Below are 115343 nucleotides of genomic sequence, written 5' to 3' on the forward strand. Positions count from 1 at the left end.
TGATGAAGCTGGGAGAGGCCGAACCTGTCAGCATCATAAATAACCATTAAGGTAGCATTAGGAACATTAACGCCTACTTCTACGACTGTGGTCGAAACTAGCACCTGGCTGTTATTCTCAGCAAAGGCGAGCATAACCTGTTCTTTTTCATCGTGGGGAAGCCGGCCATGCATCAGTCCGACAGATACCCCGGGCAAGGCCTGGGCCAGCTGAAAATGGACGTCAATAGCATTCTGCACATCCAACTGCTCAGACTCTTCAATTAAGGGACAAATGACATATACTTGATGGCCTTTTTGAATTTCCTTTTTCATAAAATCAATCACACGCGGCAATTTATCGTGCTTAGCCCAATGGGTTTTAATAGGCTTACGCCCTGCAGGCATCTCATCGATTGTCGATACATCCATGTCCCCAAAAGCTGAAATAGCCAAAGTACGGGGGATTGGAGTAGCTGTCATAAATAAGACGTCAGGCTGGATTCCTTTTTCTCTTAACACCCTCCGCTGCTGAACACCAAAGCGGTGCTGCTCGTCTGTTATTACAAGCCCAAGATTGCTGAATTCCACCCCTTCCTGAATAAGAGCGTGGGTTCCTATTATAATATCCACCTCTCCTTTCTCAAGGGACTCAAGCGTCTCCCGTTTTTCTTTCGCACGCGAAGAACCTGATATATGGGCAATCTTAAGGCCGGTGTGCTCAAACAATTTTTTTAGAGACTCGGTATGCTGTTCAGCCAGAATCTCAGTAGGGACCATCAACGCTCCTTGATACCCTGCCAGCACATTAGCATACAGAGCAATAGCAGCCACCACCGTTTTTCCCGATCCCACATCTCCCTGTAATAAACGGTTCATACGATAAGGGGACTGTAAATCCTGAAACACTTCTTTTAACACTTTATCCTGGGCTGCTGTAAGAGGAAAAGGAAGCCTTTGGATAAAATCGTTCACCACGCTTTGATTAAAGGATTTCCCGTTTCCTTTGTCTCCTTCTCTCTGCTCTTTTCTGAAAAGCTGCATTTTCAGCTGGAACAAAAGAAGTTCTTCGTATATCATCCGCCGTTTGGCCTGTCTGAACGAGTTTAAATCAGTCGGGAAGTGTAAATGGTATAATGCTTGTTTCCTGCCTGCCAACTTATAAGTGTCCAGCAGCTGGGCCGGCAGTATTTCTTCAATTGAACTGCCGAATGATGTGAAAGCCTGGTCAATAAGCTTTCGCAATAAGCGGACTTTCATATCGCCTTTTACGGAATAAACCGGCTCAAGCCTGTCGCTGTTGGGAGACTGGGGTTTAACTGTGCCGCCTGTCATCATCATTCGGTTCCGATCAAGTTTTCCAGAGAAAACGAGATGGTCTCCAAGCTGAATTTGCTTTTTTAAATAGGGCTGGTTGAAAAACACGGCCTGCACTAAGAGACCGTCCACGAAAACGCGCACGGTCAGCCGGGACTTTTTTTTGCCAAAAAACCGAAGTTCAGGTTCGCTGTATACTTTTCCTTGAACAGTTACCCTCTCGTCATGCTGGACTTCATTCAGAGGGCGGATCGCGTGATCTTCATACCGGAAAGGAAAATGTTCTATTAAATCCTCCACAGTGTCTATGCCCATTTGCTGAAGCTGTTCAACTGCTCGCGGGCCGGCACCATGAAGGCCGGAAACTGATTGCTTCATTGTTCTCTCTCTCCTTATTTGGAGCCGCTGCCGAATATTTGCTCCTTGTATCTGACTCCTGTCGGTGTAGCTGCTAATCCTCCTTCACCCGTTTCCCTAAGGGTACTCGGCATCGTTTCCCCTATACGATACATAGCGTCTATTACTTCATCACAAGGAATTCTGCTTTCTATTCCTGCCAGTGCCAAATCGGCCGCTACAAGAGCATTAGAAGCGCCAAATGCATTACGTTTAACACAAGGGACCTCAACTAAACCGGCAACCGGATCACAGACTAATCCAAGCATATTTTTTAAAGCCATGGCCATAGCTTGAGCCGATTGTCTTGGTGTACCTCCGGCCATTTCCACTATCGCAGCCGCTGCCATACCCGTCGCAGAGCCAACTTCAGCCTGGCATCCTCCCGCCGCCCCGGAAATAGAAGCATTGTTTGCTACTACAAATCCGAATGCACCACTGACGAATAGATAGCGGACCATTTGCTCTCTTGAAGGATTCAGTTTCTCTTTAACAGCAAATAAAGTACCGGGTACAACTCCGGCAGCTCCCGCTGTAGGCGTGGCACAAATGGTACCCATCGCAGCATTCACTTCATTGGTAGCCATAGCCTTACTCACTGCATCAAGGATAAGGTTACCGGACAGTGTCTCATTTAATTGCATATATTCATTGAGCTTTTTCCCGTCTCCGCCTGTTAAGCCAGATACGGATTTAACTTGCTCTGTTATTCCTCTGTTCACAGCTCTTTCCATCACATCTAAATTGCGTTCCATCTGTGAAAAAATTTCCTCGTAAGAGCGTTCGTGCACTTCCATTTCCTGTCTGATCATAATTTCCGAGACAGGCAGGTTCTTAGTCTCACAAAGCTCTACAAGTTCCTCTACGTTGCGAAACATGCTGTTTCCTCCTTTGTCTGTAAAACAGAGTTCTTTCATTAATCGTGAATTTTAGTAACTTTCTTTACATGTTCGAGTTTCGTCAACTCGCCCATCGTTTTTTCATCAATGTTCTGGTCTACTTCAATTACCATCAATGCTTCTTTCCCCTGTTCTTTTCGGGAAACTTCCATATGCCCGATGTTGATCTCATACTCGGCAAGCTTTGTTGATACTGAGGCAATCGTTCCATAACGGTCATCATGGACTACGAGAATAGCAGGATGGTTCCCGCTCAGTCTCAGTTCAAATCCGTTAAGCTCTTTTATTTCTACTTTTCCTCCGCCAATCGAGATACCTACGAGCTCCATTTCTTCTTTCCCTGCACCGAGGCGGATCTTAACGGTGTTCGGGTGGTCGAGGTTAGCCTCCTCTTCATAAAAAGAATAGGAAACCCCTTTGTCTTCTGCATATTTAAATGACTCAGTCATCCGGGTGTCAAATGTGTCAAAACCTAATATTCCTCCTACGAGCGCCACGTCCGTTCCATGTCCCTGATACGTTTTAGCAAAAGAACCGTATAAGTGGAATGCCGCCCATTCAGGTTCCTTTTGGAACAGCTGCCTCGCCACCAGCCCGATCCGTGCAGCACCTGCCGTGTGAGAGCTGGAAGGGCCAACCATCACTGGACCAATAATATCAAAAACGCTTCTGTACTTCATACAGATGTCCTCCTTCGTCTATACCGAGCCAACACTATATAAGAAAATCAACCAGTCGTTTTATTATAAAAAAAGCAGTAAATAGTAAATCACCTGTCTGACATGTTTATCTTAACAAATTGGTAAAAAAAGAGCTATTATATTTACAAAAACAGTGAGAACGCCTAAGGGATTAAGCGCAGTCTGAAGATCCAATTCAACGCAGCTCCAGGCTGAGTTGAATTTAGCTGAAGACAAGCCCCCTGGGCAAGCGCCCGCCTGGCGGACTGAAATCACGGCTTTTCTAAAAAGAACAGCCGAACAAAATTCTAAAATTTTGTTCGGCTTTCTTAACGATTACTATTCTTTTATCCCAGCGGGTTTAGTAATTATGAGTTTTTCAGGCGTGTCACAGATACTGATACCGTGCCGGGGCCGACATGTGTACCAATCACAGGGCCAATACTGGTTATAGTCTCTTTTTTAATTGAAAAATGTTCATGCATCTGCTTCATAAGAGCCTCAGCCTCAGATTCCGACTGGGCATGGGAAATTCCAACATGAATGTCGTCGCGGCCATAACGGTCCTGAAACTCCTGAATAATTCTGTTAACAGCTTTCTTTTGCCCGCGAACTTTTTCAAATGGATAAACTTCGCCTTCCTTAGTTAAAGACAATATCGGTTTAATTTTCAACAGTGATCCAAGAACCGCCGAAGCTTTTCCTATCCGCCCATTTTTCTCAAGGTATTCTAAAGTATCGACCATAAAAAACACCGAAGTATCTTCCAAAAGCTCGTTTACTCTTTCAAGGCATTCCTCTTTAGATGCCCCTTCTTTAGCAAGAGCAGCCACTTCGACTACGATAATACCGATCGCATAGGACGCGCGCTTTGAGTCCACGACAGTTACAGGGACCTCATCCCCCAAGGTCTGAGAGGCTATATATGCAGACTGGAATGTGCCGCTCAGTTTGGAAGAAAGATGTATTGAAATAATATCCGGCTTGTCCACCTTTTCAAACAGTTGCCGGTACTCTGTTTCAAACTGATGGGGGGTAGGCTGGGAAGTCGTAGGTATTGACTCAGCCTCAGCTAATTTTGTATAAAACTGGTCTGCAGTCAGATTAACCCCGTCTTCATAAGTTTCTTCGGCGAAATGAACTTTGAGCGGGACAACTGTTATATCGAGCTCTTTTTGAAGCTCTGCAGGAATGTCTGCAGTGGAATCTGTAACAATTTTAACTTTACCCATCAAAAACAACCCCTTGCTTAATTAGTAGCAGTTAACCCTTCCTTTATTCTACAGATAAAATGTAAGAGTAAAGAGGCTGATTTCCTGCATGCACTTCAACTTCTATTTCTGTGTGCTGTTCTTCGATGTAACGGACTAATTCATCCGCTTCTTTCCCGCTGCGGTCTTCTCCGTGTATTATTGTCACAATTTCGGCGTCTTCTTCTACCATCTTATCAAGGAGTTCTTTTGCTACTTCCTGGACAGATGGGCCGGTTGAAACGATTGTTTTTTCATGGATCCCCATAAAGTCGCCTTTTTTAATGTCCACGCCGTTAAGACTTGTGTCTCTTACAGCATAAGTAACTTCTCCTGTTTTAACTTCCTGCATAGCTTCTTTCATTTCCTCAGTGTTTTCCTCAAGAGACTGGGCTGTATTGTAAGAAAGCATAGCTGCAAGACCTTGAGGTACGGACTTGGAAGGCACCACTGCCACTTCAAGGTCAGAAACTTCAGCCGCCTGTTCGGCAGCCATTACGATGTTACTGTTATTAGGCAGAAGAATTATTTTTTCAGCGTGGCATTCGTCGATCGCCTTAATAAAATCTTCAGTAGAAGGGTTCATTGTCTGGCCGCCTTCAATCACCTTCTTTACACCTAACCCTTTAAATAACTCGGCAATTCCGGCTCCCATTCCTACAGTAATGACAGCAAACTCAGTTTTTTCCTGCTTGTTTTCCGGTGCAGGAGCTACAGGCTGGGTGCCTTCCTCGTTTAAAATGGTAGTATGCTGTTCACGCATATTTTCTATTTTAACGTTAACTAAAGAACCGAATTTTTGCGCTTCGGATATAACCTTACCAGGGAATTCAGCATGAATATGGATTTTCAGCAGGTCTTCATCTGAAACAACCAGCAGGGAATCTCCATGCTTGTCCAGCACCTCTCTGAATTCATCTTCGTTAAAAGAATTTTCTTCAACTTTATCATCTTCAAATTTAACCATTACTTCTGTGCAGTAACCAAACTCGATATCTTCCGTGGCCATGTGGCTTTGGGCAGATTGATGGTGCTCCAGCTTAACGAGCTCATCCATACTGGGTGCATCCTGCTCAACTGTACTGGTTATTTTTTCACCTTTCAGTACAGCCAGAAACCCTTCATAGATCGTCACAAGCCCCTGGCCGCCTGAGTCCACCACACCTACCTCTTTTAAAACAGGAAGGAGGTCAGGAGTTCTTTCCAGAGACGCTTTGGCCTCTTCAAGAACGCCTTCCATTAAACCATTAATGTCCTGGCTGTTTTTAACGATTTGGCCGCCTTTATTTGCTGAGTCTTTGGCTACAGTAAGAATTGTTCCCTCTACAGGTTTCATTACTGCTTTATAAGCCATGTCTACTCCATAGTTAAATGCTTTACTCAAGTCTTCCGCTGTAATGGTTTCTTTGTTTTCCACCGACTTTGAAAAACCCCGGAATAACTGGGATAGAATGACACCGGAGTTTCCTCTGGCGCCCATAAGCAGTCCTTTTGCAAAACTGGATGCAATTTTCCCTACATGGTTTTCAGACTGGGCTTTTACTTCTTTTACGCCAGAAGTAATTGTTAAATTCATATTTGTTCCTGTATCTCCATCCGGAACAGGAAAGACATTTAAAGCATCAATTTTTTTGGAATTATTGGAAAGGTTGTTTGCTCCTTCAACAAGCATTTGCGCAAACTTCTTACCTTCAATATTTGTGACTGTCACGAATGTTCCTCCTAACTATAACTTCTACGGGTTGGTAACACGGACACCTTGAACAAAAATATTCACAGAGTCCACTTTTAATCCGAGCATTTGCTCCAGCTGGTATTTAACTTTAGATTGTACATTATGGGCCACTTCGGAAATTTTCGTACCGTAACTTACAATAATGTACATATCAATGTGAATTTCTTCATTTTCTTTTTCGCGAATGACCACACCGCGACCGAGGTTTTCTTTCCCCAACAGGTCTGTGATACCGTCTTTTAATTGTTTTTGTGAGGCCATGCCTACTATTCCGTAGCAGTCCACAGCAGCCCCTCCTGCAATTACCGCCACTACTTCTTTGGAAACATCAATATTGCCAAACTTTGTTTTCATCTCTATGGTCATCTGAAACTGCCTCCCTTTAAGGTCTTTACCTTTATGGCTATCGTCATTTTACTATAAAACATACGAATTTAAAAGAAGATCCGGCGGCTGCAAAAGCACTATTACTTTATTGTTTTTTTGCGCCCCTGTCAAGTACATTTGCTTGATAAAAAAACAAATATGACTTGAATTCTTTGACTTGCTATGCTAATATAACCAAGTGTTTCATTTTGATACTTGAACCGATTATAAACGATTAGACTTATCGTATAGTTGAAGGAGGGAATATCATGGCAAGAAAATGTGTTGTCACAGGCAGAGGCCCTAAATCCGGAAATAAACGTTCTCACGCATTAAATGCTACTAAGCGCCGTTGGGGTGCAAACGTACAAAAAGTCCGTATTTTAGTTGACGGAAAGCCGAAGCGTGTTTACGTTTCTGCTAAAGCACTGAAATCAGGCAAAGTAGAAAGAGTTTAATCACTCCACTGTTAAAAAACGGCGCAAATCTGCGCCGTTTTTTCATGCATTTATGACTGGCTTTTTACCCTTTTCGGAAGGATCCCATCACCGCACGTACAAAGCCTCCAATAAATTTTGGTAATTTAATCGTATAAAATTTCATGCTTTCCCCTCCTCGAAAGAACAACCCCTCATAGAGTTCTGATGATTGAGAAATCATAAATCGGTGCCTCGTTATTACACATTATATTCATGAAGAAAAAAATAGTACCTTTTTTTCAAAAATGATAATTATCAAGCTTTATCCATTGACTGAAATAAGTAAAGTCTTCCCTTTTTAAAAGATACTTTTCCGGTTTCAGCTGTTAATTCATTACTGATACATAAGCTGGATCCCTGCTCAATGTCTTTATTCTCAAGAGGGTAACGGAAGCCTTGCATGGTGAGCCCTTTCACCTCTTCTGTAAAAGGGAGCATAGAATAGTACTTAAAATTTTCTTTATTAAAAGTGTAAATGCCAGGGTCTAATATTGTTATTTTATTCCACCGATCCTCGAGATATACAGGAACATTTACTTTTAAGCCTTTAAGAATAAGATGGGCGTTCATAAACAAGTGGTCAAGTCTGCCGCCGGTAGCCCCAAGCAGAATAATTTGAGAAGGGTTTTGACGGAGGCACCAGTTAATTGCAATCTCCATATCTGTTTCATCTTTCTCTTTTGGGTAAATCTCTATATTTTTGAGCTTTGACTGTACCCACTGTCTTTCTTCCCCGGTAATTGAATCAAAATCACCGAAAGCCATAAGCGGCATTATTCCGAAGGTTAAAAGATTATAAACTCCCCGGTCCACCCCTATCCAGGCTGCTGCAGGATATTTCTCCTGCATTTTATCCAGTTCAGGGACCGATGTTTCCGGCCCGCTCCCGAGAAGTATAAAAGTCAAAGTTATCTCTCCTTTAAGTGAAGCAGCCCTTCCGGCCGTGTCACGGTTATGCTGGCTGAAGGATTCTTCTGCTTCCTGTATTTAATAAAATCAGAACGATTAAACAGACAATCATTGAAGGCAGAAGATATGAAATATTATACGTAAAAGCATAAACAGCTACAGGAGTACCTTCCGGAGCAAATTCTCCGAACCAGACCACACCTGCAGTAAAATGAGCAAGAAATCTCATTGCAACCCCTGCTGTGACACCTAGAATTAATGAGATAACAACTTGAGGCCCGCTTGCTTTCCCTTTAATTGTAAACAAGCCGGCCAACCCGATCACCGCAAAAGCTACCGGATAATCCAGCAAAGCTTGCAGCCAGTGAACAATAAAGGGGTTATAGATCATATTAATGATTCCAAAGATTAATCCTGTGGCCACCCCCGGCCGAACACCTCTCCGGAATGCCATAACCAGAATAGGGAGCATCGCTAAGGAAACTGAACCTCCCTGAGGCCAAAAGCGCAAAAATGTCAGCAAATCAAGTATGACTGCCAAAGCTGCCATCATTGCTACTTCCGCCATGATCAGTGTCGATCTTGAATTATTCAAAGTAACCCTCTCCTTTATTTAGTAAAATACGAACCGCAAAGGAAGGGGCTGAACTGAAAAATAAAAAACAGCTATTGCCTCAAATGCAACAGCCGTTTATACCGGCTCCACATCCCTACGCAAGTATCAACTCACAGGTTCTCAGGGTCGAAGCGGCAGCTTCCTCTCAGTCCTTCTAAGGACTCCCCTTGTGGTTCTTGTATTTTATTTATAGTTTAATCTTACCTTGATGACCGGATACTTTCAATGGCTTTTTGCCTGTCTGTTTTTCCGTACACAGCAGACCCTGCCACTAAAACATCCGCTCCTGCTTCAATACACAACTCAGCAGTTTCAGCATTCACGCCTCCATCTACCTCAATTTCTATATCTTTGTCCAGTTTGGCAACCATCTCTTTAACTTCCCTTATTTTCGGAAGCACCTCATGAATGAATGTCTGGCCTCCGAACCCTGGATTTACTGTCATTAGAAGAACGAGGTCTACGTCCTGAATGATATGCCTGACAGATTCTACTGGAGTAGCGGGATTTAAAACTACTCCGGCTTTGACGCCGGCCTCTTTAATCATATGTACAGTACGGTGCAAATGCGGGCAAGTTTCAACATGGACACTGATAATATCAGCTCCTGCTTCTGCAAACAAAGGAATATACTGATCAGGGTTCTCAATCATTAAATGAACATCCAAAGGAAGGTCAGTGACAGGACGTACAGCATTTACGATTAGCGGCCCTATAGTAATATTAGGGACAAAATGTCCATCCATTACATCTACGTGGATGTAATCGGCACCTCCCGCTTCCACATCTTTTATTTCGTCGCCTAATTTAGCGAAATCTGCTGATAAAATTGAAGGGGCTACTTTAACCATCTTTTAATACCTCCGTTTTTGGTTTTTAATCTCATCTAAAAACTGGGCATAATGCTCATAACGGTGCGAAGCAATAAGCCCGTCTTTATAGGCTTGTTTAACCGCACAGGACGGCTCGTTAATGTGGGTACAGGCTCGGAATTTACAATCGTTTATCCGTTCAAGCATTTCAGGAAAGAACTGTGAAAGTTCTTCCGTTTCGATATTTTGAAAATCCAAAGAACTAAAGCCGGGAGTATCTGCTACATACCCGCCCTCTTCCAGCGGAATAAGCTCCACATGCCGGGTCGTATGCTTTCCTCTGCCAAGACTTTTAGATATTTCATTGGTTTCTATATTTAATTCAGGTTTCAACGCATTAAGCAAGGAGGACTTTCCGACACCTGACTGTCCGGCAAAGACAGATACTTTTCCAGATAAATATGGTTTTAACTGGTTCAGCGTTTCCTCGATATAGATCGATGTCTTCAACACTTCGTAACCAAGCTTTTTATAATCTTCTTCATATTTTTCAATAAGTGAAGAATCTTCTCCGGAAAGCAGGTCGATTTTAGAAAGACAAATTACCGGTGATATATTGTTAGCTTCTATGTGCACGAGAAAACGGTCTAAAAGAACAGGGTTAAATGAAGGCGATTCTACTGAAAACACGAGAATTGCCTGTTCTACATTTGCAATGGGAGGCCTCACAAGCTCATTCAGCCGGTCTTCCATTTCCAGAACGTATCCGTCAGTCTTATTAGCCGCCTCAAATTCTACCCAGTCTCCCACTAATGGCGTAAGTTTCCTCTTCCGGAAATTTCCCCGTCCCCGGCATTGAAAGATTCCGTCTTCATTTTCCACATAATAAAACCCGCTCAATGCTTTTATAATACGTCCTCTTGGCATGCCATCCTCCTGATTTTAAATTTCGCAGACAAGTTTCCGGAAGACTCGTCCGCCTCCCAGGAAACCCCGTCTGGATTTATTGATATTCTTTCAATTCATCATACGTATATTCATAAGGAGAGTCTTCAAATTCTTCATCCCCGACAAAGAGAATGATAAAACCGGAATCTTCAGGCGCTACTGTCATAGGCACATCAAATGTTGTGTCTTCAGTAATTTCTTCATCGACAATCTGGAGTGGCGTCCGGTTATCCATATCTGTTACAGACAGCCTGATCCTGTATGATGGTCTCTCTTCATCGTCGCCTGCGTCTTCATTATTGATGTTGCTCTCATCATTATTATTTCCTTCTTCATTACTATCATTGTTTTCCCCATTGTTCTCTCCGGCATTTTCAACCGTATCTTCATCGGCGTTATCATCATCGGGCACTTCTACTTTAAAAGGCACCGTCGCGGAGACAGGCTCTTCTTCGGGCTCCTCTATAGGTTCCTGACCTTTTGAAAAAACTGCATTCACTGTTGTGTGTTCCCTGATTTCCGTTCCTCTTGGAGGATACTGAGTGATCACCCTTCCTTCTTCCACTGTAGAATGATACTCTTCCTCAATTTTCAGATCTATCAGGTCGTTTCCTTCAAATGTGGCCAGAACTTCTTCCCTTGTCATATCATACAGGTTGCTCATAATATACGTCGGCCTTTCGCTCACAGTCAGGCGTACGACGGTCTCCTGAGGAACAACCATTGACCCGGGTTCAGGACTTTGATCAATCACTGTGTCGTCGTCATATTCGGATGTTTCTTCAAATTGAATGCTGAAGTCATCAAAATCCTGCAGCAGGTCTTCAGCTCTTTCTCTCGACTGTCCGATTAAGTCTTCCATTTCCACTGGTTCTGACCCTTCACTGACTACTAACGTGACGATCGTCCCTTCTTTTACAGACTGGCCTGCTCCTGGTCTGTGAGTAATAACATGCCCCTCCTCCATCTCGTCATCATGGCGGAGTTCCTGTTCAACTTCAAGGTTGAGTTCCATTAATGTTTCAAATGCTTCGTTATATTCCATCCCGTGCAAGCCATCGGGAATTTCAACTTCATTCACATGGAGCCAGGTTGGTATTAAATAAAAAATAAGGAAAATCAGCCCGATGAAAAACACCAATGCAAGTAATGAAGCTTTCACCCAGAACTTGGCACCTTTTTCTTTTTTCTTAATATCCGGCTGTTCGGCTGCCGGCTTAGAGTTATGGAAGACATTTGTTCCTCCAGCTGTTTTGGAAGGTACAATTGTCTCTTCCTGGTCTGTCTGTCCTTGAATGCCTGCAGCAGGTATTGCTTTTGTCACTTCTTCATCAGGATCTGAAATCTGATAAGGGGCTTCATCACGGCGACCTTCGTCGAGAATAGTGGATAAATCAAGCAGCATATCTTCAGCCGAATTGAACCTTTTAAAAGGATCTTTTGCTGTGGCTTTGATTACAAAGTTTTCAATACTCTGTGGAATGGCTGAATCTTTTTCTCTAAGAAGAGGCAAAGGCTCCTGTAAATGTTTAATAGCGACTGAAACTGCCGTGTCCCCTGAAAAAGGAACTTCTCCCGAAAGCATTTCATAAGTGACTACTCCAAGAGAATATAAGTCCGATTTGTAAGTGACTTGTCCTCCCCTGGCCTGTTCAGGTGATAAGTAATGAACGGATCCGAGAACTGAGTTGGTGTGGGTAATCGTCGCTTCACTGATCGCTCTCGCTATTCCGAAATCTGTTACTTTTGCCTCCCCATCTTTACTCATCAGAATATTATGAGGCTTAATATCGCGGTGGACGATATGATTATCATGGGCGTGGCTTACAGCCGCTACAATTTGTTCAAGAATCCTCACAGTTTCAGATACTGAGAGTCTGCCTTTCTCGTTAATATAATCCTTCAGCGTCTGGCCTTCCACATACTCCATGACAATATAATATAAATCTTCTTCTTCCCCCACATCGTAAATATTGACAACGTTCGGGTGGGATAAACTTGTTGCCGACTGGGCCTCCCGCCTGAAACGGCGGATAAACTCCTCATCTTTAGAAAACTGCTCCTTGAGCATTTTGACAGCAACCGTACGGTCTAATATTAAATCTTTGGCCAAATAGACATCAGCCATCCCTCCGCCGCCTACCGGACGAATGATCTCATAACGGCCACTGACCCTTTTGTGATTCATGTGTGACTCACACCTTCCGTCTCATGACGAACCAGTGTAAGTGAAATGTTATCTTCCCCGCCGGCTTTATTAGCATGATCCACAAGCTGTGCGGCAATTTCATCTAAGTTTTCAGAGCTTGAAAGGTATGAAGAAATTTCCTCATCAGAAACCATATTTGTCAGCCCGTCCGAACAGAGTAAAAGCATATCTCCTTCACGCCAGCTGATTGTTCTGACATCTACTTCAATACTTTTTTCAGTCCCTAACGCTCTTAACAAAACATTTTTTCGGGGATGATGTTCAGCTTCTTCCTCAGATATCTGGCCGGAGCGGACGAGTTCTCCTACTAAAGAATGGTCTTCTGTCATTTGCTTTAATTGCCTGTCTTCAAACAAGTAAACGCGTGAATCACCTACATTGGAAAAGGAAACATATTCATCGGTACACACAGCTGCAACAAGAGTGGTACCCATTCCTTCACATTGGGCATTTTGGCGGGATTGAAGAAAAATCTCTTTATTTAATTTTTGTACGGTATCATTCAGCCATTCTTCAGCTTCTTTCGGAGAGAGCTGTTTGTCAATTTCTTTCCAGTAATTCAACAGCCCATCCCGTGCCATTTTACTTGCTACATCCCCTGCCTGGTGGCCGCCCATCCCATCTGCCACAAGAGCGAGCATGTGCCCTGTCTGATTTTCTTTTACGGCCCCGTCATCTTCGTTATGAGGACGTACTTTTCCTGTATGGGTACGAAAAATCCCTTTCATCTGCCTATCTCCTCATTTCCACTGTCATCTTTTAATTAGTCACCTTTCATTATTGAAGAAATAAAAAAGCCGTCTGTACCAAAATCCCCGGGAAATAACTGCACTTTTCCCGACAGGTTCCCGTGTATTTCTGAAATTACTGCCGGAAGCCTGTCTTTCAGCTGTGAATCAAAAACAGCATCTTCGTGCGTGTCCACAAACCGGGAAATTAAACGTTCATTTTCTTCCACGTCAATAGTGCATGTACTGTACACCAGACGGCCGCCTTTTTTCAGAAGAGGCCAGACAGACTGGACAATCGCTTCTTGAATGGAAGATAAACGCAGTATATCATCTTCCTGCTTAGACCACTTTAAATCGGGTTTTCTTTGTATAACGCCCAAGCCGGAACAGGGAGCATCAACTAGTATTTTATCAAAAGTTTCGGGTGCAAATGTTTCATGAAGTTTCCGGGCATCTGCCGTTTCTCCTTTTATGACTGACAAGTTAAGTCTCTTTTGCTGTTCCTTTACGAGTTTCACTTTATGGGCGTGGATATCAATACTGACGATTTCTCCTTCATTATTCATACGTTCAGCCATATGAGCAGACTTCCCGCCGGGAGCTGCGCATGCGTCCAGTATCTTTTCCCCCGGTTGAGGGTCAACTGCGTGAGAAACGAGCATCGATCCTTCGTCTTGAACAGATACGTAACCTTGTTTAAAAGCTTCAGTATTAATAACAGAACCTTTCTTTAGACGGAGGCTCTCCTGCAAGAGAGGGCTTTCTTCTACTTCCAGCCCTTCAGCTGTTAAAGACTCTTTAACTTCCTTAACTGTGGAGCGTGCCGTATTAACCCTCAATGAATGAACAGGTGCGGAAAGGTTTGCCCTAGCCGTTTTTTCTGCCCTTTCAAATCCGTACTGGTTTATCCACCGTTTAAGAAGCCATTCAGGGTGGCTCGTTTCTACCGACAGCCGCTTGACATTATCATTTATATTATCTAAAGAAGGAAGTTCCCCGCGAAGCAATCCTCTCAGCATACCGTTTACAAAACCGGCTGTCCCTTTATGCCCTCTTTTTTTAGCAATTTCCACGGCTTCGTTAATTGCAGCATGATCCGGGATCCGGTCTAAAAACACGAGCTGGTAAACAGTCATTCTTAAAAGAATGTGAACCCATTTATCCAATTTTTTTAATGGCTTTTTCGTAAATGAAGATAAGTAATAATCCAGCCTCATCTGATTCTGGATGGTCCCGTAAACTAACTCGGTGAGAAGCGGGACATCCACTTGAGGGACTTTCATTTTTTTAATTGTATCGTTAATAAGGAGGTTGCTGTATGCCTGATTCTTTTCTATTTTCAACAGAATTTCCAACGCGGCATCCCGTACGTTGGCTGTCTTTAAATCTTTCTTCATTTAATTACTCTCCTAACTTCATTCCGGGCTCCCAATTACTCCCCGCTCCCCTTAGAAAGGTAGCAACATCCATCGGTTTTTTTCCTGCAGGCTGGACTTTTGTTAATGCCAGTGTCTTTCCATCCCCGCATGCCACCTTTATATCGTTTTCTTCAATTGCCACGACCGTGCCTGGCGACTCGTCAGTATGGTCTTGCCTGGTTTCCGCTTCCCATATTTTAAACCTTTTCCCTTCAGCTTCCGTATGGGCAACAGGCCAAGGGTTTAATCCGCGAACCTGGTTGAAAAGCTGATCTGCTGTTTTAGCCCAGTCGATTCGCTCTTGCTCTTTTTTTATATTAGGAGCATAAGTCACATACTTTTCATCCTGTTTAACAGGATGAATTTCTCCTTTCTCAATAAGAGGAAGAGTCCTGGTTAATAACTCTGCACCTAAAAGACTTAATTTATCATGCATGGTGCCTGTAGTATCCTCAGGAAGAATGGGCAGTGCTTCCTGGGCAATCATATCCCCAGCATCTAATTTAGCAACCATGTACATAATAGTTATCCCTGTCTTTTCTTCTCCATCAATTACCGCCTGATGAATCGGTGCCCCTCCCCGATATTTTGGAAGCAGTGAGGCATGCACATTAATACAGCCTTTTGGAGGTACATCAAGCAGCTCCTGGGGGAGAATTTGTCCAAAAGCCGCTGTAATAATTAAGTCAGGGTTGATTTTTTCCACTTGTTTCCATTCGTTTTCATTTTTTATTTTTTCTGGCTGAAAAACTGGCAGTCCCATTTTTTCTGCGGCCACCTTGACAGGAGGCGGTGTTAATGTCTGTTTTCTTCCTTTAGGTCTGTCAGGCTGGGTAACTACCAAAGAAACGTCATAGCCGTTATTAACCACTGATTCCAATACAGGAACAGCAAAATCCGGCGTACCCATAAAAACTATTTTCATATATTATTCTCTCCTTAGAAAGTTTATAACATTGTGTATGGATTTGTATCGATCGTAATGGATAACCCGGTTCGGGCCATCTCTCCCTGATATGTTTTAATTATTTCCTGTAATGCTTCAGTTAACTTTGGCTCAACTTTATATTTTACCATGCATTGGTATCGATATCTATCTTTGATCCGTGGTATGGCCGACGCTACAGGACCGTAAACCATCGTCCCGTCTGAAAGCGACCTGTTTAGAAATGAAGCTATTTTTTCACTTACAGAGATAACCTGATCAAGCCTTTCATCACTTATGTGAATGAGCGCCAGGAAATAATAGGGAGGATACCCCCCCTGCCTTCGGACACTCATTTCCTTTTCAAAAAAAGACAAATAATCATGAGCCTTTACATCTATAATACTGTAATGGTCAGGCGTATAGGTCTGCACCATCACTTCACCTTTTTTTGTATGACGGCCTGCTCTTCCGCTTACTTGAGTAAGCAGTTGAAATGTTCTTTCGGCAGACCTGAAATCAGGAAGGTGGAGCATGGAGTCGGCAGCCAGTACGCCTACGAGCGTAATATCAGGAAAGTCAAGACCTTTGGCAATCATCTGAGTGCCTAAAAGAACATCAGCTTTGCCTTCACCAAACTGTTTTAAAAGCCGTTCATGCGCCCCTTTTTTCCGGGTAGTATCAACATCCATACGAATGACATTGAGATCGGGAAAAAGTTTCAAAAGCTCTTCCTCTACTTTTTGGGTGCCTGTTCCGAAAAAACGGATAGAGTCACTTTGACACTCCGGGCAGATACTTGGGATCGTCTCGGAATGACCGCAATAGTGACACTGCAAAGACTGGTTGTACCGGTGATAGGTCAATGAAATATCACAATGAGGGCATTGCGCGACATACCCGCAGTCCCGGCACATAATAAAAGTTGAGTAGCCCCGGCGGTTCAAAAACAGGACTGTTTGTTCCTTTTTCTCCAACCGGGCTTCTATGCCTTCTAAAAGTTCCCGGGAAAACATGGATCTGTTCCCTTCCCTTAATTCTTCTCTCATATCGACAAGGGTCACTTCAGGCATTTGCACATGGTTAACCCTGTTTTCCATAGTCAGTAAATGATAGACTCCTTTTTTTGCGCGGGCGTAACTTTCCAGGGAAGGAGTCGCACTTCCTAAGATGACAGGACAATTATAGATCTCTCCCCGTTTAATAGCCACCTGCCTGGCATGGTACCTTGGCGTTTCTTCCTGTTTATAGCTTGTTTCATGTTCTTCATCAATAATGACGATGCCTAGGTTTTCGAATGGGGCAAATATAGCTGAACGTGCTCCTACAGCGACGTCTACTTTGCCTTCACGGATTTTCAGCCATTCATCGTACTTTTCTCCTTTAGATAAAGCACTATGTAAAACGGCCACTCTGGACCCGAATCTCTCCTTGAACCGGGTTACCATTTGAGGAGTCAATGAGATTTCAGGCACCAGCACGATCGCTTCTTTTCCTTTACGGATTACCTGGTCAATAGCCTGCATATAAACTTCCGTTTTTCCGCTCCCGGTGACTCCCCGCAGCAGAAAGGTCGTATGTCTTTCTTCAACAATAGAATCTATCACAGGCGCAAGGGCTTCTTCCTGTTCATCCATTAACGGCAGAGGGGAAGAGGGCGCAAATGTTCGCCCTTCAAAAGGATCACGGCTCACAACCTGTTCTTCTTTTATAAGATATTCTTTATTAACTAACTCCTGAACAGTCTGCCGGGAAACACCTGCCTGCTCCATCAGCTCTGAAATAACCAGTCGAACGTCTTCCTGCACATTCTCATAAAAATAACTGAGCAAAGCTTTTTGTTTCGCTGCCTTTGAAGAAAAATCATCAAGCACAGCTTTAAGCTCTTCTTTTGATAAGGCGGATTTGACAACGAGCTGTTTCTTTTTTGTTTCATTTGTCTTCACTAATGGCGTCACTTCCAGTAATTCCTGCCGGACTGCTTTCATCATATCTTTCTTTTCGTCTTCCGCTGCCTTCTTTCTCCATTCTTCCCAGCTGTCGAGAGTTTTACCATCTTCAAAGAAAGGTTTAATTGTTTCAGGCAATTTTGAGAGCATCTCTTCTGAAACTAGTGTCAGTTTTTTATCATATTTTGCTCTCATAGCCGCCGGAAGCATTGATTTCAATACTGATATATGGAAAGACAGCGTATCATTCTTAATCCATTCTGCAAGAAAAAGCAGTTCTTTTGTTAAAGGCGGCTTTAGATCGATAAGGTTTTCAAGCTCTTTAAGCTTTTTTGAACTATAATTGCTCTGTTCATCCAGCCCGGTGACAAATCCCTGTACTTTTCTTGGTCCGAAAGATACAGTAACACGTGCGCCCGGAGCAATTGTTTCCCTGAATTCATCCGGAACAATATAATCAAACACCCGGTCTGTCTGATTCGCCGCCACATCCACTATAACTTTCGCTATCATTTAATGCCCCTCCGAAAACAATGGCTCAATGGCCTCAAGAAGATGCCCGGCTGCTTCATGTTTGGTAGTCAATGGAACCGGAATCTTTCTCCCGTCCGCGTAATAGAGCATTAATTCGTTCGTATCCCCCTGAAAACCGGATCCTTCTTTAACAATGGAATTGGCTGCGATTAAATCCAGTCGTTTTGATTCGATTTTCTTCCTTGCATTTTCTTCTATATTCTCCGATTCTGCTGCAAAACCGACAAGAATCTGCTTAGTCTTTTTCCTGCCTAAAGACTTAAGGATATCTGTTGTTCTTTCCATTTCAATCTGTATGTCTCCGGGCGTTTTTTTCATTTTTTGGTTATACGTATCTTTAGGCCTGTAATCTGCCACAGCGGCAGCTTTAATCACGATATCTGCGCTTCCAAAATGGGCGTCGGCGGCATGATACATTTCCTCTGCCGAAGTAACCGGAAGAAGACGTACTCCGTGAGGCGGGTCAAGTGATACAGGACCGCTGATTAAAGTGACATCCGCTCCCCTGGCAGCTGCAGCTTCTGCAATGGCGTACCCCATTTTTCCGGATGAGCGGTTAGAAAAAAACCTCACCGGGTCAATCACTTCCTGGGTCGGTCCTGCCGTAACCAAAACCCGCTTACCATGCCAATTCGGATGAGACTGACGTATAAAATGATGATTCACAACAGCGAGAAGATCTTCAGGTTCAGCCATTCTCCCTTTACCTTCATATCCGCATGCCAAATAGCCTTCGTCAGGTTCCACAAAGTCGTACCCAAAACCTTTAAGCGTTTCCATATTCTTTTTAACAGCAGGGTGGTCATACATATGAACATTCATTGCAGGGGCAATCATTACCGGCGCAGTGCTAGCCAGCAGTGTGGTCGTAACCATATCATCAGCTATACCGTGAGCCAGCTTTCCGATGATGTTAGCTGTAGCCGGTGCAATGAGAACCAAATCAGCCCAATCAGCAATATCTATATGGGCAATTTTTGCGGGATCCGGTTCAGTAAAGGTATCTACGTAAACATGATCTCTTGATAACGCCTGAAATGTCAGCGGAGTGACAAATTCTCTTGCCGATGAACTCATGACCACTTTTACATTATAATTCTCCTGGATAAGCTTACTTGTTAAAGCTGCTGCTTTGAATACAGCAATGCCTCCAGTGACACACAATAATATATTTTTTTTAGCCATTTTCTTCCCCCCGTATATCTTGTCCATTTAGTTTTCCATCTGTTTTATTATACTTTAAAATCCTGGCTCACTGGGCGCAGCCCCGTCAATTATTCTTTGATTTTTTTACCGCGGTTTACCGGATAACAAAGACGCTGACCGCAAAGTTCCGTCCAAAGAATGAGCAAACTTTTTTTGATAGTATGTATGAATTTTCAAGTTATAAAAGAAAGAAACAACCTATTATATTCAGGTTGTTTCTTTCTTGTCACGAATTTCGTAAGTTAGTTTTTCAGACTCAATTTCTTCCAGAGCCATCCCTACATAATTGACTGATTTAGAATCATCTGCTTTTTGAAATAGTTCAGGTTTTTCCCGAAGCTGTCTCGCTCTGTGCGCGGAAACAGTCACAAGCGTATACTTCGAATTAATTTTAGTCATTAATGAATCAATAGATGGTTGTAGCAATACAATCACTCCTCAACAAGTTCTTTATAAAGATGGATCAAACGTTCTTTCTTACAATTCTCGGCAGTTACGATGGATTTTATTCTTTCCACCGCCGCTTCCACTTCATCGTTTTCAACAACATAGTCGTATTTGTCCATCAGATCGATTTCATCTCTTGCCACTGTCATACGGTTATCTATTAGATCTTTCGTCTCCGTGCCTCGCCCTTCTATCCGGCTGCGCAATTCTTTAAGGCTTGGAGGCATCAGAAATATAAACACTCCTTCAGGGAATGTTTCCTTGACCTGCAGGGCTCCTTGAACTTCAATTTCCAGGATGACATCTCTTCCGCTGGCAATCATCTCTTCGACATAGTTCCGGGGAGTACCGTAGAAGTTGTCCACGTACTGGGCATATTCCAGCAGTTCGTTCTCCCTGATCATACGTTGGAACTCCTCGTGGGATTTAAAGAAATAATTGACTCCTTCCACTTCTCCTTCTCTGGGCTTTCTGGTAGTAGCAGAAACGGAATATTTAATATGCGTATCATGTTTTCTTAATGCCCCGCAAACCGTACCTTTTCCCACTCCTGAAGGACCGGAAAGGACGATGAGGAGACCTTTTTCTCGTTTCATATAAACCTCCAACTATTAGTTATAAAGTCTATTCTAGCATGTTTTTAATTGCTGCGGTAGGCAGTCTTATTATAACAAAGGGAATGCCATCGGCAAACCGATGGCAGACATACGTTAAGATTATAGTAGAAACAGGCTGAAAATGTTATTCTTCTGAATCATCATCTTTACTGGAAATGACTCTTTGTGCCACTGTTTCCGGCTGGACAGCAGAAAGGATGACGTGGTCGCTGTCTGCGATGATGACGGCGCGGGTGCGGCGCCCGTATGTAGCATCCACCAGCATATTTCTTTCACGCGCGTCAGAGATAATCCTTTTAATGGGCGCAGACTCAGGACTTACAATTGAAATAATGCGGTTAGCAGATACAATATTTCCAAAACCAATATTAATAAGTTTAATATCCAAGTGTCATTCTCCTATCTTTATTAAAAAGTTTATTTATTATCATAATTATTCTACATTTTGCACTTGTTCCCTGATCTTTTCCAAATCAGCTTTTAAATTCACAACAATTTGGCTGACATCAAGGTGGTTAGCTTTTGAACCGATCGTATTTATTTCTCTGTTCAATTCCTGAACGAGAAAGTCGAGTTTCCTTCCAACTACTTCCCCGTCATTTAAAATCGACGAAAATTGCTTAAGATGACTGTCAATTCTTGTTAATTCTTCCTCAACATCTGATTTATCAGCATAAACAGAAACCTCTGTTAGAATACGTGATTCATCAATTTCGGTATTTCCTTCCATGAAACTTTCAACTTTTTTCAGGAGTCTTTCTCTATAGAGTTCCTGAACCTGCGGGGCAAAAGTCCGCAGCTGCTCCAGATAGTCAGACAGCTTCTGTAAACGGCGTGCCAAATCCTCAAGCAGTTCCCGGCCCTCACTTTGCCTCATTTTAACAAGCTGGGAGACGGCTTCATCTACAGATATTTTAACCATTTCTTCAAGCTCTTTTGATACCTCATCTGACTCTTCGACTGATACGACTTCTTCATGTAAAAGGAGGCGATCAATTGGAAAGGCTTCAGAAGCTACGGTGTTTTCAACCATTTGTTCATAAAGATGGTGGTACTGGTGAAATAAATCCCAGTCAATTGATAAGGATCTTTTAACAATACTTTCTCCCTGAAGGTTTAAAAAAACATCTACTTTGCCGCGTTTTACATAGCGGGAAATTGCTTTTTTAAGTCGGTCTTCCAGGAACAGCAACTGCCTTGGCATACGTATATTTATTTCGCAAAAACGGTGATTTACAGCCTTCATCTCGGCTGTTACTTTAAAATTCCCGTTTTCCTTAGCAGACCGCCCGTATCCTGTCATACTCTTAATCATTTATATCACATCCACACTTATATTCTAAACAATTTTCAAACTGACAACAAGGGCCGTATAAGAATCTTACCATTTTAAAGGGAAAATGGACATTATTTATCTCCTGAATACTATTGCCTTGTTCCACAGATGATTTTTGCTATAATAGGAAAAGCTCATACACAGCCTGAGGTATTCCTGCCTGCAATCGTTTATTAAAAACAGGCTGCAAATGACAGCTTATATAAAGGAGGTTTCCGAATGTCTTTTGACGGCATTGTAACACGGGCGGTAACTGATGATCTGAAAGATAAAATAGCCAGTGGAAGAATCGTTAAAATACACCAGCCCTATCCTACTGACTTAATGGTTACTGTCAGGGCAGGCGGAACAAACCATTCCCTGTTCTTATCTGTTAATCCATCTTTTGCAAGATTTCACCTGACTAATATTAAATTTGATAATCCCCAAGAGCCTCCTATGTTCTGTATGGTTTTGCGCAAGCATCTTGAAGGGAGCATTCTGGAAAGCATTGAACAGAATGGGCTTGAGCGAATTGTCACCTTTTCTTTTAAGGGCAGAAATGAACTGGGAGATGTATCATACAAAAAACTGATTCTGGAACTAATGGGGCGGCACAGTAATATTATTTTCATCGATAAAGAGAATGATATTATTCTGGACAGCATGAAACATATTCCACCGTCACTTTCCCAGTACCGGACGGTGCTTCCTGGCCAGCCTTATAAAGAACCTCCCCACCAGGATAAACTGAACCCCCTGGAAATAGATGAAGCCGGTTTGTTAAGAAAACTGAACTTTAACCAGGGGAAAATGGACCAGCAAATCCGTGATATATTCAGCGGTTTGTCCCCCCAGGTAATTAAAGAAATAATGCACAGAGCCGGTCTCATAAACAGAGAAACATTGCCTGCAGCATTTACTGACGTATTAAAACCTGTAAAAGAAAAAAATTATAAACCATTTATGATTACAGGAGGGGCTAAAGAAGCTTATTCAATTATCCCTATGGATCATTTGGAAGGTGAACGCCTCTACTTTAATACTATTCATGACATGCTGGACCGGTTTTATGTTGATAAAGCAGAAAGAGACCGGGTTAAACAGCGTGCTTACGATCTTGAACGGTTTCTGCGGAATGAATATCAAAAAAATAAAAAGAAAATATCTAAACTTCAAAAAACGTTAAAGGATGCTGACAAAGCGAAAAAGCACCAGAAATTTGGCGAATTGTTAACTGCCCATATGCATCTAGCAGCTCCCGGGCAAAAAGAATTAACAGTAATAGATTATTATGACCCGGATCAAAAAGAAATAACTATTCCTTTAGATCACCAAAAAACTGCCTCTGAAAACGCGCAGACTTTTTTTAAGAAATATCATAAACTGAAAAATTCAGTAGCTTATGTCATTGAGCAAATTGAGCAGGCTGAAACAGAGATGGATTACCTCGATTCGCTAATTCAGCAAATCGAATTTGCTTCAACGAAAGACCTGGAAGATATTCGTGAAGAACTTGAAAACGAGGGTTATTTGAAGAAAAGGGTGCAGAAGAAAAAGAAAAAGAAACCTGCAAAACCTTCAGTAGAAAGGTATGTCTCTTCAGAAGGGGCAGATTTATATGTAGGAAAAAACAACAAGCAGAACGAGTATTTGACTAACAGGCTTGCACGGCAAGACGATACATGGCTGCATACAAAAGACATTCCGGGGTCCCATGTGATTATCCGCAGTCAGGAATTCGGGGATGCCACGCTCAAAGAAGCGGCTAATTTAGCTGCCTATTTCAGTAAAGGAAGAATGTCGGGACAGGTGCCTGTTGATTATACGTTAATCCGTCATGTGAAAAAACCAAGCGGTGCCAAGCCCGGTTACGTGACTTACGATAATCAGACAACGTTGTTTGTTACGCCTGATGACAATCTGGTCCGCGAACTTAAAGAGAGAGCTGAGAAATCAAATTAATTAAACGTGCCCTGATGAGCAGCTGCTCATCAGGGCACCGTTTAATTTTATGTTCTCATTGTGGCGCGCAGTACACTTTATAATTTAAACGGCATTCAGCACTTTAAACTGCGATTTAACGAGGCTGTAATATTCACCTTTCTGATCCATCAGCTCGTCGTGGTTACCCTGCTCCAAAATTTTCCCTTGTTCCAGTACAATAATATTATCTGCTTCACGGATAGTTGACAGCCGGTGAGCAATCATAATCGCTGTTCTGCCTTTAAGCAGTGTTTTAAGAGCCTTTTGAATAAGCTGTTCAGTCTCCGTATCTATTGAAGCCGTTGCCTCATCCAATATAAGAATCTGAGGATCAGCCAGTAAAGCACGGGCAAAAGAAATAAGCTGGCGTTCCCCGACTGAGAGCACATTACCGCGTTCCTCAACTTCCGTTTCATACCCTTTATTAAGCTGTGCGATAAATTTATCAGCCCCCACAGTCCTGGCTGCCTCCATCACTTCCTCATCGGTTGCGTCCGGTCTTCCGAAACGGATATTTTCCATAATCGTTCCTGAAAAAATGAACGTGTCCTGAAGCACAATACTGACTTTCTCCCTCAGGCTGTCGAGGCTCACATCTCTCAAATCGTGTCCGTCAAGGAGCACCTTGCCTGCAGTAGGGTCATAGAACCTGCTGATTAAGTTGACAATTGTGGTTTTCCCGCTCCCGGTGTGCCCCACCAGAGCGACAGTCTGTCCCTGCTTCATTTCAAGGTTAATATTTTGCAAGGCTTTACGGTTCTTGTCATAAGCAAATTCAACATGATCGAACTTGATATGGCCTTTAACATCTTTAAGCTTTTTTGCATCTTGTTTTTCAGGTACAGACGGCTGTTCATCAAGAAACTCAAAAATCCGTTCAGACGAAGCCATTCCTACGAGAAGCTGGTTGTAAACTTGGCCAAGCCGTGAGATGGGTTCCCAGAACATTCCTATATAAAGTGAAAAAGCGAAAAATTCACCCACACTTAATGCCTGGCCCTGGATTAAGAAAACGCCATACCATAACAGCACAGCCGTACCGATTGCACTGCTCATTTCAACGAACGGCCGAAACATCGCACTTTTCTGTGTTGCATTTCGCCATGCTTCAAAGTTCTGCTCATTCATTTGATTAAAAAAGCCGATATTTTCTTTCTCCTGGGTATATGATTGTGTAATTCTGATACCCTGAATACTCTCATTCAAGTGGGAGTTAATCATTGACTGTTTAATTCTAACATCCTGCCAGGACCGCCTGATGTTTCTCCTGAGTCTGGTAGAAATAAAAAACATTAGAGGGAGTACAATCATAATGGCCAGAGTGAGCTCAGGGCTAATAATAAACAGCATGACAATAATCCCTATCAGCATAATCAGATCCATTAACAAATTAATAACACCATTAGTAAACAAGTCCTGCAGGCTGTTCACATCATTTGTAATTCTCACTAGAATTGAGCCTGCTGACCGCTGGTCGAAGAAACGGTGAGACAAACGCTGGATATGGTTAAATAACGCCTTTCTCAAATCAAAAATAACTAACTGCCCTAATTTATTCATAAACCGTATCCGCAGTGTATTTCCGATCCAGGAGATCACATAAAGCCCTGCAATGACAAGCACCATCATCGTTAAAAAAGACACATCTCCTGTTTCAATAATATGATCAAGAGCATAGCTTCCTATTAATACAGGAGCCAGTAGCCTGACTGCTGTAGACATGAGCATTCCAAGGATGGCTACCGGCAGGATATTTGCTGAGTACGGTTTCATGTATCCCAGTAAACGGGTCATCTGCTTCCAGTTGAACGGCTTTTCGATAGCCTGGTCCTGCGAATAATGAAATCTCTTTAATGTTCTTTCTTCACGCGTTTTATAATTTTGAGTGTCCCGATTGTCTTCACTCACGTTCGTCACCTCCTCATGTCGCTTCTTCCAGAAATTGTTTACGGTCCTGGAACTGTATCTCATATATACGCTTGTAATGCCCGTCTTCTATAGCAAGGAGTTCGTCATGCGTGCCTCTTTCCACAATCTCCCCTTCATCCAGTACGATAATCTCATCTGCATGCATAAGTGAGGAAATACGGTGCGCAATAATAAAGGTTGTGCGCCCTTTCATAACTTCCTGAAAGGCAGCTTGTATTTTTGCTTCAGTTTCCATGTCCACTGCACTCGTAGCGTCATCAAGAATAAGAATACTTGGGTCAATACAGATCGCTCTTGCAATAGCTATTCTCTGTTTTTGCCCGCCGGATAATCCTCCGCCCCGCTCTCCTAAAATAGTGTCGTAGCCTTCCGGTAAATCCTTAATAAAGTCATGGGCATCTGCACGAATAGCCGCATCTATAATACGCTCCATCGATGCTTCCGGGGCCCCGTAAGATATATTATCCTTAACTGAAGACGAAAAAAGGAACGATTCCTGCAGCACAACACCTGTATTCTTCCGGATCGTTTTCAGAGTGTAATCAGTAATCTGCCTGCCGTCTATCCAAATACTCCCCCGGTCAGGCTCATAAAATCGTGAAATCAGCTGGGTAATAGATGTTTTGCCTGACCCTGTGGCCCCAATGAGGCCAATCGTTTTTCCAGGTGGTGCTTTAAACGAAATATTTTTTAATGCCAAATCTTCTTCTTCATCATAGCTGTGGCTTACATTTTCAAATACGACGTGGCCATCCAGGCGGTCTTTTTCTATTGCTCCCGGCTCATCAAAAATATCTTCTCTTTCATCGAGAACTTGTAAGATCCGTTCCCCTGAAGCTTTCGATTGGGAAAAAGTATTCACGATAAAACCCAGGTTCATCAGCGGGTTAATAATAAACCAGATTAAACTGAAAAATGCGACGAGCACCCCCGGCTGTATTTCACCATTAATAACAAGCCAGCCGCCGTATCCAAGCAGGACGACCACACAGATCTGGCCGATCAGTTCCATAAAAGGAAAGTATTTTGACCATATATTTGCCGTATAAATAAACTTATCTTTATAGTCCGTGTTTTTTGAGTCAAACCGGCCCATCTCATAGGTTTCTTTAGAGAGAGACTTAACTGTAGTCATACCGCTGATATTTTCCTGTACTTTAGTCGTCATTCCTGCAAATGATTTTCTAATATTTGTGAAGGCAGGATGGACTTTTTTATCGAACCGGTAGACGGTCAGGACGAGGAAAGGCATAGCAGCGAGTGTAACTACAGCCAGTGAAGGACTGTAATAAAACATAATTCCCATACTCAAGCCGACAAGCATAGTTAAATTAATGAGCTGGGCAAACCCAAATGATAGAAAGAAACGGAACCCTTCCACATCTGCGGTTAACCGTGACATCAAATCACCTGTTCGTGCATTATCATAGTAACGGAAAGGCAAAAACTGAAGTTTCTTATACAGTGCGTTTCGCAGTTCATAAACTGACTGAATGCCAAACAAGTCACCTAAATACTGGTGAAAGTATACAGCTGCTGCTTTAAGCAATGTGATAAAAAAGAACCCGGCCGCCACATAAGGGACAAGATGAAAATTCCCCTCCAATACCACATGGTCAATTGTAAATTGGAGAATAACCGGATATACCACCGTAAATGCTGTAACAGCCAACAAAAAAAGAATGGACAAAAAGAAATAGCGTTTATAAGGCCAGTAAAACTGTTTTAAACGTTTAAATGTGTCCATCAGGGCACCTCCTTCACATATAAAATAATTTGAAAAAATTTAATTACTCCTAACAATTTTAAACAGTAGATCTAATATATCGGTTTCCGAAATATATTTCTATTTGTTTTAATTATCAAATTAGTTCAAATTCGCTGAAAATTGGAGGATAGCTCAATAATATCTGCTTATCCTTTACAATTTCTTCTATTTACGCCGCACATTAAAAAAGCTGAGTGACAGTCACTCAGCATAAGCTATAGTAATTAATCCGATATTTTGTTTAACTTTGGAAGAGAAAACGTCACGAAAGCCGTGTTTTTCCAACAACGCTTTTATTTCATAAGCACCGAATCTGTGTCTTTTTTCAGCTATTCTTCCCCATTGAATTAATGCTTCTCTTTCTGTCCTGTCAAGCTGCCACTCTTCCGAAAGAACGAGGGATATATCAAGGGTTAATTCATCACTGGGATTTAAAAGAGCCACTCGCCCGCTGGTGGTCAGCACTCTCTTCATCTCCCTGACGACTTTTTCCGGTGCGGGCATTAAAAATAATAAGCAGGAGCAGAGAACAAGATCGTATGAGTTATCACTAAAAGGAAGCGATTCTGCATCCGCCACGTAATAAGTTACATCCGTATCCGGAATAACTTCTTTGGCAAGTGCCCGGGCGCGTTTAATCGTTAAGGGCGACAAATCTATACCCGTTAACCTGGATTTCTCTGAAGCGCCTCTGTGAAGGAGCCTGCCTGTTCCGCAGCCAATATCAAGCACCCGTAAATGATCCCAAGAACCAAGTGTACTAAGCATCTGTTTCTGAATTTCAACGATCCATGACGAACAGGCCATTTTGTCAAAAAAATCGACCCGTTCATCGAATTCTTCCCGTGTCAGCTTTCTCATAACCATTCTGCCCCTTTATTATCGGCACTGCTTTACTTAAATGGTAATTATTTTGTTTTGTTAACAACAGAGCCTTAAAATAGTCAGACAGACATCCAGCCTTCAGGATCCTCTCGCCACTGCTGCAAAAGTTTCAGTTGATCATCAGTAATCTGTTTATTTTCGAGGGCTGTTTTAAGGAGGAACGAGTAGGTAGTCAATGAATGCAGAGGGTACCCTGATTCTTTTTCAGCCTTCTCAGCTAAGGGAAGCTCATAAGTGAAAATAGAACAAATTCCAAGTACCTTTCCTCCAGCATCTTCCACTGATTTAGCCGCTTCGATAGAAGAGCCGCCTGTCGATATAAGGTCTTCTATAACCAGTACTTTTTTTCCTTTATTTAATTTCCCTTCAATTCGGTTTTGTTTACCGTGCCCTTTTGAAGAAGATCTCACGTAAACCATCGGAAGATCCAGACGGTCTGCAATCCATGCGGCATGCGGGATACCTGCAGTTGCAGTACCTGCGAGCACTTCCACCGCAGGGAAATGATCCTTTATGTAGGAAACAAATAAATCAATAAACTTCTGCCTTTCAGCCGGATAAGACATAATTAACCTGTTATCGCAATAAATCGGTGATTTGATTCCTGAACTCCATGTAAAAGGGTCCTCCGGCTGGAGCGTCACAGCATTAATTGAAAGCAATAAGTCTGCCGTTTGTTTTTCTCTCATATCAAGCCCTCCAATCCTCTTTATAATTTGTGTAAGCTGCCATAGGATCAGCCGCCCTTGTGATTCCTCTCCCGACTACGATGGCAGTGCTCCCAAGCTGGCGTGCCTTTTCAGGTGTGACGACGCGTACCTGGTCATCCACCGCATCTGATTCTCTCCTGATCCCTGGAGTAACAGTCAGAAAGTTCGGGAAGCGGCTCATGATGGATGGAACATCCAAGGCAGAACATACGACGCCATCCAGCCCTGACTCATCCGTTTGCCTGCATAAATGCTGCACATGCTCGGCAATTGACGAAGGTATACCCAATTCGTTTACAAGCATATCATCACTCGTACTCGTTAACTGGGTTACTGCTATACAGAAAGGCGGAGTGCGTCCTGCAGCTGTTCCGCTTTCCAGCCCTTCTTTAGCTGCTGCCATCATTTGTTTTCCTCCAAGAGAATGGACATTGACTAAGTCCACCTCCAGGCCTGCCAGTTGTTTCATAGCCCGTTTTACAGTGGTAGGAATGTCATGCAGTTTCAAATCCAGGAAAAGCCGGTGCCCCTGCTCTTTCAGCATATTTACAAGAGACGGGCCTTCCTTGTAATACAGCTCCATTCCAACTTTAAGGAACAGCTTTTCTTGCTGAAAACGGGATAGAAACGCGTTAACTTCTTTCTTGGAAGAAAAATCTAACGCGATGATAAGCTCACGCTGCTGCATGTCTTCCAGCTCCTTCCGACGATACTTTCCACATCATCAATGCCGAGTTCAGCCATTCTTGTTTCAAGACTGCTGATTAACTCCGGGCAGGCAAAAGGGTTGACAAAATTGGCTGTGCCAATAGCAACTGCACTTGCCCCTGCCATTAGAAATTCTAAAATATCATCTGCCGTGTGGATTCCTCCCATTCCGATAATCGGAATGTCTACTGCCTGACTAACCTGATAAATCATTCTCACGGCAACAGGCTTTATTGCCGGTCCGGAAAGACCGCCAGTCCGGTTGGCTATAACCGGTTTCCCGGTATTAATATCTATTTTCATACCGAGCAGTGTATTTATCATACTTAAGCCGTCTGCCCCTGCTTCTTCAACAGCTTTGGCCATTTCAACTATATCCGTTACATTTGGGGACAATTTCACGTAAACAGGGACTTGCGACACGGCTTTTACTTTTTTAGTCAGTTCAGCAGCTATAGCAGGATCACTTCCAAACTGGATACCTCCAACTTTCACATTTGGGCAGGAGATGTTTAATTCAAGAGCCGATACATTTTTCACCCTTGAAACCGTCTCCGACACGTAAATATAGTCTTCCATTGTATTTCCTGCTACGTTTACTATGACTGGAATATCATATTGCTCGAGCCAAGGTAGTTCATGTTGGAGAACATGTTCCAGCCCCGGATTTTGCAGGCCTATAGCATTTAACATGCCGCTTTCTGTTTCAGCTACCCTCGGAACAGGGTTGCCCGCCCGCTCTTCTGCCGTTACTGCTTTAACAGTAATAGCTCCCAGTTTATTTAAATCGTAAAACCTGGCATATTCCTGCCCGAAACCAAAACACCCTGACGCAGGCATTACCGGGTTTTTCATAGATAATCCCGGAAGCTCTCTGTTCATGTTAATCATATAACTACCTCCCCTGCCCGGAATACAGGTCCGTCACTGCATATTTTCCGGTATTTTTTACCCTCTTGGGAACTGGCATCTGACGCTTCGCACACACATGCAAGGCAAGCCCCGACGCCGCATCCCATTCTCTCCTCAAGCGAAATAAAACCATCTGAAGCTGCTGCTGCTTTAACTGCTCGAAGCATCGGTACAGGCCCGCATGTGAAGAATGAATCATAGGATTTGTCAGCCTGATTCATGGCATCAGTGACGAATCCGTGCACCCCTTTAGAGCCGTCTTCTGTCGTGACTACAATGTCACCAAGCTCTCTGAATTCTTTTTCAAGAAAGATATCTTCAGACTGGCGGAATCCGAGGATGGTTCGGACATTGACGCCTCTTTTTACAAGTTTTTTGGCAAGGTAATAGAGAGGAGGGATGCCAACTCCTCCGCCCACCAAAAGAGCCGTGCTGCCTTTTTGCAAGCTGTCCAAAGGAAACCCTTGTCCTAAAGGGCCTAAGACGTCTAATGTGTCATCTGTCTTTTTTGCCGCTAAAAGACGGGTTCCTCTTCCTTCTGCACGGTAAATGATGGTTAACTCTTGTTTATCCTGGCTGACATCACAGATGCTGATCGGCCTTCTGAGCAGAGGATCAATCCCGTCACTAACTTTCACGTGTACAAACTGACCGGGTTCTGTCATTGTCTGAACTGAATCACCCTTCAACGTCATTCGGTATATACGTGGGGCAATTTCCTCCTGTCCTGTTATACGGAGCTGTTCGACTATCATACAAGCACTTCCTTCACTCGTTTTCCCGACTGTCCCATAGCTTCAGCTGAAAAGGTGAATAATTCCAGTACTTTTACAAGTGCTTCAGCAGTGTCCATCGATGTGAGACAAACGGTTCCGTGCTCGACTGCTTCCCGGCGTATACGGAAACCGTCCCGTGCAGGCTGTTTCCCTTTTGTAAGAGTATTGACTATAAATTGGGCTTTGCCCTGTTTAATAACATCCAGCATATCCGGGGAGTCTCCTCCTATTTTGGAAATGACGGTCACCGGAATGTTCTCTTCACGAATTCTTGCTGCCGTGCCTTCAGTAGCGAGAAGATGAAAACCGATACGGTGGAAACGGCGGGCTAACTCCATTGCTTCTTCTTTATCTTTATCTGCCAAAGTAAACAATACTGACCCATGAGATGGAATTTTCATTCCTGAAGCAACTAAACCTTTATAAAGGGCTTTTTCCAAGGTGATATCTCTTCCCATCACTTCACCTGTTGACTTCATTTCAGGTCCTAAAGTTATATCCACGCTCCGCAGCTTTGCAAACGAGAAGACTGGAACTTTAACAGAAACCAGTTCTGGTTCAGGAAGACATCCTGTTGTAAACCCTTGTTCTTTAAGAGACTTCCCAATGATTGCTTTAGTAGCCAGATTTGCCATATTGACTTCGGTAATTTTACTTAAGAATGGAACCGTTCTGCTTGAACGCGGATTAACTTCAAGGACATATACTTCACTATTATGAATAACAAACTGGATATTCATTAATCCTTTAATGTTAAATCCTTTAGCAAGCCTGATTGTGTAATCAATGATCCGTTCTTTTAAGCCAGCTTCTACATTTTGTGTTGGATAGACGGCAATAGAGTCACCTGAATGGACCCCGGCCCGTTCAATGTGTTCCATAATTCCCGGAATGACGACGGTTTCGCCATCGGATATAGCATCTACTTCAATTTCTTTTCCCGTTAAATATCTGTCGATTAAAACAGGGTGCTTTTCATTTACTTTTACCGCCCGGGCCATATAACGAAGAAGATCGCTCTCGTTATAAACAATTTCCATTGCCCGTCCGCCAAGAACATAAGAAGGACGTACAAGTACCGGGAAACCTATTTTTAAAGCAATGTTTACTGCTTCATCTACAGAGGTCGCTGTTTTACCGAGCGGCTGAGGAATATCAAGCTCCATCAGCTTCTGCTCAAATTTATCCCGGTCTTCTGCAGCATCCATATTTTCCAGACTCGTCCCCAGCAAATTCACTCCACGTTCCGCGAGATCTTCTGCAAGGTTTAAAGCCGTCTGCCCACCAAATTGAACAATAACCCCTATCGGTTGCTCATGTTCAATGACATTCATAACATCTTCGATTGTTAAAGGCTCAAAGTAAAGTTTATCGGATATTTCAAAATCCGTGGAAACTGTCTCCGGATTATTGTTTATAATGATCGCTTCATAGCCGGCTTCCTGTATTGCTTTTACCGTGTGTACTGTTGCATAATCAAATTCAATTCCCTGCCCGATCCTGATCGGCCCTGAACCCAAAACAAGAATCGAAGGCTTGGAAGTAATAAGTGATTCCTGTTCCTGTTCAAAAGTGCCATAATAATACGGTGTTTCTGAAGCAAATTCGGCAGCGCAAGTATCAACCATTTTATAAACCGGTTTTATCCCGTAGGTATGAAGCCTTTCTTCTGTTTCCTTGAGGCTGAGAGATGAAAGCCCCGCTAAGGTCTCGTTTGAAAAACCTGATCGCTTTGCTTTATAGGCAAGTTCTTCTGTTAAGCCTGACTGGCTAATTTCTTTCTCAAAATGAATAATTCTTTCTATGTGATAAAGGAAATAGCGGTCAATTTGAGTTAACTGATGAATCTCTTCCAACGTAAACCCATCTCTGAATGCTTCAGATACATAGAGGATTCTCTCATCATCAGCTTTTTGGAGGCGTACTTCCAGCTCTTCTTTCGGAAATCCGCTTCCTTTCGGATGCTGTAAATGGGTTAAATCTGTCTCGGTAGATCTGACTGCTTTTAGCAGGGACTCAGGGAACGTCCGGCCAACTGCCATAACCTCACCTGTCGCTTTCATTTGTGTCCCTAATGTTCTGTTCGCTGAATCAAATTTATCAAACGGCCAACGGGGTATTTTAGTAACAATATAGTCGAGCGCTGGTTCAAAACTTGCATAAGTAGTTTTAGTAATAGGATTTATACACTCATCCAAATGATAGCCAGCCGCGATTTTAGCTGATAGCTTGGCAATAGGATAACCGGTAGCTTTGGAAGCTAAAGCAGACGACCGGCTCACCCTCGGGTTCACTTCAATAATATAATAGTCTTCACTGTATGGATCAAGAGCGCACTGGACGTTACAGCCCCCTTCAATTCCCAAAGCGCGGATAATCTTTAAAGAAGAGTTTCTTAAAAGCTGATATTCACGGTCAGAAAGAGTCTGGCTTGGTGCTACGACTATCGAGTCCCCTGTATGAATTCCCACTGGATCGACATTCTCCATATTACAGACAACGATCGCCTGATCATTTCCATCACGCATGACTTCATATTCCACTTCTTTAAAACCGGCGATGCTTTTTTCTATTAAACACTGATGAACTGGACTGGCAGAAAGTCCGTTTGGAACAATTTCCTGTAAATCTTTTTCATTATAAACGAGGCCTCCGCCTGTCCCGCCAAGGGTGTAGGCAGGCCTTACTATCACGGGGTAGCCGATTCGCTTTACAAATGCTTCTGCTTCTTCAAGAGAATGTATAATATCGCTTTCCGGAACCGGTTCATTTAACCGGTTCATTAACGCACGGAATTCTTCCCGGTCTTCTGCCTCACGAATGGCTTTTAAGCTCGTACCGAGCACCTGGACCCCGTATTCATCCAATATGCCGTCTTCAGCAAGTTCTACAGCAAGGTTCAGACCTGTCTGGCCGCCTAATGTTGCCAGGAGCCCGTCCGGCCGTTCCTGGCGGATAATCCTGGAGACGAAATCTTTTGTTAGAGGTTCGATATAAACTCTGTCGGCCGTTGTTTCATCCGTCATAATGGTGGCTGGGTTTGAATTAATCAGAATAACTTCATACCCTTCTTCTTTTAAAGCATGGCACGCCTGTGTGCCAGCATAATCGAATTCTGCCGCCTGGCCAATTACGATCGGTCCGGATCCAATAACTAGAATCTTTTGAATGTCAGTTCGTTTAGGCATATGTTTTCCTCCCTGATGCTTTCTGGCTGTTTTTTACGTAAGTTTTGAATTCATTAAATAATCCTTTGGCATCTTCAGGTCCTGGCGACGCTTCCGGATGGTACTGGACGCTGAAAGCCGGATAATGCTGATGTTTAACCCCTTCAATGGATTTGTCATTCACATTGATATGAGTGATATCAAGTGGTGTTCCATCGATTGAATCAGGGTCTACTGTATAGCCATGATTCTGGGAGGTAATTGAAATCTGGCCTGTACGCAAATCTTTTACCGGATGGTTGCTTCCTCTATGGCCAAAGGGCATTTTAACAGTAAGTGCTCCGCTTGCAAGTGCCAGCAGCTGGTGGCCAAGGCAAATGCCAAACAGAGGGGCACGTCCCAGAAGATTTTTGACCGTTTCCACTGCCTCAGGAACGTCTGCCGGATTTCCGGGTCCGTTGCTAAGAACGATCCCGTCCGGCTGAAGGGCTAAAATGTCGTCTGCATCCCAGGAATACGGCACAACCACCACTTCATAGCCTTCGGAGACCAGGTCTTTTACGATTCCTTTCTTGACTCCATAATCGACCAGGACAATACGCTCGTTAACGCCCGGGTTTATATACTGGTTTTTCGTTGAAACCCTGGATACCTGGTCAACTGGCAGAGGTGTCTCTTTTAGCTCTTCTGCAACTTCCTGGATATTAGCATCCATTGAACAGAGCCGGCCTTTTAAGGTTCCGTGTTCCCTGATCATCCTTGTAAGTTTTCTTGTATCTATCCCCTCTAAACCGGGAATATCTTCTTTCTTCAGCCATTCGTGCATAGAAAACTGCGACCTGAAATGGCTCGGATACTCTGCCGCTTCCCTCACAATTAAACCGTGTATAGCTGGTTCAATACTTTCAAAATCGTCTCTGTTAATACCGTAATTTCCAATTAAAGGGTATGTGAGAGTGACAATCTGGCCGCAATAGGACGGATCCGATAATATTTCCTGGTAACCTGTCATCCCGGTGTTAAAAACGACTTCCCCCGCTCTCTCGGTATCACTTCCGATCGCCTCACCGATAAACGTCTGTCCATTTTCTAAAATTAGCTGCCGTTTCATAGTGCTGCCTCCTCTTTCTCATCCAACCATACCGGTTGTCCTTGATAGACTGTCATTACTGGCCACCCTTGAAGAATTTCTCCTCCAAATGGAGTGTTTTTGCCCTTTGATAAAAATGTTGAAGGATCAACGGACATGGTTTTATTCACATTAATCACCGTAAAATCTGCATGTCCGCCTTCTGCTAATTCTCCATAAGGCAAACTGAATGCTGATGCCGGCTTGATTGTTAACCAGTCAATTAACTGTTTCTCAGAGATACTATTTTCTTTTACAAGTTTTGTGTAAAGGAGCGGGAATGCGATTTCCAGCCCTGTAATACCAAACGGTGCTTCAACCATTGGCAGTTTCTTTTCCTCAGCCGTGTGGGGCGCGTGGTCAGTCGCTATAAAATCAAGCGTTCCGTCTATAAGCCCTTCAACCAGAGCCTGCCTGTCAGCCTCACTTCTTAAAGGAGGATTCATTTTGTAATTGGCGTCATCTGCCGGTATATCTTCTTCAGACAGGATTAAATGATGGGGAGTGACTTCAGCCGTGACTTTTATTCCTGCTCGTTTAGCATCTCTGATTACTCTTACAGATTCTTTAGTACTCACATGGCAGACATGGTAGTGGCATCCAGCTGCTTCAGCCAGTAAGATATCCCGGGCGATATGGACGGACTCACTGACAGACAGAATACCAGGAATCGATTGTTTTTCTGAAAAACTTCCTGCATGGACGGCACCTCCATATAATAGCGAGTTATCCTCGCAATGGGCGACTACCGGTTTGCCTGCTTCTGCTGCCTGGAGCATTGCTTCATACATTTTACCCGCTTCCTGGATGCCGACTCCATCGTCTGTGAAGGCAAAGGCTCCTCTTGCGGCGAGTGTATGGAAATCAGTCAGGTTTTTCCCAGCCTGGCGCTCTGTAATTGCTGCGTAAGGCAGCACCCGTACATGTCCTTTTTCCTTCATTAACGAATTTATGTTTGTAAAGTGTTCTTCCGTATCTGGCACCGGTCGGGTATTAGGCATAGCAGCAATTGTAGTAAATCCTCCCCTGGCAGCAGCTTTTGTTCCCGATTCTATTGTTTCCTTCTTTTCTCCGCCTGGCTCGCGAAGATGGACGTGCAAATCAACCATACCCGGGATTAACAGCTGCTCTTTTATGTTAATCACTTTATCGGCTTCTGACTCATCTAAAGGTGTCCTGCTTATTTTTTCCACCGTGCCTTTATCTTCGTCCACTAACAAGTCGCATACCTCTTTTTCATTTTCCTCTGTATACATCAAAGCGTTTTTATATAACGTGGTCATAAACTTTTTCCTCCTTTAGATTTAAAACATGGGCCAGAACAGCTTTCCTTACGTGTACACCATTTGCCATTTGCTTGAAAATCCGGGACCGGCTGCACTCCACCAGGCTGTCTGCCAGCTCAACCCCCCTGTTTACAGGAGCAGGGTGCATAATAATGCTATGAGGCTTCATTTTAAGTTCCCTGTCTTCAGTAAGGCCGAACCGGCGGTGATATTCTTCTCTTGTATAGCCGTTTCTATTATCATGGCGTTCAGTCTGTATCCTTAAAAGCATCAGTACATCAGCCTGTTCCACCGCTTGATCCATTGTTAAATACTGATGGGCATTAATCGACTCATCCATCCATTCTGACGGCCCGGAATAAGACACTTGAGCCCCGAGTTTTTCGAGGATTTTAGCGTTAGTGTGAGCGACTCTGCTGTGTCTGATATCACCGCATATGACGACGTGAAGAGATTCAAACCTGTTAAATTCCTGCTTGATTGTTAAAAGATCCAATAATGACTGGGTCGGATGGTCTCCCGCTCCGTCTCCAGCGTTAATAACGGGGATATTCAGCCCTTTGAGCTGCTCATAATATTTTGTTTCAGGATGTCTGATAACCAGTCCTTTGCACCCGATCGCTTCAAGCGTTTTAGCGGTATCATATAAACTTTCTCCCTTTTTTACGCTCGAATGGGACACTTCAAAAGAAAGGGTCTCAATACCAAGCTGCTTTTCAGCCATTTCAAAGCTGCACTTCGTCCTTGTGCTCGGTTCAAAAAACAGGTTGGCAACTACGGCGTTATGGTAGAAAACCGGTGCTGCATCGCCGGCGAACTTATCTGCCTCAGCCAGCAAAGACTGTAACTCGGGTAACGTCAGATCATCTAATGTTCTTAAATTTCTCATGAGCTTTTCTCCCCTTTACGATTATGTATTTTATAAAAAAATGGCACCAAATTAGCATCTTAATTTAAATTCCATCAATAACGACTGCAGGAACGCAAGACTGCGGAACAAGTGAAAGCATGCAGTGCTGATTTCCTCAGAATCTATACTTTCTTACCTTTCAAAAAAGCACCCTTGTGTCTACAAGGGTGCTCGTATGGGAAGAAGCAGAATACACTTCTCCCATGGCCGGCCACCCTTAAGAGCCTCACAGGGCTCTTTTAAAGGATGTTATTAAGCTGCATTATCTTTTTTTTCACTCATATCTTTAAACATTTCTTCGCTTGTTTTCACCTGGTCACGGCCTGGCAAAATCAAGTTAAGGGCGATTCCGATAATAGTGGCCAAAGCCATTCCTGCGATTTCAACAACATCTGTTACTTGTATGAATGCTCCGCCAATCCCGACGACAAGAATAACAGAAGAGATAATCAAATTTCGTTTTTTCCCAATGTCTACCTGGTTATCGATCAGCATTCTTAAACCGTTTGAAGCGATAATCCCGAAAAGAAGGATTGAAACACCGCCCATTACTGCAGTAGGAATCGTTGTTATGACAGCTGACACTTTCCCGATAAATCCGAACATGACAGCGAGTACAGCCGCTCCTCCTATAACAAAGACGCTGAACACGCGCGTCAAGGCCACTACTCCAATATTTTCCCCATAAGTCGTGTTAGGCGGGCCGCCTATAAAGGAACTGATGAGCGTGGCAACTCCATCTCCCAATACAGAGCGGTGGAGTCCCGGCTTTTCAATGAAATTTCTTTCGGCTACTTTACTTAAAACCATCTGGTCTCCGATATGTTCTGATAAGGTTACGAGAGCAATTGGAACCATGATAAAGAAAATCTCCCAGGAAAAAGAAGGACTGTAAGTGACAAACGGCACAATAAAGTCCGGTGCCTGTATCCAGCTTGCTTCTCTCACTGCCGTGAAATCAACGAGCCCCTGGAAAACCGCAAATGTATATCCTCCTGCAATTCCTATAAGAATAGGGATAAGTCCGAAAAATCCTCTAAAGAAAATCGACGCGATAATTGTCAGCACAAGTGTAAACATAGCCACTGACAGATGAACACCGCTGTAAGCTTCAGTAGCCGGGTCATTCATGGCCATATCAATGGCTACTCCAGCAAGCCCGAGCCCAATAACCATAATTACCGGACCGACTACGATTGGAGGAAGGAGCTTCATAAGCCACTGAACGCCGGTGGCACGTATGATTAAAGCCACCACTCCGTACACCAGGCCTGCAAAAAAGCTTCCGATCATCGCCCCTTCAGGACCGCCAATGGTTATTGCAGCTATAATCGGCATAATAAACGCGAAGGATGAACCTAGATAAGCAGGAATTTTTCCTTTTGTTACCACAATATATGCCAAAGTCCCTAACCCGCTGGAGACGAGCGCCACCGCCGGACTGAGACCTGTCAATAGCGGTACGAGAATTGTCGCTCCAAACATGGCAAAGAGATGCTGCACACTTAAAATCAGCCATTTATCAAGTCTTGGTACCTCATTAATTCCAACTGTCTGCTGTTTCATAATAATATTCCTCCTCAATACTAACTTTTGCACTCTTCCAGTGCCTGGATACAAAAAACCTCTTTGACGGCCAAAGAGGTAATTCGTCTCTCACAAGCGCTTATATACGTCACCTGTTTGAGAAGGAATATACCCCTTGTCAGCCTCTCTGGACTGTTTTAAAGGGAGGTTTTTTGTTTAAGAATAACTTCTTCTGCTTCGTCGACTTCCTGAAGCCGCGCTTCGATCACTTCGGATTTGGATGTTGGGACATTTTTTCCAATAAAGTCAGGGCGAATAGGCAATTCCCGGTGACCTCTGTCAATCAATACCGCGAGCTGAATCTGTGAAGGGCGGCCAAGATCAATGACCGCATCAAGTGCTGCTCTCACCGTTCTGCCAGTAAAAAGGACATCATCTACAAGAATAACTTTTTTATCTGTTACGTCAACACTAATGTCAGTGCCTTTAATTTCGGGCTGTTCATCTGTTCTTTTGTGAGTCAGATCGTCCCTGTACAAGGTAATGTCCACTTCGCCGGTGGCTATCTTTTCACCTTCAATCGCTGCAATCTTTTCTGCAAGTCGCTGGGCGATAAACACACCTCTTGTTTTTATTCCTACGAGAATACAGTCGGAGATTCCTTTGTTTCTTTCAATGATTTCATGGGCTATACGGGTTAATGCCCGTCTTATCGCCTGCTCATCAAGGATTATTTTTGACAAACGTTCCACCTCTTTTCTTTCAGTAAGAAAATATTCTATACTTGAACATGAACTTTAAATAATAAAAAACCTTCTCACCGGTCAGCGAGAAGGTTGCAGTCTGTATACATGTCTCCATCTGGAAATTTATGCAAAAATCCAGTAAAGGAGTATGTCCGACCCTTCTCAGCCTCACGGGACTGTTTTAAAAGGAACTGTATTTTATTCTTTACACATTATTTCACGTAAGAAATTAGTTGTCAATGGTTATTTATTTTTTGCTTCTGCAAGACATGCTTTCATATCTTCAGGAAGAGGTGCTCTGAAGACCATTTCTTCTCCTGTTCGAGGGTGGACAAACCCCAGAAGCTCAGCATGCAGAGCCTGCCCTTCAATAGGAAACTCATGTTTTTTTCTAGGGCCGTATTTTGGATCCCCAACAATGGGAAACCCGATATATTTCATATGGGCACGGATCTGATGAGTCCTGCCCGTTTCAAGCTCGCAGGCTACATGGGTATACCGCTCAAATCTTTCCATCACATGAAAATGGGTTACTGCTTCCCTTGAATAGTGTTCAGTTACGGTCATTTTCTGACGGTCGTCAGGATCCCTTCCGATAGGCGCGTCAATTGTTCCTTTATCATGCGGGATAACTCCGGAAACAAGTGCTTCATACCGCCTCTTTGTAGATTTATTTTTCAACTGTTCAACGAGGGATTCGTGAGCCAGATCATTTTTTGCCACCATTATGAGACCTGACGTATCTTTATCAATCCTGTGCACTATACCTGGCCGTATAACGCCATTTATGCCGGATAAATCCTCGCAATGGTACATAAGGCCATTAACAAGCGTACCCGAAGGGTGTCCAGGTGCTGGATGGACAACCATTCCCCTCGGTTTGTTGACCACAAGCACGTCTTTATCTTCATAAATAATATCCAGGTGAAGGTTTTCTGCTTTCACTTCAAGCTCCTGAACTTCCGGTTCTTCTATAACCACTTCATCATTCAGGCGTATTTTATAATTGCTTTTCGTTTCTTCTCCGTTGACTTTAACGTGTCCTTCTTCAATCCATTGCTGAACCAGGCTTCTGGACCAGTCAGCTGACTGCTGAGAAAGCCATTTATCCAGACGGACACCTTTTTCTTCTGCTATTAAAATATGTGTTTTCATGTTATGACTTCCCTTGCTTTTTTTCTTCTTTAAACACGTGGATCATCAGCATTATAACACCAGCGACTAATGCGGAATCTGCAATATTAAAAATTGGGTAATTATAATTGAAAATATAGACATCAATAAAATCTACAACCGCTCCCCATAACATCCGGTCGATAAAGTTACCGATCGCTCCCCCTAAAACAAGGCCCAGAGAGACACCGAACCAAGGATGGCCTTTTGTTGCTTTTTGAATGTAATAAACAACCACTCCTACGACCACCACGGTAGCTATAAAAAACAGCCACATTTGCCCTTGTAAAATACCGAAAGCAGCTCCTGCGTTACGGTGAGAAGTCAAATGCAGCACATTCTCAATAATTGGTATACTTTCTCTGATTTCCATATTTTGAACGACCAGCTGTTTAGTCACCTGATCCAGAATAATGACAACTACTGCTATAATATAATACGGCAACGTATGCTTCCTCCATTCCGTCTGAATATGTACCCTTTTGCATTTTAGCACAGCCGTCCCCATCAGACAATTGAAAAAGGAATCAACATACTTTTTTGATTGAAAAAACGGGGGCTCAATGTGTCCCCCATTTACTGGTTAGTTTATTCCTGCTCCTCAGTGTACCTTTTATATTGCTTATTTCTGTGAAAAGCCACTTTATCACTGCCTTCGTAACCATTCAGACCAGTTGACAGAAAGCTTTCAAGTTCTTCTGTATATCCTGTTGTATCATCATCCGGAGATGTATCTTCATCCATATAATTATTATAGTCGCCTTCAGGCAGTTCAAATAATACTTCCTCTTCCACCGGCCGGTCTGTGGCCCTCTCTTCTTTCTCCCTGGCCTCCACTGTCGTGGTGGCAGTAGGCTGGACCCTTAAGCGTTCTAGGGGGATGTTTTCCCCTGTTTTTTCACATATTCCATATGTGCCGTTTTCAATTCTTTTTAAAGCCTCATCGATTTCCTGTAAATGCTTTTCCCACTGCTGCCGGATAGCCATATCCCTTCCCCTGAAATATAATTCCGTCCCTTCGTCCGCAGGATGATTGTCATAATGAGACAGCTCCCCCGGATCATTCATCTTATCTTCTGTATAAGTCGCTTCCTGTTCTATTCTTTTTATAATAGCTTTTCTATCATCAGTTAATTGCTGTTTGAATTCTTCATACATTTTTTATTCAGATCCTTTCGTAAAAAAGTTATTTCTTATGGTTTGTTTCATTGCCCTTTTACATACGTCCCGATCTTAAGTTAACATCTTACTTTTAACTGTTCTTCTCCAATTTCCGATACAAAAAAAACCTGCTGTGCTGATTCAGCACAACAGGTTTTTACAAATCACATTAAGATCTTTTTATATTATTCGTAATGGTTCACTACGGTATCGGTGCAATCAGGACATAATCCCGGATGAGACGGATTAGTGCCTAAGTTTGCAGAGACGACCCAGCACCGTTCACACGTTTCTCCTTCGGCACGATCCACAGAAACTGTCAGTTCTTCATATGCTCTTGCTGATTCAGAAGCATCTGTTTTGCTTGCTACTGAAGCTCCTGAAGTAATGAACAGTTTATGCAGGTCATCGATAGACTCAAGCAGTTCTCTGTCTTTCTCCCCTGCATATACAGTCACGTGAGAATGAAGGCTCTTCTTTAACCCTTTTTCGTTTCGGGCTTCTTCCAGAGCTTTAAGGACATCGTCGCGTAATACCATGAAACGGTCCCACTTGGAACAGAGATCGTCTACATTTTTATAGGACTGGACTTCAGGCATGTCTGTCAGCTGGACGCTTTCTTCCTGTACTGCAGGTACATGTTTCCATACTTCATCGGCTGTATGGGAAAGAATAGGCGAAACAAGCTTAACAAGAGCCGTCAGCGTCTCATACATGACCGTCTGTATCCGTCTGCGGCCAATGTGGTCCGCATGTTTGATATATAACGTATCTTTAGCTATATCCATATAGAAAGAGCTTAGCTCTACAGTACAGAAATTATGGACTTTATTGTATACAGCCGCAAATTGATACTCTTCATAGCCTTTTTTGACTTCTTTAACGAGATCATTTAATTTAACGAGCATATACTGGTCTACTTCTGAAAGATTTTCATAAGCGACAGAGTGTTTTGCAGGGTCAAAATCATGCAAATTCCCAAGAAGGAAACGGAAAGTGTTGCGGATCTTTCTGTAAACCTCAGCAACTTGTTTCAGGATATTATCTGAAACCCGGACATCTGCCTGATAATCAACTGAAGCAACCCATAAACGAAGGATGTCAGCTCCAAGCTGTTTCATAACTTTATTCGGAATAATAACATTCCCGAGTGATTTACTCATTTTCTTACCTTCTCCATCAAGGGTAAATCCATGGCTGATAACAGCCTTGTAAGGTGATTTTCCGGTGACAGCCACAGCTGTGGATAAAGAAGAATTAAACCAGCCGCGGTACTGGTCAGACCCTTCAAGATATACGTCAGCTGGCCGGTCAAGTTCCTCTCTTTCCTCCAGCACTGCCTGATGGGAAGACCCTGAGTCAAACCACACATCCATAATATCCATTTCTTTTGTAAATGTTCCGCCAGGACTGTGTTCTGATGTGAAGCCTTCCGGAAGCAGATCTTTTGTTTCCCACTCAAACCAGATGTTAGACCCGTGTTCACGGAATAATTGGGAAACATGGTCTATCGTTTCATCAGTAATAATCGGCTGGCCATTCTCTCCATAGAAAATCGGAATTGGCACGCCCCAGGCTCGCTGGCGGGAAATACACCAGTCACCGCGGTCACGGACCATATTATAAAGCCTTGTTTCTCCCCACTTCGGCAGCCATGTCACCCCTTCAATTTCACGGAGGAGGTCTTCACGGAAATCTTTGATCGAAGCAAACCATTGAGAAGTAGCACGGAAAATGACAGGTTTTTTAGTCCGCCAGTCATGAGGATAAGAGTGTGTCATAAAGCTCAGTTTTAACAATGCACCTTTTTCCTCTAATGTTTCCGTGATCGGTTTATTTGCCGCATCATAAAATAATCCTTCAAACATTGGAGCTTCTTCAGTAAATACCCCTTTATCATTGACAGGGCACAATACGTCAAGCCCATACTGCTGACCTACAATATAGTCGTCTTCACCGTGGCCGGGAGCAGTATGTACACACCCCGTACCGGCATCAAGAGTAACATGGTCTCCAAGAACCACTAAAGACTCCCTGTCATAAAAAGGATGCTTTGCTTTCGTGTTTTCCAGCTCTGCACCTTTGTATACCGCTGTGAATTCATAGCTTTCCCATTCAAATTCAGAAGCAAGCTGCTCGGCTAATTCTTTAGCCACCACATATTTAGTGTTATCAGCTTTAACGACGGCATATTCCAATTCCGGATGAAGAGCAATTCCAAGATTGGCAGGAATTGTCCATGGAGTCGTGGTCCAGATAATATATTTTTCGTCTCCGTCAAGCACACCGTTTCCTTCTGTTACATCAAAAGCCACGTATATAGACGGCGAACGCTTGTCATGGTATTCAATTTCTGCTTCTGCTAAAGCAGACTCTGAGGACGGAGACCAGTAAACCGGTTTTTTCCCTTTATAGATATAACCTTTTTTAGCCATTTCACCAAACACTTTGATTTGCTGTGCTTCATACCCATGAGTTAAGGTCACATATGGGTTCTCCCAGTCTCCGCGCACACCGAGGCGCTTGAACTGTTCCCGCTGCCGGTCAATCTGTTCCAGAGCATATTCCTCGCATTTTTGGCGGAACTCTGCGACTGTTAATTTCTTCCTGTCAACTTTCCCTTTCTTAGTAAGAGCCGTTTCAATTGGCAGACCATGAGTGTCCCACCCCGGGACATATGGAGCGTTAAATCCGGACATGGATTTATAACGGACAATAAAGTCTTTTAATATTTTATTTAAGGCGTGTCCCATATGTATGTCACCGTTAGCATACGGGGGCCCGTCATGAAGAACGAATAGCGGGCGGTCCTTTGTCCGTTCCTGTACTTTTTCATACAGGTTTTGTTCATCCCAATCGGCTTGCATATCAGGTTCACGGTTCGGCAGGTTTCCTCTCATAGGAAACGCTGTTTTTGGCATTAATAACGTATCTTTATAATCCATTTTATATCCTCCCAGCAATTAAACTTTTTAACTGTCTTTTTCACCGTACTGTTAAGAGCGTAAGTGTGTTCCACCCTCATAAAAAAACAAAAATACTCCCCGTCCACTCAGGGACGAGAAGTATAAACCCGCGGTACCACCCTTATAAGCCTGCAGTTATTTTCATAATCAGCGGCTCACTCAGCATGATCTATCGGTCATGACCCGGCATAGCTTAATAGAAAAAGAGCATTTTTCGTTCAGTATGCAGCTCCAGGGAGATGTTCAAAACAATCAGGCACCGGACTTCCACCCTCACCGGCTCGCTTTGGCCCTAACTTGCTTTTACTGGCCCCTTCAACGCTTTTTACTTCATATTGTCGACCATTAAAGCAGACTTTAAACAGACTTGCTGAAAATCTTCTTAAAGTATAAGATAAGTCCTCTAAAACCGTCAAGGCTTCATTTAAATGTTTTCGTATGTCTCTTCTTCTTCTTCCTCTTCAATGGCAGGCTGGGAAATCATGTCCCAGTCATCGTTGTTCAGCATTTCAAGCTGGGCTTCAAGCAGCATTTTAAACCTCGTGCGGTATACAGAAGCCTGCTTTTTCAATTCTTCAATTTCAAGAGAGATTTTACGGGATTTAGATAACGCTTCGTTAATAATTCTGTCTGCATTTTTCTCTGATTCTTTAATAATCAGTTTCGCTTCCTTATCTGCACTCCGTTTGACATCTTCAGCTGTCTCCTGAGCTACCAGAATGGATTTATTTAATGTCGTCTCAATGGTGGAAAAGTGATCAAGCCTTTCCTCAAGCTCCTGAACCCTGTCATAAAGCTCATTTTTTTCTCTCATCACCAACTCATAATCTTTAATGACCTGATCTAAAAATTCATTTACTTCGTCTTCGTCATAGCCTCGAAAACCTCTTGTAAATTCCTTGTTATGGATATCTAATGGAGTTAATGGCATACAGAAGAACACCTCCGGATATTTGTTGGTATGTAATTCCATTCGACACAGAAAGGAAATATCCTTTCTATGGTATTTTACTTACGAGGGGAAGCCTACTATAAGCCGGTGTTTCCCTTTCTTAGTCTGTCCGTCCAGCTCCAGTATTTCACATCTTCCTGCACCTCTGACGGACAGTACATCTCCTTTTGCCAGCGGATAAGAAGGATCATCAACTACTTTCCAGTCAACTTTCACTTTTTCACCGGTAACCAGGGGTTTAACTTTAGATCTTGATAAATTAAATGCCTCTGCTATTACAGTATCCAGCCTCATAGAAGATACAGTAATAAACTTTTCTTCTAATGTTATATCCTGCACCAGTAAATCTTCTTCTTCAAGGGGCTTTAATTTGATTTTAACCTTACCGGCAGATTGAAAATTAACTTTAATATAATCGGCTACTTCTTCAGCTGCTATTAATTGAAACCGGCTGTTATCAGTAATAATATCCCCGAATTTTTCCCTCTTCAGGCCTAAGCCCATAAGCGCTCCCAATACTTGGGGGTGCTCAAGGGTAACAAATTTCCCGGGATACTCTATTTCAAATAAGGAAATCTGGAAATCCTCTTTTTCCGGGACCAGGTAATCCGGATAAAATAGCGCCCGTTTTCTTTCAGCGGAACCATGCCCGCCCTGGAAGTCAACTTTAACCTCTTCACTGTTCCCGACAATCTGTTTAATAATCTGCTGTTGGCGAGGGTCAAGAAAGTCCGTTAATTTAGCGCGGTATTCCACTTCGACGGTTTGTTTCCAGTCAATTACCTGGTCAACAAAAGAATGCTCGTCTTTACGAAAGTGTTCGTACAGGGACATATTCAACACAACCCTTTATAAAATCAGAGAAAATAAATACCTTACTCCGTCCATAGCAAACCGGAGCGCGAAAAGAGCAACAATTGGTGATATGTCGATCATGCCTAAAGGCGGTATAATCTGTCTGAAAGGTGCAAAAAACGGTTCCACAATTTTTCCTATAGTCTGACCGAAATTTGACTCTCTCGCATTTGGAAGCCAGGACATAAAAATATAAATGATACATATAAACCAATAGATCTGCATAGCTTGCAATATAATTCCAGCTACAAATTCCACTAACTTTCACCTTCCTCAATATCTATGATTGCTCAAACATTTCCGAGATGGAGCCGGTCACGTTGACGTTATCCGGCGTGCAGAGAAAAATGTTTGAGCCAAGTTTCTGGATGTCCCCTCCAATAGCGTAAACTGTACCGCTGAGAAAATCCACTATTCTTTTTGCCTGGTCTCTGGAAATCCTTTGCAGATTAATAACGACAGCTTTCCTGTTCTTCAGATGGTCGGCAATTTCCTGAACTTCATCATAACTGTGCGGTTCAAGCAGCAGCACTTTTGCCTGGTTCTGAATACTGCTTAAGCTGACAATATTTTTTTTATCGGATTTTTTTCCACGTTCAACAGGATGATGAGTTTCTTCAATATCATCTTCAATTTCTATTTCATCTTCATCATATTCATCGTCTAACGCGAAAAACCGCTTAAATTTTCGTTTAATTGTCATTGTTTCACCCCGCTTTATTTTTCTTTTCCAACAAGTGAAGAGCCAATCCGGACAAAAGTGGCCCCTTCTTCCACAGCTATTTCAAAATCATTGGACATCCCCATTGACAACTCATGGCACGGAGCGTGGGAGAGCTTTTTCTCTTCAATGCTTTCTTTCAGTTCACGCAGTTGCCTGAATGCAGACCGGAGTTCCGTGTGATCGTCTGTATATGGTGCCATGGTCATTAATCCCTCCACTTCGATGGAAGGATAATTTTTTAATTCTTCAATAAACGAGAGAACATCCTCAGGCGGGAGACCCGACTTGGACTCTTCCCCTGTTACATTAACTTGCACAAAACATTTCTTGCGTTCACCCTGATTGGTACGCTTGTCTATTTCTTTCGCTAATGAAAGACGGTCAAGCGAATGGATATAGTCAAAGGCATGAATCATTTTTTTCACTTTTTTCGTCTGTAGGTTTCCAATAAAATGCCAAGTGACTCCACTTCCTATTTCTTCCCACTTACTTAAAGCTTCGTCAAGCCTGTTTTCTCCAATGTGTTCGATACCTGCTTCAACAGCCTCTTTTGCTGTCTCGACCGATACATATTTTGTTACAGCAATGATATGTACATTATCTGAATCTCTATTTGAACGTTCACAAGCTTTTGTGACAGAAGCTTGTACATTTTTAAAATTATCTTTAACTGACAACCGACAAACTCCTCTCATTAAAATTAGTCAGAGCAGGATAGGGAAAACAGAGAAAAATAAGGGTTCGAAGGGAGTTTTCCATCTCTCTTATAAAAAACCCTTATTTCCCTCTCTGCAATGCATTTGAAAATAAACTCTCTTAAAGTATAAAGAATCTTTACTAATCAAGCAATGGTTTCCATTAATGATATATCGAATATGTCAGGTAAATTGATAATTTTATCGAATTTTATGGCTGTCTCAGTTAATCCTCAACATAATCTGCGGGGGCGCCCCCTTTCTCCAGCCTGACAAGAATGACATCAGAACCTATTTTAACAATGTTTTTCCATGGAACCACCGTTTCTTCATCCTTTTGAAATAAATTTTTCATTCTTCCGCCGCCAATAACGATAGAATTTACTCTTCCCCTTTCGAGATCAATATCGATATCAGTGAGGTGGCCTAATAACTTTCCATCTGAAAGGTTGACAATATCTTTTGACTGAAGCTCTGACATGTTAAGCATTGTTATACCGCCCCTTTTCTGTCTCTTCCTAATAAAATATTATGCTTTCCTGCTTCGGGATATATCAAAAAAAAATGAGGCTGGCATAAACCCACGTAAAAAGAATCGCCCTCACTTTGAGTGAGAGCGATTCCTGATAAAAAGGTTCCTTAATTGATGGGTAAGGAACCTTTTCATATTATACGGAACTGCTTTATCCTTAAATTATTCTCTGGCGTGCTTATTCATCTGATTTATAGCTGCTTTCTCAAGACGGGAAACCTGCGCCTGGGAAATACCGATTTCATCAGCTACTTCCATTTGAGTTTTCCCTTGGTAGAATCTCATATCCAAAATTGTTTTCTCACGTTCATTTAAACGGATCATTGCTTCTTTTATAGCAATGTCTTCAATCCAGTTAACATCTTTTTGTTTATCATCGCTGATTTGATCCATCACGTAAATTGGATCACCCCCATCATTGTAAATGGGTTCAAATAAGGACACAGGATCTTGTATAGCATCGAGTGCAAAAACCACTTCTTCTTTTGGTACACCCAATACTTTAGCTATTTCCTGAACGGTGGGTTCCCTTTCCCTTTTCTTTTCACTCATCATATTATCTCTGACCTGAAGTGCTTTGTAAGCAATATCCCTAAGCGACCTGGAAACTCTTATTGGATTATTATCCCTGAGGTATCGGCGGATTTCCCCGATAATCATTGGGACAGCGTAAGTTGAAAATTTAACATTCTGCTCCAGATCAAAATTGTCGATAGACTTCATTAAGCCTATACAGCCTACTTGAAACAGGTCGTCCACAAATTCCCCCCGATTATTAAACCTTTGAATCACACTCAGTACGAGCCGCAAGTTCCCATTGACCAGTTTCTCCCTTGCTTCAGAATCTCCTTCTTGCATTTGCTTAAACAGAATACGCATTTCCTTGTTTTTTAAGACCGGTAATTTAGACGTATCTACACCACAAATTTCTACTTTATTTCGAGACAATGGTTTCCCTCCCATCAGGAGATAAGTTACAAAATCAGTATCTCCGCGGGAGGGAAATTTATGCAGGTAATCATTTCTGAAAAAAATGTATAAACGGCTCAAACCTTTGCAGGAGTAAAGAGAATGGCTACACCATTTTATTAAATTCTTTTTGAAGGCGCTTTATAATCCTTTTTTCAAGCCTGGAGATATATGACTGGGAAATCCCAAGCATATCCGCTACATCTTTTTGAGTTCTCTCCTCTTCGCCTGCAAGTCCGAAGCGCAGTTCCATAATTTGTTTTTCCCTGTCATTCAGGCTCCGTAAAGCTTTTAATAGCAGCTTTCTGTCCACCTTTTCTTCAATTCCTTTTGTAATGATGTCTTCCTCAGTTCCTAGTACATCTGACAGCAGCAGCTCATTGCCATCCCAGTCAATATTCAGCGGCTCATCAAATGACACTTCCGACCTTAATTTATTATTTCTTCTCAAATACATAAGAATTTCATTTTCAATGCACCTTGATGCGTATGTGGCCAGCTTAATTTTCTTCTCCGGATTAAATGTGTTGACTGCTTTAATCAGCCCGATGGTTCCTATACTAATCAGATCTTCTATGTTGATTCCTGTATTTTCAAACTTGCGGGCAATATAAACGACGAGCCTTAAATTTCTTTCGATTAAAATTGATCGGACAGATTCATCCCCGTCAGGCAGCTTTTTCAGTAGATAAGCTTCTTCTTCTTTAGATAAAGGCGGAGGGAGCGCTTCACTTCCTCCTATGTAAAATACCTCATTGGATTTTAACTTTAATTTATTCAGGAGCCGGTACCACCAGAGCTTTAAACGAATTGTATACTTTTTCAACAGTATCTCCTCCTCTTAGTTGTTATGCCTGTTTTCTTTTTTGCATCATTCCGGGGTGAAGCAGGCAGTCGTACTCCCCTTTCTCCCCTAGTGAAAAATGACTTAAACCGAGCAGCGTTCCCGGGCATTCATAAGATAAACCATTCTCAAAAACTACTACTTTTTCCGGTTTGATTGTCCATAAAAATTTCTGTTCTGTCCCAACCGTCCTGTACGGAACTATGGATACTTTTCCAATATAGCTGGAGGGAATATCACCCATACTTTCCGGTGAGCTTTTTGATAATGTAAGGATTTCCGGCGGAAATTGCTTTTCTGCCTTATTCATATCAATGACCATGACCGTTTTTTTCGTAATGGGATCAGTCAGCTGGTTTCCGCTGTCTACAAAACCTTTTAAATTAATCTCACGGCCGCCTAATAAGATTTCTACGTCCATCGTTTCGTCGAATCGGATTTTAGAAGCTTCAACAGCCGCAAACCGTTCTTTAGAATAGAAAAATATTAACGGAAATCCAACAATGACAAACAGCCAGCTTATAGGACTGCCGAAGCTGTTCCCTCTTGTAGCAAAAGTACCTTGAATAAAAGAAGAATCGACTTGCAGAAAAAAATGAAGTCCGATCAACCCTCCGCCAGCTGCAAAATTTACAAAGTAAAACATAAGCAAGGCTTGGACAAAAGAACGTAATTGATGAGATGGGAAGGTAATAAGAATAATAATTACTGAGTACAGAGCCTTCATAAAAGGGTTCATCATAAAGTGAAGATCCGGTATAAACATCACCCATACATACATAGACGCAAATAAGGCTCCGGCAAAAAGTCTTTTTTTAAGAACTTTTCTTTTTAGTACAATCGAAGTCAGCAAAAGTAAAAGTAAATCTATAAAAAAATTAAGCAGCCAAATTACATCTAAATAAAGAGTCATTTATGCCACCGTCCAACTTCGAATTTAAGGATAAGTATATCTTACGGCTCCCACTAAGTCTGTCATTTTTTGCCACGGAAAAAAACTTATTTTAATAGATTTTCAGGGATTGTGTCAGCACAATAAACTGCATAATTAAAGGGATAGTGGTTTCCGGATTCAGGTCACAGCAATGCCTGTAATTTCTTTGTTCAGGCATGAGCGGGCACCGTTTTTTGGAAAAATGGCACAAAAAAAGAGCCGGGATCTATTAAATCCTGGCTCTTTTTTAATTAACTGTTCAGTTTTAAATTTACCGTTTGCGGCGATTTCTAAGAAAAGTAGGGATATCAAGAGTATCCATTTCATCATCTGCAGGCTGATTCTTCGGAGCAGGCTTAGGAGTCTCCTGTGAAGAGGCTGCTTCCTCTCTCGAATGAGACTGCTGAGTCTGACTCTGCTGTGGCTGCTGACGCTGCTGAGTCTGCTGGCTGATTGATGATCTCTGAGGAGATGTTTTTTCAGCTTTCTGCTCATCAAACCCTGTAGCAATGACTGTAACTACGATTTCATCTTTTAAGTTTTCATTAATTACAGACCCAAAAATCATATTGACTTCGCTGTCAGAGGCTGTAGAAACAATTTCTGCAGCTTCGTGAACCTCAAACAAGCTTAAGTTTGTACCACCGGTAATGTTCATTAAAATACCTTGCGCACCATCTACACTCGTTTCAAGTAAAGGTGAGGAGATAGCCTTTTTAGCGGCTTCAGCTGCTCTGCTTTCACCAGTAGCTACACCTATACCCATCAGGGCAGATCCTTTTTCACTCATAATTGCTTTAACATCAGCAAAATCCAGGTTAATTAAACCAGGAGTAGCAATTAAATCAGAAATGCCCTGGACACCTTGACGCAGAACATTATCTGCTTCCCTGAATGCTTCAAGCATAGGTGTGTTTTTGTCTACAATTTCCAATAGGCGGTCATTAGGAATAACAATTAACGTATCAACTTTATCTTTTAAAGCTTGAATTCCATTAGAGGCCTGAACCATCCGCTTTCTTCCTTCAAATGTAAACGGGCGGGTGACAACTCCAACAGTTAATGCTCCAGCTTCTTTTGCGATTTCCGCAATGACCGGAGCAGCACCTGTTCCTGTTCCCCCTCCCATACCAGCAGTAATGAATACCATATCGGCACCTGTTAAATGCTCCTCAAGCTGTTCCCGGCTTTCTTCCGCAGCTTTTTTTCCAATTTCCGGGTTGGCTCCTGCTCCAAGTCCTCTGGTTAATTTACCGCCTAATTGCAGTTTTTCTTCTGCTTTTGATAAATGAAGAGCTTGAGCATCAGTGTTTACTGCGATAAAATCAACACCTTGAAGACCATTTTCAATCATTCTGTTTACAGCGTTGCTTCCGCCTCCGCCGACACCTATAACTTTTATTGTTGCTAATTGTTCCATATCCATTTCAAATTCCAACATTTTCGATCCCCCAATCCGAATTCGTTCCAATTACAGTTTAGAGCCGTTCTGCTCTACTCAAAAAACATTTTAAACATATTCGAGACTTTCTTCTTAACACCTGGATTTTCTTTAGTTTCTTTTACTTTTGTTTTAGCCTGCTTCGGTTTCTCTTTTCTTTCTTTCTTAATTTCTGTGCTGCCTTCTTCTAGAGGTTCTAATCCGGACATAATCTCCTTACCTTGTATACGAACATTTCGATGCGCGAAAGTAATTAGGCCAACGCCATTGGTATATTGCGGTTCCCGTACACCAATATAATCCGGTATAGCTACTCTTACATTCTTTTGCAGCACCTCACGGGCAAGTTCGAGTACACCAGGCATCTTAGCTATGCCGCCCGTAAGAACGTAACCACCGGATAAATCCTGGTAGCCCAGCCGGTATATCTCTTTAAGGACAAGATGAAACATCTCTTCCAAACGAGGCTCGATAATATTCGCAAGCTGCCACTGGGAAAATTCCTGCGTCTGATCACTGCCAATCTCCGAAACTTCGAAAGTTTCTTCATCGGAGGCGAGATCTATGAAAGCATGTCCATGTGTCACTTTCACTTTTTCTGCTTCCTCTGTAGAAGTCCGGAAACCAACTGAGATATCATTGGACATATGGTCTCCTCCAATTGGAATCTGGCTGGTTCCCTGCAAGACCCCATTTTGAAACACAGAAACAGTTGTAGAGCCGCCCCCCATATCAATCAGAGCCACTCCTAAGCTTCTTTCGTCTTTTGATAAAGCTATAGAACCGGCTGCTAAAGGCTGAAGTACAATATCTGCTACTTGGAGGCCTGCTTTTTCAACACAGCGGAGCAAATTATGTAACATCGTTTTGGAGCCTGTAATAATTGTTCCTTCCATTTCAAGACGTACACCGATCATCCCGCGGGGGTCATTTATTTCATCGAGCCCATCAACTATAAACTGGCGGGGAATGACATCAATAATTTCCCTTTCCGGAGGAATAGATATGACTTGTGCAGCATCTATTACTCTTGTAATATCTTCGTCTCCGATCTCACGGTCATCACTGGAAACAGCCACAACTCCATGGCATGGCTGGAGCTGAATATGGTTTCCGGTCACCCCGACAATCACATGATTAATACTAAGCCCAATCATTCTTTCAGCTTTTTCGACAGCTTTTTTAATAGACTGGACCGTTTCGTCAATGTCCACGATCGATCCTTTTTTTATACCTTCAGAGCTGGACTCGCCAACTCCTATTATATTTAAAGATCCATTTGTCATCTCTCCGATAATCACCCTTACGGATGATGTCCCGATATCTAACGTAACATATGTATCATGATTATTCATTGGATGGCACCTCCTTCAAACGTAAGACTCATGCTGACTTTTTCCTTAAGATAAGAAAGTTATTCAACACTTGTCTCCCATTCCCTTTTTTTTTCTCCTTAAATATAGAAAATGTCTGTATTCCTAATTAATATAACGTGATTATCCTTGCCACTTTCTAAGCAGCAGCCGCCTGATCAAAGCTATATTTTTAAACAGCCTGATACCAAAAGCAAAAATGGCTGCTAAATACAAGTCTACACCAAGATGAACACCGAGAAAAGCTAAACCCGCCGCTAAAAAGATATTTGTAAAAAAACCTGTTATAAATACCTTTTCATCAAACTGATTTTCCAGATATGCCCGGATACCTCCAGCTAAAGTATCCAGTGCTGCCAGAACAGCAATTGATAAGTACGGCGCGTAATGTTCTGAGACTCTGATATCTGTCAGAAAACCTAATATAAGGCCTAACAAAAGGCCTAAGACAGGCAGCCACATATCAGGATCCCTCCTGTACAGGTTCCATAAACCGCGTGCGGTAATTTTTATCAAACGCGGGAAGTGTTAAACTGTCGACAGGATTTGAGGAAAAATTCATGTTTTCATATATAAACATTTCGCGGGATTGAGAAGACATAATGGCATAGTGGAGAGACTCAGGATCATTGGAGATGACTTTAACCTCCACCGGAAAATAGCTTAACCAGTTTCCATTTACTAAAGTCCTTCCATTAGCTTCACGAATTGCAGTAGTGGAAACTATTCTTTCGTTTCCTATGGCAATGTGTTCCGCTCCCTGAATATTTAAATCATTAATCAGAAGTCTTAGCAAATATGGAGGAATGGAGCTGATCGCCCCTCCGGTATAATTGTGGTCAAATTCCAAGTCTATTTGAATAATTAACCCTTCCCCAGTCACTTCTGTTAACCCGGCTTGTTCTTGTAAATTTTCAATTACATCGGCCATGACGTCTTCAACATCCTCTGTCTCTTCCAGCTGGTTTAAAATTTCCTGCTGCCGGCTAATTTCTTCATTTAATTCCTGCTGTCTTTCTTTCTCGGCCATCAAAGCCTGGCGAAGGTCAGCCATATTTCTCGTATCACGGGTTTCAGGTTCCGCATGGGACTGAAATTGCACTGCTGCCATATATCCAATGATCAGTGTGACACATGCAAAAATAATCGGAATCTTCTTCATGTGTCTTCCCCGCCTTCAAAGTAAGGATTAATAACGACTTCATTTTTTCTTTCAATCCGCACTTGAATATTCTCGCTGACTAACTGGTCTTTTACTCCGCCAGCCAAATTCAGCGATTCGTCCAGTGTTTCCCGGTCACCAATCGCGGTAATTTCAAATGGAGCGAAGGACGTTTCCCCATCTATTTCTATAACCGGGCCCGTACACTGGATATAACTCTGGTGGCTGATCCTCCGTCCATTAACTGCCACTGCTTCTGCGCCAGCTACGAGAAGTTCGTCAATCACCTGCTGGAGATGGTGTTCGTGAACAATATAATTGTTTGGACTGTCTTCTCCCGGAATATAATCTGCATCTGTCAATGTCACGGAGAGCCCTTCCCCTTTTACTCCCACATTCCCAGTGACCATTCTAAGATGGTCCAAATCTTCCACAAGATTAAAATAGGTTCTTTCGCGGTGAGAAATTTCTTCTTCGACCGTTTTTATTTCTGTTTGAATATCTTTTAGCTGACCGGCCAGTTCCCTGTTCACCTGCTGTTCCCTTAACACATCATTTCGCAAGTCTGCTTCTTCCTGCCATTGCGAATCAGTCATTGTGTAACCTTCTCTTTCTGATTGTCCGGCCATTTGATAGCTTAAAGACATTAAAAAGCCTGTGACTAATAACACCACTGAGAATATAACGTATTTACCCTTCAATTTCAATTTCTTCCTCCTCATCCTCTGTATTGAAACGTTCGAAATAAGGGTTCATACGCATATGAACGATGCCTTCTTCCTCTGGATCCAGCTGTTCGACAACTGATGGATAAGGAGCGATTCTTTCAGAGAACTGGGTAACTGTGGAACTGACTACAAAGCCGTCATTCATTAGAATTGTTAACCGGCCTGGATCATTATCAAGAGGTTCAAGAAGAATATCGGATATTCGCTGCCGCAGACCACTTGGTGTTTGTGACAATTCATTAACCATTTCTTCTCTAATCTGATTATCTTCAAATCCCCTTAGGACTGGCGCATCGAAGGGAGTGGCTCTTTGGCCTCCATTGTCGTAAATTTCCCCGGTCACAAGCACAGGTGCATACGAATTCCCGTCCTTTATATAAGCAATCCGTTCATGTTCGGTGACAGTAATAACGACTGTATTCATCCAATCCCTGGAAATCTCCACAGCGTTTATGGCATCATGGTCAGTCAGCCTTTCAACCAGCTCACTTCCCCCTAAATTCCACATGCTGACTCCCTGGAGAAGTTCAGATTCATTGACCACCCAGTCTGCTGAAGCCAGATTGTTCCCTCTGACGTTAACTGTTTGGACTTGGCTGAAAGAACTTTGAAAATACACGATCAATAGCATAAGGGTGAAAAATATAGAAACGTAGACAATCAGCCTCCTGTTTGACTTCTGCTTTCGCCGCTCTTTCAGTTTAGGTATTCGCTCTTCAATTTTCACTACCTTTTTTTCTTTCATATGCCTTCCTCCATTGTAAAGCAAGGGATTGAACGAGAAAACATATTATATAAACTTTCATATAATTGAAATAGTTTAGTCACCGATATGCTCAACTTCTGTTTCCAAGTCTATACCGTAATGAATACGAACCTGCTCTTTAATATAGTCTATCAAGGTTAGTATATCTTCTGCTGAAGCTTCACCAGTATTTACTATAAAATTGGCGTGTTTTTCAGAGACTTGTGCCCCTCCGACCTTGTAACCTTTTAATCCTAACTCTTCAATTAGCCGGCCTGCATGCTCGGGTAAAGGATTACGGAACACACTTCCGCAGCAAGGGTCTTTCCAGGGCTGGGTCTCTTTCCGATAATTTTTATTTGTTTGTAACCTTTCGCGAATCTCAGCCGTATTTCCTTTTTTTAATTTGAATTCAGCTGATATGCAAATTCCGCCGTTTTTCTGTAAAACTGAGCTTCGGTAGGCAAACTTTAATTCTTTATTACTCAGCCACCCGGATTCTCCATTAGGCATCAGCACATATGCTTTAGTTAAAATGGCTGAAATGTCTGATTTATGAGCTCCTGCATTCATAAAAACAGCCCCGCCAACAGAGCCCGGTATTCCGCCGGCAAATTCTAAGCCGGAATAGCCTTTCTTACTCATAATCGTAGCCAGTTTAATAAGAGAAAAACCTGCTCCGACAGAAATTAAATCACCTTCCTGTTTTAACGAAGCCAGTTTGTCTCCAAGCTTAATGACAACTCCCTTTATTCCCTTGTCAGACACGAGAATATTAGAACCTCTCCCGAGAATAAACCAGGGAAGCTCTTTTTCCTTAATAAAAGCCATAGAATGTTTGAGGCTTTCTTCTGAATCCGGCTCAATCATCAGAGCTGCCGGGCCGCCTATTTTCCAAGTTGTATGATTGTTCAATGGTTCATCGAATACAACTTTACAAGTAAAATTTTTCTCAACTTCATCTTTTAATTCCCGTAATGCCTTATCCATTTTGTTTACCGCCATTTGTTAAAGATTTTATTATATCCTCAATATCTGCGGAAGCATCAGGTCTGCCGAGCTTAAGTGCCCCTTCTTTCATGCTGCTCCATTTACCGCTGTCAGTTAAAATGTCGTCAATTTCTTTAAACAGTCGGTCAGGGGCCATTTCACTTTCTAAAATTACTTTTGCAGCATTTTCTTTTTCTAAAGAGCGGGCATTTTTTTCCTGGTGATTATTAGTTACATACGGACTTGGAATAAGCACCGAAGGTAAGCCTAAAGCAGTAATTTCAGCCAGTGTTGTAGCTCCAGCTCTGGCTACCAGCAAATCAACTTCATTAAGTACAGCTGGCATATTATCGATATAAGGAACTGTAACAATACCGCTTACACCTGTTTCTTTATCAATTTTTTCTTTAACTGTTTCATAATGAGCCTGCCCTGTTACATAAAGGCACTGATAATCTTTAGACTTCCACTGCTGTAAAGTTTCCATTACGGCATCATTGATAGGTTTTGCTCCGCGGCTGCCCCCTACAATAAGGACAGTTTTAAGGGAGGGGTCAAGACCAAGTTCTTTAATCTTTGACTTCCCTGTCACTGTCCTTTGTTTTACTACTTCGCTCGCTCTCGGATTGCCGGTCATCACCACTTTTTCTTTTGGAAAAAAGTCAGCTGAATCAGGAAATGACAGGGCGATCTTTGTTACATACCGTGATAGAAATTTATTTGTCAGCCCCGGTACACTGTTTTGTTCGTGTATTATTGTAGGAATATTCTGCTTAGCCGCTGCAAAAACAACCGGACCACAGACGTATCCCCCGGTCCCTATAACCACATCCGGTTTGAATTCTTTAATATATTTTCTGGATTTTCTCACCGCGTTTATAAAACGCAAAATGGTTTTCACATTATCTAAAGATACTTTTCGTTTAAAGCCTGATATTTTGACCGTTTTAAATGGAATTCCTTCCTTAGGTACAATATTTGCTTCAAGGCCGTTTTCTGTACCAATATATAAACATTCAAGTGAATCATTTTGGTTTTTTAAATGATTGATAAAAGCGACAGCTGGGTAAATGTGTCCGCCAGTACCGCCGCCGGATATTAAAACTTTCATATTTTCCTCCTAAATGATTTCCATTAATTAACAACGGAATCTTTTACTGTATCATTCCTATTTTAACCGAATATTAAAGGGATTTTAAGTCAATTATGGATGTTTTTAAACTTTTAAACAAAATAAAATTTTTTTTATAAGTCATTGATCTTTCCGGCACTTTTTTCTTCTTAAAGTTCATGCTTTGTTAAACTTCTGCAGCAAACTTTACCGGTAAACGAAGGCGGGGACACCCGGAGGATTAGCGCAGTCTGAATCCACCTTCCCGCAGCCCTCTTCGGGAAAGTCAGTTGAAGACAAAGGGATCCGTAAAAGTGTTCACCCTAGCTGAAAGCCAGCCCCTCAGAAAGCGCACGCTCTAATGACTAAAGTCACTGCTTCTAACACAAAAGAACATCCGAAACAACATTCGTAAAAATTGTTTCGGATGTCTTAAAAGTCGCTATTCTTTTGTCTCAGTATCTATGACTGGTGCTACCTTAACAAGTTACCGTATATGCCGGCTGATATTCAAGAGTACACCAATCGTCGTGAGCATTAAAGTAAGGGATGATCCTCCATAACTCAATAAAGGAAGTGTAATCCCTGTTACAGGCATGAGCCCTATCACTACTCCTATATTAATCATTACTTGTATTGCTATCATACCGATAATACCGGTAGCAAATAAGGTACCGAATAAATCCGGAGCATGCAAGGCGATCCTTAACCCTCTCCACAACAGCACGGCAAAGCAGAGAAGAACGAACGTCCCGCCTACAAAACCGAGTTCTTCAGCCAGAATAGCAAAAATAAAATCTGTCTGCGGTTCAGGCAAGTAAAAATACTTTTGACGGCTGTGCCCGAAACCCAATCCTAATATTCCACCTGGAGCGATAGCGAATAATGATTGTATAATTTGAAATCCACTGCCCAGAGGATCTTGCCAAGGATCCAGAAATGAGGTGATCCGCTGAAGACGATAAGGGGCCGACACAATTAATCCAACAAAACCAATCGCCCCTATCCCGGCCAAAAACATAAAGTGGGAAATTCTGGCCCCTGCGACAAATATTATTAAAACACACGTAAAAACCATAACTGCCCCTGTGCCCAAGTCCGGCTGGAGCATAATAAGGCCAAAAGCAATAAAAACAAGAGACAAAACTGGCAGCAGGCCTTTTTTCCAGGAGGTAATATACTTCTGATTTTCTGAAACATACTTTGCTAAAAATAATATCATCGCAAGTTTCATAAATTCTGAAGGCTGTATCGAGAAAGCTCCTACTCCGAGCCAGCTTTGAGCTCCTCCCCTTACTAAGCCCACGCCGGGAATCAGAACGATAACAAGAAGGCCAAAACATATCCATAAAATAATATGAGCTATTTGTTTTAACCGCCAATAATCCACTTGAACGGTTACAAACATAGCTGCCAGCCCCACACCTACAAAAATCAGCTGTCTTTTCAAAAAGAAATAGGGGTCCTGGAAACGGTATTCTGCCCAGACTGCGCTGGCACTGTAAACCATCATACTACCTATAATTACTAGAATTACAGTTACAACTACCAATATTAAATCAGGAGTCGTTCGGACTTTAGGCAATAGAAAAACACCTCGATTCTTCTAACCCTGGAGGGTCTCTACTACCTATTCATATGTATGGCTTGGCCAATCATGACTATTTTTGCTGCTTAATTAATTCAACTTGTTCTGTAAATGCTTTTCCGCGTTCCTCAAAAGTTTTAAACTGGTCCCACGAGGCACAGGCCGGAGATAACAGGATCACGTCCCCTTTATTTGAACGGCTGTAGGCTTTAACAGTTGCTTCATTTAAAGTATCCACTGAGTCGACAGAAGGCACTCCGGACTGCCTGCCCGTTTCGGCAAGTTTGTCTTTTGTTTCGCCGTAAGTGATCAAGGCACTGACCTTTTCAGAAAGCAATGGTTTAAGCGCGTCAAAAGACAGTCCCCTGTCCAGACCGCCAGCGATTAAAACAACAGGCTGATTAAATGCCTTTAATGCTGTAATTGTCGCCGGTACATTCGTTGCTTTCGAATTATTATAAACCTTGCGCCCCTCTAAATCACCAATAAATTGAAGCCGGTGTTCCACGCCTTCAAACGTCTTTAAGACATGCCTGATTTGCTCTATGTCTGCTCCGCCCAAAATTGCAGCAGCAGCCGCAGCTAGGGCGTTTGCCACATTATGATCCCCGGGAAGAGACATGTCTTTAGCCTGAATTAGTTTTTCATTAAAAACAGTCAGCCATCCTTCTGAAAGGCAAGCCCCGTTTTCCAGGTTTTTTTCTACAGAAAAAGGGATTAACTGTGCTTTTGCACCTTTAACAACCTTCGATACAAGAGGGTCATCCGCATTGTAAATGAGGTAATCTCCGCTCGTCTGGTTGCGGAAAATATGAGATTTAGCTTCAATATAGTCATCCATAGACCCGTGGTAATCCAGATGGGCTTCTACAAAATTTAAAAGTACGGCAATTTTAGGCGCAAATGTTTCTGTGCCCATAAGCTGAAAACTGGACAATTCCACGACCATTTCGTCCTTAGAGGTTGCCTCTCTCGCCACTTTGCATGCAACTTTGCCGATATTTCCTGCTATTAATGGATTTCGCTGGCCTCCTTTAAGCATTTCGCCAACGTAAGTCGTCGTCGTTGTTTTACCGTTGGAGCCGGTGATCCCAATTATTTCCGCCTCTGAAATTAAATAAGCCAGTTCTACTTCAGTGTAGACAGGGATATTCAGCCCTTCAGCTTTTGCAACTAAAGGGTGGTCGTAACGGACTCCCGGGTTTTTAACTAAATAATCCAGTTCTTCTGAGACAAGTTCTTCAGGATGGGAGCCGCAAACTACTTCGACACCTTCTTTTTTGAGCTCTTTTGCCTGCTCATTTTCCTCATAAGGTTTCCGGTCATTAACTGTCACCAGAGCACCCAGGTGATTCAGCAATTTTGCGGCTTCGGTACCGCTCTTTGCCAACCCGAGTACGAGCACTTTTTTATCTTTAAATTTATTAACTATTTTCATGACATCCACACCTCTAAATAAACGCCTGTAAAGGCAAATAAAATTCCTACCAGCCAGAAGGTCACTACAACCCGCCATTCACTCCAGCCCGAAAGCTCGTAATGATGGTGAAGAGGACTCATCTTAAATACTCTTTTTCCAGTCGTTTTGAATGATATAACCTGGATAATAACAGATAATGTTTCGATAACAAACACGCCGCCTATCACTACCAGTAATAATTCCATTTTAGTCAGGATAGCAATCATCGCGAGAGCACCGCCTAATGCCAGTGATCCCGTATCCCCCATAAATACTTTCGCCGGGTGAGCGTTAAACACAAGGAAACCAAGAACAGCACCCACTACAGCAATAGAAAACAATGATACTGTAAGCATTCCCGTAAAATAAGCGAGTATAGCGAAAGCTCCAAAAGCTACGGCAGCTGTCCCTGCAACTAACCCATCCAGTCCGTCAGTCAGGTTAACCGCGTTACTGGCTCCGACCAGCATAACAATAATCAGCGGAAGGTACAGCCAGCCCACATCCAACGCTAATCCTGTTCCAGGAATATGTACTTCGGTAGAAATGCCCGACTGAAGCAAAACGACATACACAACGGCTGAAATAGCAACCTGGCCTAGAAATTTCTGTTTTGACGTTAAACCGAGGTTTCTTTTCTTTACTACTTTTATATAGTCGTCGAGAAAGCCCAGCAGTCCAAACCCGACTGTTACTAACAGCAATAGCAAGATCTCCACTCCAATAGTGTGGAATTGCCCTGCCATTATCAGAGAAGAAACGACAATCGATAAAATGATCATAAGGCCGCCCATCGTTGGGGTACCTGTTTTCTTCTGGTGGGATTTCGGGCCTTCATCCCTGATACTTTGACCAAACTTTAATTTTCTTAAAAATGGAATGAGAAACGGTGAAAGAAACACCGTTAATAAAAAAGCTAAAAGTAATGTAAATAATAATCCTTGTTCCAACATGAAAGGAACTCCTTTCTAACGACTATTCAATTCTTCTATAATCTGCTCCAATAATTCTCTGTTTGCGCCCCTGTATAATGCGAGGCTCGAACTTTCTATCAGTTCTTTAAACATATTAACCGCTTTTCCATGAGTAGCAAAGTGTTTGCTGTTTATCTGATCATTGCCTTTTCTCTTTAATGCTTCTTTTACCCAAAACGCTTTTTCTCCTATTGTAATCACATCAGTGACAGGCAGTGCGACCTGGGAAGCAAATACTTCGTGTAAGGTTTTATCCTGCGGGGCAGCCTGAAAACCTTCATCTACAATTAAGACTCTTCTGCTGAACGTATGCATGTGCTTTAACATACCTAACGAAAATTCTAAATCACTTTCTTCCACATCTGTATGATCAAACAGGATAACTGAGCTGAAAGATGTTTCTACAGCATCTAAAGACACATCTTCCATAGTCAGATTTGATAATGACCGCTGAATCTGTTCAGCCCCAATCCCCAGGTGAATAGCAGCAGCAACTGCAGCAACTACAGGTTTTACATGCCCGCTCAATAAAACCGGTACATTAAAATCAATCATGACTCCTTCTAACTGAAAAACACACTCTTGTCCGGCTGTTTCTTTACTGCTGATTTGAAAAATATTATGTTCTCCAAATCCGTAGGTCGACACATCCGTTTTCCATTCTCGGTTTGAAAAGGAAGTGTCTCCTTCTGCAATAATGGTGCCTGTTGCTTTCATACCTTCTTCAATACACGCTGCATAGGCAGGATATTTAATCTCTCTTACGCTGTCTGCAAAACAGACCAGTGAAAAAGCAGGCTGAAGCAGGTTACTTATATGACAGACTGTCTCTTCAGATTTGTCATTGACATCACATATAATAATGTCACTTTCAAGGGGCATGGATAGCACCGTTTCATACACACTCATCTCATTATCTGCAGAATGCTTTGCTTCATGGACTTTATATGATCCCGAGAGAACCTTGCTTAACACTTTCTTAGCTACAAGCCTTGAATAATCTCCAGTAACAGCTACCGAAACCGCGTCCACTTCCTTCAAGTACCCGTCGGCCAGCCTGCGGACAGCTTTCAGCGGGTCATCTGTATATAAAACAGGAAAATCATCTGGTACCGTACTCGGAAGCTCGATTCCTTTTTTCCAGAAGGAAGCAGCCGCACCGCATTCCATAGCCGCTTCAATAAACTGATGTCCGTCATAGAACTCCCCCTGAACCGGAACGTAAATTTGCCCGCTCTGAATAGAGTTGGAGTCTGCCGACACACCTGTAGCGGTAAAAGTAATAGGAAAGCGGCCTTTCACTTCATCACAAACTGATTTTATAAGCTGATAATCAATATGACCATACATGCTAATACCTCTCCTTTAAGGCTTCTTTAGCGACGAGCCGATCATCAAAATCAAATGTCTGGTCTCCTATAATCTGATAAGTTTCATGCCCTTTTCCAGCAATTAAAATCACTTCATCCTCTTCAGCATTTTTTATTGCCTCAAATATGGCTTCTTTCCGGCTTAAAATTATACTGTAATTATTATGAGCCATTCCGCTTTTCATTTCATTTAATATCTCTTCAGGATCTTCAGAGCGCGGATTATCCGAAGTCAAATAGACATAATCTGAAAGCTTTTCAGCGATGGCTGCCATTTTAGGACGCTTCGTACGGTCCCTGTCTCCGCCGCAGCCTACCACTACTGATACTTTTCCCTTTGCAAAATCTCTGACCGTTTCCAATACGTTTTCCAGGCTGTCTGGCGTATGAGCGTAATCAACAATAACATGAACAGGCGCGTCTGTGTCTACTTTTTCGAATCTGCCGGCTACCCCTTGTATTCCAGCCAGGCTTTCCTGAATCGTCTGGAGCGGAACACCTGAGGCGTACGAAGCGGCAGCGGCAGCAAGGGCATTATATACCGAGAAACGACCGGTCATCTTTAATTGCACCGGATATACTCCATTACCCACACACAGCTGAAAATCTGTACCGGATTCGTGAATATTGACTTCAGTTGCACGGAAATCTGCTTTTTCGTCCATCCCGTAAGTAATGATGGGAACAGCTGTCATTGTTTCAATTAGATCAAAGTATGGATCATCTATATTTAATACGGCGATATTCTGATGGTTCTCTTTATAGACATTACCGAGCTGAGAAAACAATAACCCTTTTGCCCGGGCATAATTATCCATTGTTTTATGGTAATCCAAATGATCCTGAGTTAAGTTAGTGAAAACACCCACATTAAAATCCACCCCGTGGACCCTTCCAAGCTCCAATGCATGGGAGGAGACTTCCATCGTAACAGCTTCTACTCCTTCAGTCGCCATATCAGAAAAAGCTTTATGGAGTGTTAAAGCATCAGGTGTTGTGTTCTTAACTTCAATTTCTTTATTTTTATATTTCATATACATTGTACCGATAATGCTGGTTTCCATTGCATAATCGCTCAAAATCCTGTGGATGAGGTGAGTGGTTGTCGTTTTTCCGTTTGTACCTGTCACACCGATCATATGCATTGCTGAACTTGGCAGCCGATAGAAATGTGCAGCCATAATTGCCATCGCCCGTTTACTGTCCCTGACGATAATCATCGGAACATTGACAGGGAGTTCCTTCTCCGCCACTACTGCTGCCGCTCCTGCCTCAACGGCTTTAGCGGCAAAATCATGGCCATCCACAGTGAAACCTTCAATACAAAAAAATAAGTCGCCTTTTTTAACTTCTCTGTTATCCATCGCAAGATCATTTATGGTTGGATTGCTTTTTCCTATAAACTTATACGCCGGTAAACAGCCGGCAATTTCTTTCAGTTCAAACATGTCTATCCCTCTTTCACTTAAACAGCTTCTAAATTAAACTCACATACCTCTGTTATATTTTACTGGTCGGGCGGGCTTTTGTCACCCATATAAATGCGAATCGTGGACCCGGCGTGGATCCTGATTCCCGGCTCAGGAGACTGGAGGAGAACTTCATCACCTTCCCCTTCCACTTCAAGGGAAAAATCATAATAAGATTCGTGTATGTCTCTCACTGTCCTCCCTATTAAATCGGGAACTTCCAAAAGCGGCGTATCGTTCCACATTAATTCTTTTTCGATCTGATCTTCCCTTTTAGGAACCTCCATAGCCCTAAGTGAGTCTTCAATAATATTCCCGACAATCGGCGCAGCTACAATCCCGCCAAACTGCAGCGTATCTTTTGGATTGTCAACGGCTACATAAACAACAATTTCGGGTTCATCAGCAGGAGCAAAACCAATAAAAGAAACAATGTGGTTATTTTCAAGGTATCTGCCATCTTTAGCTTTTTGTGCGGTACCAGTCTTCCCGCCAACCCTGTAACCATCTACGAAAGCTCCCTTCCCAGTTCCTTTAGCCACTACATGCTCCAGGGCCGAACGGATTTGAGCTGAAGTCTCTTCAGATATTACCTTCCTTTTGACTACCGGCTCTTGAGCCATAAGTGTCTGACCTGTTAAAGGGTCTATCCATTCTTTAGCTAAGAACGGCTGGTATAAGTTTCCCCCGTTTATGGCAGCTGATACAGCTGCCACCTGCTGCAGAGGTGTAACTGAAACACCTTGCCCGAATGCTGTTGTAGCCAGCTCCAAAGGGCCTACTGCATCCTCATCAAACAGTATCCCTTTCCCTTCTCCTTGCAAGTCTATGCCTGTTTCTTCGCCAAAGCCAAACCCACGAATATAATTAAATAATTTCTCTTTACCGAGCTTTTCTCCCAGCACTACAAAACCTGGGTTACAGGAATTCTGTACGACTTCAAGAAACGTTTGTGAGCCATGGCCGCCTTTTTTCCAGCATCTCAGTTTATGGCCGGAGACTTCAATATAACCGGGATCATGGAAGTTATCCCTCTCCAGATCCACCTTACCTTCTTCGAGGGCTGCCGCTAAGGTGATTATTTTAAACGTGGATCCAGGTTCATATTGGCTCCATATCGGTTTATTCTGGTTATAAACTTCCGGAGGAACATCCTGAAAATGTTCAGGGTTAAAACCTGGCCGTGAAGACATTCCCAAAATTTCCCCTGTATTAGGGTTCATTGCAAGCGCAATGGCCCCGTCAGGATTATAAACTGCCTCGGCTTCATCCAGTTCCCGCTCTATTATCGTTTGCACGGATGCATCCACGCTCAACTTTAAATGCTGGCCATCAACGGGGGGTGAATAGCGGTCCGCAAGGTTTGGCATCCTTCTCCCTTTAGCATCAGAATAAAATGAGACGTGACCGGGTTCCCCGCTTAAAAACTCGTCATAAAATAATTCAAGCCCGGTCAGCCCCTGATTATCTATTCCTGCAAACCCCAAAACATGGGATAAATAATCCCCTTTCGGATAGTGCCTCCGGTAATCTTCAGCTACATAGATACCGTCCAGCTTTAGAAGCCTCACTTGATTTGCAAGATCGTTCGTGATTTTTCTACCCTCAGGGTTTATTCGAACAATTGATTCGTTTTTTGTCACCTTTTCATACGCTTTTTCTTTTGACAGTGATAAAACTTCCGACAGCTGTTCGGCAGCTTCTGCCGGATCCTTTATTTGTCTGGGAACGACAAGAATAGACGGTGCAGTTACATTTGTCGCGAGTACTTCTCCATGCCGATCCAGAATCTCTCCTCTTTTAGCTTCAAAAGGAATATTTCTGCCCCACAAATCTTCCGCTTTCTCCGAGATCTCATCACCCATAACCACCTGTACATACCATAAACGCCCCATCATAATTGTAAAAAGAATGACCCCGGCGATTAACGTAAATATCAACCTTTTTCTCACTGTGACGAAAGACACCCTTTTCATAGTAACCTCCCCTGATATAAAGACAATCCGGCTTGGTTTACACATATGAAAAGAATGGACAGGTTAGAACCTACCCATTCCAGCGTCTTCCTCTAATCCATAAAAAATTCTTCTTCATCTTCTTCATTTTCTTCAGTCTCTTCCGGGCTATCGTTATCAGTTTCTATTTCTTCTTCCGTCTGCTCTTCTCCACTGGTTAACGACAATTCAATAATCATCCGGCTAAGCCCGTTAAGGTTTCCTCCTGGAGGAGGCGTCTGTTTAGTGACAAACCCTGTTCCCTCGACCTCCATATCCACACCGGTTACTTTTTCAAGCAAATATATGTTTCTTAATGACCAGTTGGATACGTCAGGCACTTCAGGATTTTCATCATTGGTCATTAAAATCACTTTTTCCCCGTACATTAATTCTGTTCCTTCAGCATGTGACTGGCGAATAACAGATTCACCATCACCAATTAAAGTAACTTTAAGCCCCTGTTCTGCTAATTCCTCTTTTACTGATTGGGCTTTTTCTCCCTCATAATCATCAATCTCAATATTATCGTGCACCGAAGCTACTTCATCTTCTTCAGTAGGAGTAATATTTAAATATTGTAAACTTTGTTCCATAACTTGCTTAAAAATCAGAGAGACTGGTTCAGACCCTGCTTGGTGGCCTTCAAGGTCCGGCCGGTCCACTGCCACGTAAACCACTACTTCAGGGTCGTCTGCCGGCGCCATACCGATAAAAGAATGAATGTGGTTTCCATGGCCGGCTAAATATCCTCCGCCTTCCTGAGGAATCTGCGCTGTTCCTGTTTTACCGGCTACATCAAACCCTTCAATTGCAAACGGCCTTCCTGTTCCCTCTTCTGCAGTCACCACGGTCTCTAATATTTCCAATACTTGATTAGCCGTTTCTTCAGAAACAGGTTCCCCTTTTATTTCCGGTTCATTCTCGTGTAGCACTTCCCCTTTTTGGGAATCTACAATTCGGTCAATCACAAAAGGGGTCATCATTTTACCGCCATTTGCTATAGCAGTGGCTGCCTGAATCTGCTGTATTGGTGTGATTGCTGTTCCTTGTCCAAAGGCTGTAGTTGCTGCATCAATTGTATATTGCTCTGCAATCAGCCCCGGACTTTCATTTGGTAAGTCTATTCCTGTAACATCCCGGAATCCAAAAGCATCAATATAATTATAAAGCGACTCCGGACCTAATTTTTCAAGGGCTAATTTGGAAAAAGCAACATTGGAAGATCGTTGGACCCCTTCATTATAAGTGATTTCTCCCCAGCCCCGGCCCTGGTTATGGTCTCTTACAGTCCGGTCAGTTACTTCGTATGAGCCCGATTCAAAGGTTTCCTCACCGTTATAGACACCTTCCTCTATAGCGGCTGCCAGTGAAAAAACCTTCATAGTGGAGCCCGGCTCGAAACTTGAAGTGACATTAAAGTTGGTATAGTTTTCAATATCTTCGTACTGGTTTGGATTAAAACTGGGACGGTTGGACATGCCCAGTATTTCTCCGGTTTTAGCATTGGCTACAATAGCCATCATTCTTTCTGGGTCATATTCTTCCTGAACCTGGTTCATCGTCTGCTCAATAGCCATTTGAATGCGTGAATCTAAAGTCAGATAAACATCTTTCCCATTTTCAGGTTCCTCAATGAATTCTTCCGCGTTAACCAGCCGCCGGTTTCTTCCGTCCTTTTGATAAGTGATCTGTCCGTTCGTCTCTTTTAAATAGTCATCCAGGCTGCTTTCAAGACCCATCCGGGCCACAGACATATCTCTTTCTGTATAGCCGAGTATATGAGAAGCAAACGTCTGTTTCGGATAATACCTCCTCGGGTCCTCCCTGAATAAAATACCGTCCAGCTCAAGCTTTTCTACTTCTCTTTTTTTCTCAAAACTGATATTTTTAGCTTTCGGCCCCAATTCTACCTGAACGGCATCTCTTGTCAGCATACCTTCCAGCTGGTGTGGATCCATATCCAGAACCTGTCCCAGTTTTTGGGCTGTTTCACGGGGATCTTCTACGTAACTTTCAAACCGTTCATCTAAAATAGCGATGATGGTGTAGGAGGAAATCTCCTCTGCCAATACATCGCCATTTCTATCATGAATAGAACCTCTTTTACCTTCTATTGTCTGAGTTTGCGACCATCTCTGATTCAACAGCTCTTCCAAGTCCGTACCCTGAACTTCCTTTGCTGCCTGTATGTATACGAACCTGGAAAAAAGAACGAATACGGCAAGAAGCAAAAGAGACAAAAACAGGAGAGCCCGTTTTGTCAGCCGGTTCATCTTTACTTCTTCCACCGGAATCTACCTCCTCACAAAACAATCAAAGGAGAATTATTCATTACCATGAATAACTTTCACGCTTTGGTCATTTAACTTCATACCTAAATCGTTCTGGGCGATATAAAGAATTCTTTCAGGATCTGACAACTCTTTAACCTGTAAAGACAAGCCGTCGTTAATACTTTGCTGCTGAGTGATTTGAGTTTCTGTCTGCTGCATTTCATGGTTGAGGGAATACATTGCAGCGTAGTTTGACAGGATAAGATAGGCTGCAAACACCACAGCTATTAAAGCCATAAAGTAAATCCCTTTTTCGCCTTTTGTTATACCGCCTTTAAAAACACGCTCTTTTACTTTTTTAGTCTGCCGGTCATGCTGCGGTGCGTAAGTCTCTTGCGCTCTTTTCTGAACTAATGGGCTCATTTACATTCCTCCTTAAATATTTTTTTCCGCAATCCTCAATTTAGCTGAATGGGCACGATTATTAGCTTCCAGTTCTTCCTCATTTGCCGTTACAGGCTTTCTGTTAATCAGTTTCAGTTCCGGTTCAAATTCTTCAGGTATAACAGGAAGTCCTTTTGGCAGGTCAGGGTAACTGCTTTTATTTTTAAATACTTGCTTACAGATCCGGTCTTCCAGCGAGTGGAAAGTAATGACAGCAATCCTGCCTCCTTGTCTCGTTAAGTTAATAGCGTCTTCAAGAGCTTGCTTAAAGACATTCAGCTCGTCATTAACAGCAATTCTGATTGCCTGGAATGTACGTTTAGCCGGGTGCCCTCCCTTTCTTCTTGCAGGTGCAGGAATCCCCTCTTTAATTACTTCTACAAGTTCAAAAGTAGATGTAATTGGAGATGTCTCCCGTTTTTTCTCAATCTTCCTGGCTATTTGCTTCGCAAACTTTTCTTCCCCATAGCGGGATAAAATCTGAGCCAGTGACTGAAAGCTCCACTCATTGACTACTTCATATGCTGTGAGCGATTTAGTCTGATCCATTCTCATATCAAGGGGGGCGTCAAACCGGTAGCTGAATCCTCTTTCGGGTTCATCAAACTGCGGAGATGAAACGCCCAAATCAAATACAAACCCATCCACACTCTCTATGTTTCTGTTCCCCAGCTCTTCTTTTAAGTATTGAAAATTGTTATGTACAAAATCAACCTGGGCTGAGTAAGGTTTCAACCGTTCTTTAGCATGTTCAATTGCCTTAATATCCTGATCGAAAGCAATCAGCTTTCCTTCTGAAGAAAGTTCGTGTAAAATTCTTTCGCTATGTCCGCCACCGCCCAATGTACAATCGACATATATACCATTTGGGATAACATTCAGCCCTTTTACTGTTTCTTCCTTTAAGACGGTATCGTGTTCAAACAACCAGCTTCTCCTCCTTTCCAGTTAAATATTTTAAAGTTCAAAATCTACAATGCCTTCAGCTATTTCAGCAAAAGATTCCTCAGACTCTGCAAAATAGTCTTCCCAAATCGCTTTACTCCAAATCTCTACGCGGTTTGAGACTCCTATAACCACACACTCTTTGTCCAAGGCAGCATAGCTTCGCAAAGTAGATGCAATATTCACTCTTCCCTGTTTATCTAATTCACATTCTGCAGCCCCTGAAAAGAAAAATCTTGTAAAGGCACGCGCATCCTTTTTGGTGAAAGGAAGTGTTTTTAATTTCTGTTCTAATTGCTGCCATTCTTTTTCAGGGTAAACAAATAAGCATTTGTCCATTCCTCTTGTTACTACGAAAGTGGATCCCAGTCCGTCACGGAATTTTGCTGGAATGATCATCCGGCCTTTGTCATCAATATTATGATGATATTCTCCCATGAACATCCGGATCCACCTCCTCCCCACTTTATAACACTAATTTACCACATCCCCCCACTTTTAACCACTTAGTTTTCAAAAAAAATATTAAAAAAAACACTACGGTTTTCACCATAGTGCTTTATAAATAGACATAAATATGGCTGGCAGAACATATACTTTCTTTCTTCTCCATTAAGCCCGCTACAGTCCTGTCAACAAGGTCAGGACCATACCTGTTCAGAAAAGGAAAGATATTTAAATGACGCTCCTGCCACTTACCATGAGGCCGTACCTCTGCCTCTATCTTATCAAAACGTAACAAATGGGCGTTATTTTGAGATAACATCAATTGATTGATTTTTCTCTCATAATCTTTTAATTCATCAATCATTTTACTTTCAAAATGGTTACTGATTGCAGAAACATTCTTTCCGATCGGGCTGAGCCTGCCCCGTATGTTATCCGCCAACTCTTTTAACTCTTGTTCTGCCTCTTCAAACACTTTACTTTCATTCACTTTTTTTTGCCTGGACAGAAATTCACTTTGAAAGTCAGTTAATCCGTTCAGAGTGACCGTTTTCACATCTACCTCATATTTTTGAAGGTTTTTCTCTGTAGTACGGGATAAATAGGTCAAGTGATAACGCGGAAAGACGACAGGCATTTTCCTGTCAAATGAGTGAAATACTTTTTTCAGGACACCCCAGTATTTTAATTCTCCAGGCCCAGCTATGAAAGAATGGACCGGGAGAAGAAATTCCTGCATAAGAGGACGGGTAACTACATTATTGCTCAATTGGATTCTCCCGTCCTCCACTTGATAAAGAAAATCATCCTCTGACCATATACGGTCCCCATGTTTCTCTTTAAACCCTTCTTCTGTCCGTTCCAGTAAAAAGCGCTGCCGCCCTTCATGATAAAAAAGGTGCGCATTATTTTCATCAGTTTCTATCGGTTCACCATAAGCGTTTGCTTTCATTTCATCTGCCTGTTCTAAAAAAGCCCGCTGAATGGACGTATTATTTCGTACCATAGAGGTAAAGAAAGGGCGTTCAATTTCCCGTATTGCAGGGTCTGCCGCATCCATGAGAACGAGGTCTGTGTCTTTAAAGAGGCGATGGAGCACCCTGGCACACCATTCAGTATAGGTTAATTTTCCGGATAACTCCTCCATTAAAGTGTCATAAATCCCCCTTGTAAATGGTGTTTCTTCCAAATACTGAAAAGCTTCTTGCAGTTCGGATTTGGCATTTTCAATGTTCACATTTCTTTCGGACATCGGCTGTTTTATATCATTTCTTTCAGGTATTCTCACTTTTCTGACATGTGCATTTTCACTAAAATAAGTATGGTTAACCTCATCAATATCATGATCTTCACCTGCGATCCAGAACAGCGGAACGACAGGAGCAGCAAGCTTTTCCTCTAATTTTTTCGATTCTACTAATATAGTAATAATTTTATTGACGGTATACAGCGGCCCTGTTAACAGTCCGGCCTGCTGCCCGCCCACCACTGTAACACTATTCTTATCCCTAAGGCGTTCTATTTGATGTAAGGCCCGTTCTGAGGGATGATATTTTCTGTTAAAGTTCATAAGCGCTTCAACCAGCTCTTCACGGGGAAAAGCTCTGTTTTTTAATTCTTCATAGCGGGAGACACAGTCCTTTGAGCCGAGACCGTAGTCATAAAAGGATAAAATCTGTTTATCTCCGTTTAAATAGTTATGTATATATGAATTTTCCTGGTAAGTGGTCTCAATTCTAAACTGCATATTTTTCAACCTCTCTGTAAGTGTAAAAGACGGATTTTCCCAATCCTTTCAGACACCCGTTAAAATTCTGTTTAATTATAACAGAAGACGCACTGCGTACCAATTAATTGACCTTAAGCAAGGATCCGGAAAATCATGCCATATATCACGAGGATAAAATAAAGAATGAAAAATACTACAAACTGAAAACGCCACACCCCTTTAAATAAGCGCCGCAATTTAATGTCCTCATAATTCTTCCAGTGTAAAACAGTAAATATAAGAGCTGTAAACAGAAAAAAAAGAACAATCATCCATCCTGTATGAATCCGCCATATTTCCAAAAATAAAAAATACACGGAAATGATGAACAGTAAAACGGTACTGTCTACAGCTATTTTAAAGGAGACCTGCTTATTCCTGGTGGTTTTTACAGAAACAAAATAAATGATATACAAACCTATCAGCGGAACGGTAACAAGTGTCGCAGCTAAAAAAGCTGTGAATTCAATCATAGCTTTCCTCCAGTTCAATTTTTTTTAATTTTTCATGGATTTTAAAGGTATGTTCACAGCTTATACCTTTTTCACGGCCCAGATTTAATAAGTAACCTGTAATGGCGTCTAATTCGGTTTCTTTTTTAGCGAGCCTGTCCGCAAGCATGGAAGAAGTATTTTCAGCTGTTTGCCTGATCACATTCTCAACAAACTTCCACTCGTTTTTTTCAAGATCCAGCACTTCTGCAGCTTCATTAAAAATCTTTTCAGCCAGATCTTTTAACTTACTATTTGAAAGGATTTCTCCATTTTTCACCTGATACAACGCAGTCAGAGGATTAACAACAGCGTTCACCAGCAATTTCTTTTTCATAACAACTTCTATTTCAGAGATCCATTTAACAGGGAAAGATTTATCGTCCGTTAATAAAGGTTTCAGGCTTTTTTCCAGGAATCCTTCTCCTCCAACTATAATCTGCCCTCTTCCGGTATGCCGGACTTCCGTATCCGACTTTTTCAACGCCCCATGAGTGACAACGCCTGATAACAATGGATGTTCGAGGTGAGCGCTGGCTTTTTCAATATGGCCCATCCCATTTTGCAAAAATAACAGCGGTATATGCCTGGGAATCTTCTCTTTAGCCCACTTTAGAAAAAAATCAATTTGAGTCTGTTTTAATGTCACTATAATTAAGTCTTCCTGGCCCACTTTAAATTCACTGGCCGCTTCAGCTGCCGCCTCAGATTTAAGAAGAAGGCCTGTACTGTGGCACGATAGTCCTTCTGAAGCAATATGGCAGGCCTGTCTGTCTGTTCTTGTGACGATCTTTACAAAGTGCCCCTGCTTATTTAAATAAACGGCCGTCAGAAGTCCAATCGCTCCGCCGCCAATAATTGTTATGTTCATCCCTATCACCCTCAGAGTCTATCATTGAGATTATTTTAGCATAAACGTTAAACAGCAGGCATTGTTTTTAAAAGAATACGTTTTCATTTTCTTTTTTTTTCAATTATAATAACCTATAGAACATTCAATAACTTTTGAATGGTAATAAAAAGAAGAAGCTATTTTAAAACGTCGGAGGGGATTATGATGGATTTACATGAAGTTGTCAGGTTAAAAGTAAATTTTAAAACACTTGAAGAATTCGAGAATTTCAGAGAGTACGGGCAGCAGGAACTCTCCATGAAAGAAGACCTGGAAGAAAATATTGTTGAAAACGACAGCGAATCACCCTTCTATGGTGTTTATTTCGGAAATAAGCTCGTAGGCCGGATGAGTCTGTATCAGATTGACAAAAAATTCGACCGGTATTTCGAACCTCCCCAGGATTACCTTGAGTTATGGAAACTTGAAGTGCTGCCGGGATATCAGGGAAAAGGAATCGGAAATGCTTTGGTAAACTTCGCGAAAAGTCATGGTGTACCTGTTAAAACTAATGCCAGACAGCGTTCTGATGACTTTTGGATCAAACAAGGCTTTGAAGCGTTAACTTACCAGACTGACAGAGACCGTGGAGAAAATCCGTATGTCTGGCTGCCTGAAGGCGTCTCCGAGCAATTAGAAGAATAACTAATTAAAAATGGCTGAGTTGAATTTAGCTGAAGACAAGCCCCTGGGCAAGCGGCCACCTGGGGGACTGAAATCTCTTCCTTTCCATGGAAGAATAAAGAACATCCGAACAGAAATTTTGTTCGGATTTCTTTATGGTTCTTATTCTTTTGTTCCAGCCCCTTAATTATTTCCCCTCTTTCTATTCCCTGATTGGTAACAACTCAGATAAACACTTTTATAAAGTCCGGGACTCATTGTCTTTTTTAGTCGCACGCTGCACTGCATGAATCATTAACTGATATTCTTCCTTTATTTCAGAATAGGCTTCTTTTAAATTGTTAAGTTCTTTTTTCAACAGGTCGTTTTCTTTTTTCAGCTCCTGTAAAAATAATTCTTCGCTATGACCTTTCCCCTCAGCTTTTTCTTTTTCCCTTTCAAGAAACCCAATCATCTGATCAAACCATTTTAATTTTTCGTTTCTTTGAGTCAGGCCATTTGTCAAAGTGGCTGTTTGTTTACTCTCATTGGGAATGAATGGTTTTTGGTTTCTCACTAAATTTCTTTTGGATTCTTTCCTTGCTTTTTTAGCCAGCTGGATAGCTGAATCGTATTTTTTTCTGACTGAGGAATTCCACCTGAATCCGCAGGCAGCCGAAGTACGCGATAATTTGTCTGCGACCTCCTCAAATGCAGCCAACTGTGTTCCGCCTTCACGAATATGCCTTAAAACCGTTTCCGCCAGCAGGAGATCTTCATCCTGGTTCCATGCATCCTGTCTAATCAAGACATTAAATCCTCCTTTCTATTACCTCCTTAATTCATGTTATATGTATGCTTTTAGTAGAAAAGATAGACGTATAAAAAAGAGCAGCTTATAAAGCTGCCCTTAACGATGTTTATTATTAAATTGCTCAACTGCCTTGTGGTGTGCTTCTCCTTCCCAGAGGCCGGCACACCTTTCGATTTCCTGGTTAATTAATTCAAATAATTTCTTCTGCTCCTCTTCAGGAAGCAGATTTTTCTTATAAGCACGAACGACGTCCGGGGATTTAACCCACTCCATGCACCATTGGCGGACGTCCTTTTCGTCATTTACTATTTGATGGACAAATCCTAAGTCATTTAATTCCTGTACTGAATAAACTTTCGCTGTGGCGAGCATTTTTAAGGCGGCATGGTAACCGATTCTTCTTTTTAGCAAGGAAGCTCCGCCCCAGCCGGTCGTTATGGCCAGGTTCCCCTGGATAAAGCCTGCTTTCGCGGAAGCGTTTCCAAGAGTGAAATCGGTTGAACTGGCTAATTCTGCCCCACCCCCTACTGCCGGTCCGTTTAAGTACGAGACAGTTACTGCATCTAAGGAAACGATTTTTTTTAATACGCCGCTCATCGGTATAAGCATTTTTTTAGCTTCTTCAGATGTTCGCAGACTGTGAAATTCTTCAAGGTCCCCTCCGCTGCAAAAGGCTTTTCCTTCTCCCTGAATCCATAATACGGTTAGATCTTTATCTTTGTCTATTTCCTCTAAGAACCCGTTCAGTTTATGTATCATTTCAAAATTAACAGCATTCTTACGTGCAGGACGATTTAATATGATTCTGGCTGTATTTTTATCTAAATATTCCATCATGACTGCCATTATAACTGCTCCCTTCTATTTAGAATTGTTCATAAGGTGTTATATGAAAAAACAGGAAGGGAGTCCCTTCCTGTTTAAACTCTTATTTACTTGCAACATCTCGTCCTTTATAAGAACCACACGCTTTACATACGCGGTGTGAAAGCTTCATTTCTCCACATTCAGGACATTCTGTCATTCCAGGCACACGCAATTTGATATGCGTACGGCGCTGTCTTTTTTTAGTCTTACTTGTTCTTCTAAATGGTACTGCCATGAGTCCCACCTCCTTGATGATCATCAATATCTGCTAATCCATCCGGTTAGCTATTCTTGTCAAAAAACTTTTCCAGCTCTTTCAGCCGGGGATCAACCTTTTCTTTTTGCGGCTCATCCTTGGTCGTTAATTCCCAACCATTTCCGGATTCCGGAGCAGGTCCTTCTTTTTTGTCGCTGAAGACCCTCATTGGTTTTTCAAGCAAAATGCGCTCTTGAACATAAGGCATCAAATCGACCGTGTTATCCTTCAATTCATGAACGTCTTCATCTTCCTCGAAGGTGGCCCATTCATCCAGCAGAAATATTTCAGTGGCTTGCATGGAAAAAGGGTACTCTACATCATTTAATGTACGAGCACACGGTAAGGTCATAGAACCGCTGATATCCAGTTGGAATGTAACTGAATCATTGGCTATAAACGTCTCACCTTTCACTCTTACTGGAGTGATGTCACGAATTTCCCGGTCTATTTCTTTAACTTTACTTGCATCGACCGATTCGTCAATTTGCAGCCCTTTTTGTTTGAAGGCTAGCAATTGCTGTACCGACCATTTCATTTCTATTCACCTCAAGACAACAAATGTTATTATATCTTTCAAAAAAACGTTTGTCAAGATAATTCCTTTACATTTCAATTCGTAAAAATAATTTCAGTCAGGTATTAAAAACACCTGTTAACCCGTTCATACTGACCGTATTATTCATTTAACAGGGTATCTCTACCATACCATAAAATTATTTCAATGCAAAAGATGAAAACCTATGCATAATATGTTACTTTTTTCTTAATAACTATTCGCGGAGAGTAGGTGCAGTAAGTGAATGTTTTAGGGCTGATCGTTGAATATAACCCTTTTCATAATGGCCACTTTTATCACTTGGAACAGTCAGTAAGAAAAACAAAAGCGGATATTACCGTGGCTGTCATGAGCGGAGATTTTTTACAGCGCGGAGAGCCTGCGTTAGTAAGTAAATGGAACAGGACAAGAATGGCGTTAAGAGGGGGAGTAGATTTAGTTGTTGAACTCCCTTATATTTACGCGGCTCAAAAAGCTGAGATTTTTGCTGACGGGGCAGTTTCCATATTGGACCAGCTTTCAGTTACAGATGTTTGCTTCGGAAGTGAAAGCGGTGAGATAGAGGATTTCATTCAGGCTGTGAAATGGGAAGAACTAAATAAGAATAAACTCGACATTGAAATACAAAAACAATTAAAGTCAGGGAAAAGCTATCCAAGAGCGTTCTCAGACGCTTTTAAAGCTATGAAAAACAGTGAAACGATTCTTGATTTAAAACAGCCAAATAACATTTTAGGGTTCCATTACATAAAATCAATTATAAACAACCATCCGTCCATCCGTATGCATACAATAAAAAGAACCGGAGCTCATTACCACGACCAGGAAATCAGGCACAGTCGGATTGCAAGCGCTACAGCTCTTAGAAAAGAGCTTCTCTTAAACAGGTCTTCACCAGGGCAAATTTCTGAATTTATCCCTCCCGGCACCTTGGAAGAATTAACACAGTACTCAGCTGAAAACCGCAGCCTCCATTCATGGGATAATTATTATTCCTTTCTCCAGCACAAGATCATGTCAGACACCGAGGATGAACTGCGGCAGATTTATGAATGCGAGGAAGGGTTGGAATACCGGCTTAAAAAGTGTATAGTTCATAGCTCCTCATTCGAAGATTTTATAAGCCGGCTTAAAACGAAACGGTATACCAGGACAAGGCTTCAGCGGCTTCTCGTTCATATATATTTAAATTCTACAAAGAGTTTTATGAAGGAGGCCCTCAGCCAACCGTTACCCCCGTATGTCAGGGTCCTTGGAATGTCCCAAAACGGACGCTCGCTGCTCTCCCAAATTAAAAAGACTCTAAGTGTACCGCTCATTACTAAAGCGAGCCAGAGTGAAGACCCAGTCTTAAGTAAGGATATCCTTGCCAGCAGACTGCATGGCATGGTGCATCATCCATTTCGCAATTCGTTCATGGACGAATACAAGGCAGTACCTGTCCAGTATGACAGAGGTCTTAATAAGTTCACCACATGAATCATATAAGTTCTTATTAAAATTTAAAAAACCTGCAAGGAATGGTACAAGTTCCTGCAGGTTTTTTAGAAAGCAGTTAGCTTTTTTGTCTGATCCTGTTAAAGAGATTCAAGATAATTGAGCGCATCTTCAAAGTGAGAGACTGGAACAATTTCCATATCTGTCCCTAATTGTTCCGCCGCTTCTACAGCCAATTGATAATTCGTTCCTTCCATTCCTTCTTCATCAGGCGCAAAAAAGACATCAGCTCCAGCTTCATGCGAGGCATATACTTTCTGTTTAATGCCACCGATCCTGCCGACGTTTCCGTCTTCATCAATTGCCCCGCTTCCCGCAATTTCCAAACCGTGAGTAATATCTTCCTCAAGCAGCTGATTGTATATTTCAAGTGTAAACATAAGCCCGGCTGAAGGTCCGCCGATCTGATCTGTATCAATTAACACCTCAGGGTTCTTTATTAATTCTCTGTCAGTTACAGGATTAGCAATCCCAATCCCTCCCCTTTCACCTTCAGGATCCATTTCTTCAGGAAAAGACTGGACTTCTATCGTTACAGTATCTGTTTCTTCCTCACGTTCATAGGTGATAGGGACCTCATCACCAATTTCGTACTCTCCCAAAATATCAAAAAGAGTATTTACTTCCAGCACTTCTTCTCCATCAATAGCCACGATCTTGTCGCCGACTTCCAGTTTACCTTCTGCATCCATATCCGGAATAATAGAAGTAACCAGCACGCCGTAGTTCTCAAAATAGGCTTCTTCTCCTGCATAATTGTAAGCCACCAGGACTGCCAGCTCCTGTGATCCGCTCATCATCATCATTTGTCTGTGATGGTACTGTTCATCTGTTTCACCCTCAGGGCGAATCTGTTCTTCCGGTATTAATTCTCTTCTGTCGCTGAATAACGACCATGTATAGTTAACTATATTGGCTTTACCCATACGAATAGTCGTCAGCATAAAAGTACCCTCGTATTCGTTTCCATTTTCAACCTCTATAACTTCTGTCAGTACTTTTGCTTCTCCAGGTACAGTGAAGTAATAAGGCAATTGAATAAAGTTAACAGCTATAAGAATTGCAAATAATACAACCCATTTCACCCAAGATTTATTATTCCGGTGTTGTCTGTCATCCATTTCCAGGTTCCCTCCACTTGTCAATTATTTGTTTAATAAGAGGAAGCGCTTTTTCAGCAGCTTTTTCCCCCTGATCAATAATTTCTTTCGCATTAGTAAATTGGGTTGCATTGTAATGCGATAAAATAGGACGAATCATAATATCTGCCTGGTTTTCACGGTAGATCATCATTTCCTTTTCCATAATATCCATACTTTGAATAATAACATCGTAAATAGAAGTAATTTCAGGTTCAGTATTAAAATAAGAGACGTCTACCGCTATCTTAATGTCTGCTCCCAGGCCTTCCAGCACTGACACTGGAACACGGTCAATAACTCCTCCGTCTACATACAAGCGGTTATTAATCTTTTCAGGGACCAGAATACCAGGAATAGCAATACTTGCCCTTACTGCATCTGCTATGTCTCCCTTTGTAAAAACTTTTTTTTCTCCGCTTAACAGATCAGTTGCAACCACTTGAACTTTAGGAGATAAGTCTTCCAGGTTTTTATTGTTTACCAGTATACGAATAACTTCCTTTGCTTTATCACCCTTTATAAAGCCCATTTTTGGAACAGTAAAGTCCAATATATACTTTCTGCGGAAATGTAAAGCAAGTTTTTCCATAGTACCGGGAGAATATCCGCTTCCATACAGGACACCTGCAAGGGCTCCCATACTGCTTCCGGAAATATAATCAACGTTAATTCCAGCATCACTAAGAACTTTGAGAACCCCTATATGGGCATATCCTCTAGAACCCCCGGAGCCTAATGCTAATCCTATCTTCGGCTTTCCCACCCCATCCAACCCCTTTTACATAATCGTTATAATTACAGGTCTAAAATCAGCTGTCTGAAAATATTTATTTAAGGACAAGTCATGATTAATTATTCCCTTATCAAGGACCCTGTTTCGTCCACCTTCTTTATACAGCTTATTTTAAAGGAGCCTGTTCATGTCCCGTATTCAATTAATTAAAACATTTTTATACGGAATTAGTGCGACATTCTTAGCTGGATGTTTCATGGTCTTTCCAAAGGAAGCTTATGAAGCTTCGGTCCGAGGAATGACTGTCTGGTGGGAAGTAGTCTTTCCTTCCTTGCTGCCTTTTTTTATTTTATCCGAGTTCCTCATCCGGTTTGGGGTCGTTTCTTTCTTAGGCACCTTGTTTGAGCCGTTAATGAGGCCTTTGTTTCGAGTTCCCGGATCAGGAGGATTTGTATGGGCCATGGGCTTGGCCTCCGGCTTTCCTTCAGGAGCCAAGTTAACAGCCCGTCTGAGACAGGAAGGCCATGTAACACAAATAGAAGGGGAAAGGCTTGCCTCTTTCACGAATGCCTCCAACCCATTATTTATATTCGGTGCGATAGCTGTTGGTTTTTTTCAAAATGCTTCAATCGGATTGCTTCTTGCTGCTGCCCACTACGGAGGAAACCTCTTTGTAGGGCTCGTCATGCGGTTCCACGGCCGCAGTCATGAACAATCAAAGCCTGTTCCTGCACGGTCTGTTTCTTTTACAGCAGCTCTTCGAAAAATGCATAATGACCGGCTCAATCAACAAGAACCATTAGGAAAAATGATGGGCGATGCCATAAATTCCTCGATTCACACCTTATTAATGATTGGGGGATTTATGATTTTTTTCTCGGTCTTAAATCAAATTTTGGAAATCATACGTTTTTCAGATATGGTCAGTGTGGTTATTTCCATATTTCTTGTCGGAATGCACATGCCTGACGCCCTCAGTCCCGGTATTATAGCAGGCCTTTTTGAAATAACTCTTGGAAGCCAGCGTATAAGCGGAGTCTCTGAAGCCACTTTATTACAGCAGGCAGTGATCACAAGTTTTATACTTGCTTTCAACGGATTCAGCGTCCAGGCTCAGGTAGCCAGTATTTTGTCTTCAACAGATATCCGCTTCATGCCCTTTTTTATTGCAAGGTGCATCCATGCTGCCGTTTCAGCTGTCCTGGCTTTTGTTCTGTTCACTCCTTTATACACGGACAGAATCAGTGAAGCTTCTCTCCCCGTAAACAGTGAGGTGGTAACTGATTATACATTCCAGTTTATTTTCATTACGATCTATGACTGGCTTATTCTGTACGGAAGTCTGGTAACCTTGATCAGTCTTTTGTTCTGGTTCTGTTACAATTTAAAAAAAGATTAGGTTCTTTCCGAGAACTTTTTTCTTAATGCTCTCTCTACCGGAGGGGAGACTAAGTCATTTACAGGTGCTCCGTACTTTGCTACTTCTTTTACAATACTGGAACTTAAATAAGAAAACTGGTTGTTAGTCATCATAAAGAACGTCTCTACGTTTTCATCAAGCTTCCTGTTAATAGAAGCCATCTGCAGTTCATACTCAAAGTCCGAAACTGCCCGGAGCCCTTTTATAATAGCGTTTGCGTTTTTTTCTTTTACATAATCGATAAGAAGTCCGTTAAAACTGTCCACTTCCACATTTTCAAGAGAGGCAGTAGATTCTTTAAGCAGTTCAATGCGTTCTTCGATTGTAAATAACGGATTTTTATGCTGATTGTTTAATACTGATACGATGATGCGGTCAAATACCTTTGCTCCACGTGTAATTATATCAAGATGACCCAAAGTTACCGGATCAAAGCTTCCCGGAATAATAGCTGTACGGCTCATTCAGATTCCTCCTTGCGAGTTGATAGATATATAGTTATAACTGTATCTCCATATGTTTCTTCTCTGTGTTTGCTGAAATTACAAAACGTACTTTCAAGAAGTATTTTTGAAGAATGTTCTGCCACGATAAATCCATCTTCCTGGAGTAACCCGTTTTCATCAATAAAAGCAAGCTCTTCATTCAATTTCTGTTTAGCGTACGGAGGATCCAGGAAAATAAATTGGAACTGGCTGCTTTTCTTTTTTAGTGCTTTTAAAGCCCTGTGGGCCTCAGTTCTAAAAACTTCAGCACTGGCTTCCAGTCCTGCAGCTTTTATGTTTGCATAAACTGTTTCCACGGCTTTTCGTTCACGGTCTACAAACACTGCCTTTTCCATCCCCCGGCTGATGGCCTCTATTCCCATTGCGCCGCTTCCGGCATATAAATCAAGCATCGTACCGCCTTCAAAATAAGGCCCTATCATATTAAATACAGCTTCTTTTACTTTATCAGAAGTAGGTCTGGTTGTTTTTCCCGGAACACTTTTCAGCACCAGCCCTTTGTTTTGGCCGCTAACTACTCTCATTAATTTTCACCTGTCTTTTCAAACGTCTTATCATAAGTATTTTAATCCTACCATAATCCATTATAAGTAAAAAATAAAACAAACTAATGTAATTTCTTTCTAAAACGTATAATCATAACCTATTCGACCATAATAAGAGTAGCAGCATGACATGCTGCGGACAACCGCGGAGAAGACTTACGTTTCCCCATAAGTTCTTCCTCCGGTTTCTCCTCTCCCATAGCCTTTGCAGACAAATTGCTGTCTGCTTTAGGGCAGCCTGTAGTTTCGCACATTAACTACAGGTTTTTTTTTGCCAAATGACCGTTTTAAGCAGGCTATTTCAATAATTTAGTGATCCTTGGCTTGAAATGAAGAGGCGTGTAAAACATTCTCCGGAGCCGCAAGAGAGCGTACCTTCAAAAACCTCATTTAGCTTACCAGAGCAAAAAGAAAGACCTCCAGGTATATTCCGGAGGTTAGATTCCCATTTTATAATCATCCTTCTTTTCCTTATCAGGAATAGAATTCTGATATTCTGTCTTAATCCAAGGCCTCATGGACATGGAAACATCTTTAACAACATTTAAAGATCTTAATTTATTAATCGTTTCGTCCACTCGCTCTTCATCACAATATAAAATCACATATTTCATCTTTTTTGAAACATAATGGACATTACCGAATCTTTTCAGCTGTTTCACTTGTTTCAGTGAATAAATCCAAACGGCTAATCCTACACGGTTGGCTACCATACGTACGATATCTCCTTTACTGGATTATAGATATTAAACAGATCAGCCGCATCCGCAGCTTCCCCCTGAACCGCAGCCTCCGCTACATCCAGCCTGATCAAAAAACGGGTTCCCTGTCGGCACCTTAATTTCCTGGGAGACTGAATGGGCAAGAATCCGGCTTACTTCAGTAAGAAGGCTTTCCAGTTCCTTTTCTGCTGTTTTATATTCAGAAATAAGAGGGTGGGTGTCTATTTTACGTTTATATTCCCTGACTTCAGAAGTCACTTTATGAAAATCCGGGTGGTATTTTCCAAATCGCTGAACTTCTTCATACTTCTCTTTCAATCCTTGAAAATGGACAAGCATTTCCTGAGCCTCAGCGTTAGTCTGCACTTCCTTTTTTGTCTGGGTGTATTTATAGAAAATATCTGATGATATTATTAAGTCACTGAATTGTGATGTTTCCTGGAGTATATTAATATCTGTCATAGTTGTAACCATCTTTAGCACCTCCGTTGCCTAAGTATAACACGAAATAAACTCTCCTGCTAAACACAGAATAAAACAGGTGACAAGAGTTATGGCTCTTTCACCTGTTTCATCATTTCAATCATCATCATAGCCAGGTTCATGTTTCTTTGAATCTGTTCCACCCTTTGAGGAAATGTCTTTCCATAGTAAACGTTCGATTCTTTTATCATTTCCGGCAATTTTTCCGGCTCTCTTCCCAGCCTCCTGTACCACACAGGATGGGTTCTTAAATACTTATGAATTTGAGGGTTGGCTTTTACATAATCATAAACATCTGTTCTCAAACTGTTTCTCCTCCCTGCAGGTTAATTCCTAATCTTCCCTAAAGGAAAAGGGAGAATGATTGTCCGGACCGGAAGGCGGTGAAGGATTTTGCTGCTGTTTAAACTGCGAAATTAACTCCTGTATTGAGCCGACTACTGTGCTGAATTGCGAGAGATGATGCTGAATATCGTTTAAATTCATTTTCTTAAGCATATTAAGCACATCCATTTCACTTTCAGACGAATTTCCCTCAGGATTATCAGAGTCTTTCTCTTTTTCCGAGTCTTCTTTATTTTTGTAAGTACTCCATATTTCATCTTCTTCTCCAAATAACATCCATTCTTCGAACAAATCCTGCAGCTTCTTATCGCCGGATTTTACATCCCTTAATACATGCGGGTTTTCTCTAACAAACGTCTTAAATTTTTTCACGTCAGGGTGCAGACTTTGGCTCACATTGTCCACCTCTCTCCTAGAACATACTTTACTACATCATAATATGGTCAAAGAGAGATGTGCGCCTATTTTTAATATTTACTGGCTGCTTTTGTGCATTTCCTGTCTAGCGCGGAGTAATAAAGTTCTGAGTATAAAATGTCTGGTGAACTCCAACTCCTAAATGGGTAAAGTCATCATTTAATAAATTTACCCGGTGCCCCTCGCTGTTTAACCAGCCTTGGACTGCACCTATAGCATCCGTATACTGGGCTGCAATATTTTCTCCAGCTAAAGAATAGACCACTTCATTACTGTTGAGCCGGTCGCCTAATGAACCGGCTTCAGGCGACGTATGTGAAAAATATTCTTCTTCATACATTTCTTTACTATGGCCATAAGCTGTTTCAGCCGCTCCTTCGTGCCAGCTCAGTAATGGCTTATCATGTTGTTGGCGGATAGTATTGCTCAGATCCAGAATTTGTCTTGCCTGGCCGCTTTCCCATTCCTCTGCTTCTTCACCTTCCAGTGTATCCTTTTCCGGAAGACTTCCAGTATAAGTAAGGGAATATGGACGGTGCATCAGCAGCACGTCTTTTGTCAAATATCTTACCGATGAGAGTTCCTCTTCCACAGTGTCAAAATAAAGCTGGGCCCAAATATCATCTTCTACGTGGACAAGCGGTCTTGCGGAAAGCTCTTCTTCAGTTAATGTAAAAGTATACGAATTCAAACCTTCATCTATTGTTTGTTCAGAGTCAAAACTGTAGTTGGAGGCTACCTCGTCGTAGGTATCTCCAATTTCATTCTTATGCCTTTTTAATCCTTGACTATTAGTGAATACTGTTATGACTTCTTCAGAACCTGCTCCAAACTGGATATAGTTTTCTTCGCCGTGATAAATATACCAGTCATATCCGTAAGGAGTAGGGTCGATGCGGACAGGCTCACCGAATTCTTCGGTCAGATCCTCCACATCTCTGTTTATCCATTTGTAAAGAGCAATGTCAGATGTCTCTTGCACATTTATTTCGGTACTCATATCGTTTTCCATTATTTCATTGCTGTTTTCATTTTCTTCATTGGTTTCATTTTCTTCATCGGTCACGTTATCAATAGGTATGTTTTCTCCATCAAGAACGACAAAAACAATAAAGGCAGAAAAAATAACCAGAAAAGAAAATGCAGAATATAAAAATCTCATGTTTGTCGTCCTCCTGCCAGTACTTTGTAGCTCAATCTTATTCTTTCAATAGTAATAAATATATGTCATAGGGGCAAGGAGGACGCATTAGAAAAGGACGAACAATAATTTTTATCAGACAGGCGTGTTACTTTTAGTTTACCAATTATTAAATAGCCACTGCTTTTTGATTGAAGGACAGAAGGCGGCGACGCCCGAGGGATCAAGCGCAGTCTGAAGATCCAATTCAACGAAGCTCCAGGCTGAGTTAATTTTAGCTAATCCTGTAGAAAAAACGCACCCGCTAAATACTTTTTTACCGGTGAACGAAGGCGAGGACACCTGGAGGATAGGCGAAGTCTGAAAATCCACTTTCCCGAAGCAATCCTTCGGGAAAGTTAGTTGAAGACAAGCCCTCGGGTAAAGAAAACACAGCGAACTTCCACACGGATGTGGTGACTTCGGCGTTTTCACAGGACGTGAAGGGGGTTAGCCGAAGATCCTAATGACCTATGTTGCACTTATGCCTGTGGTATAAGCCTTCGCCAAGAGTGAACCTGCAGATTAAAAGGACAAGCCCCTGGGCAAGCGTCCGCCTGGCGGACTGAAATCACTGCAATTACTATTTATCAGAGTCAATTTTTTATTAAGTACAAAAGCGAAAAACCGAACAAAAATCGTAAGATTTGTTCGGCTTTCTTTATGATTACTATTCTTTTGTCCCAGCTTCAGGCACATCGTATTAATGGTGAAATTCTGGACGTTCTGAAATTTCACTGAGCGCTATAGCTGCTTCGTGCTCCGTAGACGTATGAACAGCTAAATCACCTAATGAAACAATGCCAATTAAATTACTGCCTTCAACAACAGGTAAGCGTCTAATTTGATTTTCAGCCATTAATTTAGCCGCTTCGTGAACGTCCATGTCAGCAGAGGCTGTAAAGAGATGTTCACTCATTATTTCCTGTACTGATGCTGAATCAGGCAGCTTTTCAGCAATTCCGCGTACGACGATATCACGGTCGGTAATCATTCCTAATAACTTTCTTTCTTCGCAAATAGGAATAGCGCCAACATGATCCTCTTTCATTTTTAAAGCAGCCTGATAAACATTGTCCATTGGTGAACACGTATCCACACTGTCGGTCATAATGTCTCTTAAAGTAGTCATACTATTCATCCTCCCTTCAAAATTTACATTTTTTATCCTTCCCTATCCAGAATAAAAATATTTATGAGTGTTTTAAATGACGTATCGTTGCAACAAAAGCAAATTCGTAATATCATAATAAAGAGTAACTAAAGAAGATTTTGAGGAGGTACCGGAATGAAATTTGAAGAAACAGGACTTGATGGAATTACTATTGAATTCCAGCCTTTAGAAGAAATTATGGAAGAAGCAGGTTTTCATTACCAATATGATTATGAACGTGTAACGTTCGACTATAAAATGGTGGACCAGGTTCATAATGATGTATACTATTTCCGTATTCCAGCTCATATTGAGGAAGGTGAAATCCCATCCCCTTACAGCACTGTAAAAATGATGAAGCCTTATGTCGGTAAACATTACTACCCGCACGGCGTTGAGTATGATGAGGAATTTCCTAAGCAGATTGTAGATAAATGCCAAAAGAAAATTGATTTAATTTTAGAAAAAGTGAAGGCTGAAGCTCTGTAAATTGTGTAATTTTACATAAGAGAATTTCACAAATATTTGCTTTCGATCCAGTCTGACCGGGTTTTAAAAGCCTGACGATTTGTCGAAAGCTTTTTTTTACACTTTTTAGGGAGAGGGGGATTCATTTGACACCACAGACTAAAAGAAAATATCTATACATAATCCTTGGGCTGATAGCAGCCGGCCTCTTCGTTTATTTTGTTCTTCCTGTTTCTCTGCCAATAATTCTGGCTTTAATAACTGCCTTGTTTCTGACACCGGCAGTAAAAGCGCTCGTTAACCGGGGGAAGCTGTCAAGAAACATCGCTGTTTTTATTGTGTTTATCGTTTTCCTGGTGGTGGTTGCATTAATCGGTTACTTTACTTTCACCCGCGCTTTAACGCAATTAAACCAGTTTGTAGAGAATCTTCCTTCTATTATTAACGAAATCAATATCGCCTGGATGAATGTACTGGATAATTTACGTTTGCAATTTGACCAGTATTCACAGGATATAGTTGATGATATAGACAGAGCAGTAACAACACAGCTTTTGAATATGAGAGATACGCTGCAGGGAATAAATATTATTGGTTATGTGACCGGGGTCCTTGTCAGAATCCCTTCATATATTGTTTCTTTCCTTGTTTACCTCATCGCGCTGTATCTGTTTTTGCTCGATTTGCCACGTTTAAGAACAAAGGTCTTCAGTTATATGTCAGAAGAAACAGCCGTAAAAGTAAGCTTTATGGCTTCAAGGCTTTCTTATGTTATTTTTGGATTTTTTAAAGCACAATTTCTTGTGAGTATTATCATTTTTATTGTGACTTTTATCGGCCTTCTCATTATTGCGCCTGAGGTAGCTTTAATCATGTCCATTTTCATATGGCTGATTGATTTCATTCCAATTATCGGTTCAATAGCTGTATTAGCTCCATGGGCAGGTTATTATTTGATTGCCGGCAATGCCGCTATGGCCATTCAGCTCCTTGTGCTTGCTGCTGTCTTACTGACCATACGGCGGACAGTAGAACCAAAAGTCATGGGGCATCACATCGGACTATCTCCACTAGCCACCCTGATTTCGTTATATATCGGGTTAATGCTTTTCGGAGCGATTGGATTTATACTTGGTCCTCTTGTGGTGATTTTGTTTTCCAGTGCCAAGGAAGCCGGAATAATAAAAATGAATTTCAAAATTTAAAATTCTTTATGCACAAAAAAACAGACCTTCTCCCCGTATGGAAAGGTCTGTTTTTTATTTAAATTATCATCCTAAAATAGCACGAAACAAATGAGTGGTTTCACCTGGATCGAAAATAATATACAGGAGGAGATAGACAGCAATCCCCGTAGTAGCTGATATAAACCAGATTATAGATGTGGTCGCCCCTAACTTCCGGTGCAGCTTCAAATTATTTTTGTATCCAGTCACAAGCTGAATAATCCCTAACACAGCAGCTATAGTAGCCATAGTGATATGGAAAAGCAAAAAAATCTGATAATAAGTTTCTACTTCTTCAGGCCCTCCAAAGCTTGTACTTCCTATAAAAAAAGTTTTAGATAAATAGGTCGCAAAAAACACGACGGCAAGTACCGCTGCCCAGAACATCACTTTCCTGTGTGCCTCTATGTTTCTTTTTGCAATATAATACCAGCCGACAGCCACAAAGATAGCACTTAGCGCAATAAAAACTGTACTTATAAAAGGTAAAAACGTTGCCATAACTTTCCCCTCTTTCTCTGTTCCCTCAACTCATTACATTAAATTATTTTACCATATTTATTCAACCGTAGTACAAAGAATTGAAAACCCGATTAAAAAAGTGCCCCCAAAGAAATGGAGGCACTTTCCAACTAATATTTCACTTCCCCTATAAGGAACATTAACGCCCCGACAGTTAGAGCTGCCACAAATAAGCCTGACCAGATCATAACATTGATCCATCCTGTTCCCTTCTCATTCATATGCATGAAAAAGTAAAGCTGTAAAACAACCTGAACACCTGCCAACATAAGAATAAAAGGAATAGCAAACCCATTTGGCACAGCATCACTGCCTATTGAAATAAACGCCATGGAGGTAATGAATATCATCAGAATAAAAGATATGAGCTGTGTGCGTGTTTCATTTTTAAGTTTTCGCTCTGTATTTTTCGAAGGTGCCCCTTGTAAAGGTGCGCTTGGATCTTGATGGGAACTCATTTGATCAGCCTCCTATTCCTAGTAAATACACTACAGTAAAGATAAACACCCAAACGACATCAATAAAGTGCCAGTATAATACTGCAGTATTAAATTTAGGTGCATTAGTCAATGTTAGACCAGTGTTCCTGTAACGGATTAACAGAACGGTTATCCACGCCACACCGAATGCCACGTGAGCACCGTGTGTTCCTACAAGTGTATAAAAAGAAGAAGCAAAAGCACTCGTGGTGAATCCGAGCCCGGCATGATAATACTCATAGAATTCGTAAATTTCAAACCCAAGGAAAGCAATACCAAGTGCAACGGTCGCCCACATCCACATAAGCAAGCCTTTATAGTTGCCCCGTTTCATGTTTATTACCGCAAACACACTGGTTAAACTGCTTGTTAATAAGATCATTGTCATAATGAACACTAAATCCAGATGGAACAAGTCGGCCGGCCCTGGACCGTCTACCACTCCGCCGCGCAGACCGAGGTATGTTCCAAATAAGCTACCGAATAAAACTGTTTCGCCCCCAAGAAAGAACCAGAAGCCTAAATATTTATTACGGCCATCTAAAGTCGCCTTCTCCGGATTCGGAGGAAGGGTCTGCTTTTCTACTGCTTGATGATCAGCCATTATTTGCCCTCCTCCTTATCTCGTTTAATATCTTCTACAGGTATATGATACCCGTGATCTTCTTTTACGGAACGTACAAACATCGCACCGAAAGTAATAATAAATCCGCCAATAATTAACGGGAGGATGTGGTAAATAAATCCGAAACTCGCAACAATTAGTCCAGCTGAAATTGTGACAGGAAGTATTGTCGCATTAGGCATATGAATCTCACCTAAAGGTTCTGCCGCTTTAATTTTTCCGTCACCTTCATGTTTTTCATACCAGTAAGGATCAAGATCGCGGACTAATGGCGTCTGAGCAAAGTTATACTCCGGTACAGGCGTAGGCACTGTCCACTCGAGTGTACGACCATCCCATGGATCCTGAACATTATCACGGTTCTTCGTTGATGCAAAGATTGCAATCAGGAAAATGATAAATGCTATAGACATAAGGAAAGCCCCAAGTGTACTTATAAAGTTCATGGCATCCAGCCCCTGTCCAGGTAAGAAAGAAGCTACCCGGCGCGGCATTCCCATAAGTCCCAGGAAGTGCTGTACAAAGAATGTCATATGGAAGCCGATAAGGAATAACCAGAAGAACCACTTACCTAGCGTTTCACTTAGCCTGTAACCAAACATTTTCGGCCACCAGTAAAATGCAGCGGCAAATATACCTAGCACCACTCCGCCTATTATAACGTAGTGGAAGTGAGCTACTACGAAATACGTGTCGTGGAACTGATAGTTAGCTGCACTTGTTGCAAGCATAACCCCAGTAACCCCGCCCATCACGAAAGATGGAAGAAAGCCTAACGCAAACAGGTTAGCTGTTGTAAACTGAATTCGTCCTCCCCACAAGGTAAGAAGCCAGTTAAATATTTTAATACCTGTCGGCACGGCAATAGCCATTGTCGCAACTGCGAAAATCGCGTTAGCTACCGGCCCCATACCGACTGTAAACATGTGGTGAGCCCACACCATAAATCCTAGGAAACCGATAATCAGTGTGGCAAAAACCATCGCTGAATAACCGAATAGGCGTTTCTTTGCAAAAGTTGGTATGACTTCAGAGAAAATACCAAAGGCCGGCAGAATTAAGATATAAACTTCCGGATGTCCGAAAATCCAGAATAAATGCTGCCATATAATAACGTTTCCGCCAAAGTCAACAGCAAAATACGTTGCCCCGAACAATCTTTCGAGCATTAAAAGCAATAAACCGATTGTTAAAGCAGGAAAAGCGAATAGAATCAGCATGGAAGCAACAAAAGAGCTCCATGTAAATAGGGGCATTCTCATCATACTCATGCCAGGAGCACGCATGTTAATAATGGTTACCAGGAAGTTAATCCCGCCAATCAGTGTCCCCAAACCACTGACCTGTAAACCTAGCACGTAATAATCAAGTCCCTGTCCCGGCGAATTACTGGATAATGGCACGTAAGCCGTCCACCCGGCATCCGGAGCACCACCTGTAAATAAACTTACATAAAGTAATAATCCGCCAAAAAAGAACAGCCAGAAACCAAGCGCATTTAAAAACGGAAAAGCGACATCACGCGCGCCGATTTGCAACGGTATGATAAAGTTCATAAAACCAAATAGCAGAGGCATGGCAGCCAGAAATATCATCGTTGTACCATGCAGTGTTAATAACTCATTAAATGTCTGGGCTTGCACAATAGCCAAATCAGGAAACATCAGCTGAATACGCATGAGTACAGCTTCTATACCGCCTAAGGCAAAGAAGAATGCGCCGCCGGCAAGATATAAAATACCGACCTTTTTATGATCCACAGTAGTCAGCCAGTCCCAGACAACATTTTTAGACTGAGCCTTCGCATAAGACACGTTGTTTTACCCCCTTGTATAACCTATTCTTCTAGTATTTTTAAGCTGTCTAGATATTCAAGTAGTGCATCCATTTCTTCAGCATTTATAGCATCTTCATTAAAGCTCGGCATCTCATTGCCTGGCTTAAGATCCTCTGTGTCCCTGAGCCACGCTTCAAGGTTATCCATATCATAATCGAGATACCCCGCTATAACTTCCCTCTCGCCGAAGTTTGTTAAATCAGGCCCTAAATTACCGCCTTCATCTCCAACAGCGTGACAGCTGATACAGCTTTCTTCAAAAACACCGCGGCCATCCACCGCTACTTCGCCTTCAGGCTCAGCCAAATGTGCCGGCGGCTCTGCCATATTTGTTGCCCACGTATCAAAAGTATCAGGATCAACTGCAATCACTTTAAAGTCCATTAACCAGTGAGACGGGCCGCAAAGCTCTGTACACTTACCCATGTAAACGCCTTCCTCAGGAGCTTCCAGCCACATTTCATTCGTAATACCAGGTACGTTATCCTGTTTCCCGGCTAATGCAGGCACCCAGAAAGAATGCTGCACATCTGTAGAATGTAATTCAATCAAAATCCGGGTATCCGTCGGGATATACATATCCTGTCCGGCAACTACGTCGAGATCCGGATATTCAAATTCCCACCAGAATTGATGAGCTGTTACCTCAATCCTTACATGGTCTATTTCTTCACCATCTTCCTCGCCGCCATCTACACTCATATCAGCTAAAGTAAACGTATCCATAACATTCGGGATAGCGAGCATAAGCAACAGGAGGATAGGAATTGTCGTCCAAATAATTTCCAGTGTACGGTTACCGTGTACTTGCTTTGGAATATGTGTGTCTCCCGGTCTTTCACGGAACCGGATGATAACAAAAATGTAAATCGCAAATACGACAACCAAAACAAAAATCATAATATACAAGCTGAGCTGGATTAAAGAATACTGCATTTCCGCCACCGGTCCACGAGGATCAAGGGCAGATAAATTTTCAACACCGCATCCAGACAACAGCAAGATGAAAGATATTGGAAGAAGACGCCATATATACTTCATCTCGTCACAAACCCCTCTTTCTGTCCATAATTTATTAGAACATGTGAACAATAACCATTAGCACAAACAAAATCGTTAAATAATTCAACGAGAAAATGAACATATGTTTTGCCCATTTCAAGTCATCTTTCGTTTTAAGCCCGGCCAATCCTAATACCAGCCAGCCGCCCCCTAATAATACAGCTGAAATGGTATAAACAAGGCCGAAATCCGCTACCAGCAGAGAAACTGGAATAAGTGCGGCAACATACCATATAATCTGCCTCTTAGTTACGGCAAACCCTGCAACTACCGGAAGCATCGGAATGCCGGCTGCTTTATATTCATCTGAACGCTTCATAGCCAATGCAAGGAAATGCGGAGGCTGCCAGACAAACATAATGAGGAACAAAGACCATGCAAACGGATGGAGTCCAGGATCAATTGCAGCCCAGCCAATAAGCGGAGGCACCGCTCCTGCAAAACTCCCTACAATCGTATTAAGCGTTGTTGTTCTTTTAGTCCACATAGAATAAAGGACTACATAAGTTACAAGACCAGCTAAACCTATGACAGCCGCCATCAATGTGGTCATTGCCAGGAAGGCCGTGCCGGCGATAGACAGGCTGAGACCATAAGTTAACGTCTGTTTCCCCGTTAATTGTCCATTAACTGTCGGACGGTCTTTTGTGCGTTCCATTATATGATCAATGTCGCGATCGATATAATTATTTAGAGCGCACCCTCCTGCAATAATAAATGCTGCCCCCAATAACGCCAGCAATGCTGTTAAAGGATCACTCCCCAAAGTGGTTCCTGTATAATAAGCTGCCAAGTACAGGCCGGCAAAAGTTGTAATCAGATTAGACATCACAATACCTGTTTTTGATATGGCAATGTACTCACGCCAGCCAGCTTGTTTTCCTTGTTCGAGATCCTGGACCTGGTTTAAGGACTCTGCTGTCGGCATTGCGTTTGTTTTATTCACTTCGTTCACCCCCCTAAATTCATCTCTTCTTTCCATAATCAAATCATGTTTCCATATTTAAGTCTAACAATCTGCTTTATAAATCAAATTTAAAACAAAGCAAATTATTATTCTCTGAAAACTTAGAGAAATAAAACCTCTGACGGAAAGTAATCATCCATTCACATTATATAGCAAGATTCAGTGATTTTCATCACATTTTTTTCACAACTTGTTCAGAATACCACAAAACCAGCTTATTCTGTCGAATAAACCATATATACACTATAATAATATTATATATGATATCTTGATAAGATTAAAAGGATTATTTTTGGAAGTTTATTAATGAACCAGTAAACAAGTTTCGTTGACTTTTAAGTCAATAATTCATAAAATGAAGGTCGGGTTCGTGTTTTATTTATTCGACACGGCAAAAGTTTTTTAAAATAATTTTCTATACTATTATGTTTACTAAGTATTTAAATGAGTAGAAAGACGGTGGAAGCTATGCATCAATTTTTGAAAATATTTGGTGTGATAACAACCTTCGGGATGCTTGTCGTTATTATTCAGGGTGCCCTGGTGACCCAGACCGGTTCAGGAGACGCCTGCGGGGCTGAATGGCCGCTTTGTTACGGGCAGCTCATCCCTGAAGATCCGACGATAAAAACATTAATAGAATATACTCACCGCCTTGTGTCCGCTATACTGGGACTTATGGTTATTATCCACTCTGTCTGGAGCTGGATTGCCCTTCGCCACCTTAAGGAAACCAAACTGTTTGCTATTCTGGCCGTATTGTTTATTATTTTCCAGGGTCTGCTCGGCGCAGCCGCTGTAGTCTGGGGGCAATCGGATGCTGTTATGGCACTCCATTTCGGTTTCTCGCTTATTTCTTTTACAAGCGTACTCCTGCTTACGGTTTTGGCTTTCGAAAATGGAAAAAATATAAAATATACTGTTCCTGCCATTTCGAGGAAAGTGAAATATTTCTATTTTATTATTCTTGCTTATGTGTATGCAGTTGTATATACAGGTGCCTATGTGAAGCACACCGATGCAGGTGTTGGCTGCACAGGCTGGCCTTTATGTAATGGGCAAATTATTCCCGTGCTGGAAGGCCGAACCGGAATTCAATTTGGCCATAGAGTGGCAGCAGGACTTCTTTTTATTATGATGCTCATTTCATTGATTGTTGTTATAAAACACTATATCCGGGAGAAGACTCTGTTCTACGGAACTTTAATGAGTTTTATCTTTATCACGCTCCAGGTAATCAGCGGAGCAATTGTAATATTTACGGGTTTCAACTTGAACGCTACTTTGTTCCACGCCTTCATGGTTAGTCTATTGTTCGGGTCTGTCAGTTATACTGCTTTACTTGCATATCGGTCAAAATAAAAAGAAGCCTAAATTAAAGGCCCTCACCTAAGTGAGAGCCTTTTTTTGGTACTTTAATAACTGTGGTAATTTCAGCTTTTATTACTATTGGCCCAGGAAAGAGCGGAGCATCCAGTTATGCTTTTCTACGGACTGTCGGACTTCAACAAGCATGTCCGCTGTCGCTTCATCTCCTGCTTCCTCTTCTAATGTTTCAATATCAGTCTGCAGTTCAGCAGAAAGTCTATCAAAATCTTCCACCAATGCTTTTACCATTTCTTCGGCACTTTTTTCCCCCTCGGCTTCTTCAATGGTAGAGACTTCTAAGTACTCTCTCATCGATGCAACCGGCTTGCCTTTTAAGGTAAGAAGGCGCTCTGCAAGCTCATCAATATGACCGGCAGCTTCGTTGTAAAGCTCTTCAAATTTTTCGTGCAAGGCGAAAAAGTGAGGCCCTTTCACATACCAGTGATAGTTATGCAGCTTTACAAACATAACATTCCAGTTTGCCACTTGACGATTAAGAATTTTTTCTGTTTGTTCATTTACCAAAATGATCAACTCCCTAAAATGTGTTTTTACTTTATCTAATTCTTATCTTATGCTTCTGAAGGGCTCCCTAAACCCTTCATGGAAAATTATAACGAACTTTGTCGGTTTCGCCAAGTGAAGGAAATGAAAAAAATGCCGGAAAGCTTTTTCCCGGCATTTTCAATACTCTTTTATTCAAATTCCACTAATAAATCTCCACCTTGTATAGCTTCTCCATTTGAAACATAAATTTGCCCTATCACACCATCAAACGGTGCCTGAACGGTCGTTTCCATTTTCATTGCCTCAGTAATCATTAAATGGTCACCCTTTTTAACCTTGTCCCCTTTTTCTACCAGAAGCTTAACGACGGTTCCTGGCATAGAGGCACCGATATGTCTGTCATTCAATTTGTCTGCCTTCTGCTTTGTAGAAACGAGGGACTCAATATTATCATCTCTGACTATAATTTCTCTCGGCTGACCATTCAACTCAAAATAAATTACCCGTGTGGCATCTTTTTGAGGTTCGCCTATAGAGACAAGCTTCACAATGAGTGTTTTACCCTGCTCAATTTCAATCTCAACTTCTTCACCGAGTCTTAAACCAAAAAAGAACGTAGAAGTATCCAGTACCGAAACATCACCAAATTGATCTATAAAGGACTGGTAATCAAGAAATACTTTTGGATAAAGAGCGTAAGAAATGACATCATGGCTTGTTACCTGGCGCCCAAGCTTATGGTAAAGCTCTTCTTTAAGAGCCTCAAGGTTTACGGGCTCCATGTTTTCCCCCGGTCTGTTAGTAATAGCAGGCCTTCCTTTTAAGATAATTTTTTGAAGCTTATCGGGAAAGCCTTCATGAGGTTGCCCCAAATAGCCTTGGAACAGTTCTATAACAGAATCCGGAAAATCAATATTCATTCCATTTTCATAAACTTGTTCAGGAGTCAGATCGTTCTGCACCATAAATAGAGCCATATCTCCCACTACTTTTGAAGAAGGGGTGACTTTTACAATATCACCAAACATATCATTAACCGTACTGTACATTTCTTTTACTTCATCCCAGCGATCTCCCAAACCGACCCCTTTAGCCTGCTGCTGCAGATTACTATATTGTCCGCCAGGCATTTCATGGTCATATATCTCCGAATGGGGCGCCATCATCCCGCTTTCGAAATCCTCGTAATACTTCCTTGTATCTTCCCAGAAAGCATTTAATTTATCTGCATGAGAGATGTTGATCTCAGGCTGCCTCTCATGCCCGCTTAACGCGTGATAAAGGGAGTTCATGCTGGGCTGGCTTGTAAGGCCTGCCATAGAACTCATAGCAGTATCTACAATGTCCACTCCCGCATCAATGGCTTTTGCATACGTGTATATACCATTTCCGCTTGTATCATGGGTGTGAAGGTGTATTGGTATGCCTATCTCTTCTTTCAGGGCTGAAATGAGTTCATAGGCAGCCTGGGGTTTCAGTAAACCTGCCATATCTTTTATACCTAAAATATGGGCACCTGCTTTTTCAAGTTCTTTTGCCATATTTATATAATATTCCAAATCGTATTTAGGCCGTGTATGATCTAAAATATCCCCTGTATAACACATACTTGCTTCTGCAATCTTGCCGGAATTTCTTACCGCTTTTATTGCCGGCTTCATTCCTTCCAGCCAGTTGAGACTGTCAAAAATACGGAAAACATCAATTCCTGCTTCTGCTGATTTATCTACAAACTCATCTATTAAATTATCCGGATAATTTTTATAACCTACTGCATTTGAGGCTCTCAGAAGCATTTGAAATAAAACATTCGGAGCTTTTTGCCTTAACATTATAAGCCGCTCCCACGGATCCTCATGCAGAAAACGCATAGATACATCAAAAGTGGCCCCGCCCCACATTTCCATAGAAAACAAGTTAGGCAGCAAATGTGCTGTCGGCTCTGCAATCTGTTTTAAATCGTGGGTTCTTACTCGCGTAGCCAGTAAAGACTGGTGGGCATCCCTGAATGTGGTATCAGTGAGCAGAACTTTTTCTCTTACTTTTACCCAATTAGCTAAACCTTCAGGGCCAAGGCGGTCAAGAAGCTGTTTGGAGCCTTCAGGAAGAGGCTGTTCTAAAGAAAGTTTAGGCACTCTCCGCTCATCAAAGACGGGCTTTTTCTTCGTTCCTATGCCGGGATATCCATTAACAACGGTTTGGCCGATAAATGATAACATTTTAGTTCCCCGGTCTTTCCTCTTTGGAAACACAAATAACTCGGGTGATTCGTCTATAAAAGCTGTATTGTATTCTCCATTGAGAAATTTCTCATGCTGGACAACATTTTCAAGAAAAGCTATGTTTGTTTTAATCCCACGGATACGGAATTCTTTTAAATTCCTTACCATTTTGTGTGCAGCATCTTCAAAGGACAGGGCCCATGTTGACAATTTAACCAGGAGAGAGTCATAATGCGGTGAAATTACGGCTCCCTGAAAGCCATTCCCTGCGTCAAGCCTGACTCCGAATCCGCCTCCTGTCCGGTAGGCCATTATTCTTCCAGTATCAGGCATAAACCCGTTTTGAGGATCTTCTGTTGTCACTCTTGACTGAATCGCAAATCCATGAGTATAAATATCTTTTTGTTCAGGAATTCCTACTTCTTTCGAGAATATGTCTTTTCCATCCGCAACCATCAGCTGAGCATGGACAATATCAATTCCTGTAATCATTTCTGTAATAGTATGTTCAACCTGAATTCTTGGATTTACTTCGATAAAGAAAAATTCCTCATTATCAGTCACTAGAAACTCTACTGTGCCTGCATTTATGTATTGGATTTTCTCCATTAACTGTAATGCTGCTCCGCAAATTCTTTCACGGGCTTCATCAGACAAAGACACACTCGGAGCTACTTCCACTACTTTCTGATGCCGCCTCTGTACTGAGCAGTCCCGTTCATACAAATGAACCAGATTGCCGTGTTTGTCACCAAGAATCTGTACTTCAATATGTTTTGGATTCTCTACAAACCTCTCAATATACACTTCTTCACTGCCAAACGCAGACTTCGCTTCAGAGCGCGCTCTTTCAAAAGCCTCTTTAAGCTCATCTTCTGATCTCACGATTCGCATGCCGCGGCCACCGCCCCCAAGGGCAGCTTTAATAATTAATGGGAAACCGTACTGATCTGCAAAAGCTGTGACTTCCTCGGTAGTCGTGACAGGGCCGTCAGTGCCGGGAATAACTGGAATATCTGCTTTTATCGCCGTTTTCCTTGCTTCAACTTTATCTCCAAACATCTTTAAATGCTCAATTGAAGGTCCAATAAATATAATCCCTTCCTCTTCACATCGTCTGGCAAATTGTATATTTTCAGATAAGAAACCGTATCCCGGATGGATAGCGTCCACTTGGTTTCTCTTTGCTGTTTCAATAATGCTTTCAATATCCAGGTAAGCATCGATAGGCTTTTTTCCTTCTCCAACCAGATAAGCTTCATCAGCTTTATACCGGTGAAATGCTCCTGTGTCTTCTTTTGAATAAATGGCTACCGTACGAATATTCAGCTCCGTACACGCACGAAAAACCCGAATGGCAATTTCTCCTCGATTAGCTACTAACACTTTGTTAATACGGTCTAAACGTTTCACCTTGTTTTCCTCCCTAATTTCAAAGTGGCTCTTTCATACAACTAAAACGTAAAAGCATATCGGTTTTTCTTTAATAATTAATGCTGCGTTTCAGAATGTTTTGTCATCTCCTGAAACTACTCATAATCTTATCACTTAATCTGTCAAATTTCATCATTTTATACACTGACCGCTCAATCTGATATGAATTTCAGCCTTCCATAGCAGTTATTTATTTGAAAGTAAACAAAAAAACAGATGCGCATTAAAAACACGCATCTGTTTTAAATAAATTACTTTCTTTTCATGGAAGCTTCATGTAAAGAAGAAAGCTGTTTTTCCAGCTCGTCTAATAACTTCTTGCCATCTTCCTCACTGACAAGGTTCAGTCTGATTGCAAAATCAATTTCTCTGGATAAACCAAACATTTGAGTATCTAAAACCTCTTCATAAAGAGGGCATTGAGGCATAGTGAGGTTACTCATCTGAACTTCAATAAGCTGGCGTATTTTAGCAGCATCTTCTTTTAGAAGGGCATAAGCTTTTTCATTCTGGCTTGATAGGGTTTCAATGGACATCCGAATCCCTCCCGTTTATAAATCAGCACCGCTTATTGAATACTAAGGCGGCTGTTGTGTTTGTAACCGAATTCCATTCTTCCTCTTATATTATCGGTTCTTTGGCAAAATTGCAACAAGTACATGCTTTCCTGCTAACTAGAAAATACTCAGGTCATACCGTTGTGATAAAGACTCCAACAGCTTCATCCCAGCGATACTGTTCCCTTTTTGATCCAGCGCAGGGCCGTAAATGCCTATCCCCGCCTTATGAGGAATGGAAGCCATGATTCCCCCGGACACTCCGCTTTTTGCAGGTACTCCTACTTTTATAGCAAATTCACCTGAAGCATTATACATACCGCAAGTCACCATAAAGGTCTTAATGATCCTCGCGATATGGAGAGGAATAACCGGCCTGTCGGATGCGGTATGAATCCCTCTGTTAGCAATTACATACGCCATTTTGGCTAAATCCTGGCAGTTTACTTCTATGGCACATTGCTTAGTGTACAGTTCAAGCAGACTTTCGACATCTCCCTCGATGACCTGATGCTGCTTTAAGAAAAAAGCCAGTGACCGGTTTAAATCTGCCGTATCATATTCTGACCTGGCTACTTCTTCATTATAAGTGATAGATGTATTTCCTGTAAGTTCGTGAATAAAGGTGAGGAGTCGGCCTAACTTCTCATCCACAGTGCTTCCCTGCAGCATTGAAGTTACTGCCAGCGCCCCTGCATTAATCATTGGATTAAGAGGTTTGGAAGGAGAATGGGTTTCAAGCTTAATAATAGAATTAAAGGGGTCTCCCGTAGGTTCCATCCCCACACGGGAAAAAACTCCTTCTTCTCCCTGATCCATTAATGCAAGTGCCAGAGTGATAACCTTGGATATACTCTGCAACGTAAACATTTCAGACGTATCACCAGCAGTCGCACACGTCGTACCACCTTCGGAAACTGCAAGAGAGAGAGTCCCTGGATTTTCCCTGCTTAAAGCAGGAATATAATCTGCTACTTTTCCATAGGGAGTATATTGTAAAGCTTCCTGCACCATTAATTTCAATGCTTCGTTATCCTGGCACATCGTCATATGACTAACCTCCGTAAACTTAAACTTGGATGGATGACAAACTAATCTTTCATGTCTATACTGTAGAGGAAAGGATGGTGAAGATCAATAATGTCTTCTATGATTGTTTCTATAAAAGGTCTGGTTAAACACCCGATTATACTCGACCCGGGGGTTTGGATATTTGATGACCGTAAAATTAATTTAAGTACATATTTTTCTGACGAGAGAAAAGGGCCGGCAGATCCCTCAATTAAACAGTTAAGCCGTGCCTGGGACGAGCAGAGACTGAAAGGGGCTATGCCGCAGTCCAATCAGAACAAAGTAACGGTGGACCGTAAAGATCTGACAGAGCATTCTTTAGGAATTGCACTCAAGCCCTTCCTTGACAACGCTTCTCCTGATCCTGAGGCCGAGACAGTAACCTTTGTACGCGCGGAAGGAAAAGAAGATTTTTCATGTCCGCTCAGTGAAGCCGAAAATGGAATCTTAGGCTTTTCCGAGCAAGGAAAGCCTTTAAAAGAAAATGGGCCTGTCCACTTTTACTATGGGGATGGTTCTAACCTCGAGGAACCGGTAACACACATTACATCAATTATTTTAAAATGAGACAGAAAGACTGTTTTACCCACTCTGGAGATGTGTAAAACAGTCTCTTTAATTACTGCCGTCTATAATAAATCTGCTGCCAGCTGGGCCAGCCCTGACCGTTCCCCTTTCTCCAGTTTAATATGCCCTGACTCTCCCCTGTGTTTTAATTTTTCTGTTACATAGGTAAGCCCGTTAGTATATTCGTCAAGGTAGGGGTGGTCAATCTGTTTAGGGTCTCCCATTAAAATTATTTTACTTCCTTCTCCAACTCTGGTTAAAATTGTTTTTACTTCATGTTTAGTTAAATTTTGAGCCTCATCGATTATTATAAACTGGTCGGGAATGCTTCGACCTCTGATATAAGTTAATGCCTCTACCTGAATAGAGGACATTCCGGCAAGAATCTGGTCAAGCTCTCCGCTTTTATTAGTATTAAACAAATATTCAAGATTATCATAAATAGGCTGCATCCAAGGGCGCAGTTTTTCTTCTTTTTCGCCCGGCAGATAGCCTATGTCTTTTCCCATGGGAACTACAGGCCTTGCGACAAGAAGTTTTTTGTACTTGTTTAAATCTTCAGTCTGGTATAATCCGGCCGCCAACGAAAGCAGGGTTTTCCCTGTTCCCGCTTTTCCTGCAAGCGTCACCAGAGGAATATCCTCCCTTGTTAATAATTCCAAGGCCATTTTCTGCTGGACATTTCGCGGTTTAATCCCCCAGACAGGTTCCTGGTGAGTCAGGAAGAGGTTAATATATTCTCCCTTTTTATCAGTCATAGCTAAAGCAGACCGGGTACCATTGGCAAGGTCTTTAAATATATAAAAATGGTTAGGATAAGTGTGAGAGGTCTTGACCTCATTTACAGGGAGCTGCTTTTCTTCAAAAAGCAAGTCCATTTTCTCAGGACTCAGCCAATTCTCCTCATAGCCAAGATACATCCTGTCAAACTTTACCACTCTGTCAGATAAAAAGTCTTCTGATTTTATTCCGAGTGCATCAGCTTTAACCCGAAGTAAGGCGTCTTTGCTTACAAGGATGACTTCATCATTTTTCTTCATTTCTTTCTGCTCTATACTTATATTCAAAGCTACAGCCAAAATCCGATTATCATTCGTGGTATCAATAAAATGCTTTCTCATCTGATCAAACGTCCGGTGATTTAATTCGACCACTAAATTTCCTCCATTAGGAAGCTTCACTCCTTCATGGAGTTTCCCTTTTTCTCTCAAATCATCAAGCAGTCTGGCTACTTCCCTTGCATTTCTTCCTATTTCATCCATGTATCGTTTTTTTGAATCAATTTCCTCGAGCACAACCGCCGGAATAATCACTTTATTTTCATCAAATGAATAGAGAGCCAGTGGATCTTGAAGTAAAACATTCGTATCAAGAATGTATATTTTAGCCAAGCTATTCCCTCCTAAAAAAATCTTTTCACTCTCCAGAAACGCGGGGGTTTATTTATTCTATTCATTTAAGTATATTCATGATCTTCTCTTCAAAGACTATAGGCTAATCTGTAAATAAAATAGGCAGTGTAATTACCGGCAGGGCGGGAACATATACCTTTACTTAAATATAAAATAAAAACGATGCCCTCATGAATTAACATGCTGGCATCGTTTTAATTATTTTTTCATTGCGCCCATAACCTGGCGATCCAGTTTCTCTGCTGCTTCTTTATCATACGTTTTTTCATATTTAGGCTCTGTAGTAATTCGGGCACCATAAAACATGACATCCCTTACTTCATTTACAGAAATTTCGACTAAAGCTAATTTGAGGGGAACATCTTCCATCTTCTCTTCAATAACTTTCGCTTCCCCTGCAATTGCGTAAGTTGACCCTTCTCCAATTAAAGTAAGTGTAACAAGAGGTTGCTTCTTTAAATTTTCTACGATACGGGAGCGGTTATCCACAGAAAATCTCACATGTTTCTCATCTGTGGCATAAACCCATGAAATAGCATTCACATTAGTACCGCCTGTCTCATGGTCGACTGTTGCAATTGTTACATATCGTTCTTCTCTAAGCAGTGGTAAAAGTTCTTCAGTTATAACTGTTTCAACTTGATTAGCCATTGTCAAACGCCTCCTTAATCTATCTACACCTATACTATACCTATATTTCAATCATCTTAAAACCATTCTAACAAAAATCTAAGAAATAATTAACATTTAAAATAGGCATAGAGATAGTCAGCTGGGACAAAAACTGGTTACTATTCTTTTGTCTCAGTCTCCTTAAAAAAATTCCCCTTCTCATGTTATACTGTTTGTACAACCATTATATTAAATGAAGAGGTGCGAAATGAGAGTTAAATGTGTCATTTGTGACGTGGTAGAGTCAATTGACAACCAGCTGCCCCTTGCAAAAAAATTAAGAAACAGACCCATTCACACATACATGTGTCAATCGTGTCAAGATCGTATAACTGAACGAACAATAGAAAGAAAGCAAACAGGAAATTTTAAAGAACATACTCCTCAGGAAGAAACAGATGACTATATATAAGTAACCTGGGCATGAATTCGGTTTATCACCGGACTCATGCCTATTTATTTTGTCTCGTGCAAGAGTGGATGATCCGTACGCTTTTTTAAGCGGAGTCGCAGCATTTTCTAAAAAACTTCCCTTCATTCCCTCAACACCCGGTTATTCCCGCTGTTAAGAATGCTCTTCTTCTGATTTTTGTTCATCGTTTTTATGGCGTTTCAGCTGCAATTTATAGATACCCAGCACTAATGCAGCAATAAACAGTGATTCTATTATGGGTAATGACAAAGCAAGAAAAGTGATAAATATATTTCCAAAAAACATCACAGCATAAATAACGACATTTTTTAAGACCGGAAGTTTTCGCGCGAAACCAAGATTAAAAACGAGAATACTAAGGGCGTTTATTATTATATACATGATCATAAATGCAAAAAGAAAGTTCTCAGGATCAGTGGCCCCTAGCCATTGTGCAATTGGTGTCATATCCGGCGCTACAGGCTCTGTATTATTAACAGCTGAAAGCATATAAGTCACTCCTAATTTTTCATCTCAACAAATTTTACAACATTCCGATTATAGCATAACTTAATTGGCGATATTAACTATCTGACTAAATAAGATACCCTTTTTTTATAAAGCGTTTTCCGGTACACTATGTAAAAGGAGGTCGGTAGCTCATGCGTTCTTTCGATATTTATTATTTTATCCTGGCTATTCTAGGAACAGTGGGAATGATGGGGATAGGAATTTCTTTCGCTCAAACCAGCCTGCTTATGTTTCTAAGCTTTCTTGTTCTAAGCCTAGGCTCTGTATTTGCAGGGTTCAAACGAAAAAAATACCTTCACTCAACAAACTAAAAGGACGACACCTGCCGTCCTTTTAGTTTGTATTAGTGTTTAATACTTCAATTATTTCATCATAAACCCAAGGGTTAGCCGCTATTAAAGTGGTTTTTTCAAGAAAATTCAACGTTTTGCCATCATAATTTGTTGCTTTGCCTCCAACTTCCTGGAGAAGAGCATACCCTCCAGCGATATCCCAGGGTGCAAGGTTAAAGCTGATATAAGCATCAAGTCTCCCTGCAGCTACATAGGCTATTTCCAGTGCCGCCGCCCCATAAGACCGTGTACCCCGAGACCTCTTAACAATTCTCTCAAGTCGCCTGTCTTTTAATAACCATCCGGTATTAAAACTTATAATTGCTTCATTTAAAGAATTCTCGGAAAGGGGGCTTAGACGCCGGTTATTTAATTCAGCCCCTTTACCTTTTAATGAGGAAAACAACTCATCATGCATCACATCATATACAATTCCTATTACAGGTTCACCATTATGGAAAACCCCTGCAGAAATTGCGAAATAACTTTCCTGATGAACAAAATTAACCGTACCGTCAATAGGGTCTAATATCCAAACTGTACCTGAAAGATCTTTTACATTTTCAAATGATCCTTCTTCCCCCATTAAACGGTGACCAGGAAATTCTTTATCTATTTTTTCCTGAAAAAAAGCTTCTACTCCTTTATCCACATCAGTGACTAAATCATGCTGATGAGATTTAGTGTTAACTTTAAATGTAAGCTTCATTTGTTCCTTTATGTACCCTCCCGCTTCACGGGTCCATTCTTCAGCTTTTTCTTTAATCATTTGAAAATCTCTCTCGTTGCCGGCCATACGCCTCATCTCCTCAAATATATCTTCTGTATGTTTTCTAACATATACCATACTTATCCTTTAATTCGCAAACATTACTAATCTGTAACCAAAAAAAGTGAACCTCTACAAGGTTCACAACAAGTATTTTAAGCTTCAAGACGAAGCCATTCATTCCGGAGCTTCTCTAATTTTTCTTTGCATTCAGTAATTTGGTCTTGTTCATTCGCTTGAATCGCATCGAATAATGTTTGGAGTTCATAGTCAATCTCCAGTTTTAGGACCGGGATACGTTTTTCCCCATCTCTTCTTTTTAAAGTCTGAATGACTTTCTCCATAATTCGCACCCCTTTTCTTCGAGTCTCTTTTTATGTTCCTGAACAGACCAACAATGAACCCTAAGGTGAAATAATAGTTACCATTACATTATGCTATTTATCGGAATTTTGCAACTATTTTTTGTTGGTATTTATAATTTTCCACGATTCTCACAAATTTAAACCTAATTGAGAACAGAAATTCTGTTTTCTTTTTTTTTAATCTGTATTCTGCTAATATAAGTTTTATAATAAGCAAATATTAATTATAGTTACTTTTAAATGTTTCATTACCATTAAAGCTTTCCGAGGCACTCAAGAAAGGAGTAAGTTACTCATGAGTTTTAAAGGGTTTACTTCCCAGGATTTTGATNACTTTTAAATGTTTCATTACCATTAAAGCTTTCCGAGGCACTCAAGAAAGGAGTAAGTTACTCATGAGTTTTAAAGGGTTTACTTCCCAGGATTTTGATGTTTTTGCAGTTGAAGGTCTTGACGAAAGGATGGAAGCTATTAAGCAGAACGTTCGTCCTAAACTGGAAGAACTCGGCAGACACTTCTCTTCTGTACTCACTGAGAAGACGAATGAAGAAATGTTTTTCCATGTCGCAAAACATGCCCGCAGAAAAGTTAATCCCCCGGACGATACATGGGTGGCGTTTGCTAATAATAAGCGAGGGTATAAAAAGCTTCCCCATTTCCAAATCGGCCTGTTTGGGTCCCATGTTTTTATCTGGTTTGCTGTAATTTATGAATCACCAGTAAAAGAAGAACTGGGGCACGCTCTTAAAGAACAAATCTCTGCCATTGACAAACAGATACCTGATTCTTTTTACTGGTCAGTCGATCATACTAAACCGGAAGCAATGCAGCATAACAGTATCTCTAAAGAACAGCTTAATAACATGTTTGAACGTCTTTCTACTGTCAAAAAAGCAGAATTGCTCTGCGGTATTCAGTTGACACCGGAGGATGACAGCGTTAAGGATGGACAAGCATTTTTAAAGAAAGCAGAAGAAGTGTTTGATACCCTCTTACCCCTTTACGAAACTTCTATGCGTATATACGTCCAGCATGCTTAAAGTTGAAACAAACAAAAGGGCCTGTGGCACGAGTGCCATTAGAGCCCTTTTTATCGTTACATTCTTATAATTTTTAAATGTGATGATTCCCTGGCTGCTTTAACAACGTGGTAAGGGGATTGCTGGGTTTGGCTTTCATACTCTTTAAATTGCTGCTTTTCCTCTGATTTGGATGGTACAATTTTTTTGAATTGGTTATAGAGAGTTAACAATGTGTCTCTGTCTACCCCTTTTCGATATGCATGGTCAATTGCTTCATAAAAGTTCACCACATTAACCACTTCGTCTCTAGACCAATCCATAGAAATCGGAATATTCACTTCGTTTGGCATTCTAAACACCCTTTCTCATAAATTCATTCCAAATTATAACTCATTCTGTTATACTACATTTTGTTTAAACAAAAAAGCAAAATGCAGTCCACTGTCTTATATATAATTAACTTTGAGGTGAATTACTTTGTCCTACTTGGAACGTCAGCAGAAAACCCCTTTGTATGAAGGGCTTCTTAACCATATTAATCACTCGCCCTACCAGTTTCATATTCCAGGGCATAAACACGGAAACGGCATGGATCCCGATTTCAGAGAGTTCATTGGACCTAACGCTCTGTCTATAGATTTAATTAACATACAGCCCTTAGATGACTTACATCACCCGCACGGAATTATAAAAGACGCTCAAAATCTGGCGGCAGAAGCATTCGGGGCTGATCATACTTTTTTTTCTGTTCAGGGAACAAGCGGGGCAATCATGACTATGATTATGACTGTCTGCGGTCCGGGAGAAAAAATAATCGTACCGAGGAATGTGCATAAATCTATTATGTCTGCCATTATTTTTTCAGGCGCTACGCCTATATTCATTCATCCTGAAATAGATGACACGCTGGGAATTTCTCATGGAATAACTGTTAGATCAGTTGAAAAAGCCTTAAGCTCCCATCCAGATGCAAAAGGACTCTTAGTCATAAACCCGACTTACTTCGGGATCTCTGCCAATCTGGAAAAAATCGTCCGGCTTACCCATTCATACGATATACCGGTGTTAGTAGATGAAGCACACGGTGTGCATATTCATTTTAATGACAAACTTCCAGTCTCAGCTATGCAAGCCGGAGCCGATATGGCAGCCACCAGTGTCCACAAACTGGGGGGCTCTCTTACACAAAGTTCTGTACTTAACATTCAGGGAGAAAGAATTTCAGCACGGCGGGTTCAAAGCATTATAAGTATGCTGACAACCACTTCTACATCCTATATCCTTCTCGCTTCCCTGGATACAGCCAGACGGTATCTCGCAACGGAAGGATCGAAATTAACAGACAGGATTATCGGATTAGCTGAATCAGCCAGAAGAAAAATAAATGACATTCCTGGTATAAGTTGCCCAGGTAAAGAAATCCTTGACAATAACGCAGTGTTTGACCTGGACCCGACGAAACTTATTATTTCTATTAAAGAGTTGAATGTTACTGGTTATGAAGTAGAAACCTGGTTACGCGAACATGAAAATATCGAGGTGGAACTCTCGGACTTATACAATATTTTATGTATTATAACAAGCGGTGACAACACTCACACGATAGATTATTTAATTGGGGGGCTCGAGAAGCTTTCATCTGAATATTATGAGCCTGGTAAAAATCATTCAGAAAGTGTGCGGGTTCAAGTCCCTCAAATTCCAACTCTTTCTTTATCTCCCCGGGATGCTTTCTATTCTGAGACAGAAATTGTAAAGCTCAATGAATCTGCGGGAAGAATCAGTGCGGAATTTATTATGATTTATCCACCCGGCATTCCTATTTTTATTCCTGGTGAAATCATTGAACAGGACAATATAGATTATATTTATAAAAATATGGAATCAGGTCTCCCTGTGCAAGGCCCGGAAGATCCTACATTAACTTTCATCCGTGTCATACGTGAAAGAAAACCTATAATTTAGAAAAAGTAAAAGCGTTCAGCTGATTCGGCTGAACGCTTCTCCTTTAATATTGAGTTTCCATCGTGGTCGCAGGAAGGGCTGCTTTAAAAAACTCAGATAAAGCTTCTGCTTCCCTGTCACTTTTTACCTTAAAAGCTTTCTTAAGATAATCGACATCTTCCACATCTTCCCGGCACAAAAGCAAGGATCTTCCTGACTGCATACACGTAATGAGGGGCTTACCAAAAAACAAGCTCGTATAAACAATGCCGAAATCGTACCTTGACTGCTCAGTGGTCATACCTACAAACTGAACATTCACTCTCTCCGTTTCGTCATAAAGCCGCTCGTATAGTTCCATCAGTACAATCCCTCCTTTAATTATTTAATTATACAAAAATTCTGTCAATTTGGCAATCTTTTTGTTTTTTTAAAACGAAGACCGCTTAGATTCAATGAAATGAATGAGTTCATCAGCAAAAATCATGTCCTGCTTTGTAAATTCATAATCAATCCCCAGTAACTTTATCGTGATAACATACGCCACTTCACCTTCCTCGTACAAGGGTAAAAATAACACATGGTCCCTGTTTTTTCTTACATAGGTCACCGCTTTAAGCCGGTTTATAAATAAAAACCCCTGCCCAAGTTCCTCTTCCTCTTTAGAGAGCCCTTTCATGCCTAGTGCATACGATAAAGTATATTCTCCCTCGTTATAAGAATGAATCGTTAAAATTACTTTTTTCTTGTTGATAGCATGAATCGTCTTTAATACACGAACCATAAAATCATCTCTGTTTTCCGCATAGTCGTAGGCAAGCCCGATTTCCAGCCTTAACCCATCCAGGAAATCTGATTTTTTCATAATTTATCCACCGCCATATACAAAAGGTTTTTTATGCCTTAATTTTAATTGATATGACGGTAATTTTATCATATAAGGGATGAAAACTCTGTCGTCATTTGTCTAAAACCTTAAGAAAAGCCTGTATAATATTAAAAATGAGTATTTGGAAAGTAAATTAAAATAAACGTAGAAGTACAAAACTTCTACGTTTATTCCATGAACAGGAATTTAATTTTAATGCCATAATTCCTCAATAATGTAAGCTGTTTCCTCTAGTGTGAAAGGTTCCCAAAAGAGTTCTCCATTTACTAACAGATCTTTATGCAAATGTAAGCCGCTTCCATCCTGATTCATTGCTCCGCTGGTTCCAGTGTTACCTACATATCCAATAATTGTTTCATTATCAATCATCTGCCCCGCTTCCACCTCTTCAGGTATAGAGTCAAGGTGAGCAAAACGGATCATTACTCCATTATCGTATTGAACCCAAACCTGCATGCCCCTCAGCCGGTCAAGTATATATTGCGGAGTAAACCCTTCTTTTGCAGCAATTTTCAGGTCGATATTTCTCTCCACATGTGAGTTATAATCCTCAAAATCACTGTCGACTCGTACAACTTTTCCTTCTGCCATTCCATAAACAGGCGTTTCAGTCGTTATTTCAGTCCCCGAGGCATATCCGTACCAGTCAATACCTTCATGGGTGCCGTTACGATACTCCCTCGGAGCACCTGGAAGGTGACTCTCTACAGTGCTTACAGAGGCCCCTTCTATCGGAGACTGAAGAAAAGCCAGGAAGTCAATCATCTCTTCCACCGAGTAAGAATGAATTTCAACGTCATTTTCTCCGGCAGGACGCCATGCCTCGACCACTCGACCGTCCCAGTTTATAGCTATATTATTTTCTTCTTTATTGTGTGTATAGTCTGTTTCAAGTCCTTCTTCAATAAATTCAATACTTAGATAAGGTTCTCTCTTTTCGTTTTCAACAAAAGGCGGCTTCTCAGCTGGGAAATATTCACCATTTATTTCAATCACCGGCACACCATAGACTAAATAATACTGTCTGTCAGCTATCTCTAACAGTAAATCCTTATTAACTGGATCGTATTCATAATGTCCACCCAGTTCATCAGCCAATTCAGAGACTGATATATACACACCCTCGTACCCATCAACAGCCAGGGTGTTTAATTCCGTCCACTCTTTAAAGTGCTCGTTATCATTTCCAGTATTTTTTTCTTCCTGCAGGTCAGTTTCCCTTTCAACCGCGTGACCTTGATCTTTTGCGCTTGATTCCTCATTCTGGCAGGCAGTTAATAACAGACCTAATACTATAATCAGACTTGCTTTTTTCATTCACAAACCTTCCTTGCTGTATTATTTAATCTTATCAGGATCAACGATCTCGTAACCTTTATCTCTTAAACCTTCTACGATTCCTCTTAAAGCGTCTTTCGTAAATTCCCTGTCATGCATTAACAAGTTGGCTCCATTGCCCAAATGTTCAGTTTCAACCATTATTTCTTCCAAAGCTTCAGCTTCCATATATTCTTCAAAATAATCGTATCCGTAAGACCAGTTCATCCACTGCATCTCTTCTTCTTCCATCAGCTGTTTAGAGTAATCCGTGTTGACTCCAAAAGGTGCTCTGAAAAACCGGGGCCTTTCCCCAATAATGTCTTCAACCAAATCATTAAGCTGGACTATTTCTTCATACTGCTCTTCTTCTGAGAGGTCTGATAGATTTTGATGGGTCATCGTGTGGTTGCCAATTTCAAAACCCAGTTCATAAATATCCTTTAACTGCTGTTCCCCTTCTTCATTTTGAAGAAAATGGCCGTTCACAAAAAATATAGCGCCTGCATCCATGTCGTGCAGGATCTCTGCCATCTCCACACCGTAATTATCCGGTGCGTCATCAATCGTTAAAAGAACGACCTCCTCAGGTGCCTCATCAATCGGTCTGACTGTCACATTGTTTTCAATTTGATAAAGAGGTTCCTTGTCTTCTTCATTATTTACATTCTCGTCGTTTAGTTCATTGTCCTGTTCATTAATATTTTCATTGTCCTGTTCATTAATATTTTCATTTGTTTCATTTTGGTTATTATCGGTATTTTCATTTAACTCGTTTGAATTATTATTTTCTTCACTGTTTGCTGTCCCTGTATTTTGATTATTCAAATTCTCTTCCCCAGGGGAATTTATATTAGCATTTTCATTTTCATTGATAGCCTGCTCATTGTTATCACCGCAGGCGACGAGCAATCCTGCTGTGACTATCCAAACACTTATATATTTTGCTTTTTTCATTGTATCCCCTCTTCCATTACCTTACTTGCAACTATAAAATCTTACCATATTATAACTTTTAATGGAACCTTCTTCCGCCATAATATTACACACTTACAATTATGTCGTTTATATTCGACATTTTTCGGGAAAAGTAAAGTTGGTATTACTGCCTCACACTTGACCTTTGTATAAATTTAAGTAGAATATACTCTGTTGTTTATTTATTCAGTACATCCCAATAGACTTTGAAAATTAACGGCTTTTAAATTAAACGGAAGGTGGAGGATAAGGTGAAGAAATTAACACCAGTATTTACTATTTCATTTTTTATTGCTTTGGCATTTATTATCTGGGGCTTTTTTGCGCCGGAAAACCTGGAATTTATAACAGGATCTATCCAGGGATTCATTACTGACCAGTTTGGCTGGTTTTATTTATTGGCAGCCACAGGTTTTGTTGCATTTGCTATCTTTTTAATCTTCAGCCCTTACGGAAGAATTAAGCTTGGGAAAGATGATGAGGAACCTGAATATAATTACTTAACATGGTTCTCTTTCCTATTTACAGCCGGGATGGGGATCGGGCTCGTTTTCTGGGGAGTGGCCGAACCGGTTTACCATTTATTTGATCCCTCGCCAGCCGCTAATGTAGAAGGAGGCTCTATTGACGCAGCAGGTGCTGCTTTAAGATATTCCTTCTTCCACTGGGGCATTCATCCTTGGGCAATTTACTCAATTGTCGCTTTAACTTTAGCTTACTTTAAATTCAGAAAAGGGACTCCCGGCGTGGTGAGTGCGGCATTTGAACCACTGCTTGGCGACCGTGTTAATGGCGGAATTGGAACGACTATTAATGTGATCGTTGTTTTTGCTACTGTCTTCGGTGTGGCTACCTCCCTTGGGTTTGGTACTGCCCAGATTGGCGGCGGGTTATCCGAT

Annotated in this window: 116 protein-coding genes, 1 riboswitch and 1 other annotated feature (2 of these 118 running past the window's edge); of the genes, 14 read left to right on the forward strand and 102 right to left on the reverse strand. The window is 41.7% G+C overall.

The window, feature by feature from the left end; all coding sequences use genetic code 11:
• The 6 genes from recG to K8O68_RS19885 form a co-directional block, all read right to left on the reverse strand.
• Positions 1-1673 carry the 5' portion of an ATP-dependent DNA helicase RecG gene (recG, locus tag K8O68_RS19860; RefSeq protein ID WP_230898491.1) on the reverse strand. Its footprint begins 358 nt before the window's first position, so the window shows 1673 of its 2031 coding nt (coding positions 1-1673); the start codon lies at positions 1671-1673; its stop codon lies off the left edge, out of view.
• A 14-nt stretch (positions 1674-1687) separates the two neighbouring features.
• Positions 1688-2569 (reverse strand): L-serine ammonia-lyase, iron-sulfur-dependent, subunit alpha, encoded by an 882-nt coding sequence (sdaAA, locus tag K8O68_RS19865; RefSeq protein ID WP_230898492.1) that lies wholly within the window; start codon positions 2567-2569, stop codon positions 1688-1690.
• Between the two features lie 38 nt (positions 2570-2607).
• Positions 2608-3270: an L-serine ammonia-lyase, iron-sulfur-dependent subunit beta gene (gene sdaAB, locus K8O68_RS19870; RefSeq protein ID WP_230898493.1), complete on the reverse strand. Its 663-nt coding sequence runs from the start codon at positions 3268-3270 to the stop codon at positions 2608-2610.
• 368 nt (positions 3271-3638) lie between these two features.
• Entirely contained in the window at positions 3639-4502 is an 864-nt protein-coding gene (locus K8O68_RS19875) for a DegV family protein (RefSeq protein WP_230898494.1), read from the reverse strand.
• A 43-nt stretch (positions 4503-4545) separates the two neighbouring features.
• Complete coding sequence (locus tag K8O68_RS19880; RefSeq protein WP_230898495.1) at positions 4546-6231, reverse strand: DAK2 domain-containing protein; 1686 nt, start codon at positions 6229-6231, stop codon at positions 4546-4548.
• 24 nt (positions 6232-6255) lie between these two features.
• Positions 6256-6621 carry an Asp23/Gls24 family envelope stress response protein gene (locus tag K8O68_RS19885; RefSeq protein ID WP_093047634.1) on the reverse strand — a complete coding sequence of 122 codons (366 nt, stop codon included), beginning with the start codon at positions 6619-6621 and terminating at the stop codon, positions 6256-6258.
• A 269-nt stretch (positions 6622-6890) separates the two neighbouring features.
• Between K8O68_RS19885 and rpmB the strand changes: the two genes are divergently transcribed.
• On the forward strand, positions 6891-7079 hold the full coding sequence (rpmB, locus tag K8O68_RS19890) for a 50S ribosomal protein L28 (protein WP_230898496.1): 189 nt from the start codon (positions 6891-6893) through the stop codon (positions 7077-7079).
• Between the two features lie 64 nt (positions 7080-7143).
• Here rpmB and spoVM read toward each other — a convergent pair whose 3' ends face one another.
• From spoVM to K8O68_RS19965, 15 genes are all read right to left on the reverse strand, one after another.
• Positions 7144-7224, reverse strand: coding sequence for a stage V sporulation protein SpoVM (gene spoVM, locus K8O68_RS19895; protein ID WP_143051187.1), 81 nt, complete (start codon positions 7222-7224; stop codon positions 7144-7146).
• Between the two features lie 131 nt (positions 7225-7355).
• Positions 7356-8006 (reverse strand): thiamine diphosphokinase, encoded by a 651-nt coding sequence (locus K8O68_RS19900; RefSeq protein ID WP_230898497.1) that lies wholly within the window; start codon positions 8004-8006, stop codon positions 7356-7358.
• A 46-nt stretch (positions 8007-8052) separates the two neighbouring features.
• Positions 8053-8604, reverse strand: coding sequence for an energy-coupled thiamine transporter ThiT (gene thiT / locus K8O68_RS19905; RefSeq protein WP_230898498.1), 552 nt, complete (start codon positions 8602-8604; stop codon positions 8053-8055).
• A 95-nt stretch (positions 8605-8699) separates the two neighbouring features.
• Positions 8700-8803, reverse strand: a riboswitch (TPP riboswitch).
• Positions 8804-8825: 22 nt separating this feature from the next.
• Positions 8826-9476 carry a ribulose-phosphate 3-epimerase gene (gene rpe / locus K8O68_RS19910; protein ID WP_230898499.1) on the reverse strand — a complete coding sequence of 217 codons (651 nt, stop codon included), beginning with the start codon at positions 9474-9476 and terminating at the stop codon, positions 8826-8828.
• Between the two features lie 3 nt (positions 9477-9479).
• The gene (gene rsgA, locus K8O68_RS19915; protein ID WP_093047640.1) at positions 9480-10364 is read right to left on the reverse strand and encodes a ribosome small subunit-dependent GTPase A; all 885 of its coding nucleotides are present in this window, start codon (positions 10362-10364) and stop codon (positions 9480-9482) included.
• Positions 10365-10440: 76 nt separating this feature from the next.
• The gene (pknB, locus tag K8O68_RS19920) at positions 10441-12573 is read right to left on the reverse strand and encodes a Stk1 family PASTA domain-containing Ser/Thr kinase (RefSeq protein ID WP_230898500.1); all 2133 of its coding nucleotides are present in this window, start codon (positions 12571-12573) and stop codon (positions 10441-10443) included.
• Positions 12570-13322 carry a Stp1/IreP family PP2C-type Ser/Thr phosphatase gene (locus tag K8O68_RS19925; protein ID WP_230898501.1) on the reverse strand — a complete coding sequence of 251 codons (753 nt, stop codon included), beginning with the start codon at positions 13320-13322 and terminating at the stop codon, positions 12570-12572. The genes pknB and K8O68_RS19925 overlap by 4 nt, the downstream gene beginning before the upstream one ends.
• 35 nt (positions 13323-13357) lie before the next feature.
• Positions 13358-14722, reverse strand: coding sequence for a 16S rRNA (cytosine(967)-C(5))-methyltransferase RsmB (rsmB, locus tag K8O68_RS19930; protein ID WP_230898502.1), 1365 nt, complete (start codon positions 14720-14722; stop codon positions 13358-13360).
• A gap of 4 nt (positions 14723-14726) precedes the next feature.
• Positions 14727-15668 (reverse strand): methionyl-tRNA formyltransferase, encoded by a 942-nt coding sequence (gene fmt / locus K8O68_RS19935; protein ID WP_230898503.1) that lies wholly within the window; start codon positions 15666-15668, stop codon positions 14727-14729.
• Positions 15669-15691: 23 nt separating this feature from the next.
• Complete coding sequence (gene priA / locus K8O68_RS19940) at positions 15692-18130, reverse strand: primosomal protein N' (RefSeq protein WP_230898504.1); 2439 nt, start codon at positions 18128-18130, stop codon at positions 15692-15694.
• The gene (gene coaBC, locus K8O68_RS19945; protein ID WP_230898505.1) at positions 18131-19336 is read right to left on the reverse strand and encodes a bifunctional phosphopantothenoylcysteine decarboxylase/phosphopantothenate--cysteine ligase CoaBC; all 1206 of its coding nucleotides are present in this window, start codon (positions 19334-19336) and stop codon (positions 18131-18133) included. It abuts the gene before it with no gap.
• 228 nt (positions 19337-19564) lie between these two features.
• Positions 19565-19783, reverse strand: coding sequence for a DNA-directed RNA polymerase subunit omega (gene rpoZ, locus K8O68_RS19950; protein WP_093047647.1), 219 nt, complete (start codon positions 19781-19783; stop codon positions 19565-19567).
• Positions 19784-19788: 5 nt separating this feature from the next.
• Positions 19789-20400, reverse strand: a complete 612-nt coding sequence (gene gmk, locus K8O68_RS19955) for a guanylate kinase (RefSeq protein ID WP_230898506.1) — start codon at positions 20398-20400, stop codon at positions 19789-19791.
• A gap of 145 nt (positions 20401-20545) precedes the next feature.
• Positions 20546-20809 (reverse strand): extracellular matrix/biofilm regulator RemA, encoded by a 264-nt coding sequence (gene remA / locus K8O68_RS19960; protein ID WP_093047649.1) that lies wholly within the window; start codon positions 20807-20809, stop codon positions 20546-20548.
• Positions 20810-20854: 45 nt separating this feature from the next.
• Positions 20855-21736: a YicC/YloC family endoribonuclease gene (locus tag K8O68_RS19965; protein ID WP_230898507.1), complete on the reverse strand. Its 882-nt coding sequence runs from the start codon at positions 21734-21736 to the stop codon at positions 20855-20857.
• A gap of 240 nt (positions 21737-21976) precedes the next feature.
• Here K8O68_RS19965 and K8O68_RS19970 point away from each other — a divergent pair, with 240 nt between their 5' ends.
• Entirely contained in the window at positions 21977-23701 is a 1725-nt protein-coding gene (locus K8O68_RS19970; protein ID WP_230898508.1) for an Rqc2 family fibronectin-binding protein, read from the forward strand.
• A gap of 84 nt (positions 23702-23785) precedes the next feature.
• On the opposite strand, the gene K8O68_RS19975 is transcribed toward K8O68_RS19970, so the two are convergent.
• The 47 genes from K8O68_RS19975 to K8O68_RS20205 all read right to left on the reverse strand — a co-directional run bounded on the left by K8O68_RS19975 (position 23786) and on the right by K8O68_RS20205 (position 75626).
• Complete coding sequence (locus K8O68_RS19975; protein ID WP_230898509.1) at positions 23786-25630, reverse strand: ABC transporter ATP-binding protein; 1845 nt, start codon at positions 25628-25630, stop codon at positions 23786-23788.
• Between the two features lie 13 nt (positions 25631-25643).
• Positions 25644-27398, reverse strand: a complete 1755-nt coding sequence (locus K8O68_RS19980; RefSeq protein WP_230898510.1) for an ABC transporter ATP-binding protein — start codon at positions 27396-27398, stop codon at positions 25644-25646.
• Positions 27399-27620: 222 nt separating this feature from the next.
• The gene (locus K8O68_RS19985; protein ID WP_230898511.1) at positions 27621-28280 is read right to left on the reverse strand and encodes a class I SAM-dependent methyltransferase; all 660 of its coding nucleotides are present in this window, start codon (positions 28278-28280) and stop codon (positions 27621-27623) included.
• Between the two features lie 83 nt (positions 28281-28363).
• Entirely contained in the window at positions 28364-28993 is a 630-nt protein-coding gene (gene pyrE, locus K8O68_RS19990; RefSeq protein WP_230898512.1) for an orotate phosphoribosyltransferase, read from the reverse strand.
• Position 28994: 1 nt separating this feature from the next.
• Positions 28995-29702, reverse strand: coding sequence for an orotidine-5'-phosphate decarboxylase (gene pyrF, locus K8O68_RS19995; RefSeq protein ID WP_230898513.1), 708 nt, complete (start codon positions 29700-29702; stop codon positions 28995-28997).
• Positions 29672-30604 (reverse strand): dihydroorotate dehydrogenase, encoded by a 933-nt coding sequence (locus tag K8O68_RS20000; RefSeq protein ID WP_093047719.1) that lies wholly within the window; start codon positions 30602-30604, stop codon positions 29672-29674. Before K8O68_RS20000 ends, pyrF begins: the two co-directional genes overlap by 31 nt.
• Positions 30605-30609: 5 nt before the next feature.
• On the reverse strand, positions 30610-31389 hold the full coding sequence (locus K8O68_RS20005; protein WP_230898514.1) for a dihydroorotate dehydrogenase electron transfer subunit: 780 nt from the start codon (positions 31387-31389) through the stop codon (positions 30610-30612).
• Complete coding sequence (gene carB / locus K8O68_RS20010) at positions 31386-34598, reverse strand: carbamoyl-phosphate synthase large subunit (protein WP_230898515.1); 3213 nt, start codon at positions 34596-34598, stop codon at positions 31386-31388. The genes K8O68_RS20005 and carB overlap by 4 nt, the downstream gene beginning before the upstream one ends.
• Positions 34591-35688 (reverse strand): carbamoyl phosphate synthase small subunit, encoded by a 1098-nt coding sequence (locus tag K8O68_RS20015; protein ID WP_230898516.1) that lies wholly within the window; start codon positions 35686-35688, stop codon positions 34591-34593. Before K8O68_RS20015 ends, carB begins: the two co-directional genes overlap by 8 nt.
• Positions 35685-36989, reverse strand: a complete 1305-nt coding sequence (locus tag K8O68_RS20020; protein ID WP_230898517.1) for a dihydroorotase — start codon at positions 36987-36989, stop codon at positions 35685-35687. The genes K8O68_RS20015 and K8O68_RS20020 overlap by 4 nt, the downstream gene beginning before the upstream one ends.
• Positions 36973-37881: an aspartate carbamoyltransferase catalytic subunit gene (locus K8O68_RS20025; protein ID WP_230898518.1), complete on the reverse strand. Its 909-nt coding sequence runs from the start codon at positions 37879-37881 to the stop codon at positions 36973-36975. The genes K8O68_RS20020 and K8O68_RS20025 overlap by 17 nt, the downstream gene beginning before the upstream one ends.
• 273 nt (positions 37882-38154) lie before the next feature.
• Complete coding sequence (locus tag K8O68_RS20030) at positions 38155-39468, reverse strand: solute carrier family 23 protein (protein WP_230898519.1); 1314 nt, start codon at positions 39466-39468, stop codon at positions 38155-38157.
• 158 nt (positions 39469-39626) lie between these two features.
• Positions 39627-40172, reverse strand: coding sequence for a bifunctional pyr operon transcriptional regulator/uracil phosphoribosyltransferase PyrR (gene pyrR, locus K8O68_RS20035; protein ID WP_230898520.1), 546 nt, complete (start codon positions 40170-40172; stop codon positions 39627-39629).
• A 246-nt stretch (positions 40173-40418) separates the two neighbouring features.
• Entirely contained in the window at positions 40419-41330 is a 912-nt protein-coding gene (locus K8O68_RS20040; RefSeq protein ID WP_230898521.1) for an RluA family pseudouridine synthase, read from the reverse strand.
• 1 nt (position 41331) lies between these two features.
• Entirely contained in the window at positions 41332-41793 is a 462-nt protein-coding gene (gene lspA / locus K8O68_RS20045; protein WP_230898522.1) for a signal peptidase II, read from the reverse strand.
• Positions 41794-41936: 143 nt separating this feature from the next.
• Positions 41937-42506, reverse strand: a complete 570-nt coding sequence (locus K8O68_RS20050) for a TraR/DksA C4-type zinc finger protein (protein ID WP_230898523.1) — start codon at positions 42504-42506, stop codon at positions 41937-41939.
• 188 nt (positions 42507-42694) lie between these two features.
• On the reverse strand, positions 42695-45454 hold the full coding sequence (gene ileS / locus K8O68_RS20055; RefSeq protein WP_230898524.1) for an isoleucine--tRNA ligase: 2760 nt from the start codon (positions 45452-45454) through the stop codon (positions 42695-42697).
• A 106-nt stretch (positions 45455-45560) separates the two neighbouring features.
• Positions 45561-45803 (reverse strand) — a binding site (T-box leader).
• 96 nt (positions 45804-45899) lie between these two features.
• Positions 45900-46406, reverse strand: coding sequence for a DivIVA domain-containing protein (locus K8O68_RS20060; protein WP_230898525.1), 507 nt, complete (start codon positions 46404-46406; stop codon positions 45900-45902).
• 81 nt (positions 46407-46487) lie between these two features.
• Positions 46488-47261, reverse strand: coding sequence for a YlmH family RNA-binding protein (locus tag K8O68_RS20065; protein WP_230898526.1), 774 nt, complete (start codon positions 47259-47261; stop codon positions 46488-46490).
• Between the two features lie 15 nt (positions 47262-47276).
• Positions 47277-47540 (reverse strand): YggT family protein, encoded by a 264-nt coding sequence (locus K8O68_RS20070; protein ID WP_370640553.1) that lies wholly within the window; start codon positions 47538-47540, stop codon positions 47277-47279.
• Between the two features lie 22 nt (positions 47541-47562).
• Entirely contained in the window at positions 47563-47985 is a 423-nt protein-coding gene (locus tag K8O68_RS20075) for a cell division protein SepF (protein ID WP_230898527.1), read from the reverse strand.
• 14 nt (positions 47986-47999) lie between these two features.
• The gene (locus tag K8O68_RS20080; RefSeq protein ID WP_230898528.1) at positions 48000-48683 is read right to left on the reverse strand and encodes a YggS family pyridoxal phosphate-dependent enzyme; all 684 of its coding nucleotides are present in this window, start codon (positions 48681-48683) and stop codon (positions 48000-48002) included.
• A 244-nt stretch (positions 48684-48927) separates the two neighbouring features.
• On the reverse strand, positions 48928-49191 hold the full coding sequence (locus K8O68_RS20085) for a YlmC/YmxH family sporulation protein (RefSeq protein WP_230898529.1): 264 nt from the start codon (positions 49189-49191) through the stop codon (positions 48928-48930).
• A 204-nt stretch (positions 49192-49395) separates the two neighbouring features.
• On the reverse strand, positions 49396-50181 hold the full coding sequence (gene sigG, locus K8O68_RS20090) for an RNA polymerase sporulation sigma factor SigG (protein WP_093047673.1): 786 nt from the start codon (positions 50179-50181) through the stop codon (positions 49396-49398).
• A 127-nt stretch (positions 50182-50308) separates the two neighbouring features.
• Entirely contained in the window at positions 50309-51028 is a 720-nt protein-coding gene (gene sigE / locus K8O68_RS20095) for an RNA polymerase sporulation sigma factor SigE (RefSeq protein ID WP_230898531.1), read from the reverse strand.
• A gap of 22 nt (positions 51029-51050) precedes the next feature.
• Entirely contained in the window at positions 51051-51959 is a 909-nt protein-coding gene (spoIIGA, locus tag K8O68_RS20100; protein WP_230898532.1) for a sigma-E processing peptidase SpoIIGA, read from the reverse strand.
• Between the two features lie 292 nt (positions 51960-52251).
• Positions 52252-53421, reverse strand: coding sequence for a cell division protein FtsZ (gene ftsZ / locus K8O68_RS20105; RefSeq protein WP_230898533.1), 1170 nt, complete (start codon positions 53419-53421; stop codon positions 52252-52254).
• A 53-nt stretch (positions 53422-53474) separates the two neighbouring features.
• The gene (gene ftsA / locus K8O68_RS20110) at positions 53475-54776 is read right to left on the reverse strand and encodes a cell division protein FtsA (RefSeq protein ID WP_230898534.1); all 1302 of its coding nucleotides are present in this window, start codon (positions 54774-54776) and stop codon (positions 53475-53477) included.
• A 141-nt stretch (positions 54777-54917) separates the two neighbouring features.
• Positions 54918-55256: a small basic family protein gene (locus tag K8O68_RS20115; protein ID WP_230898535.1), complete on the reverse strand. Its 339-nt coding sequence runs from the start codon at positions 55254-55256 to the stop codon at positions 54918-54920.
• 1 nt (position 55257) lies between these two features.
• A complete protein-coding gene (locus K8O68_RS20120; RefSeq protein ID WP_230898536.1) occupies positions 55258-55956 on the reverse strand; it encodes a DUF881 domain-containing protein in 699 nt (232 codons plus the stop codon).
• Positions 55953-56663, reverse strand: coding sequence for a DUF881 domain-containing protein (locus tag K8O68_RS20125; protein ID WP_230898537.1), 711 nt, complete (start codon positions 56661-56663; stop codon positions 55953-55955). The genes K8O68_RS20120 and K8O68_RS20125 overlap by 4 nt, the downstream gene beginning before the upstream one ends.
• Complete coding sequence (locus K8O68_RS20130) at positions 56647-57429, reverse strand: cell division protein FtsQ/DivIB (protein ID WP_230898538.1); 783 nt, start codon at positions 57427-57429, stop codon at positions 56647-56649. Before K8O68_RS20130 ends, K8O68_RS20125 begins: the two co-directional genes overlap by 17 nt.
• Before the next feature lie 75 nt (positions 57430-57504).
• Positions 57505-58419: a UDP-N-acetylmuramate dehydrogenase gene (gene murB, locus K8O68_RS20135; RefSeq protein WP_230898539.1), complete on the reverse strand. Its 915-nt coding sequence runs from the start codon at positions 58417-58419 to the stop codon at positions 57505-57507.
• Positions 58412-59530 (reverse strand): undecaprenyldiphospho-muramoylpentapeptide beta-N-acetylglucosaminyltransferase, encoded by a 1119-nt coding sequence (gene murG / locus K8O68_RS20140; protein WP_230898540.1) that lies wholly within the window; start codon positions 59528-59530, stop codon positions 58412-58414. Before murG ends, murB begins: the two co-directional genes overlap by 8 nt.
• A 487-nt stretch (positions 59531-60017) precedes the next feature.
• Complete coding sequence (gene spoVE / locus K8O68_RS20145; protein ID WP_230898541.1) at positions 60018-61115, reverse strand: stage V sporulation protein E; 1098 nt, start codon at positions 61113-61115, stop codon at positions 60018-60020.
• Between the two features lie 76 nt (positions 61116-61191).
• Positions 61192-62556 (reverse strand): UDP-N-acetylmuramoyl-L-alanine--D-glutamate ligase, encoded by a 1365-nt coding sequence (gene murD / locus K8O68_RS20150; RefSeq protein ID WP_230898542.1) that lies wholly within the window; start codon positions 62554-62556, stop codon positions 61192-61194.
• Entirely contained in the window at positions 62553-63530 is a 978-nt protein-coding gene (gene mraY, locus K8O68_RS20155; RefSeq protein ID WP_230898543.1) for a phospho-N-acetylmuramoyl-pentapeptide-transferase, read from the reverse strand. Before mraY ends, murD begins: the two co-directional genes overlap by 4 nt.
• A gap of 15 nt (positions 63531-63545) precedes the next feature.
• Positions 63546-64901, reverse strand: a complete 1356-nt coding sequence (locus K8O68_RS20160; RefSeq protein WP_230898544.1) for a UDP-N-acetylmuramoyl-tripeptide--D-alanyl-D-alanine ligase — start codon at positions 64899-64901, stop codon at positions 63546-63548.
• Between the two features lies 1 nt (position 64902).
• Complete coding sequence (locus K8O68_RS20165) at positions 64903-66369, reverse strand: UDP-N-acetylmuramoyl-L-alanyl-D-glutamate--2,6-diaminopimelate ligase (RefSeq protein WP_230898545.1); 1467 nt, start codon at positions 66367-66369, stop codon at positions 64903-64905.
• Between the two features lie 59 nt (positions 66370-66428).
• A complete protein-coding gene (locus tag K8O68_RS20170) occupies positions 66429-68366 on the reverse strand; it encodes a stage V sporulation protein D (protein WP_230898546.1) in 1938 nt (645 codons plus the stop codon).
• Positions 68367-68458: 92 nt separating this feature from the next.
• On the reverse strand, positions 68459-70675 hold the full coding sequence (locus K8O68_RS20175) for a penicillin-binding protein (RefSeq protein ID WP_230898547.1): 2217 nt from the start codon (positions 70673-70675) through the stop codon (positions 68459-68461).
• A 36-nt stretch (positions 70676-70711) separates the two neighbouring features.
• Positions 70712-71083: a cell division protein FtsL gene (gene ftsL, locus K8O68_RS20180; protein WP_230898548.1), complete on the reverse strand. Its 372-nt coding sequence runs from the start codon at positions 71081-71083 to the stop codon at positions 70712-70714.
• 12 nt (positions 71084-71095) lie between these two features.
• Positions 71096-72031 (reverse strand): 16S rRNA (cytosine(1402)-N(4))-methyltransferase RsmH, encoded by a 936-nt coding sequence (rsmH, locus tag K8O68_RS20185; protein ID WP_230898549.1) that lies wholly within the window; start codon positions 72029-72031, stop codon positions 71096-71098.
• Between the two features lie 30 nt (positions 72032-72061).
• A complete protein-coding gene (gene mraZ / locus K8O68_RS20190) occupies positions 72062-72493 on the reverse strand; it encodes a division/cell wall cluster transcriptional repressor MraZ (RefSeq protein WP_230898550.1) in 432 nt (143 codons plus the stop codon).
• A 115-nt stretch (positions 72494-72608) separates the two neighbouring features.
• Positions 72609-74243 (reverse strand): bacillithiol biosynthesis cysteine-adding enzyme BshC, encoded by a 1635-nt coding sequence (gene bshC, locus K8O68_RS20195; protein WP_230898551.1) that lies wholly within the window; start codon positions 74241-74243, stop codon positions 72609-72611.
• Positions 74244-74356: 113 nt separating this feature from the next.
• Entirely contained in the window at positions 74357-74737 is a 381-nt protein-coding gene (locus tag K8O68_RS20200) for a DUF3397 domain-containing protein (RefSeq protein WP_230898552.1), read from the reverse strand.
• Entirely contained in the window at positions 74730-75626 is an 897-nt protein-coding gene (locus tag K8O68_RS20205; protein ID WP_230898553.1) for a 2-dehydropantoate 2-reductase, read from the reverse strand. Before K8O68_RS20205 ends, K8O68_RS20200 begins: the two co-directional genes overlap by 8 nt.
• Before the next feature lie 186 nt (positions 75627-75812).
• Here K8O68_RS20205 and K8O68_RS20210 point away from each other — a divergent pair, with 186 nt between their 5' ends.
• A complete protein-coding gene (locus K8O68_RS20210; RefSeq protein WP_093047696.1) occupies positions 75813-76292 on the forward strand; it encodes an N-acetyltransferase in 480 nt (159 codons plus the stop codon).
• 217 nt (positions 76293-76509) lie between these two features.
• Here the strand turns inward: K8O68_RS20210 and K8O68_RS20215 are convergent, their stop codons facing one another.
• The 4 genes from K8O68_RS20215 to K8O68_RS20230 all read right to left on the reverse strand — a co-directional run bounded on the left by K8O68_RS20215 (position 76510) and on the right by K8O68_RS20230 (position 78725).
• On the reverse strand, positions 76510-77058 hold the full coding sequence (locus tag K8O68_RS20215) for an RsfA family transcriptional regulator (RefSeq protein WP_230898554.1): 549 nt from the start codon (positions 77056-77058) through the stop codon (positions 76510-76512).
• A gap of 102 nt (positions 77059-77160) precedes the next feature.
• Complete coding sequence (locus K8O68_RS20220; protein WP_230898555.1) at positions 77161-77910, reverse strand: enoyl-CoA hydratase/isomerase family protein; 750 nt, start codon at positions 77908-77910, stop codon at positions 77161-77163.
• A gap of 82 nt (positions 77911-77992) precedes the next feature.
• Positions 77993-78166, reverse strand: a complete 174-nt coding sequence (gene rpmF / locus K8O68_RS20225; protein ID WP_230898556.1) for a 50S ribosomal protein L32 — start codon at positions 78164-78166, stop codon at positions 77993-77995.
• A gap of 46 nt (positions 78167-78212) precedes the next feature.
• Positions 78213-78725, reverse strand: a complete 513-nt coding sequence (locus tag K8O68_RS20230) for a YceD family protein (RefSeq protein WP_230898557.1) — start codon at positions 78723-78725, stop codon at positions 78213-78215.
• Positions 78726-78986: 261 nt separating this feature from the next.
• Here K8O68_RS20230 and K8O68_RS20235 point away from each other — a divergent pair, with 261 nt between their 5' ends.
• Positions 78987-80225: a nucleotidyltransferase gene (locus tag K8O68_RS20235; protein ID WP_230898558.1), complete on the forward strand. Its 1239-nt coding sequence runs from the start codon at positions 78987-78989 to the stop codon at positions 80223-80225.
• A 98-nt stretch (positions 80226-80323) separates the two neighbouring features.
• Here K8O68_RS20235 and K8O68_RS20240 read toward each other — a convergent pair whose 3' ends face one another.
• Both K8O68_RS20240 and K8O68_RS20245 read right to left on the reverse strand, forming a co-directional pair.
• Positions 80324-81364: a SepM family pheromone-processing serine protease gene (locus K8O68_RS20240; protein ID WP_230898559.1), complete on the reverse strand. Its 1041-nt coding sequence runs from the start codon at positions 81362-81364 to the stop codon at positions 80324-80326.
• On the reverse strand, positions 81357-82148 hold the full coding sequence (locus tag K8O68_RS20245) for a patatin-like phospholipase family protein (RefSeq protein ID WP_230898560.1): 792 nt from the start codon (positions 82146-82148) through the stop codon (positions 81357-81359). The genes K8O68_RS20240 and K8O68_RS20245 overlap by 8 nt, the downstream gene beginning before the upstream one ends.
• A gap of 157 nt (positions 82149-82305) precedes the next feature.
• Here K8O68_RS20245 and ylbJ point away from each other — a divergent pair, with 157 nt between their 5' ends.
• Positions 82306-83517 (forward strand): sporulation integral membrane protein YlbJ, encoded by a 1212-nt coding sequence (gene ylbJ / locus K8O68_RS20250; protein ID WP_230898561.1) that lies wholly within the window; start codon positions 82306-82308, stop codon positions 83515-83517.
• Here ylbJ and coaD read toward each other — a convergent pair.
• The 8 genes from coaD to K8O68_RS20290 form a co-directional block, all read right to left on the reverse strand.
• Complete coding sequence (gene coaD / locus K8O68_RS20255; protein WP_230898562.1) at positions 83514-84002, reverse strand: pantetheine-phosphate adenylyltransferase; 489 nt, start codon at positions 84000-84002, stop codon at positions 83514-83516. The two genes, ylbJ and coaD, sit on opposite strands and share 4 nt — an antisense overlap.
• Complete coding sequence (rsmD, locus tag K8O68_RS20260) at positions 83999-84568, reverse strand: 16S rRNA (guanine(966)-N(2))-methyltransferase RsmD (protein WP_230898563.1); 570 nt, start codon at positions 84566-84568, stop codon at positions 83999-84001. Before rsmD ends, coaD begins: the two co-directional genes overlap by 4 nt.
• A 458-nt stretch (positions 84569-85026) precedes the next feature.
• Entirely contained in the window at positions 85027-85302 is a 276-nt protein-coding gene (locus K8O68_RS20265) for a YlbG family protein (RefSeq protein WP_230898564.1), read from the reverse strand.
• A 42-nt stretch (positions 85303-85344) separates the two neighbouring features.
• Entirely contained in the window at positions 85345-85785 is a 441-nt protein-coding gene (locus tag K8O68_RS20270; RefSeq protein ID WP_230898565.1) for a YlbF/YmcA family competence regulator, read from the reverse strand.
• 77 nt (positions 85786-85862) lie between these two features.
• Positions 85863-86099, reverse strand: a complete 237-nt coding sequence (locus K8O68_RS20275) for a YlbE-like family protein (protein WP_230898566.1) — start codon at positions 86097-86099, stop codon at positions 85863-85865.
• Between the two features lie 28 nt (positions 86100-86127).
• Positions 86128-86535 carry a YlbD family protein gene (locus tag K8O68_RS20280; RefSeq protein ID WP_230898567.1) on the reverse strand — a complete coding sequence of 136 codons (408 nt, stop codon included), beginning with the start codon at positions 86533-86535 and terminating at the stop codon, positions 86128-86130.
• A 106-nt stretch (positions 86536-86641) separates the two neighbouring features.
• Complete coding sequence (locus K8O68_RS20285) at positions 86642-87718, reverse strand: CAP domain-containing protein (protein ID WP_230898568.1); 1077 nt, start codon at positions 87716-87718, stop codon at positions 86642-86644.
• A gap of 721 nt (positions 87719-88439) precedes the next feature.
• Entirely contained in the window at positions 88440-88868 is a 429-nt protein-coding gene (locus K8O68_RS20290; protein ID WP_230898569.1) for a CBS domain-containing protein, read from the reverse strand.
• Between the two features lie 156 nt (positions 88869-89024).
• On the opposite strand from K8O68_RS20290, the gene K8O68_RS20295 reads away from it, so the two are divergent.
• A complete protein-coding gene (locus K8O68_RS20295; protein WP_230898570.1) occupies positions 89025-89378 on the forward strand; it encodes a YugN family protein in 354 nt (117 codons plus the stop codon).
• Between the two features lie 125 nt (positions 89379-89503).
• Positions 89504-90562, forward strand: coding sequence for a sporulation integral membrane protein YtvI (gene ytvI / locus K8O68_RS20300; protein WP_230898571.1), 1059 nt, complete (start codon positions 89504-89506; stop codon positions 90560-90562).
• Positions 90563-90628: 66 nt separating this feature from the next.
• On the opposite strand, the gene K8O68_RS20305 is transcribed toward ytvI, so the two are convergent.
• The 6 genes from K8O68_RS20305 to cyoE form a co-directional block, all read right to left on the reverse strand.
• A complete protein-coding gene (locus K8O68_RS20305; protein ID WP_230898572.1) occupies positions 90629-91084 on the reverse strand; it encodes a DUF420 domain-containing protein in 456 nt (151 codons plus the stop codon).
• Positions 91085-91215: 131 nt separating this feature from the next.
• A complete protein-coding gene (locus K8O68_RS20310) occupies positions 91216-91563 on the reverse strand; it encodes a cytochrome C oxidase subunit IV family protein (RefSeq protein WP_230898573.1) in 348 nt (115 codons plus the stop codon).
• Positions 91564-91567: 4 nt separating this feature from the next.
• A complete protein-coding gene (locus tag K8O68_RS20315) occupies positions 91568-92188 on the reverse strand; it encodes a cytochrome (ubi)quinol oxidase subunit III (protein ID WP_230898574.1) in 621 nt (206 codons plus the stop codon).
• A complete protein-coding gene (gene ctaD / locus K8O68_RS20320) occupies positions 92188-94023 on the reverse strand; it encodes a cytochrome c oxidase subunit I (protein ID WP_230898575.1) in 1836 nt (611 codons plus the stop codon). Before ctaD ends, K8O68_RS20315 begins: the two co-directional genes overlap by 1 nt.
• Before the next feature lie 23 nt (positions 94024-94046).
• A complete protein-coding gene (gene coxB / locus K8O68_RS20325) occupies positions 94047-95087 on the reverse strand; it encodes a cytochrome c oxidase subunit II (RefSeq protein WP_230898576.1) in 1041 nt (346 codons plus the stop codon).
• Between the two features lie 34 nt (positions 95088-95121).
• Positions 95122-96090 carry a heme o synthase gene (gene cyoE / locus K8O68_RS20330; protein ID WP_370640560.1) on the reverse strand — a complete coding sequence of 323 codons (969 nt, stop codon included), beginning with the start codon at positions 96088-96090 and terminating at the stop codon, positions 95122-95124.
• 453 nt (positions 96091-96543) lie between these two features.
• Between cyoE and K8O68_RS20335 the strand changes: the two genes are divergently transcribed.
• A complete protein-coding gene (locus tag K8O68_RS20335) occupies positions 96544-97437 on the forward strand; it encodes a COX15/CtaA family protein (protein WP_230898577.1) in 894 nt (297 codons plus the stop codon).
• A gap of 84 nt (positions 97438-97521) precedes the next feature.
• On the opposite strand, the gene K8O68_RS20340 is transcribed toward K8O68_RS20335, so the two are convergent.
• The 4 genes from K8O68_RS20340 to glsA form a co-directional block, all read right to left on the reverse strand.
• A complete protein-coding gene (locus tag K8O68_RS20340) occupies positions 97522-97968 on the reverse strand; it encodes a Dps family protein (RefSeq protein WP_255717389.1) in 447 nt (148 codons plus the stop codon).
• 170 nt (positions 97969-98138) lie between these two features.
• Positions 98139-101585: a pyruvate carboxylase gene (gene pyc, locus K8O68_RS20345; RefSeq protein ID WP_230898578.1), complete on the reverse strand. Its 3447-nt coding sequence runs from the start codon at positions 101583-101585 to the stop codon at positions 98139-98141.
• Between the two features lie 272 nt (positions 101586-101857).
• A complete protein-coding gene (locus K8O68_RS20350; protein ID WP_230898579.1) occupies positions 101858-102142 on the reverse strand; it encodes an Fpa/YlaN family protein in 285 nt (94 codons plus the stop codon).
• 138 nt (positions 102143-102280) lie between these two features.
• Entirely contained in the window at positions 102281-103207 is a 927-nt protein-coding gene (gene glsA, locus K8O68_RS20355; protein ID WP_230898764.1) for a glutaminase A, read from the reverse strand.
• Between the two features lie 96 nt (positions 103208-103303).
• Between glsA and K8O68_RS20360 the strand changes: the two genes are divergently transcribed.
• Positions 103304-103801: a peptidyl-prolyl cis-trans isomerase gene (locus tag K8O68_RS20360; RefSeq protein ID WP_230898580.1), complete on the forward strand. Its 498-nt coding sequence runs from the start codon at positions 103304-103306 to the stop codon at positions 103799-103801.
• A 62-nt stretch (positions 103802-103863) separates the two neighbouring features.
• Here the strand turns inward: K8O68_RS20360 and K8O68_RS20365 are convergent, their stop codons facing one another.
• Both K8O68_RS20365 and K8O68_RS20370 read right to left on the reverse strand, forming a co-directional pair.
• The gene (locus K8O68_RS20365; RefSeq protein WP_230898581.1) at positions 103864-105192 is read right to left on the reverse strand and encodes a PhoH family protein; all 1329 of its coding nucleotides are present in this window, start codon (positions 105190-105192) and stop codon (positions 103864-103866) included.
• A gap of 219 nt (positions 105193-105411) precedes the next feature.
• Positions 105412-105864, reverse strand: coding sequence for a pyridoxamine 5'-phosphate oxidase family protein (locus tag K8O68_RS20370; RefSeq protein WP_230898582.1), 453 nt, complete (start codon positions 105862-105864; stop codon positions 105412-105414).
• A gap of 229 nt (positions 105865-106093) precedes the next feature.
• On the opposite strand from K8O68_RS20370, the gene K8O68_RS20375 reads away from it, so the two are divergent.
• The gene (locus K8O68_RS20375) at positions 106094-106297 is read left to right on the forward strand and encodes a YlaI family protein (RefSeq protein ID WP_230898583.1); all 204 of its coding nucleotides are present in this window, start codon (positions 106094-106096) and stop codon (positions 106295-106297) included.
• Positions 106298-106450: 153 nt separating this feature from the next.
• Here K8O68_RS20375 and K8O68_RS20380 read toward each other — a convergent pair whose 3' ends face one another.
• Positions 106451-106807 carry a YlaH-like family protein gene (locus K8O68_RS20380; protein WP_230898584.1) on the reverse strand — a complete coding sequence of 119 codons (357 nt, stop codon included), beginning with the start codon at positions 106805-106807 and terminating at the stop codon, positions 106451-106453.
• 152 nt (positions 106808-106959) lie between these two features.
• Here K8O68_RS20380 and K8O68_RS20385 point away from each other — a divergent pair, with 152 nt between their 5' ends.
• Positions 106960-107139, forward strand: a complete 180-nt coding sequence (locus K8O68_RS20385; protein ID WP_230898585.1) for a DUF5325 family protein — start codon at positions 106960-106962, stop codon at positions 107137-107139.
• Positions 107140-107161: 22 nt separating this feature from the next.
• On the opposite strand, the gene K8O68_RS20390 is transcribed toward K8O68_RS20385, so the two are convergent.
• A complete protein-coding gene (locus tag K8O68_RS20390) occupies positions 107162-107956 on the reverse strand; it encodes an inositol monophosphatase family protein (protein WP_230898586.1) in 795 nt (264 codons plus the stop codon).
• Between the two features lie 128 nt (positions 107957-108084).
• On the reverse strand, positions 108085-108273 hold the full coding sequence (locus K8O68_RS20395) for a hypothetical protein (protein WP_093055604.1): 189 nt from the start codon (positions 108271-108273) through the stop codon (positions 108085-108087).
• A 416-nt stretch (positions 108274-108689) separates the two neighbouring features.
• On the opposite strand from K8O68_RS20395, the gene K8O68_RS20400 reads away from it, so the two are divergent.
• Entirely contained in the window at positions 108690-109334 is a 645-nt protein-coding gene (locus K8O68_RS20400; RefSeq protein ID WP_230898587.1) for a YktB family protein, read from the forward strand.
• 56 nt (positions 109335-109390) lie between these two features.
• Here K8O68_RS20400 and K8O68_RS20405 read toward each other — a convergent pair whose 3' ends face one another.
• Positions 109391-109666, reverse strand: a complete 276-nt coding sequence (locus K8O68_RS20405) for a UPF0223 family protein (RefSeq protein WP_230898588.1) — start codon at positions 109664-109666, stop codon at positions 109391-109393.
• Between the two features lie 136 nt (positions 109667-109802).
• Here K8O68_RS20405 and K8O68_RS20410 point away from each other — a divergent pair, with 136 nt between their 5' ends.
• Positions 109803-111281 carry an aminotransferase class I/II-fold pyridoxal phosphate-dependent enzyme gene (locus K8O68_RS20410; protein WP_230898765.1) on the forward strand — a complete coding sequence of 493 codons (1479 nt, stop codon included), beginning with the start codon at positions 109803-109805 and terminating at the stop codon, positions 111279-111281.
• 43 nt (positions 111282-111324) lie between these two features.
• Here the strand turns inward: K8O68_RS20410 and K8O68_RS20415 are convergent, their stop codons facing one another.
• The 4 genes from K8O68_RS20415 to K8O68_RS20430 form a co-directional block, all read right to left on the reverse strand.
• Positions 111325-111621, reverse strand: a complete 297-nt coding sequence (locus K8O68_RS20415; protein ID WP_093055597.1) for a DUF3055 domain-containing protein — start codon at positions 111619-111621, stop codon at positions 111325-111327.
• 69 nt (positions 111622-111690) lie between these two features.
• Positions 111691-112125, reverse strand: a complete 435-nt coding sequence (locus tag K8O68_RS20420) for a hypothetical protein (RefSeq protein ID WP_230898589.1) — start codon at positions 112123-112125, stop codon at positions 111691-111693.
• Positions 112126-112341: 216 nt separating this feature from the next.
• Positions 112342-113466, reverse strand: a complete 1125-nt coding sequence (locus K8O68_RS20425) for a peptidoglycan DD-metalloendopeptidase family protein (RefSeq protein ID WP_230898590.1) — start codon at positions 113464-113466, stop codon at positions 112342-112344.
• Positions 113467-113487: 21 nt separating this feature from the next.
• Positions 113488-114423 (reverse strand): polysaccharide deacetylase family protein, encoded by a 936-nt coding sequence (locus K8O68_RS20430; protein ID WP_230898591.1) that lies wholly within the window; start codon positions 114421-114423, stop codon positions 113488-113490.
• 272 nt (positions 114424-114695) lie between these two features.
• Here K8O68_RS20430 and K8O68_RS20435 point away from each other — a divergent pair, with 272 nt between their 5' ends.
• On the forward strand, positions 114696-115343 hold the start of the coding sequence (locus K8O68_RS20435) for a glycine betaine uptake BCCT transporter (protein ID WP_230898592.1). It continues 879 nt past the right edge of the window; only the first 648 of its 1527 coding nucleotides appear in the window; it begins with the start codon at positions 114696-114698; the stop codon falls past the right edge of the window.

It is taken from the genome of Salipaludibacillus sp. CUR1, from assembly GCF_021028955.1.
Lineage (GTDB): Bacteria > Bacillota > Bacilli > Bacillales > Salisediminibacteriaceae > Salipaludibacillus.

Bases quoted from the DNA above. Each gene is read 5' to 3' on its own strand.
- sdaAA (WP_230898492.1), bottom strand. From the start codon at position 2,569: ATGTTTCGCAACGTAGAGGAACTTGTAGAGCTTTGTGAGACTAAGAAC.
- sdaAB (WP_230898493.1), bottom strand. From the start codon at position 3,270: ATGAAGTACAGAAGCGTTTTTGATATTATTGGTCCAGTGATGGTTGGC.
- K8O68_RS19875 (WP_230898494.1), bottom strand. From the start codon at position 4,502: ATGGGTAAAGTTAAAATTGTTACAGATTCCACTGCAGACATTCCTGCA.
- K8O68_RS19885 (WP_093047634.1), bottom strand. From the start codon at position 6,621: ATGACCATAGAGATGAAAACAAAGTTTGGCAATATTGATGTTTCCAAA.
- rpmB (WP_230898496.1), top strand. From the start codon at position 6,891: ATGGCAAGAAAATGTGTTGTCACAGGCAGAGGCCCTAAATCCGGAAAT.
- spoVM (WP_143051187.1), bottom strand. From the start codon at position 7,224: ATGAAATTTTATACGATTAAATTACCAAAATTTATTGGAGGCTTTGTA.
- rpe (WP_230898499.1), bottom strand. From the start codon at position 9,476: ATGGTTAAAGTAGCCCCTTCAATTTTATCAGCAGATTTCGCTAAATTA.
- rsgA (WP_093047640.1), bottom strand. From the start codon at position 10,364: ATGCCAAGAGGACGTATTATAAAAGCATTGAGCGGGTTTTATTATGTG.
- pknB (WP_230898500.1), bottom strand. From the start codon at position 12,573: ATGAATCACAAAAGGGTCAGTGGCCGTTATGAGATCATTCGTCCGGTA.
- K8O68_RS19925 (WP_230898501.1), bottom strand. From the start codon at position 13,322: ATGAAAGGGATTTTTCGTACCCATACAGGAAAAGTACGTCCTCATAAC.
- rsmB (WP_230898502.1), bottom strand. From the start codon at position 14,722: ATGAAGAAAGATTTAAAGACAGCCAACGTACGGGATGCCGCGTTGGAA.
- fmt (WP_230898503.1), bottom strand. From the start codon at position 15,668: ATGAAAATAGTTTTTATGGGTACGCCGGATTTTGCTGTTCCTGTATTG.
- priA (WP_230898504.1), bottom strand. From the start codon at position 18,130: ATGATAGCGAAAGTTATAGTGGATGTGGCGGCGAATCAGACAGACCGG.
- coaBC (WP_230898505.1), bottom strand. From the start codon at position 19,336: ATGGCTAAAAAAAATATATTATTGTGTGTCACTGGAGGCATTGCTGTA.
- gmk (WP_230898506.1), bottom strand. From the start codon at position 20,400: ATGAAACGAGAAAAAGGTCTCCTCATCGTCCTTTCCGGTCCTTCAGGA.
- K8O68_RS19965 (WP_230898507.1), bottom strand. From the start codon at position 21,736: ATGATTAAGAGTATGACAGGATACGGGCGGTCTGCTAAGGAAAACGGG.
- K8O68_RS19970 (WP_230898508.1), top strand. From the start codon at position 21,977: ATGTCTTTTGACGGCATTGTAACACGGGCGGTAACTGATGATCTGAAA.
- K8O68_RS19980 (WP_230898510.1), bottom strand. From the start codon at position 27,398: ATGGACACATTTAAACGTTTAAAACAGTTTTACTGGCCTTATAAACGC.
- K8O68_RS19985 (WP_230898511.1), bottom strand. From the start codon at position 28,280: ATGAGAAAGCTGACACGGGAAGAATTCGATGAACGGGTCGATTTTTTT.
- pyrE (WP_230898512.1), bottom strand. From the start codon at position 28,993: ATGAGAGAAAAACAAACGGCAGACTTATTGCTTTCAATTAATGCTGTG.
- pyrF (WP_230898513.1), bottom strand. From the start codon at position 29,702: ATGCAGCAGCGTGAGCTTATCATCGCGTTAGATTTTTCTTCCAAGAAA.
- K8O68_RS20000 (WP_093047719.1), bottom strand. From the start codon at position 30,604: ATGAACAGAGAGCTTCCGGGATTATCTATGAAAAACCCGGTAATGCCT.
- K8O68_RS20005 (WP_230898514.1), bottom strand. From the start codon at position 31,389: ATGATAGTCGAACAGCTCCGTATAACAGGACAGGAGGAAATTGCCCCA.
- carB (WP_230898515.1), bottom strand. From the start codon at position 34,598: ATGCCTAAACGAACTGACATTCAAAAGATTCTAGTTATTGGATCCGGA.
- K8O68_RS20015 (WP_230898516.1), bottom strand. From the start codon at position 35,688: ATGAAACGGCAGCTAATTTTAGAAAATGGACAGACGTTTATCGGTGAG.
- K8O68_RS20020 (WP_230898517.1), bottom strand. From the start codon at position 36,989: ATGACCACGTTATATAAAAACGCTTTGATGTATACAGAGGAAAATGAA.
- K8O68_RS20025 (WP_230898518.1), bottom strand. From the start codon at position 37,881: ATGAGAAATTTAAGAACATTAGATGATCTGACGTTACCCGAGTTACAG.
- K8O68_RS20030 (WP_230898519.1), bottom strand. From the start codon at position 39,468: ATGAAACAGCAGACAGTTGGAATTAATGAGGTACCAAGACTTGATAAA.
- K8O68_RS20040 (WP_230898521.1), bottom strand. From the start codon at position 41,330: ATGAAAACACATATTTTAATAGCAGAAGAAAAAGGTGTCCGTCTGGAT.
- K8O68_RS20050 (WP_230898523.1), bottom strand. From the start codon at position 42,506: ATGTATGAAGAATTCAAACAGCAATTAACTGATGATAGAAAAGCTATT.
- ileS (WP_230898524.1), bottom strand. From the start codon at position 45,454: ATGGATTATAAAGATACGTTATTAATGCCAAAAACAGCGTTTCCTATG.
- K8O68_RS20060 (WP_230898525.1), bottom strand. From the start codon at position 46,406: ATGCCATTAACTCCATTAGATATCCATAACAAGGAATTTACAAGAGGT.
- K8O68_RS20065 (WP_230898526.1), bottom strand. From the start codon at position 47,261: ATGTCCCTGTACGAACACTTTCGTAAAGACGAGCATTCTTTTGTTGAC.
- K8O68_RS20075 (WP_230898527.1), bottom strand. From the start codon at position 47,985: ATGACAATTAAACGAAAATTTAAGCGGTTTTTCGCGTTAGACGATGAA.
- K8O68_RS20085 (WP_230898529.1), bottom strand. From the start codon at position 49,191: ATGCTTAACATGTCAGAGCTTCAGTCAAAAGATATTGTCAACCTTTCA.
- spoIIGA (WP_230898532.1), bottom strand. From the start codon at position 51,959: ATGACTCTTTATTTAGATGTAATTTGGCTGCTTAATTTTTTTATAGAT.
- ftsZ (WP_230898533.1), bottom strand. From the start codon at position 53,421: ATGTTGGAATTTGAAATGGATATGGAACAATTAGCAACAATAAAAGTT.
- ftsA (WP_230898534.1), bottom strand. From the start codon at position 54,776: ATGAATAATCATGATACATATGTTACGTTAGATATCGGGACATCATCC.
- K8O68_RS20115 (WP_230898535.1), bottom strand. From the start codon at position 55,256: ATGTGGCTGCCTGTCTTAGGCCTTTTGTTAGGCCTTATATTAGGTTTT.
- K8O68_RS20120 (WP_230898536.1), bottom strand. From the start codon at position 55,956: ATGAAGAAGATTCCGATTATTTTTGCATGTGTCACACTGATCATTGGA.
- K8O68_RS20130 (WP_230898538.1), bottom strand. From the start codon at position 57,429: ATGAAAGAAAAAAAGGTAGTGAAAATTGAAGAGCGAATACCTAAACTG.
- murB (WP_230898539.1), bottom strand. From the start codon at position 58,419: ATGGATAAGGCATTACGGGAATTAAAAGATGAAGTTGAGAAAAATTTT.
- murG (WP_230898540.1), bottom strand. From the start codon at position 59,530: ATGAAAGTTTTAATATCCGGCGGCGGTACTGGCGGACACATTTACCCA.
- murD (WP_230898542.1), bottom strand. From the start codon at position 62,556: ATGAAAATAGTTAATAAATTTAAAGATAAAAAAGTGCTCGTACTCGGG.
- mraY (WP_230898543.1), bottom strand. From the start codon at position 63,530: ATGTTGGAACAAGGATTATTATTTACATTACTTTTAGCTTTTTTATTA.
- K8O68_RS20160 (WP_230898544.1), bottom strand. From the start codon at position 64,901: ATGTATGGTCATATTGATTATCAGCTTATAAAATCAGTTTGTGATGAA.
- K8O68_RS20165 (WP_230898545.1), bottom strand. From the start codon at position 66,369: ATGTTTGAACTGAAAGAAATTGCCGGCTGTTTACCGGCGTATAAGTTT.
- K8O68_RS20170 (WP_230898546.1), bottom strand. From the start codon at position 68,366: ATGAAAAGGGTGTCTTTCGTCACAGTGAGAAAAAGGTTGATATTTACG.
- ftsL (WP_230898548.1), bottom strand. From the start codon at position 71,083: ATGAGCCCATTAGTTCAGAAAAGAGCGCAAGAGACTTACGCACCGCAG.
- mraZ (WP_230898550.1), bottom strand. From the start codon at position 72,493: ATGTTCATGGGAGAATATCATCATAATATTGATGACAAAGGCCGGATG.
- bshC (WP_230898551.1), bottom strand. From the start codon at position 74,243: ATGCAGTTTAGAATTGAGACCACTTACCAGGAAAATTCATATATACAT.
- K8O68_RS20200 (WP_230898552.1), bottom strand. From the start codon at position 74,737: ATGATTGAATTCACAGCTTTTTTAGCTGCGACACTTGTTACCGTTCCG.
- K8O68_RS20205 (WP_230898553.1), bottom strand. From the start codon at position 75,626: ATGAACATAACAATTATTGGCGGCGGAGCGATTGGACTTCTGACGGCC.
- K8O68_RS20210 (WP_093047696.1), top strand. From the start codon at position 75,813: ATGGATTTACATGAAGTTGTCAGGTTAAAAGTAAATTTTAAAACACTT.
- K8O68_RS20220 (WP_230898555.1), bottom strand. From the start codon at position 77,910: ATGGCAGTCATGATGGAATATTTAGATAAAAATACAGCCAGAATCATA.
- rpmF (WP_230898556.1), bottom strand. From the start codon at position 78,166: ATGGCAGTACCATTTAGAAGAACAAGTAAGACTAAAAAAAGACAGCGC.
- K8O68_RS20230 (WP_230898557.1), bottom strand. From the start codon at position 78,725: ATGAAATGGTCGGTACAGCAATTGCTAGCCTTCAAACAAAAAGGGCTG.
- K8O68_RS20240 (WP_230898559.1), bottom strand. From the start codon at position 81,364: ATGGATGACAGACAACACCGGAATAATAAATCTTGGGTGAAATGGGTT.
- ylbJ (WP_230898561.1), top strand. From the start codon at position 82,306: ATGTCCCGTATTCAATTAATTAAAACATTTTTATACGGAATTAGTGCG.
- coaD (WP_230898562.1), bottom strand. From the start codon at position 84,002: ATGAGCCGTACAGCTATTATTCCGGGAAGCTTTGATCCGGTAACTTTG.
- rsmD (WP_230898563.1), bottom strand. From the start codon at position 84,568: ATGAGAGTAGTTAGCGGCCAAAACAAAGGGCTGGTGCTGAAAAGTGTT.
- K8O68_RS20265 (WP_230898564.1), bottom strand. From the start codon at position 85,302: ATGGTAGCCAACCGTGTAGGATTAGCCGTTTGGATTTATTCACTGAAA.
- K8O68_RS20270 (WP_230898565.1), bottom strand. From the start codon at position 85,785: ATGGTTACAACTATGACAGATATTAATATACTCCAGGAAACATCACAA.
- K8O68_RS20285 (WP_230898568.1), bottom strand. From the start codon at position 87,718: ATGAGATTTTTATATTCTGCATTTTCTTTTCTGGTTATTTTTTCTGCC.
- K8O68_RS20290 (WP_230898569.1), bottom strand. From the start codon at position 88,868: ATGACTACTTTAAGAGACATTATGACCGACAGTGTGGATACGTGTTCA.
- K8O68_RS20295 (WP_230898570.1), top strand. From the start codon at position 89,025: ATGAAATTTGAAGAAACAGGACTTGATGGAATTACTATTGAATTCCAG.
- K8O68_RS20305 (WP_230898572.1), bottom strand. From the start codon at position 91,084: ATGGCAACGTTTTTACCTTTTATAAGTACAGTTTTTATTGCGCTAAGT.
- K8O68_RS20310 (WP_230898573.1), bottom strand. From the start codon at position 91,563: ATGAGTTCCCATCAAGATCCAAGCGCACCTTTACAAGGGGCACCTTCG.
- K8O68_RS20315 (WP_230898574.1), bottom strand. From the start codon at position 92,188: ATGGCTGATCATCAAGCAGTAGAAAAGCAGACCCTTCCTCCGAATCCG.
- coxB (WP_230898576.1), bottom strand. From the start codon at position 95,087: ATGAAGTATATATGGCGTCTTCTTCCAATATCTTTCATCTTGCTGTTG.
- cyoE (WP_370640560.1), bottom strand. From the start codon at position 96,090: ATGGAAAGAAGAGATGAATTTAGGGGGGTGAACGAAGTGAATAAAACA.
- K8O68_RS20335 (WP_230898577.1), top strand. From the start codon at position 96,544: ATGCATCAATTTTTGAAAATATTTGGTGTGATAACAACCTTCGGGATG.
- K8O68_RS20350 (WP_230898579.1), bottom strand. From the start codon at position 102,142: ATGTCCATTGAAACCCTATCAAGCCAGAATGAAAAAGCTTATGCCCTT.
- glsA (WP_230898764.1), bottom strand. From the start codon at position 103,207: ATGTGCCAGGATAACGAAGCATTGAAATTAATGGTGCAGGAAGCTTTA.
- K8O68_RS20360 (WP_230898580.1), top strand. From the start codon at position 103,304: ATGTCTTCTATGATTGTTTCTATAAAAGGTCTGGTTAAACACCCGATT.
- K8O68_RS20370 (WP_230898582.1), bottom strand. From the start codon at position 105,864: ATGGCTAATCAAGTTGAAACAGTTATAACTGAAGAACTTTTACCACTG.
- K8O68_RS20375 (WP_230898583.1), top strand. From the start codon at position 106,094: ATGAGAGTTAAATGTGTCATTTGTGACGTGGTAGAGTCAATTGACAAC.
- K8O68_RS20380 (WP_230898584.1), bottom strand. From the start codon at position 106,807: ATGCTTTCAGCTGTTAATAATACAGAGCCTGTAGCGCCGGATATGACA.
- K8O68_RS20385 (WP_230898585.1), top strand. From the start codon at position 106,960: ATGCGTTCTTTCGATATTTATTATTTTATCCTGGCTATTCTAGGAACA.
- K8O68_RS20390 (WP_230898586.1), bottom strand. From the start codon at position 107,956: ATGGCCGGCAACGAGAGAGATTTTCAAATGATTAAAGAAAAAGCTGAA.
- K8O68_RS20395 (WP_093055604.1), bottom strand. From the start codon at position 108,273: ATGGAGAAAGTCATTCAGACTTTAAAAAGAAGAGATGGGGAAAAACGT.
- K8O68_RS20400 (WP_230898587.1), top strand. From the start codon at position 108,690: ATGAGTTTTAAAGGGTTTACTTCCCAGGATTTTGATGTTTTTGCAGTT.
- K8O68_RS20405 (WP_230898588.1), bottom strand. From the start codon at position 109,666: ATGCCAAACGAAGTGAATATTCCGATTTCTATGGATTGGTCTAGAGAC.
- K8O68_RS20415 (WP_093055597.1), bottom strand. From the start codon at position 111,621: ATGGAACTATACGAGCGGCTTTATGACGAAACGGAGAGAGTGAATGTT.
- K8O68_RS20420 (WP_230898589.1), bottom strand. From the start codon at position 112,125: ATGAAAAAATCAGATTTCCTGGATGGGTTAAGGCTGGAAATCGGGCTT.
- K8O68_RS20425 (WP_230898590.1), bottom strand. From the start codon at position 113,466: ATGAAAAAAGCAAGTCTGATTATAGTATTAGGTCTGTTATTAACTGCC.
- K8O68_RS20430 (WP_230898591.1), bottom strand. From the start codon at position 114,423: ATGAAAAAAGCAAAATATATAAGTGTTTGGATAGTCACAGCAGGATTG.